The organism is Kitasatospora sp. NBC_00039 (assembly GCF_045160625.1).
Classification (GTDB): Bacteria; Actinomycetota; Actinomycetes; order Streptomycetales; family Streptomycetaceae; genus Kitasatospora.
The window spans coordinates 3,596,608-3,711,950 of record NZ_CP108289.1 but is presented as its reverse complement, the minus strand read 5'-3'; the positions used below and the strand labels follow the sequence as shown (position 1 = coordinate 3,711,950).

Annotated in this window: 91 protein-coding genes and 3 pseudogenes (1 of these 94 running past the window's edge); 59 read left to right on the top strand and 35 right to left on the bottom strand. The window is 72.5% G+C overall.

Annotated elements, in window-relative coordinates:
• The 3 genes in view from OG286_RS16305 to OG286_RS16295 are tightly spaced (at most 52 nt apart) and all read left to right on the top strand, a layout consistent with a single transcriptional unit that may run on beyond the window.
• Positions 1–1,779 carry the 3' portion of a thioredoxin domain-containing protein gene (locus OG286_RS16305; protein WP_405365395.1) on the top strand. Its footprint begins 285 nt before the window's first position, so the window shows 1,779 of its 2,064 coding nt (coding positions 286–2,064); its start codon lies beyond the left edge, outside the window; the stop codon is at positions 1,777–1,779.
• Between the two features lie 40 nt (positions 1,780–1,819).
• Positions 1,820–2,725: a GNAT family N-acetyltransferase gene (locus OG286_RS16300; RefSeq protein ID WP_396320601.1), complete on the top strand. Its 906-nt coding sequence runs from the start codon at positions 1,820–1,822 to the stop codon at positions 2,723–2,725.
• A 52-nt stretch (positions 2,726–2,777) separates the two neighbouring features.
• Complete coding sequence (locus OG286_RS16295; RefSeq protein WP_396320946.1) at positions 2,778–3,569, top strand: sterol desaturase family protein; 792 nt, start codon at positions 2,778–2,780, stop codon at positions 3,567–3,569.
• Here the strand turns inward: OG286_RS16295 and OG286_RS16290 are convergent.
• The gene (locus OG286_RS16290) at positions 3,539–3,904 is read right to left on the bottom strand and encodes a hypothetical protein (protein WP_396320602.1); all 366 of its coding nucleotides are present in this window, start codon (positions 3,902–3,904) and stop codon (positions 3,539–3,541) included. The two genes, OG286_RS16295 and OG286_RS16290, sit on opposite strands and share 31 nt — an antisense overlap.
• A 94-nt stretch (positions 3,905–3,998) precedes the next feature.
• Between OG286_RS16290 and OG286_RS16285 the strand changes: the two genes are divergently transcribed.
• Complete coding sequence (locus OG286_RS16285; RefSeq protein ID WP_396320603.1) at positions 3,999–5,762, top strand: alpha/beta hydrolase; 1,764 nt, start codon at positions 3,999–4,001, stop codon at positions 5,760–5,762.
• On the top strand, positions 5,759–6,382 hold the full coding sequence (locus OG286_RS16280) for a hypothetical protein (RefSeq protein ID WP_396320604.1): 624 nt from the start codon (positions 5,759–5,761) through the stop codon (positions 6,380–6,382). The genes OG286_RS16285 and OG286_RS16280 overlap by 4 nt, the downstream gene beginning before the upstream one ends.
• A gap of 8 nt (positions 6,383–6,390) precedes the next feature.
• Here the strand turns inward: OG286_RS16280 and OG286_RS16275 are convergent, their stop codons facing one another.
• Complete coding sequence (locus OG286_RS16275; RefSeq protein ID WP_396320605.1) at positions 6,391–7,323, bottom strand: hypothetical protein; 933 nt, start codon at positions 7,321–7,323, stop codon at positions 6,391–6,393.
• Positions 7,324–7,587: 264 nt separating this feature from the next.
• On the opposite strand from OG286_RS16275, the gene OG286_RS16270 reads away from it, so the two are divergent.
• Together OG286_RS16270 and OG286_RS16265 are read left to right on the top strand one after the other, a co-directional pair.
• On the top strand, positions 7,588–8,247 hold the full coding sequence (locus OG286_RS16270) for a papain-like cysteine protease family protein (protein ID WP_405361185.1): 660 nt from the start codon (positions 7,588–7,590) through the stop codon (positions 8,245–8,247).
• Positions 8,248–8,256: 9 nt separating this feature from the next.
• Entirely contained in the window at positions 8,257–9,096 is an 840-nt protein-coding gene (locus OG286_RS16265) for a hypothetical protein (RefSeq protein ID WP_396320607.1), read from the top strand.
• A gap of 91 nt (positions 9,097–9,187) precedes the next feature.
• Here the strand turns inward: OG286_RS16265 and OG286_RS16260 are convergent, their stop codons facing one another.
• On the bottom strand, positions 9,188–9,847 hold the full coding sequence (locus tag OG286_RS16260; protein WP_396320608.1) for a TetR family transcriptional regulator: 660 nt from the start codon (positions 9,845–9,847) through the stop codon (positions 9,188–9,190).
• Positions 9,848–9,855: 8 nt separating this feature from the next.
• Positions 9,856–11,499, bottom strand: a complete 1,644-nt coding sequence (locus OG286_RS16255; protein WP_396320609.1) for an MFS transporter — start codon at positions 11,497–11,499, stop codon at positions 9,856–9,858.
• A 327-nt stretch (positions 11,500–11,826) separates the two neighbouring features.
• On the opposite strand from OG286_RS16255, the gene OG286_RS16250 reads away from it, so the two are divergent.
• On the top strand, positions 11,827–12,429 hold the full coding sequence (locus OG286_RS16250) for a hypothetical protein (RefSeq protein WP_405365392.1): 603 nt from the start codon (positions 11,827–11,829) through the stop codon (positions 12,427–12,429).
• Here OG286_RS16250 and OG286_RS16245 read toward each other — a convergent pair.
• Positions 12,400–13,083 (bottom strand): hemolysin III family protein, encoded by a 684-nt coding sequence (locus OG286_RS16245; protein ID WP_396320611.1) that lies wholly within the window; start codon positions 13,081–13,083, stop codon positions 12,400–12,402. The two genes, OG286_RS16250 and OG286_RS16245, sit on opposite strands and share 30 nt — an antisense overlap.
• A gap of 276 nt (positions 13,084–13,359) precedes the next feature.
• On the opposite strand from OG286_RS16245, the gene OG286_RS16240 reads away from it, so the two are divergent.
• On the top strand, positions 13,360–15,201 hold the full coding sequence (locus OG286_RS16240; protein WP_396320612.1) for a phosphoenolpyruvate carboxykinase (GTP): 1,842 nt from the start codon (positions 13,360–13,362) through the stop codon (positions 15,199–15,201).
• 168 nt (positions 15,202–15,369) lie between these two features.
• Here OG286_RS16240 and OG286_RS16235 read toward each other — a convergent pair whose 3' ends face one another.
• Positions 15,370–16,584 carry a pyridoxal phosphate-dependent aminotransferase gene (locus OG286_RS16235; RefSeq protein WP_396320613.1) on the bottom strand — a complete coding sequence of 405 codons (1,215 nt, stop codon included), beginning with the start codon at positions 16,582–16,584 and terminating at the stop codon, positions 15,370–15,372.
• A gap of 100 nt (positions 16,585–16,684) precedes the next feature.
• Positions 16,685–17,440 carry a hypothetical protein gene (locus OG286_RS16230; RefSeq protein ID WP_405361193.1) on the bottom strand — a complete coding sequence of 252 codons (756 nt, stop codon included), beginning with the start codon at positions 17,438–17,440 and terminating at the stop codon, positions 16,685–16,687.
• Positions 17,441–17,568: 128 nt separating this feature from the next.
• On the opposite strand from OG286_RS16230, the gene OG286_RS16225 reads away from it, so the two are divergent.
• On the top strand, positions 17,569–18,282 hold the full coding sequence (locus tag OG286_RS16225) for a hypothetical protein (RefSeq protein ID WP_396320615.1): 714 nt from the start codon (positions 17,569–17,571) through the stop codon (positions 18,280–18,282).
• A gap of 120 nt (positions 18,283–18,402) precedes the next feature.
• Here OG286_RS16225 and OG286_RS16220 read toward each other — a convergent pair whose 3' ends face one another.
• Positions 18,403–19,995, bottom strand: a complete 1,593-nt coding sequence (locus OG286_RS16220) for a chitinase (RefSeq protein ID WP_396320616.1) — start codon at positions 19,993–19,995, stop codon at positions 18,403–18,405.
• Positions 19,996–20,400: 405 nt separating this feature from the next.
• Here OG286_RS16220 and OG286_RS16215 point away from each other — a divergent pair, with 405 nt between their 5' ends.
• The 4 genes from OG286_RS16215 to OG286_RS16200 all read left to right on the top strand — a co-directional run bounded on the left by OG286_RS16215 (position 20,401) and on the right by OG286_RS16200 (position 25,960).
• A complete protein-coding gene (locus OG286_RS16215) occupies positions 20,401–21,195 on the top strand; it encodes an isoprenyl transferase (RefSeq protein WP_209417189.1) in 795 nt (264 codons plus the stop codon).
• A 325-nt stretch (positions 21,196–21,520) separates the two neighbouring features.
• Complete coding sequence (locus OG286_RS16210) at positions 21,521–22,855, top strand: PhoH family protein (protein ID WP_396320617.1); 1,335 nt, start codon at positions 21,521–21,523, stop codon at positions 22,853–22,855.
• 429 nt (positions 22,856–23,284) lie between these two features.
• Positions 23,285–24,043 (top strand): transglycosylase SLT domain-containing protein, encoded by a 759-nt coding sequence (locus OG286_RS16205; protein WP_396320618.1) that lies wholly within the window; start codon positions 23,285–23,287, stop codon positions 24,041–24,043.
• Positions 24,044–24,517: 474 nt separating this feature from the next.
• Positions 24,518–25,960, top strand: a complete 1,443-nt coding sequence (locus OG286_RS16200; RefSeq protein ID WP_405365389.1) for an AI-2E family transporter — start codon at positions 24,518–24,520, stop codon at positions 25,958–25,960.
• Between the two features lie 221 nt (positions 25,961–26,181).
• On the opposite strand, the gene OG286_RS16195 is transcribed toward OG286_RS16200, so the two are convergent.
• Entirely contained in the window at positions 26,182–26,724 is a 543-nt protein-coding gene (locus tag OG286_RS16195) for an alkyl hydroperoxide reductase (protein WP_396320620.1), read from the bottom strand.
• Between the two features lie 5 nt (positions 26,725–26,729).
• A complete protein-coding gene (locus tag OG286_RS16190) occupies positions 26,730–27,281 on the bottom strand; it encodes a peroxiredoxin (RefSeq protein ID WP_148643114.1) in 552 nt (183 codons plus the stop codon).
• Between the two features lie 191 nt (positions 27,282–27,472).
• Here OG286_RS16190 and OG286_RS16185 point away from each other — a divergent pair, with 191 nt between their 5' ends.
• Positions 27,473–28,423, top strand: a complete 951-nt coding sequence (locus OG286_RS16185; protein WP_396320621.1) for a LysR substrate-binding domain-containing protein — start codon at positions 27,473–27,475, stop codon at positions 28,421–28,423.
• A 9-nt stretch (positions 28,424–28,432) separates the two neighbouring features.
• Here OG286_RS16185 and OG286_RS16180 read toward each other — a convergent pair whose 3' ends face one another.
• Positions 28,433–29,059 (bottom strand): TetR/AcrR family transcriptional regulator, encoded by a 627-nt coding sequence (locus OG286_RS16180; RefSeq protein WP_396320622.1) that lies wholly within the window; start codon positions 29,057–29,059, stop codon positions 28,433–28,435.
• Between the two features lie 156 nt (positions 29,060–29,215).
• Between OG286_RS16180 and OG286_RS16175 the strand changes: the two genes are divergently transcribed.
• Positions 29,216–31,402 carry an MMPL family transporter gene (locus OG286_RS16175; RefSeq protein WP_405361201.1) on the top strand — a complete coding sequence of 729 codons (2,187 nt, stop codon included), beginning with the start codon at positions 29,216–29,218 and terminating at the stop codon, positions 31,400–31,402.
• Positions 31,403–31,579: 177 nt separating this feature from the next.
• Here the strand turns inward: OG286_RS16175 and OG286_RS16170 are convergent, their stop codons facing one another.
• The 3 genes from OG286_RS16170 to OG286_RS16160 form a co-directional block, all read right to left on the bottom strand.
• The gene (locus OG286_RS16170) at positions 31,580–33,418 is read right to left on the bottom strand and encodes a SpoIIE family protein phosphatase (RefSeq protein ID WP_396320625.1); all 1,839 of its coding nucleotides are present in this window, start codon (positions 33,416–33,418) and stop codon (positions 31,580–31,582) included.
• Between the two features lie 56 nt (positions 33,419–33,474).
• Positions 33,475–34,251, bottom strand: coding sequence for a class I SAM-dependent methyltransferase (locus tag OG286_RS16165; RefSeq protein ID WP_405361204.1), 777 nt, complete (start codon positions 34,249–34,251; stop codon positions 33,475–33,477).
• A gap of 581 nt (positions 34,252–34,832) precedes the next feature.
• Positions 34,833–37,811 carry an AfsR/SARP family transcriptional regulator gene (locus OG286_RS16160; protein ID WP_405361206.1) on the bottom strand — a complete coding sequence of 993 codons (2,979 nt, stop codon included), beginning with the start codon at positions 37,809–37,811 and terminating at the stop codon, positions 34,833–34,835.
• Positions 37,812–38,025: 214 nt separating this feature from the next.
• On the opposite strand from OG286_RS16160, the gene OG286_RS16155 reads away from it, so the two are divergent.
• Entirely contained in the window at positions 38,026–38,289 is a 264-nt protein-coding gene (locus OG286_RS16155; protein ID WP_396320628.1) for a hypothetical protein, read from the top strand.
• 259 nt (positions 38,290–38,548) lie between these two features.
• Here the strand turns inward: OG286_RS16155 and OG286_RS16150 are convergent, their stop codons facing one another.
• Positions 38,549–38,857 carry a hypothetical protein gene (locus tag OG286_RS16150; RefSeq protein WP_405361208.1) on the bottom strand — a complete coding sequence of 103 codons (309 nt, stop codon included), beginning with the start codon at positions 38,855–38,857 and terminating at the stop codon, positions 38,549–38,551.
• 239 nt (positions 38,858–39,096) lie between these two features.
• Here OG286_RS16150 and OG286_RS16145 point away from each other — a divergent pair, with 239 nt between their 5' ends.
• On the top strand, positions 39,097–39,855 hold the full coding sequence (locus OG286_RS16145) for a GntR family transcriptional regulator (protein WP_396320630.1): 759 nt from the start codon (positions 39,097–39,099) through the stop codon (positions 39,853–39,855).
• Positions 39,856–39,999: 144 nt separating this feature from the next.
• On the opposite strand, the gene OG286_RS16140 is transcribed toward OG286_RS16145, so the two are convergent.
• Entirely contained in the window at positions 40,000–41,691 is a 1,692-nt protein-coding gene (locus OG286_RS16140; RefSeq protein WP_396320631.1) for a fumarate hydratase, read from the bottom strand.
• A 157-nt stretch (positions 41,692–41,848) separates the two neighbouring features.
• Between OG286_RS16140 and OG286_RS16135 the strand changes: the two genes are divergently transcribed.
• The gene (locus OG286_RS16135; RefSeq protein ID WP_405361210.1) at positions 41,849–42,595 is read left to right on the top strand and encodes a DUF1707 domain-containing protein; all 747 of its coding nucleotides are present in this window, start codon (positions 41,849–41,851) and stop codon (positions 42,593–42,595) included.
• A 269-nt stretch (positions 42,596–42,864) separates the two neighbouring features.
• A complete protein-coding gene (locus OG286_RS16130; protein WP_396320633.1) occupies positions 42,865–43,245 on the top strand; it encodes a WhiB family transcriptional regulator in 381 nt (126 codons plus the stop codon).
• A 114-nt stretch (positions 43,246–43,359) separates the two neighbouring features.
• Here OG286_RS16130 and glpX read toward each other — a convergent pair whose 3' ends face one another.
• Positions 43,360–44,400: a class II fructose-bisphosphatase gene (gene glpX, locus OG286_RS16125; RefSeq protein WP_148643103.1), complete on the bottom strand. Its 1,041-nt coding sequence runs from the start codon at positions 44,398–44,400 to the stop codon at positions 43,360–43,362.
• 236 nt (positions 44,401–44,636) lie between these two features.
• Between glpX and OG286_RS16120 the strand changes: the two genes are divergently transcribed.
• Positions 44,637–45,152, top strand: a complete 516-nt coding sequence (locus tag OG286_RS16120) for a DUF4245 domain-containing protein (RefSeq protein ID WP_396320634.1) — start codon at positions 44,637–44,639, stop codon at positions 45,150–45,152.
• A 125-nt stretch (positions 45,153–45,277) separates the two neighbouring features.
• Here the strand turns inward: OG286_RS16120 and OG286_RS16115 are convergent, their stop codons facing one another.
• The 4 genes from OG286_RS16115 to OG286_RS16100 all read right to left on the bottom strand — a co-directional run bounded on the left by OG286_RS16115 (position 45,278) and on the right by OG286_RS16100 (position 49,180).
• Entirely contained in the window at positions 45,278–45,880 is a 603-nt protein-coding gene (locus OG286_RS16115; RefSeq protein WP_396320636.1) for a malonic semialdehyde reductase, read from the bottom strand.
• Between the two features lie 136 nt (positions 45,881–46,016).
• A complete protein-coding gene (locus OG286_RS16110) occupies positions 46,017–46,268 on the bottom strand; it encodes an exodeoxyribonuclease VII small subunit (protein ID WP_396320637.1) in 252 nt (83 codons plus the stop codon).
• Positions 46,269–46,569: 301 nt separating this feature from the next.
• A complete protein-coding gene (gene xseA, locus OG286_RS16105) occupies positions 46,570–47,796 on the bottom strand; it encodes an exodeoxyribonuclease VII large subunit (RefSeq protein ID WP_396320638.1) in 1,227 nt (408 codons plus the stop codon).
• A gap of 40 nt (positions 47,797–47,836) precedes the next feature.
• Positions 47,837–49,180, bottom strand: coding sequence for an APC family permease (locus OG286_RS16100; protein ID WP_396320639.1), 1,344 nt, complete (start codon positions 49,178–49,180; stop codon positions 47,837–47,839).
• An 87-nt stretch (positions 49,181–49,267) separates the two neighbouring features.
• Between OG286_RS16100 and OG286_RS16095 the strand changes: the two genes are divergently transcribed.
• Both OG286_RS16095 and ppgK read left to right on the top strand, forming a co-directional pair.
• Positions 49,268–50,242, top strand: a complete 975-nt coding sequence (locus tag OG286_RS16095) for a 4-hydroxy-3-methylbut-2-enyl diphosphate reductase (protein ID WP_396320640.1) — start codon at positions 49,268–49,270, stop codon at positions 50,240–50,242.
• A gap of 172 nt (positions 50,243–50,414) precedes the next feature.
• Positions 50,415–51,161 carry a polyphosphate--glucose phosphotransferase gene (gene ppgK / locus OG286_RS16090; protein ID WP_396320641.1) on the top strand — a complete coding sequence of 249 codons (747 nt, stop codon included), beginning with the start codon at positions 50,415–50,417 and terminating at the stop codon, positions 51,159–51,161.
• Positions 51,162–51,306: 145 nt separating this feature from the next.
• On the opposite strand, the gene OG286_RS16085 is transcribed toward ppgK, so the two are convergent.
• Positions 51,307–52,014 carry a DUF6542 domain-containing protein gene (locus OG286_RS16085; protein WP_396320642.1) on the bottom strand — a complete coding sequence of 236 codons (708 nt, stop codon included), beginning with the start codon at positions 52,012–52,014 and terminating at the stop codon, positions 51,307–51,309.
• A gap of 114 nt (positions 52,015–52,128) precedes the next feature.
• On the opposite strand from OG286_RS16085, the pseudogene OG286_RS16080 reads away from it, so the two are divergent.
• The 4 genes and pseudogenes from OG286_RS16080 (at position 52,129) to OG286_RS16065 (ending at position 58,186) form a co-directional block, all read left to right on the top strand.
• Positions 52,129–52,536: pseudogene (locus OG286_RS16080) on the top strand (glyoxalase).
• A 75-nt stretch (positions 52,537–52,611) separates the two neighbouring features.
• Positions 52,612–53,685, top strand: a complete 1,074-nt coding sequence (ychF, locus tag OG286_RS16075; RefSeq protein ID WP_396320643.1) for a redox-regulated ATPase YchF — start codon at positions 52,612–52,614, stop codon at positions 53,683–53,685.
• A gap of 222 nt (positions 53,686–53,907) precedes the next feature.
• Entirely contained in the window at positions 53,908–56,634 is a 2,727-nt protein-coding gene (locus OG286_RS16070) for an SCO7613 C-terminal domain-containing membrane protein (protein ID WP_396320645.1), read from the top strand.
• Positions 56,635–56,869: 235 nt separating this feature from the next.
• Positions 56,870–58,186 carry a M20 family metallopeptidase gene (locus OG286_RS16065; RefSeq protein ID WP_405361217.1) on the top strand — a complete coding sequence of 439 codons (1,317 nt, stop codon included), beginning with the start codon at positions 56,870–56,872 and terminating at the stop codon, positions 58,184–58,186.
• Between the two features lie 46 nt (positions 58,187–58,232).
• Here OG286_RS16065 and OG286_RS16060 read toward each other — a convergent pair whose 3' ends face one another.
• Both OG286_RS16060 and OG286_RS16055 read right to left on the bottom strand, forming a co-directional pair.
• Positions 58,233–58,895 (bottom strand): HAD-IA family hydrolase, encoded by a 663-nt coding sequence (locus tag OG286_RS16060; protein WP_405361219.1) that lies wholly within the window; start codon positions 58,893–58,895, stop codon positions 58,233–58,235.
• 64 nt (positions 58,896–58,959) lie between these two features.
• A pseudogene (locus tag OG286_RS16055) lies at positions 58,960–60,095 on the bottom strand (dihydrofolate reductase family protein).
• Between the two features lie 170 nt (positions 60,096–60,265).
• On the opposite strand from OG286_RS16055, the gene OG286_RS16050 reads away from it, so the two are divergent.
• The 23 genes from OG286_RS16050 to OG286_RS15940 all read left to right on the top strand — a co-directional run bounded on the left by OG286_RS16050 (position 60,266) and on the right by OG286_RS15940 (position 93,603).
• On the top strand, positions 60,266–61,648 hold the full coding sequence (locus OG286_RS16050; protein WP_405361221.1) for a hypothetical protein: 1,383 nt from the start codon (positions 60,266–60,268) through the stop codon (positions 61,646–61,648).
• A gap of 154 nt (positions 61,649–61,802) precedes the next feature.
• Positions 61,803–62,618, top strand: coding sequence for a methyltransferase domain-containing protein (locus OG286_RS16045; protein WP_396320649.1), 816 nt, complete (start codon positions 61,803–61,805; stop codon positions 62,616–62,618).
• A gap of 350 nt (positions 62,619–62,968) precedes the next feature.
• On the top strand, positions 62,969–64,384 hold the full coding sequence (locus OG286_RS16040; RefSeq protein ID WP_405361223.1) for a DUF4190 domain-containing protein: 1,416 nt from the start codon (positions 62,969–62,971) through the stop codon (positions 64,382–64,384).
• A 247-nt stretch (positions 64,385–64,631) separates the two neighbouring features.
• A complete protein-coding gene (locus OG286_RS16035) occupies positions 64,632–65,216 on the top strand; it encodes an NUDIX domain-containing protein (protein WP_396320651.1) in 585 nt (194 codons plus the stop codon).
• A gap of 292 nt (positions 65,217–65,508) precedes the next feature.
• Positions 65,509–68,268 carry a SpoIIE family protein phosphatase gene (locus tag OG286_RS16030; RefSeq protein ID WP_405361226.1) on the top strand — a complete coding sequence of 920 codons (2,760 nt, stop codon included), beginning with the start codon at positions 65,509–65,511 and terminating at the stop codon, positions 68,266–68,268.
• 221 nt (positions 68,269–68,489) lie between these two features.
• Entirely contained in the window at positions 68,490–71,102 is a 2,613-nt protein-coding gene (locus OG286_RS16025; protein ID WP_396320653.1) for a SpoIIE family protein phosphatase, read from the top strand.
• A gap of 120 nt (positions 71,103–71,222) precedes the next feature.
• A complete protein-coding gene (locus OG286_RS16020) occupies positions 71,223–73,004 on the top strand; it encodes an ABC transporter family substrate-binding protein (RefSeq protein WP_405361228.1) in 1,782 nt (593 codons plus the stop codon).
• A gap of 263 nt (positions 73,005–73,267) precedes the next feature.
• Positions 73,268–75,136, top strand: coding sequence for a translational GTPase TypA (gene typA / locus OG286_RS16015; RefSeq protein ID WP_148643081.1), 1,869 nt, complete (start codon positions 73,268–73,270; stop codon positions 75,134–75,136).
• Between the two features lie 429 nt (positions 75,137–75,565).
• The gene (locus tag OG286_RS16010) at positions 75,566–77,200 is read left to right on the top strand and encodes an ABC transporter substrate-binding protein (RefSeq protein WP_396320655.1); all 1,635 of its coding nucleotides are present in this window, start codon (positions 75,566–75,568) and stop codon (positions 77,198–77,200) included.
• Between the two features lie 89 nt (positions 77,201–77,289).
• Positions 77,290–78,234, top strand: coding sequence for an ABC transporter permease (locus OG286_RS16005; RefSeq protein ID WP_405361231.1), 945 nt, complete (start codon positions 77,290–77,292; stop codon positions 78,232–78,234).
• On the top strand, positions 78,227–79,168 hold the full coding sequence (locus OG286_RS16000) for an ABC transporter permease (protein WP_396320657.1): 942 nt from the start codon (positions 78,227–78,229) through the stop codon (positions 79,166–79,168). Before OG286_RS16005 ends, OG286_RS16000 begins: the two co-directional genes overlap by 8 nt.
• 19 nt (positions 79,169–79,187) lie before the next feature.
• Positions 79,188–80,237, top strand: coding sequence for an ABC transporter ATP-binding protein (locus OG286_RS15995; protein WP_396320658.1), 1,050 nt, complete (start codon positions 79,188–79,190; stop codon positions 80,235–80,237).
• Positions 80,230–81,249 (top strand): ABC transporter ATP-binding protein, encoded by a 1,020-nt coding sequence (locus tag OG286_RS15990; RefSeq protein ID WP_396320659.1) that lies wholly within the window; start codon positions 80,230–80,232, stop codon positions 81,247–81,249. The genes OG286_RS15995 and OG286_RS15990 overlap by 8 nt, the downstream gene beginning before the upstream one ends.
• Before the next feature lie 173 nt (positions 81,250–81,422).
• Positions 81,423–83,045 (top strand): ABC transporter substrate-binding protein, encoded by a 1,623-nt coding sequence (locus OG286_RS15985; RefSeq protein ID WP_396320660.1) that lies wholly within the window; start codon positions 81,423–81,425, stop codon positions 83,043–83,045.
• Between the two features lie 177 nt (positions 83,046–83,222).
• Positions 83,223–84,149, top strand: a complete 927-nt coding sequence (locus OG286_RS15980; protein WP_396320661.1) for an ABC transporter permease — start codon at positions 83,223–83,225, stop codon at positions 84,147–84,149.
• Positions 84,142–85,140, top strand: coding sequence for an ABC transporter permease (locus OG286_RS15975; RefSeq protein WP_396320662.1), 999 nt, complete (start codon positions 84,142–84,144; stop codon positions 85,138–85,140). Before OG286_RS15980 ends, OG286_RS15975 begins: the two co-directional genes overlap by 8 nt.
• A 15-nt stretch (positions 85,141–85,155) precedes the next feature.
• On the top strand, positions 85,156–86,208 hold the full coding sequence (locus tag OG286_RS15970; RefSeq protein WP_405361235.1) for an ABC transporter ATP-binding protein: 1,053 nt from the start codon (positions 85,156–85,158) through the stop codon (positions 86,206–86,208).
• Positions 86,198–87,409: an ABC transporter ATP-binding protein gene (locus OG286_RS15965; protein WP_405361237.1), complete on the top strand. Its 1,212-nt coding sequence runs from the start codon at positions 86,198–86,200 to the stop codon at positions 87,407–87,409. Before OG286_RS15970 ends, OG286_RS15965 begins: the two co-directional genes overlap by 11 nt.
• 412 nt (positions 87,410–87,821) lie before the next feature.
• The gene (locus OG286_RS15960; protein ID WP_396320665.1) at positions 87,822–89,465 is read left to right on the top strand and encodes an ABC transporter substrate-binding protein; all 1,644 of its coding nucleotides are present in this window, start codon (positions 87,822–87,824) and stop codon (positions 89,463–89,465) included.
• 93 nt (positions 89,466–89,558) lie between these two features.
• Complete coding sequence (locus OG286_RS15955) at positions 89,559–90,503, top strand: ABC transporter permease (protein WP_396320666.1); 945 nt, start codon at positions 89,559–89,561, stop codon at positions 90,501–90,503.
• Positions 90,496–91,485 (top strand): ABC transporter permease, encoded by a 990-nt coding sequence (locus tag OG286_RS15950; protein WP_396320667.1) that lies wholly within the window; start codon positions 90,496–90,498, stop codon positions 91,483–91,485. Before OG286_RS15955 ends, OG286_RS15950 begins: the two co-directional genes overlap by 8 nt.
• A 14-nt stretch (positions 91,486–91,499) precedes the next feature.
• Positions 91,500–92,591, top strand: a complete 1,092-nt coding sequence (locus OG286_RS15945; RefSeq protein WP_396320668.1) for an ABC transporter ATP-binding protein — start codon at positions 91,500–91,502, stop codon at positions 92,589–92,591.
• Entirely contained in the window at positions 92,584–93,603 is a 1,020-nt protein-coding gene (locus OG286_RS15940; protein ID WP_396320669.1) for an ABC transporter ATP-binding protein, read from the top strand. The genes OG286_RS15945 and OG286_RS15940 overlap by 8 nt, the downstream gene beginning before the upstream one ends.
• Before the next feature lie 58 nt (positions 93,604–93,661).
• Here the strand turns inward: OG286_RS15940 and OG286_RS15935 are convergent, their stop codons facing one another.
• The 5 genes from OG286_RS15935 to OG286_RS15915 form a co-directional block, all read right to left on the bottom strand.
• A complete protein-coding gene (locus OG286_RS15935) occupies positions 93,662–95,377 on the bottom strand; it encodes an ABC transporter family substrate-binding protein (protein ID WP_396320670.1) in 1,716 nt (571 codons plus the stop codon).
• Between the two features lie 159 nt (positions 95,378–95,536).
• Positions 95,537–97,828, bottom strand: a complete 2,292-nt coding sequence (locus tag OG286_RS15930; RefSeq protein ID WP_396320671.1) for a peptidoglycan binding domain-containing protein — start codon at positions 97,826–97,828, stop codon at positions 95,537–95,539.
• Positions 97,829–98,067: 239 nt separating this feature from the next.
• Positions 98,068–98,529, bottom strand: coding sequence for a DUF6113 family protein (locus OG286_RS15925; RefSeq protein ID WP_396320672.1), 462 nt, complete (start codon positions 98,527–98,529; stop codon positions 98,068–98,070).
• Positions 98,526–99,539, bottom strand: coding sequence for an N-acetyl-1-D-myo-inositol-2-amino-2-deoxy-alpha-D-glucopyranoside deacetylase (mshB, locus tag OG286_RS15920; protein ID WP_405365386.1), 1,014 nt, complete (start codon positions 99,537–99,539; stop codon positions 98,526–98,528). Before mshB ends, OG286_RS15925 begins: the two co-directional genes overlap by 4 nt.
• A gap of 31 nt (positions 99,540–99,570) precedes the next feature.
• Positions 99,571–99,765, bottom strand: coding sequence for a DUF2304 domain-containing protein (locus tag OG286_RS15915; RefSeq protein ID WP_396320674.1), 195 nt, complete (start codon positions 99,763–99,765; stop codon positions 99,571–99,573).
• A 315-nt stretch (positions 99,766–100,080) separates the two neighbouring features.
• Between OG286_RS15915 and OG286_RS15910 the strand changes: the two genes are divergently transcribed.
• The 4 genes from OG286_RS15910 (at position 100,081) to OG286_RS15895 (ending at position 105,399) form a co-directional block, all read left to right on the top strand.
• The gene (locus OG286_RS15910) at positions 100,081–102,234 is read left to right on the top strand and encodes a prolyl oligopeptidase family serine peptidase (RefSeq protein WP_405361245.1); all 2,154 of its coding nucleotides are present in this window, start codon (positions 100,081–100,083) and stop codon (positions 102,232–102,234) included.
• A 218-nt stretch (positions 102,235–102,452) separates the two neighbouring features.
• On the top strand, positions 102,453–103,409 hold the full coding sequence (locus OG286_RS15905) for an ABC transporter ATP-binding protein (RefSeq protein WP_396320676.1): 957 nt from the start codon (positions 102,453–102,455) through the stop codon (positions 103,407–103,409).
• Positions 103,406–104,128: an ABC transporter permease gene (locus OG286_RS15900; protein WP_396320677.1), complete on the top strand. Its 723-nt coding sequence runs from the start codon at positions 103,406–103,408 to the stop codon at positions 104,126–104,128. The genes OG286_RS15905 and OG286_RS15900 overlap by 4 nt, the downstream gene beginning before the upstream one ends.
• Positions 104,129–104,136: 8 nt before the next feature.
• Complete coding sequence (locus OG286_RS15895) at positions 104,137–105,399, top strand: sensor histidine kinase (RefSeq protein ID WP_405361247.1); 1,263 nt, start codon at positions 104,137–104,139, stop codon at positions 105,397–105,399.
• On the opposite strand, the gene OG286_RS15890 is transcribed toward OG286_RS15895, so the two are convergent.
• Together OG286_RS15890 and OG286_RS15885 are read right to left on the bottom strand one after the other, a co-directional pair.
• Positions 105,396–106,814: a sensor histidine kinase gene (locus tag OG286_RS15890; RefSeq protein WP_405361249.1), complete on the bottom strand. Its 1,419-nt coding sequence runs from the start codon at positions 106,812–106,814 to the stop codon at positions 105,396–105,398. The two genes, OG286_RS15895 and OG286_RS15890, sit on opposite strands and share 4 nt — an antisense overlap.
• 2 nt (positions 106,815–106,816) lie before the next feature.
• Positions 106,817–107,482: a response regulator transcription factor gene (locus OG286_RS15885; RefSeq protein ID WP_396320680.1), complete on the bottom strand. Its 666-nt coding sequence runs from the start codon at positions 107,480–107,482 to the stop codon at positions 106,817–106,819.
• A 140-nt stretch (positions 107,483–107,622) separates the two neighbouring features.
• Here OG286_RS15885 and OG286_RS15880 point away from each other — a divergent pair, with 140 nt between their 5' ends.
• From OG286_RS15880 to OG286_RS15870, 3 genes are all read left to right on the top strand, one after another.
• Positions 107,623–108,780, top strand: a complete 1,158-nt coding sequence (locus OG286_RS15880) for a lipid II:glycine glycyltransferase FemX (RefSeq protein ID WP_405361251.1) — start codon at positions 107,623–107,625, stop codon at positions 108,778–108,780.
• Positions 108,781–108,842: 62 nt separating this feature from the next.
• Complete coding sequence (murJ, locus tag OG286_RS15875; protein ID WP_396320682.1) at positions 108,843–110,429, top strand: murein biosynthesis integral membrane protein MurJ; 1,587 nt, start codon at positions 108,843–108,845, stop codon at positions 110,427–110,429.
• A 217-nt stretch (positions 110,430–110,646) separates the two neighbouring features.
• Entirely contained in the window at positions 110,647–110,997 is a 351-nt protein-coding gene (locus OG286_RS15870) for a hypothetical protein (RefSeq protein WP_396320683.1), read from the top strand.
• A gap of 38 nt (positions 110,998–111,035) precedes the next feature.
• On the opposite strand, the gene OG286_RS15865 is transcribed toward OG286_RS15870, so the two are convergent.
• Together OG286_RS15865 and OG286_RS15860 are read right to left on the bottom strand one after the other, a co-directional pair.
• Positions 111,036–111,695: an HAD family hydrolase gene (locus tag OG286_RS15865; protein WP_396320684.1), complete on the bottom strand. Its 660-nt coding sequence runs from the start codon at positions 111,693–111,695 to the stop codon at positions 111,036–111,038.
• 129 nt (positions 111,696–111,824) lie between these two features.
• A pseudogene (locus OG286_RS15860) lies at positions 111,825–111,926 on the bottom strand (MerR family DNA-binding transcriptional regulator); the annotation flags it as partial.
• Between the two features lie 197 nt (positions 111,927–112,123).
• On the opposite strand from OG286_RS15860, the gene OG286_RS15855 reads away from it, so the two are divergent.
• Both OG286_RS15855 and OG286_RS15850 read left to right on the top strand, forming a co-directional pair.
• On the top strand, positions 112,124–112,636 hold the full coding sequence (locus tag OG286_RS15855) for a hypothetical protein (RefSeq protein ID WP_396320685.1): 513 nt from the start codon (positions 112,124–112,126) through the stop codon (positions 112,634–112,636).
• Between the two features lie 90 nt (positions 112,637–112,726).
• A complete protein-coding gene (locus tag OG286_RS15850) occupies positions 112,727–113,362 on the top strand; it encodes a DNA-binding response regulator (protein WP_396320686.1) in 636 nt (211 codons plus the stop codon).
• Between the two features lie 25 nt (positions 113,363–113,387).
• Here the strand turns inward: OG286_RS15850 and OG286_RS15845 are convergent, their stop codons facing one another.
• Both OG286_RS15845 and OG286_RS15840 read right to left on the bottom strand, forming a co-directional pair.
• Positions 113,388–114,257 carry a transglutaminase family protein gene (locus tag OG286_RS15845; RefSeq protein WP_396320687.1) on the bottom strand — a complete coding sequence of 290 codons (870 nt, stop codon included), beginning with the start codon at positions 114,255–114,257 and terminating at the stop codon, positions 113,388–113,390.
• A 103-nt stretch (positions 114,258–114,360) separates the two neighbouring features.
• Positions 114,361–115,221: a GNAT family N-acetyltransferase gene (locus tag OG286_RS15840; RefSeq protein WP_396320688.1), complete on the bottom strand. Its 861-nt coding sequence runs from the start codon at positions 115,219–115,221 to the stop codon at positions 114,361–114,363.
• Between the last annotated feature and the right edge of the window lie 122 nt (positions 115,222–115,343).

Sequence of the window (115,343 nt, the reverse complement as noted above, 5' to 3'; positions counted from 1 at the left end):
CAGGCGGCGACCGGGCAGGGCGGCTGGCCGATGACGGTCTTCCTCACGCCCGACAAGGACCCGTTCTACTTCGGGACGCACTTCCCGCCGGAGCCACGGCACGGGATGCCGTCCTTCCGCCAGGTGCTCGAAGGAGTCGACGCCGCCTGGCGCGACCGCCGGGACGAGGTCGGCGAGGTCGCCACCCGCATCCGGGCCGACCTGGCCGAGCGGGCCTCGGTCTACTCGGCCGGCGCCCACCACCCGCCGGCCGAGGCGGACCTGCACCAGGCGCTGGTCACGCTCAGCCGGGACTTCGACGCCCGGCACGGCGGCTTCGGCGGCGCGCCCAAGTTCCCGCCGTCCATGGTGATCGAGTTCCTGCTCCGCCACCACGCCCGCACCGGCTCCGAGGCGGCCCTGGAGATGGCCGTCCGCACCGGCGAGGCGATGGCCCGCGGCGGCATCCACGACCAGCTCGGCGGCGGCTTCGCCCGGTACTCGGTGGACGCCGGCTGGGTGGTCCCGCACTTCGAGAAGATGCTCTACGACAACGCGCTGCTGCTCCGCGCCTACCTGCACCTCTGGCGGGCCACCGGCGCACCGCTCGCCCGGCGGGTGGCGCTCTCCACTGCCGACTTCCTGCTGCGCGAACTGCGGACCCCGGAAGGCGCGTTCGCCTCGGCGCTGGACGCCGACAGCCTCGACCCGGCGACCGGGAAGCCGGCCGAGGGGGCGTACTACGCCTGGACGCCCGGGCAGTTGGCCGAGGTGCTGGGGGAGGCCGACGCCGCGCTCGCGGCAGAGCTGTACGAGGTGACGGCGGAGGGGACGTTCGAGCACGGCGCCTCGGTGCTGCAACTGCTCGCCGACCCGCAGGACGAGGAGGCCGCCGAGCGGATCCGGGCGAAGCTGTTCGAGGCCCGCGCAGGGCGGCCCGCCCCCGCCCGGGACGACAAGGTGGTCGCCGCCTGGAACGGCCTCGCCATCGCCGCACTCGCCGAAACCGGCGCCCTGCTGGACCGCCCCGACCTGGTCGAGGCCGCCGAGCGCGCCGCCGACCTGCTGCTCGCCGTCCACCTCACCCCCGAGGGCCGGCTGCTGCGCACCTCCCGGGACGGCCGGGCCGGCGCCAACGCCGGCGTCCTGGAGGACTACGCCGACACCGCCGAGGGCTTCCTCGCGCTGTACGCCGTCACCGGCGAGGCGGAGTGGCTGGAACTGGCCGGAGGCCTGCTGGACACCGTGCTCAAGCACTTCGCCGACGAGGCGTCCGGCGCGCTGTACGACACCGCCGACGACGCCGAGGAGCTGATCCGGCGGCCCCAGGACCCGACCGACAACGCCACCCCGTCCGGCTGGACGGCCGCCGCGGGTGCGCTGCTCACCTACGCCGCGTACACCGGTTCGGCGCGCCACCGCACCGCCGCCGAGCGGGCGCTCGGCATCGTCGGGGCGCTGGCCACCCGGGCACCGCGGTTCATCGGCTGGGGCCTGGCCGTCGCCGAGGCGCTGACGGACGGCCCGCGCGAAGTCGCCGTGGTCGGCCCGGCAGGGGCGACGGCGACGGCCGCACTGCACCGGGCGGCACTGCTGGGGACGGCGCCGGGCGCGGTGGTCGCACTCGGCGAGCCGTCCGGGGAGGACGGGGTGCCGCTGCTGGCCGGCCGGCCGCTGGTGGGCGGGGAGCCCGCCGCGTACGTCTGCCGGCACTTCGCCTGCGACGCGCCGACCACCGATTCGGCGGCGCTGGCCGAGCGGCTCGGGGCGCTGCCGGAGCTGAGCGGCCCGGTCGGGTAATTCGGTTGGTCCCGGTCCGGCGAGCGGGCCAGAATCGGGCATGACCTGGACCTTGACGACCTCCCTCGACGAGTTCCGCGCCCGGGCCGGCGACTTCCTCGACGCCCGCCCGGCCGAGAACACCGTGCTGCTCACCGTGGTCGACCGGCTGGTCAGGCGTGGGCTGCACGTCTTCGGGGAGAGTGTGCCGGTCTTCGGCTGGTGGAGCCGCGAGCCGGGCGGCCCGGTCGAGGGAGCCTTTCTGCGGACGCCACCGTTCGAGCCGCGCCTCGGCGTGATGCCGGACGCGGCGGCCGCCGCGCTCGCCGGTGAACTGGCCGCGGCCGGGCCCGGGTTCACCGAGGTCCCCGGGGTTTCCGGCGGCGAGTCGGCGGTCCGGGCGTTCTCCGCCGCCTGGCAGGCCGCCGCCGGCGCCACCGCGTCCCTCCGGTTCAAGCAACGGCTGTACCGGCTGGGCGAGTTGACCGACCCGCCGCGCCCGCCCGCCGGCCGCCACCGGGTCGCCGGGCCGGCCGACCGCGAGGTGCTGATCGAGTGGTACGAGGCGTTCGCGGTCGAGGCCACCGTCGAACTCCCCAACATCCCGGGCACGGTGGACGAGCGCATCGCCGACGGCCTGCTCCACCTCTGGGAGGACGACGGCCGCCCCGTCGCGATGGCCGGGAACAGCCCCGTGGTCGCCGGCATGACCCGGGTCGGCCCGGTCTACACGCCCATCGAGGCACGCGGGCACGGATACGCCAGCGGCGTCACGGCGGCTGCCTCGGCAGCCGCCCTCGCCCGGGGCGCGGCCGAGGTGCTGCTCTACACCGACCTCGCCAACCCGACCAGCAACTCGATCTACCAGAAGATCGGGTACCGGCCGGTGGAAGACTGCCTGACGCTGGACTTCGCGGACGTCCCGGATGCCGCGGATGTGCCGGACGTCGCGGACTTCGTGGGCTGATCGGGTCTGCGGGCCGGTGGGCCCGGGTAAGCCGGGTGAGGGGGTGACCGCGATGGGGGACGGGCTGCTCGTCCGGGCAGGCAGGCTGGGCCCGGGGGAGGTGGTGGCCGGTGCGCTCACCGCCAACCTGGGACTGCTGGTGGTCTCACTGGTCGCGGGCGGGCTGCTCGTCCGGCGGTACGGCGAGCGGCGGGTGACACCGCCGCCCCCGCCGCCCGACCGGCGCGAGGTGCTGCTCGCGGCCACCGCCGTCCTGCTCAACTCCGCTGTCGGCGTGGCCGGCTGGGCGCTCTGGCGGGCCGGCTGGATCCGGCTCTCCGCGGACACCGGACTCCGCGCGGCGGCCGACCTGGCGGTGTTCACCCTGGTGATGGACGGCCTGATGTACGGCGGTCACTGGCTGACCCACCGCCGCCGGCTCTACCGGCTGGCCCACCAACTCCACCACGGCTACCCCGACCCGCGCCCCGCCACCCTCTTCGTACTGCACCCGCTGGAGGTGCTCGGCTTCGGCGGCACCTGGCTCGCGGTGCTCTGCGTTCGGGAGATGTCCGCCGTCGCCCTGCTCGGGTACATCGGCGTCAACCTGGTCTTCGGCCTGTTGGGGCACCTCGGCGTCGAACCGTTCCCCGCCCGGATCCGGCGGTGCGCGGTCTTCCGCTGGGTCGCCCTGCCGATGTTCCACGCCGGCCACCACGCCGACCCGGCCGTCAACCTGGGCTTCTACACCACCCTGTGGGACCGGCTGTTCGGCACCATCGACCCGGCCTACGACACCCGTCGCACCACCGAATGGCAGGCGCCCGCCGGCCGTCAGTCGATCGCGTGGACCCCGGGCGACTGACGGACCCTGGTGTTGAACGGGTCGCTGCCGCCCGCAGCCACCGGGGTCCCGCCCATCGACCGGTCGCTGTTGCGGTAGTTGTGGGCGGTGGCGAGCAGATTGCCGCCGGCCGTCTTCATGTCCTCGGCCAGCCCGTCGAGCAGCGTCTTCCAGGCGGCCGAGCAGTCGTGCAGCGCCGCCCCGCTCTGCCACCCCGGCAGGGCGGCCGCCGCCCGGTCGCTCGGCGCGGCCAGCCTCGCCGTCTCCTCGGGGACCTTCCCGGCCACCGTCTGTGCATTGGTACCGGCGGCGGACAACTCGTCCGGCCGCACCGTGAATCCCGCTCCTCCGGCCACCGTCTCCCCCTCGGCTGTGCTGTCGGCTGTGCGCGCTATGGTAGCGGCGAGTGCAGGGGTGAGCACCCGTGAGTGACAGCTGGGGGGCTGAGAAGTGGATCTGGCAGGCCTGAGGAACGCCAAACCGGAGGAGCTGTACGCCGCGGCCGAGGCGTACGGGCAGTTGTACAAGGCGTACGTCCAGCACGCCACGGACTGGAAGAGCGGCACCGCCGACCGGGTGCACGGCTCCGGCTGGACGGGTGACGCGGCCGACGCGGCCACCAAGTCCCTGGACGCGACCACGGCCGAGCTGCAGGCCGCAGACATCGAACTGTCCTGCATCGAGGGCACCTTGCGCGGCCACGCCGACACCTTCACCCTCGCGCAGTCCAAGCTGCGGCAGGCGCTCACCGACGCCGCCGCCAAGAACCTCAAGGTCGCCGACGACGGCACCGTCAGCTGGAGCGCCTCGACCAACCCCTACCAGGCGGCCGACTGGGCGGACAAGCAGAAGGCGGCCGCCGAGGAGATCGGCAAGCGGATCACCGCCGCCCTCGCCGAGGCCACCCAGGCCGACCAGGGCCTCGCCGCCGACCTCAAGCGCTTCACCGGCCGCGCCACCGACAAGTCCGGCCTGGACCTCAAGACGGCCAACGCGGACGGGTACCTCCAGCAGTTCGGCGACCTCAACAACCCGGGGTACAAGAAGGACCTGCCCGGGAAGGACGCCACCCCGACGGAGGTCAACTCCTGGTGGAAGGGCCTCGACCCGGCGGGCCAGCAGTGGTTCATCGACCACCACCCGGAGGCGATCGGCAACCTGGACGGCATCCCGGCGCCGGTACGGGACCAGGTGAACCGGGCGTACCTCGCGAAGATGCTTGACTCGATCGACGCCAAGAACCGAGCGAAGCCGCCGGTGCCACTGACCGACGTCGAGAAGGGGCAGTTCGCAAAGCTGAATCCGATCCGGCAGCGGCTCGACGAGGACCAGAGGCATGCGGGCGACGGTCGTCCGGTGGACTACCTGCTGCTTCTCGGCCAGGAGGGCAACGGGCGTGCGGCGATCTCATTCGGAAACCCGGACACGGCCACCGACATCTCCGCCTATGTTCCCGGCATCACGACTGTTCCCGCGTCCTTGGGGCCGAAGGACAACTGGCAACCTGGGACCAACGAGGCCGAGAACGCGCTGAACCTCTGGCGGGCGGCCAACGCCAAGGTCCCGCCCGGCGGTTCGGTCGCCTCGATCGTCTGGCTCGGGTACGACCCTCCGGGGCAGGACGCCGGGGCCGCGATGACCGGGGCGGGAGACAAGGGAGCTCCGGCCTACGCGAAGTTCCTCAGCGGCGTGCGGGCGAGCCATCAGGGCGGCGAGCCGCCCCACATCACGTCGATCGGCCACAGCTACGGCTCGTACGTGGTCGGCCAGGCCACCAAGCTCACCGCCCAGCCGGGTTCGCCGTACCAGCGACCGGACGACGTGGTCTTCATCGGCAGCCCGGGCATCGGCGTGGACAAGGCCGCCGACCTGGGGATGCCCGGCCACGTCTGGGCGGGCGCGGCCGCCAACGACGTCGTCACCCACACGCCGACGAAGGGTGACGCTTTGGTGGCCGTGGGCGGTCCGCTCGGCCCGGCCCTGGCAGTCGTGAAGCACGACCTGCTCAACCCGGACGAGGGCTGGTACGGGAGGGACCCGGCCAGCGCGTCGTTCGGCGCCCAGCGCTTCGCCGTGGACGACTTCGGCCAGACGACGGACATCATCGGGGCGCACACCAAGTACCTGACCCCGGAGGGCGGCGGCCCCTCGCTGGGGAACATCGCCTCCATCGTGACCCGCGGCTGCGACGTCGTGCGGGTGGAGGGTCGATGAGGTTCCGCTGGAAGGTGGTCGTCCCGCTCGTGGTGGTGGTCTCCGTGCTGATCACCGGAGTGGGATTGTTCTACAACGGATACGGGCCCATGGCGTTGCGGGACAAGCGTGTCCTGCACCTGAAGGACCCGGCGGTGGCGAAGGACCGGATCGACGAGCTTCTGCGCGCCACCATGGCCGGGATCTCGCCGCAGGTGGCATTCCTCGGCGGCGACTACCAGGTGACGCGGGAGGAGGACCACTGGGACGGCGAGCCGAGCCTGAAGTCGCGGCTCTTCGGAGCAGTCGCCATCCGTACCCGGATTTCGCAGGTGAAGCTCCCGCGCTTGCTCGACCAGATCAGCCGGAACTGGGAGGGCCTGGGATGTGGCCCGGTGGACCGGACGGAGACCGGGCAGTACAGCCCGGGACTGGCCTCCCTCAGCTGCGCGACCTTCGACGACCTGTTCGTGGGGCTCAGCGCGTCCTCTGACGGGTCGTACAACAGTGTCTCCTTCAGTGCGGAACTCGACTTCGTGCGGTACCGGCCCGCTCATGAGTACGGGCCGATGCCGTCACTGCTCCGGGGATCGACAGGCGAGCGCGGCGGTGACCTGGACGACCCCTACTGGTCCCACTGACCCCTCCGCTACTCCCAGTCCCACCGGATGCCCAGCAGGCACGGCTGCAGGGCGGAGGCCACCAGGTGCACGCACCGGTGGCCGTCGAGTGTCAGCTCCTCCGTCTCGTACGGCTTCTCGCCGGGTGAGTGCAGCGAGAAGCGGTGGCAGCGGACGGGGAGGGCGGCGGGGTGGAAGGTGACCTGGAGGACGTACTGGCCGGCGCCGGAGTTGAAGCCGCGGACGTACTCGCTGCTGGGGGTGGGGGCCGGGGCGTCGTCGAAGCCGTAGCCGAGGAGGTGGGTGTCGCCGGCGCGGAGGCGGCGGTCGAGGAGGAGTTCGGCGACGAGCAGGTCGTGGGCGGGGTCGCGGCGGATGCGGCCGGGGCGGCAGTTCTCCTCGGCGCGGACGCCGACGCGGTCGATGTCGCAGCCGGGGTCGCCCTGGTAGATGGCGAGGTAGCGGTCGATGCCGTCGCGGTGGGCGCGCAGGGCGTGCTGGGAGTCGCGGCGGACGAGGTGGCGGTCGGGGCCGATGCGGATGCGTTCGATGTGGGTGATGGTGTGCAGGCCGGTGTCGCGCGGGCTCGCGATGGTGGCGAGCAGGTCGTCGACGGCGGTGGCCGGGGTGATGAGGTCGCGGTAGGGGCGGACGGGTGGGCCGGCCGGGTCGGCGGGGGTGGCGCGGCGGGGGCCGAGGAGCCGGGTGAGGGAGTGTGCGGGGAGGTCGAGGACGTCTTCCAACGCTCTCACCGCGCGGAGGGATTCGGCGCGTTCGGGGCGGCGGCGGCCCTGCTGCCAGTAGCTGAGGCTGGTGATGCCGACCTGGACGCCGCGTTGGGCGAGGTGTTCGCGGACGCGGTGCAGGGCGAGGCCGCGGGCGGCGATGGCGGTGCGCAGGGCGAGGTGGAACGGGCCGGTGCGCAGGGCGGTGGCGAGGTCCGCCTGTTCGCTGCGTTGCATGGCGGCCTCCTCGGGGGCGGGCCGGGCAGGTTCCGGTTGGTCGTGAATATTCACATGCGGAGGGCGGTTTGTCACCGGTGGTGGCGTGCCGCGCGGTGGTTCCGGGGGTGGCGTTCACACCTGGGCGGGGTCGTTCACACCTGTGGGCGGGGGGCGCGGGGGCCGTTGACCAGGCTCTGTCAACGGCGGGATGCTCGGTGACGCGATCCGGACCGCGCCCCCACACTTCTCCACTCCTCTGCCTGTGCAAGGAGGAACGCCCCCATGTCAGTTCCACGGATACGCCTGCGCCGTGCGGTCTCGGTGCTCGCGCTCGGCGTGCTCGGCCCGGCGCTCACCGTCGTGGCCACCGCTCCGGCCTCCGCCGCCCCCAACGGCGCGCCGGCCCCCACCGCACACGTCCGCCCGGCAGGTGCCTCGGGCAGTACGGCCGACCTGGCCGGCACGTACAAGAAGCTCAACATCACCATGCAGCAGCAACAGCAGACCAACTGGTGCTGGGCGGCGAGCGGCAACACCATCGCCACCTGGTTCGGCTACAGCTACAGCCAGAACCAGTTCTGCAACGCCGCGTTCGGCCGGTCGACCAGCTCCAGCTGCCCCAACAGCCAGGCCACGCTGGGAGATGTGCAGAACGGCCTGAGCTGGGTCGGCATCAACCCCGGTTCGTACGTCACCGGGTACCTGCGGTACAGCACCGTGCAGACCGAGGTGAACGCCGACCGCCCGGTCGAGACCCGGATCCAGTGGAGCTCCGGCGGCGGTCACATGCACGTGGTCTACGGGTACGACACCTCGAACAACTGGGTCTACTGGGGTGACCCGTGGCCGTCCAACTACCGCTACAACTGGGCGGACTACAACTACTACGTGTCCAACGGCACGTTCTCCTGGACCCACTCCCTGTACCGGATCGGCGCGTGAGGGGCGACCATGACCAGCATCCGTAACGCGGCCGTGGCCGTCCTGATCGCCGCCGGCCTCGGTCTGGCCGTCACCCCGGCGGCGTACGCCGACGGCGGGGCCGGTTCTCCCGCGCCGGTCACCGGTGCCGAGTTGGCGCAGGCCCGGGGCGCGGCCCAGAACCCCGCCGTCCTGGACCAGTTGGGCCACTTCTTCGCCCGCAAGGGCGTGCCGCCGACCAAGCAGCTGACCGTCGGCGCGGCCGAGGAGGCGCAGGCGGCGAGCGCCGCCGCGCCGAGGCTGTCCGGCGACACCGTGCCGGTCTACACCCTGGACGCGGCCTTCGTGGCCGGGACCCCGGGTGCGCCGGTGGCCAGGGCCGAGTTCACCGCCAGCAAGGCCGTCTCGGCAGACGGACAGGTGGCCTCGGTCTGGACGGCGAAGCAGGGCGACACCTGGCGGGTCGTCAACATCGCCTCCGGCGGCGACGAGAGCGACTACGCGGCGCAGGCGGCCGGCAGCGGCGGCGGGACGGCGTTCCGCGAGCCGCAGCTCAACGCCTGGTACGTACTGCGGGACGGCCGGGTCCTGCCGTTGGACGACGAGGCGCGGCGCTCGGTGGGCGCGGCCGGGGTGAGCCTGGCGGCGTACCAGAAGCTGGTCCGGCAGCGGTACGGGGACAAACTGCCCGGTTCGGCGTACGACCGGGCCGGGAAGGGCGGCGGCTACCAGCCGGACGCCACCGTGCAGGAGGCGGCTGCGGAGGGCGGCGGTGCCGCGCTGCCCACCGTCACGGCGGCCGCGGCCCTGGGCGTCACCGCGCTCGTGGGTGTCGCGCTGCGGCGGCGGGCGAGTGCCCGGCGCGGGTAGCGCCACCGGGTGAGGGGCGGCGGGGTCCGGCACGGCAGCCGGGCCCCGCCGTCGCACGCCCAGCCGCACGGCCCGCCCGGACCCCCGCCGGCTACAGCCCGGCGAACCCGCGTTCCAGGAAGGCGAAGGTGTCGTCGACGAGGTCCGCGAGGTCCAGCGTCCCCTCGCTCTCGGCCCATCGCAGCGCCGCCTCGGTGGTGGCCGCGCCGATGGCGGCCGCGGTGATCCGCATCTCGAATGTCGGCTCCTCGACGCCGGTCCGGCGGGTCAGCACGTCCAGGTAGAGCAGCTGCGGGTTGTTGGCGTCCTCGTGCATCCGGGCGCGCAGCGCGGGCACGTCCTTGACCAGCCGCATCCGGATGAGCAGTTCGTCCCGCTCGTGCTGCGACAGTTCGCGGATAAGCCCGATGAGGGACTCCCGGCAGGAGTGCAGGAACGGTTCGTCGGAGGGGCGGGCCAGCAGCGCGGTGACCATCGCCGGGTCGTACTCGTCGGTGAGGACGAGGTCCTCCTTGGTGCCGAAGTACCGGAAGAAGGTGGACTGCGAGACCTCGGCCGCCGCTGCGATCTGCTCCACGGTGGTGTTCTCGTAGCCCTGTTCGGCGATCAGCCGGTACGCCTCGCGACGGATCGCCTGGCGGGTCTTCAGCTTCTTCCGCTCGCGCAGCGACAGCGGCGCCTCCAGCATCGCCTGGACCGGGTTGGCCGGTCCTGCCGCCGGGGGTGCCGTTGTCGGCCGCGTTGCGTTCATACCTTCGATTATCCGTGATCGGAGGCCGGCACGGAGGCCGTCCCGGACGGTGACCCCGGCTGCGACCCCGCATCGGCGGCGGCCGCCTCCCGCACCTCGGCCGCCTGGGCCGCGGCCTCGGCCGCCTCCTGCGCCTCCGCCGCCGCGCGCGGCTCGGCGCTCGGCATCCTCAGCGCGACCAGCACCGCCGACAGCACCGCGATGGCCCCGGAGGCCAGCAGCACCACCGTCATGCCGTGGACGTACGCGGCGTGCGCGGAGGCGGCCAGCGCCCGGTCCCCGGTGGCGGCGGCCACGGCGTCGGCGGCGACCACCGACTGTTCGGCCTTGTGCGCGACCTCGGCGGGGAGCGCCGCGGTGTCCAGCGAGCCGCGGTACGAGCCGGCCAGCAGGCTGCCGAAGACGGCCACCCCGATCGCCCCGCCGACCTGGCGCAGGGTCTGGATCAGCCCGGAGCCGACGCCGGCCCGGGCGGGCGGCAGGGTGAGCAGGGCGGAGGCCTGGGCGGTGATCAGCGACAGGCCCATGCCCAGGCCGAGCAGGGTGAGCCAGAGCGCGGCCAGACCGTAGCCGTCGGAGATCGCGGTGCGGCTGCCGAGCAGCAGGGCGGCGGCCAGTACGGACAGCCCGACGGAGATCACCGCGCGGGCGCCGATCCGGGTGACCAGCCGGTCGCTGAGCTTGGCGGCCACCATCAGCCCCAGCATCATCGGCATCAGCCGCAGGCCGGTGCCGAAGGCGTCGGCGCCGAGCACGCTCTGGAAGTAGAGCGGCAGGACGAAGAAGGCGCCGAACAGGACCAGCGAGACCAGCGTCGCGGCCACCGCCGACCAGCGGAAGGTCGGGTCGGCGAGCAGGGTGAGGTCGAGCATCGGGTCCCGCTGGCGGCGGCTGCGCCGTACCAGGGCGGTGAGCGCGACCAGCGAGCCGCCGAGCATGCCGAGCACCAGCGGGTCGGCCCAGCCGCGGTCGGGGCCCTCGATGATGCCGAAGGTGAGTGCGGCCAGGCCGCCCGCGCCGAGCACGGTGCCGAGCAGATCGATCCGGGGCGCGGCGGGGTTGCGGGTCTCCGGGAGCAGCAGGACGCAGGCGACGATGCCGATGGCGGTCAGCGGGATGTTGATCAGGAAGACCGAGCCCCACCAGAAGTGCTGGAGGAGGAAGCCGCCGATCAGGGGGCCGAGCGGGGCCCCGGCCGCAAGTGAGGCGGCCAGGATCGCCGTGGCGCGGCGCTGCTCGCCGGACGGGAAGAGCCCGGGGATCACCGCCATGGACATCGGCATGACCAGCGCGCCGGCCACGCCCATCGCCGCGCGGGCGGCGATCAGGGTGCCGGGGCTGTCGGCGAGCATGCCGACCGCGGAGGAGAGGCCGAACAGGGCGAGGCCCACGGTGAGGGTCCGGCGGCGGCCGAACCGGTCGCCGATCAGTCCGGCCGGGAGCATCGCGGCGGCGAAGACCACGGTGTACGAGTCGACGATCCACTGCTGCTGCCCGGTGCCGGCCTGCAGTTGGGAGGCCAGGGTGGGCAGGGCCACGTTGAGGATCGTCATGTCGAAGCTGATCACCAGGACGCTCAGTGCGACGGCGACCAGCGCGAGCCAGCGCCGCGGGTGCGGCCCGGGCGGGGCGGGGGCGGGAGCGGCGGACACGGGCAACCTCCGGAAGCCGGTCGGAAGGGCGTGAAAGGTTCTCTCAAATGACAGTAACTCCCAAAAGATGGCGACCGTCAAGACGCCGGAGTGTGGCCACGACGTCACATTCCGTCATGTGTCCTGGAAGTGCTGGTTCCGCACATGGAATTGACGCAACGTTGATCTGTCGTTCGCCGCTTCGGGGCGTCTGCGGGTGACTGTCGGTAGATACGATGTGGCAATCGGTCAGTGCAGGCCGAGCGTGCCGAGAGCGGAGAAGGGGTGGGGCGGCAGGAGCCGACCACTGGCCCGGCGCAGGAACCGGCGCGGGAAAGGGGAGTCCGAATGGCCGACAGGGAGTCGACCGCCCAGGTCTGGGGCGCGGCGGTGGTGGTGGGATCGGCGCTGGTCGTGGTCGCCGCCTATCTGATCAACGGCGCCCCGCTGGTACTGGCGGTCGCCGGGGTCGAGGTGCTGCTGCTGATGGCGTACGTCGGCCGCCGCTGGCGGTTGCTGCGCCAGCCCGTCGCGCCGCGTGGCCACCAGTGGGCCGGCGGGGCCCCGGACGCGGCCCACTGCGAGCGCTGCCGCCGGGCCCGCGAGGCGCTGGACGCCCGGCAGGCCCGACGGGCCCGTTCCCGCCCGTACGTCGACGGCCCGTACGTCGACCGCTCCGGCGCCGACCGCCCCTACGCCGACCGCCCCCATGCCGACCGCTCCGGCGCGTCGCGCGACCACGCGCCGTGCGAGGGTGCGCCGCACGAGCGGGTCACGCGCGAGCGCTCGGCGGACGCCCGCCCCGCGCGCGGCGACCGCCCCGACCACGGCCACCCGCCGCGCCCCGCCTCGGAGTGGACAGCGGAACGGGCGGCCACCCGGTCATCGGACCGGCCGGCCGCCCGTCATGGCGTTCCCGGCTCAGCCGGCCGCGCTGTACGCCACCAGTGAGACCCCGACGTACTGCACGATGAAGGCGCCGAGGGTGAAGGCGTGGAACACCTCGTGGAAGCCGAACCGGCGCGGTGACGGGTTGGGCCGCTTGAGCCCGTACACGACCCCGCCGACGCTGTAGAGCACCCCGCCGACGACCATCAGCACCACCACCGCGACCCCGCCGGCGTGCAGGAACTCCGGCAGGAAGAACACGGCGGCCCAGCCCAGCGCGATGTACACCGGTGTGTACAGCCAGCGGGGTGCGCCGACCCAGAAGACCCGGAACGCGATCCCGGCCAGCGCCCCGCCCCAGGCCACCCAGAGCAGCACCTGCTTCGCGGCACCGTCCAGCAGCAGGATGGTGAACGGGGTGTAGGTGCCCGCGATGATCAGGAAGATGTTCGCGTGGTCGAGCCGGCGCAGGACGGCGTCGCCGCGCGGGCCCCAGGTGAAGCGGTGGTAGACCGCGCTGACCCCGAACAGCATCCAGGCGCTGACCGAGTAGATCGCGCAGGCGGCCTTGGCGGACGTGGAGCCGGCCTGGCAGATCAGCACGATCCCGGCGGCCACCGTGGCGGGGAACATCGCGGCGTGCAGCCAGCCGCGCCATGTCGGCTTGCTCTCCGTACGCTCCGTGATCTCCACGAGCTCAGCAGTCATGGGCAGCATGCTACCTGCTACCTACGGAGCCGTAGGTTACTGCCGCGTAGGAAGTGGTGTCCATCACTACTTGGACGTTTTGGAGTGTTCGACTCCAGGATGCGGGTGCCCCGACTGGGCCGAAGGCGATGCCTTACCCGTCAGTAACCAGACTGAATGTAGTAAAAGATGCGTCAATTTCACCGCTGTGCCGTATTCGAGCCTTGAGGCCGGAGCTACGCTGCAAGCACCCTCAAACCCCCGCTACGCCGCCTCCCTGCCGAGATGGCGTGAAACGGAGCGATCGTGTCGTACGAGAACCTCGCTCTCAGCGCATCCGCGCCCACCCGCCACAAGCGTCTGCTGGCTTGGGTGAGCGAGATCGCGGAGCTCACCCAGCCGGACCGCATCGAGTGGTGCGACGGTTCCGAGGACGAGTACCACCGCCTCGCGGACCTGCTGGTGGCCCAGGGCACCTTCAAGAAGCTCAACGAGGAAAAGCGCCCCAACTCCTACTACGCCGCCTCGGACCCCACGGACGTGGCGCGCGTCGAGGACCGCACCTACATCTGCTCCGAGCAGGAGAAGGACGCCGGTCCGACCAACAACTGGAAGGCCCCCGCCGAGATGCGGGCCGTCTTCCAGGGGGAGAACGGTCTGTTCCGCGGCTCGATGAAGGGTCGCACCATGTACGTGGTGCCCTTCTCGATGGGCCCGGTGGGCTCCCCGCTGGCCGCGTACGGCGTCGAGATCACCGACTCCGCCTACGTCGCCGTGTCGATGCGCGTGATGACCCGCATGGGCCAGGCCGTGCTGGACCAGCTCGGCGAGGACGGCGACTTCGTCAAGGCCGTGCACACCGTCGGTGCCCCGCTCGCCGAGGGTCAGGCGGACGTGCCGTGGCCGTGCAACAGCACCAAGTACATCTCGCACTTCCCGGAGACCAGGGAGATCTGGTCCTTCGGCTCCGGCTACGGCGGCAACGCCCTGCTCGGCAAGAAGTGCTACGCGCTGCGCATCGCCTCGACCATGGCCCGCGACGAGGGCTGGCTGGCCGAGCACATGCTCATCCTCAAGCTCACCCCGCCCGCCGACGACAAGGGCCAGGCAGAGCCCAAGTACGTCGCGGCCGCCTTCCCGTCGGCCTGTGGCAAGACCAACCTCGCGATGCTCCAGCCGACCATCCCGGGCTGGAAGGTCGAGACGATCGGCGACGACATCGCCTGGATGCGCTTCGGTGCCGACGGCCGCCTGTACGCCATCAACCCCGAGGCCGGTTTCTTCGGCGTCGCCCCCGGCACCGGCGTGGACACCAACGCCAACGCCATCGAGACGCTCTGGGGCAACACCGTCTTCACCAACGTCGCCCTGACCGACGACGGCGACGTGTGGTGGGAGGGCCTCACCGACGAGCCGCCGGCCCACCTGACCGACTGGCGCGGCAACGACTGGACGCCGGAGTCCGGCACCCCGGCGGCCCACCCGAACGCCCGCTTCGCCGTCCCGGCCGCGCAGTGCCCGACGATCGCCCCCGAGTGGGAGGACCAGGCGGGTGTGCCGATCTCGGCCATCCTCTTCGGTGGCCGCCGCGCCACCGCCGTCCCGCTGGTGACCGAGTCCTTCGACTGGCAGCACGGCGTCTTCCTGGGCGCCAACATCGCCTCCGAGAAGACCGCCGCCGCCGAGGGCACCGTCGGCGAGCTGCGCCGCGACCCGTTCGCGATGCTGCCCTTCTGCGGCTACAACATGGGTGACTACTTCGCCCACTGGCTGAAGGTCGGCGCCCAGGCGGACGCCGCCAAGCTGCCGAAGATCTACTACGTGAACTGGTTCCGCAAGAACAGCGAGGGCAAGTTCGTCTGGCCCGGCTACGGCGAGAACAGCCGCGTGCTCAAGTGGATCGTCGAGCGCCTGCAGGGCGCCGGCGAGGGTGTCGAGACCCCGATCGGCGTGCTGCCGACCGTCGAGGGCTTCGACCTGGACGGCCTGGAGCTGTCGAAGGAGGACCTCGACCTGCTCTTCACCGTCGACGCCGGCATCTGGCGCCAGGAGGCCGCGCTCGTCCCGGCCCACCTGGAGCTGTTCGGCGACCACACGCCCACCGAGCTGTGGGACGAGTACCGAGACCTGGTCGCGCGCCTCGGCTGAGCCTGAGCCTCAGCCGAGAGCAATCGGCGGTGCGTGGCACGAATCGCGCACCGACCGAGCGACAGGACGGCCGGAGCCCCGCCGGACGATCTTTCCCCGACCAAGGAGATCGTCCGGACCGGGACTCCGGCCGTAGCGTTTTCACCGGGGAGTGCCGCAGCGGCGCCGTCAGGGCTGGGTGTAGCCGCCGAGGAAGTCGCCGATGCGGGTGACGGCGTCGGTGATCTCCTCGGCGCGGGGGAGGGTGACCACCCGGAAGTGGTCCGGCTCGGGCCAGTTGAAGCCGGTGCCCTGGACCAGCAGGATCCGCTCGGCGCGCAGCAGGTCCAGCACCATCTGGGCGTCGTCCTTGATCTTGTAGACCTTCGGGTCCAGCCGGGGGAAGGCGTAGAGCGCGCCCTTCGGCTTCACGCAGCTGACCCCGGGGATCTCGTTGAGCAGCCGCCACGCGGCGTCCCGGGACTCCAGCAGCCGGCCGCCGGGGAGGACGAGGTCCTTGATCGACTGCCGCCCGCCGAGCGCCGCCGCGACGGCGTGCTGGGCCGGCATGTTGGCGCAGAGCCGCATCGAGGCGAGCACCGTCAGGCCCTCGATGTAGCTGCGGGCGCGGTGCCGGTCGCCGGAGAGCACCATCCAGCCGGAGCGGAACCCCGCGACCCGGTACGCCTTGGAGAGGCCGTTGAAGGTGACGCAGAAGAGGTCCGGGGCCAGGGTGGCCAGCGGGATGTGCTCGGCGTCGTCGTAGAGGATCTTGTCGTAGATCTCGTCCGCGTAGACCACCAGTCTGTGCCGGCGGGCGATCTCGACCAGGCCCTCCAGGACCTCGCGCGGGTAGACCGCGCCGGTCGGGTTGTTCGGGTTGATCACCACGATCGCCCTGGTCCGGTCGGTGACCTTGGCCTCGACGTCGGCGAGGTCCGGGTACCACTCGGACTGCTCGTCGCAGCGGTAGTGCACGGCGGTGCCGCCGGCCAGCGAGACCGAGGCGGTCCAGAGCGGGTAGTCCGGCGCCGGGACGAGCACCTCGTCGCCGTCGTCCAGCAGCGCCGTCATGGCCAGCTGGATCAGCTCGGAGACGCCGTTGCCGAGGAAGACGTCCTCGACGGTGAGGCCGTGCAGGCCGCGGTCCTCGTAGTGCATCACCACGGCGCGGCGGGCCGAGAGCAGGCCCTTCGAGTCGCCGTACCCGTGCGCGGACGCGAGGTTGCGCAGGATGTCCTGGAGGATCTCCGGGGGCGCGTCGAAGCCGAACACGGCGGGGTTGCCGGTGTTGAGCTTCAGGATGCGGTGGCCCTGCTCCTCCAGCCGCATCGCCTCGTCGAGCACCGGGCCGCGGATGTCGTAGCAGACGTTGGCGAGCTTGCTGGACTGGATGACCTGCATGTCTGCCTACTTTAGGGGCACCGCGGGGCGGTCCGGCGCGCGTGCGGGGAGACGCGCCGGACCGCCCGGGAGGGGCCCCTTCGATCGAGAGGCGGAGCTGTCAGCCGACCTTCCAGATCAGGGGCTCGGTGTCCAGAACGCTGCCGAAGACGAGGAACTTCGGCGGGGTGTTGGTCGGGACGAGATAGACGGCACACTGCTGCTGGGTCTGGCCGTCCGCCAGGGTGCCGGGCTTCTTGCCGGAGTCGCACTGCGGGATCGACTTCAGGATGGTCGGGGCCGGCAGGGCGCCGCCGGTGCCCGACGCGTCGGACTTCACCTTGAACCGCATCATGAAGTACTCGTCGGTGAGCGGGGCGCCGGTGCGGTTGGTGAAGGAGACGGTCACGTAGTACGGCGTCTTGCCCTCCACGTCGGCCGGCTTGAAGTTGAACGACGCGATCTCGGCGGCGGTGCCCTTGACCACGGAGACCGGGGTGACGTCGGCCTTGGTCTTGCCGAGGTAGCTGCCGGTGGCGGTGGGTGCCAGCGGGTTGTCGTAGCTGATCTTGCTGCCGCTGCCGCCGCCGGCCCCGCCGATCGGGTTGCCGCTGGTGGCGGCCGAGGGGACGGGGTTCGGGGTCGAACCGCCGCCGCCGGTGCCCGCGCCGCCGCCCGCGGTGCCGGCCGGATCCCCGCCGGTGGCCGACGGCGCCCCGGTGGCGGCCGGGGTGCCGGTGACGGCCGCGGTCGCGCCGCCGGTGCCCGCCGCGCCCGGGCCGGCCGGGTCCGCGTTGTCCGGCCCGCAGGCCGTCAGCAGCAGGGCCAGGGCCGCGAGCGGGACGGCCGCGCGCAGCGTGTTCTGAGTGTTGGTCACAGTGTTTCCCCGTGGATGATGTGGTCGGTGCGGTGCCCGGACTCCGATGGCACCGCAGGGGTCCGACGCCGATGAGCGCGGACCGGTTCCCGGAGGGCCGGTCCCGGCGGTGAGCGAGAGGGGGCACCGTGGCCGTCACGGTACTCGGTGCGGTGCTGGCCGGTCTGCTGGTGGCACCGGCGTTGCGCGGGCTGGTGGTGCGGTACGCCGTGCCCGAGGACCAACCGTGGTGCACCGCCTGCCCGTTCTGCGCCCGGGAGCTGCGCGGCCTGCCGCCGACCGGGCGCTGCCCGGGCTGCCGGGAGCGGCTGGGCCCGCGGTCCTGGCTGGTCGAGGCGGTGTCCGCGGCCTCGGCCGCGGCCGCGCTGAGTGCCGCCCACCCGGGCGACGCCCTGCTGCTGCTCTGGGCGGCCGGGCCCGGTGTGGTGCTCGGCTTCACCGACGCCCGGGTGCGCCGGCTGCCGTACCCGCTGAGCTGGACCCTGGCGGCCGGACTGACGCTGCTGCTGGTGGTGCTGGAGCTCGTGGACGGCCGCCCCGGCGTGCTGCTGCGCTGCCTGCTGGTGGGGCTGGCCGCCGCCGCGCTCTTCGAACTGCCCGGCTGGTTCGGCCTGATGGGCGCCGGGGACACCGTCCTGGCGCTCGGTCTCGGCGCGCTGCTCGGCCGGTACGGCTGGTCGGCGGCCTTCACCGGGCTGTTCTCGGCCGCGTTCCTGGCCGGGCTCTGGGCGATCGCCCGGGCCGCGGCCGCCCTGGTCCGGCGGCGGCCGGTGCGCGGCCTGGACCTGCCGATGGGGCCCTTCCTGCTGCTCGGCACGCTGGCCGCAGTACTTCTCCGGTAGGAAGCGTGCGGGCGGACGGGCCCGCCGTACCGGTCAGGTACGACGGGCCCGTCGGCGGCGCGCGGGCCCCACCCTCGAGGAGCGGCGCGCCGTGGGTCCGTCAGCGACGGACCCCGCCGGTCACGGCATCTGGTGGACGAACGGGCCGACCGCGTTGGAGAACGCGTTCCCGTTGTTGGCGTCCCAGTTGGTGGACCAGGTCATCGCGCCGCGGATGGTGGGCCACTTGGCCGGCGGGACGAAGCTGCCGCAGTTCTTGCCGGTGGCCAGGCAGTCCAGCGCGTTGTTCACCACGGTCGGCGAGACGTAGCCGCCGCCGGCCGCCTTGCTGGAGGCCGGGACGCCGATGCCGACCTGGTCGGGCCGCAGGCCGCCCTGGATGTGGGTGCAGACCTGCGAGGTGATGAAGTCGATCGTGCCCTGGTTGTAGACCTTGCCGTCGCAGCCGTTCATGCCGCCCGAGTTGTAGAACTGGGTGTTGACGACGGTCAGGATGTCCTTGGTGTTGAGCGCCAGCTGGAAGTAGGCGCCGGCGGTGCTGTACATCCCGATGGTCTCCGGGGCCATCGTCAGGATGAAGCTCGGGCCGACCTTGGCCTGCAGGCTGTGCAGCGCGTTGGCGAGGTAGGTCGCGTTGAGGCCGTTCTCCAGGTCGACGTCGATGCCGTCGAAGCCGTAGTCCTTGATGATCGCGTAGGCGCTGTCCACGAACGCGGCCGCGGCGGTGGCGTCGTTGACGGTGATCGCGCCGTTCTGGCCGCCGATGGAGAGGATGACCTTCTTGCCGGCCGCCCGCTTGGCGTTCACGTCGGCGCGGAACTGCGCGTCGGTGTAGCCGCCGAGGGCCTTGGAGAGCGCCGGGTCGAGGGTGAAGCTGATCGCGCCGGCCCTGGTGGGCACGGCGTCGGCGAAGGAGACCGCGATGATGTCGTACGCGTTCTGGACGTCGCCGAGCTTCTGGACGGTCGCGCCGTTGTCGAAGTTGTGCCAGTAGCCGGTGACCACGTGCTTGGGCAGACCGGTGGCCGGCGGCGGGGTGCTGGTCGCGGTGGCCGTGGGGGTGGGCGTCGCGGTCTGCGTCGGGGTGGCGGTCGCCGTGGGGGTGGCGGTCGCGGTCGGCGAGGCGGTGGCGGTCGCGGTGGGGGTGGGCGTCGCGGTCGGGCTCGGGGTGGAGGTGCCGCCCGGACCGTTCAGCACGACGTCGTCCGCGAGGTAGGCGCTCTGGCCGTACCAGCCGTGCACGTACAGCGTGATGCTGGTGACGTTGGCACCGGTGGTGAAGGTGGAGGAGAGCTGGTTCCAGCTGTTCTGGTTGGACCAGCTGCTCGGGTCGGTGCCGCCGGTGCCGCGCGCACCGAGGTAGACGTACGGGCCCTGGACCCAGGCGCTCAGGCTGTAGCCGGTGTTGGGCAGCACGCTGACGGTCTGGGTGCACTCGGCGGTGTCCGCGGCGCCCGGAGTGGCCTGGAGCGCGCCGGTGCCGGAGTGGACCGGGGTGGAGACGGTGGTCGCGGCGCCGGTGCACGACCAGCCGCTCGGCGAGCCGGAGTCGAAGCCGCCGTTGACGACCAGGTTCCCGGCGGCCGCGCTGGCGCCGCCGGCGAAGAGGGCCAGGCCGCTGCCGGCCAGGGCGAGGGCGGTGGCGCCGGCGGCGAGGGCCGGAAGGGTGCTGCGCCGGCGCTTGTGCGCGGGCTGGTTCGGCGTACGGGCCATGGAGGTGGGCTCCTGGGGAAGGAGCGGCCGCCGCGGTGGGGGGCGCGGCGGCCGCGTGTGGGGGAGGGGAGGTCCGCAGTACTGCCTCGGGTGGGGCGGGGATTCGGTGCCTGTTCCGCCCTGGGTCAAAAGCTGGACTAGACCATTGCTGGCCGTCAAGCATCGATCGTCGGCTTACGGATTCCTTAAGGAATCGGATACCGTTCCGTAGCCGTCGCCCCGGCGGCTGTGCGGTGTGCCGGTGGGCGCCTTCCGGCCGCCCCCGCCACACCGGTCGCAACGGACTCCGCACAGGACCGTGACCGGACCGCTACCTGCGGCTTTACCCACTGCGTCCGCGCGGGAGTAGGCTGCGCCGGGGGTTGTGACGTACCCCGGTGAAGAGTTACGGAGGGGCCGAAAGCCATGGGTCTGCGCGATGTCGTCGAACGCACGCCGGGTCTGCGCACCCTGCTGGACGGTATGTACGGCCTCTACGGGCGCCGGGTCGAGGTCCACCTCGCCCGCACCCCGCACCACATCGGCGTGATCCTCGACGGCAACCGCCGCTGGGCCAAGGCGACCGGCGGCTCCACCGCCTACGGTCACCAGCGCGGCGCCGACAAGATCAGCGAGTTCCTCGGCTGGTGCGACGAGACGCACGTCAAGGTCGTCACGCTCTGGATGCTCTCCACCGACAACCTCTCCCGGCCCGCCGACGAGCTGGTCCCGCTGCTCGGCATCATCGAGGACGCCGTCACCGGCCTGGCCGCCGCCCGCCGCTGGAAGGTCAACCCGGTCGGCGCGCTGGACCTGCTGCCCCAGCACACCGCGGACGTGCTCAAGAGGGCCGCCGAGGAGACCGCCGGGATCGAGGGGATCACCGTCAACGTGGCGGTCGGCTACGGCGGCCGGCACGAGATCGCCGACGCCGTCCGCTCGCTGCTCCAGGAGCACGCCGGGCGCGGCACCTCGATCGAGGAGCTGGCCGAGATCCTCGACGTCGAGCACATCGCCGAGCACCTCTACACCAAGGGCCAGCCCGACCCGGACCTCGTCATCCGCACCTCGGGCGAGCAGCGGCTGTCGGGCTTCCTGCTCTGGCAGAGCGCCCACAGCGAGTTCTACTTCTGCGAGGCGTACTGGCCGGCCTTCCGCAAGGTCGACTTCCTGCGGGCGCTGCGCGCGTACGAGGAGCGGCACCGGCGGATGGGGCTCTGATCCTGCGGGATTCCCGGGGGGAGTCACCGGGCCGAGCCGCGGGGCGCCGCCGGGCCGAGCGTGGGGAGCATCCGGGCCGGGCCGGGCCGCGGGGCGCCGAGGGGAGTCATCGGGCCGAGCCGCGGGCGACCGCCCCGTAGGAGCTGGCCTACCCGGGCCCGGGGCGAGGCCAAACGTTCACCGGCAGTGATCCGTCAGTTCGCCGGGGGCGCGAATGCACCGCCCCTCGCCTGGGAATACTCCCGTCAGACCGGCCCCGAGGCCACCGGGGCAGCGGGGGCCGGCTTGCCGCGGATGACGCAGGGTCATCCGCCCTGGAGGCCTAGTGGTCAGTTCCAAGAGCCGCCGGACACCAGACCGGCGCACGTACGTTCTCGACACCAGCGTGCTCCTGGCGGACCCGCTCGCCATGACCCGCTTCGAGGAGCACGAGGTCGTCCTGCCGGTGGTCGTGGTCACCGAGCTGGAGGCCAAGCGGCACCACCCGGAGCTGGGCTACTTCGCCCGCCAGGCGCTGCGACTGCTCGACGACTACCGGATCCGCTTCGGCCGGCTCGACGAGCCGATCCCGGTCGGCGAGCTCGGCGGCACCATCCGGGTCGAGCTCAACCACTCCGACCTGTCGATACTGCCGGTCGGCTACCGGGCCGGCGGCGGCGAGGCGGACGCCCGGATCCTGGCGGTCGCCCGCAACCTGCAGGCCGAGGGGTACGACGTCACCGTCGTCTCCAAGGACCTCCCGCTGCGGATCAAGGCCAGTTCGGTCGGCCTGCTCGCCGAGGAGTACCGGGCCGAGCTGGCGGTCACCTCGGGCTGGACGGGCATGTCCGAACTGCACGTCCCGGCCGACGACGTGGACGCGCTGTTCGCGGCCGGCCATGACGCCGCGGTGGACATCGAGGGGGCCGCCGAGCTGCCCGTCCACACCGGACTGGTGCTCAGCTCCGAGCGCGGCCGGGCGCTGGGCCGGGTGACCGGCGACGGCAGGGTCCGGCTGGTGCGCGGGGAGCGCGAGGCGTTCGGCCTGCGCGGGCGCAGCGCCGAGCAGCGGGTCGCGCTGGACCTCCTGCTCGATCCGGAGGTGGGCATCGTCTCGATGGGCGGCCGGGCCGGCACCGGCAAGTCCGCGCTCGCCCTCTGTGCCGGGCTGGAGGCGGTGCTGGAGCGGAGGCAGCATCGCAAGGTGATGGTCTTCCGGCCGCTGTACGCGGTCGGCGGCCAGGAGCTCGGCTATCTGCCGGGCTCCGAGTCGGAGAAGATGAGCCCCTGGGCGCAGGCGGTCTTCGACACCCTCTCCGCCGTCACCACCCCGGACGTGATCGAGGAGGTCATCTCCCGGGGCATGCTGGAGGTCCTTCCGCTGACCCACATCCGCGGGCGTTCGCTGCACGACGCCTTCGTGATCGTGGACGAGGCGCAGTCGCTGGAGCGCAACGTCCTGCTGACGGTGCTGTCCCGGATCGGCCAGGGCTCGCGGGTGGTGCTCACCCACGACGTGGCGCAGCGGGACAACCTCCGGGTCGGCCGGTACGACGGTGTGGTGGCGGTGGTGGAGAAGCTGAAGGGGCATCCGCTGTTCGCGCACATCACGCTCACGCGTTCCGAGCGTTCGCCGATCGCGGCGCTGGTCACGGAGATGCTGGAGGACATCCACCCGTGATCCGCCCCGCAGGGTCATAGTCGGACAATACGGTCAATTCCGGGCGTGGGGCCCGCTCCTGACGGGGCGGGCCCCCGCCCCTTTCATCACATCGAGTGCTTTCTGTCCGGAGAACTCCGGTGCGGTGAATGTGAGATGCGCCACGCAACAGGGAATTGCGTCGACAGTGCCCGGTGCGGCATGGTGAGGGTTCTGTCAGGCCCCGCGTACGGCATGACAGGGCTTCCGGGCAACCGGTGGCCCCGTCCGGACGGTCCGCCAACTCCGGTGGGTGGACGCACAATTGAACACCGATGAGTCGTACGCCGCCCGATCTCAACGCCTGGTCGCCTCACGTCGGCCGGCGCCGGGTCAGTACCTCCCGTGACCAGCACCGTACGGAGGGCAGCGCCAAGGGGCATGTTGCGTCCGCACGGTCACGCGTGGGCGATGCTGGAAGGAAACCATGTGACTCGGATCTCGGTCCGGGGAGTTGCTGTGGCCTCCGCCACCGCCGTCACCGCCGTCGGTGCCGTCGTGGGTATGGCCTCGGGCAGCGAGGGCAAGACGACGCAGACGGTCGATGTCGCCGGCGCGACCCTGCTTGCCGAAGTCCCCTCTGGCGCCCAGGCGCAGACCATCAGCGACAACATCGGCACCCAGGCCTCCGCCCAGCAGGCCGCTGCCGACGCCGCTGCCAAGGCCGCCGCGGAGCAGAAGGCCGCCGAGGAAGCCGCGCGCCAGAAGGCCGCCGCCGACGCCCAGGCCAAGGCCGACGCGCAGGCCAAGGCCGACGCGGACAAGGCCGCCAAGGCGGCCGAGGAGAAGCGGAAGGCCGACGAGGCAGCCGCCAACCGCTCCAAGGCCCGCTCGGCGATGGCTGCCACCGACACGTCGGCCCCGCCGGTCTCGGTCAGCCCCGGGTCGGTCCAGGCGCTCGCCCAGCAGATCGTCGGCAGTGACGCGCAGTTCCAGTGCTTCAGCCAGATCGTGAAGCGCGAGAGCGGCTGGGACTACACCGCCACCAACAAGAGCTCCGGTGCCTACGGTCTGGTCCAGGCGCTGCCCGGCTCCAAGATGTCCTCGGCGGGCGCCGACTGGCGCACCAACCCGGCGACGCAGATCCAGTGGGGCCTGGACTACATGAACAGCCGCTACGGCAGCCCCTGTGGCGCCTGGTCGTTCTGGCAGTCGCACCACTGGTACTAGAAGAGCCGGTACCGAAACCTCTGTCCGACGCAGCCCCCGACCGCTCGACTCGCGGCCGGGGGCTGCGTCGCGTTCCCATGCCGGGCGGCGCTGACCGGGGGCGGGCCGCGCCGCCCGGGCTGCGCTGACCAGTGCGCTCGCGGGCGGTGCGGTCCTGGGTGCGGACGCGGGGCGCGGGAAGGGGTCCTGGTTGCTTCCTGCACCTGCCGGTCCGCCGACGGATGGCTCCGGTTCTCGTCCGGAGTCCTCCCCGCTGCCCGGCGCCTGAAACACCCCGGATCAGGAGGTTTTGTCCTGGTGCGGCGCCGAGGTGCGCGGCCCGTCCGGCCGTTCGCCCCGGTACCGATCGCGGCCAACCCACCCGCCCGCCGGACTCGCCGGGCACCGGGCGGGTAGTTTCATTCCTGACGGCCGTGGCGGTACACGGCGTACCGCCGGGCACGGCGGCCCAGCGGGGGAGCGGTGGTAGCGAGAATGGCGCGGGGCGGGAAGGCCTTCAAGGCCATGGCCAAGGGCGCGGCCGTGGTGGCGAGCGCGGTCGCCGTGATCGAACGGCGCCGGCGTGCCGCGATCGCGGCCGACTTCCACGAGCCGCCGGTCGAGGTGGTGCCGCTGCCGGCACCGGCCGCGGTTCCGGCCGATCTGCCGGCACCTCGCGAGGCCGCGCCGTCGGCCCAGGCCGCGCCCTCGGCCCAGGCCGCACCCACCCCCGCACCGGTGCCCACCCACGGCGCGTTCGGGCGCGAACTCCACCCCGGACGTCCCGCCACCCCGGCCGAGGCCGTGCCGTGGGGCCTGCGGGTGGCCGCCGAGTCGACCTGGCGGCTGCTGCTGCTCGGCGCCGCGCTCTACGTCGTCTTCATGGTCGTCGACATGCTGCGGCTGGTCGCGTTCGCTGCTCTGGCCTCGCTGCTGATCTCCGCGCTGCTGGAGCCCAGCGTCTCCTGGCTGCGCCGGCACGGCGTACCGCGCTCGCTGGCCGCCGGCGGGGTGTTCATGAGCGGCCTGGCCGGGATCGGGCTGGTCGGCTGGTTCGTGGTCTGGCAGGTGACCACCAACCTGTCCGACGTGACCAGCAAGGTCCAGGACGGTGTCGCCACCCTCCGGGACTGGCTGATCACCGGTCCGCTGCACCTGACCGAGCAGCAGATCAAGGACTTCGCCGACCAGATCACCAAGGCGATCAGCACCAACACCGATCAGATCACCTCGGTCGGCCTCACCGGCGCGCAGATCGCGGTCGAGGTGCTCACCACCGTCCTGCTCGCCTTCTTCACCACCTTCTTCCTGCTCTACGACGGCGAGCGGATCTGGAGCTGGGCGCTGCGCGGTCTGCCCCGGCACTCCCGCTACGCGATGGCCGGCGCCGGACCGAAGGCCTGGGCGACCCTCACCGCGTATGTCCGGGGCACCGTCTGCGTGGCCTTCATCGACGCGGTCTGCATCGGCATCGGCATCCAGTTGCTCGGCGTGCCGATGGCGCTGCCGCTCGCGGTGATCATCTTCCTGGGGGCCTTCGTCCCGCTGGTCGGCGCGCTGGTCACCGGGACGGTCGCGGTGCTGATCGCACTGGTCACCACCTCGCCGTGGACCGCGCTGATGGTGCTGGTGGTGCTGGTCGCCGTCCAGCAGCTCGAGGGCCACATCCTCCAGCCGCTCATCCTCGGCCGGGCCGTCCGCGTCCACCCGCTGGGCGTGGTCCTCGGCGTGGCCGCCGGCTCCATCATCGGCGGCATCGGCGGCGCCATCGTGGCCGTCCCGCTGATCGCGGTCACCAACACCGTGGTCACCCACCTGCGCCGCCGCAACGAGGCCGGCCAGGCCGTCTTCACCGCTCTCGAAGCCGCCCGCGAAGCCGCCGTCGCCCGGGCGGGCCACCCGGAGGCGCCGGCCCAGGCCGCCGCCGGCAAGCCCTAGCGGAAGGTGCCGGCACTGAAGGGGCCGGCGAAGGGCGGCGCGACGACGGCGCCCGCCAGCGCCGCCTGACCGGCCGGGGGAGGCCTTCGCCGCCCGGGCCCGGTGGGGGCGGGGTCACGCCCGTCAGCCGGTCGGCGCCGGTGCGGTTCCGGCACGAAACGCCGACGGGCCCCCGCCGGACGGTCGGTCCGGCAGGGGCCCGCTGGGTGCGGCGTGGGCCGTCAGACGGTGACGGCGGCCAGGGCGGCCTCGGAGTCGAGGACGCCGGCGACGGCCTGGAGGACGGCGGCGATCTTGATCGAGGTCTGGATGACCTCACGCTCGACGCCGGCCTTGCGGAGCACGGCCTCGTGCGAGTCGAGGCACTGGCCGCAGCCGTTGATGGCGGAGACCGCGAAGCACCAGAGCTCGAAGTCGATCTTCTCGACGCCCGGAGTGCCGATGATGTTCATCCGCAGGCCGGCCCGCATGCTGCTGTACTCCTTGTCGGAGAGCAGGTGCGTGGTCCGGTAGTAGACGTTGTTCATCCCCATGATCGCGGCCGCGCCCTTGGCGGCGTTGTACGCCTCCGGGGAGAGGTTGGCCTTGGCCTCGGGCTCCAGCTCGCGCAGCACGGCGGCGCTGCGGGTGGCCATCGCGCAGGAGAGCACGGTGCCCCAGAGCTGCTGGGCGGGGAGGTCGGAGTTGCCGATGACCGCGCTCAGGTTGAGCTTGAGGTCCTTGGCGTAGTCCGGGAGGGCGGACTTCAGGTCGTCGAGAGCCATGATGGTCAGCCCGCCAGCAGGGCCTGGGCGTCGAGGGTGTCCTCGCCCTTGGTCCAGTTGCACGGGCACAGCTCGTCGGTCTGCAGGGCGTCGAGCACCCGCAGGACCTCCTTGGGGTTACGGCCGACGGAGCCGGCGGTCACCATGACGAACTGGATCTCGTTGTTCGGGTCGACGATGAACACCGCGCGCTGGGCGGTGCCGTCGGCGGCCTCGACGCCGCAGGCGCGCATCAGGTCGTGCTTGACGTCGGCCAGCATCGGGAACGGCAGGTCGCGCAGGTCCTTGTGGTCCTTGCGCCAGGCGTGGTGCACGAACTCGGAGTCGCCGGAGACGCCGAGGATCTGGGCGTCGCGGTCGGCGAACTCCTCGTTCAGCTTGCCGAACGCGGCGATCTCGGTCGGGCAGACGAAGGTGAAGTCCATCGGCCAGAAGAAGACGATCTTCCACTTGCCCTCGTAGGACTTGTGGTTGATCTCGGCGAAGGCGTTCGCGGCGTCCAGGTCGACGCAGGCGTTGAGTTCGAACTCGGGGAACTTGTCACCGATCGTGAGCACGTTCGCTTCTCCTGAAGTGAGACTGAGGGGAGTTTGTCCGGATTGCGGACACGTCCCACGATTCCACATCGTGGACTGATCAGGGAAATAGCTAGACTCGATGTGTCTGATCGGAGAGACCTATCAATACCCCCACGCCTCCCTCCCGCCCCACGCCCCGCAGGCCCGCCGCCCGCAAACCCGAGGCGACTGTGGCAAGCGCCACAGTCCGCAGCCCCCGGCCGCCGACGGTCGCCCAGCTCCGGGCTTTCGTCGCGGTGGCCGAGCACCGGCACTTCCGGGAGGCGGCTGCGGCCAGCGGGACCAGTCAGCCCGCCCTGTCGGGTGCGGTCGCGGCGCTGGAGGAGTCGTTGGGTGCGCAGCTGGTCGAGCGTACGACGCGGAAGGTGATTATCACCCCGCTGGGGGAGCGCGTGCTCGACCATGCGCGCCGGGTGCTCGCCTCCGTGCAGGCGCTCACCGAGGAGGTCGAGGCCGCCCGCCGGCCGTTCACCGGGCCGCTGCACCTGGGCGTCATCCCGACCGTCGCCCCGTACCTGCTGCCCGACGTGCTGCGGCTGGTCCGCGACCGGTATCCGGATCTGGAGCTGCACGTCCACGAGGAGCGCACGCCCTCGCTGCTGGAGGGTCTGGCCGGCGGGCGGCTCGACGTCCTGCTGCTCGCGCTGCCGGCCGGCGGGGGCTCGCCGACCCGGGACATCCCGCTGTTCGACGAGGACTTCGTCCTGGTCACCGCGCCCGACCACCCGCTCGCCGGGCGGACCGGCGTCCCGCGAGACGTGCTGCTCGACCTGGACGTGCTGCTGCTGGAGGAGGGCCACTGCCTGCGCGACCAGGCCCTCGACATCTGCCGCGAGGTCGGGGCCGACGCGGCCGGCTCCACCACCCGGGCAGCCGGCCTCTCCACCCTGGTCCAGCTGGTCGCCGGGGGTCTCGGCGTCACCCTGCTGCCCGCCACCGCGCTGGACGTCGAGGCGGGCCGCACCGACCGGCTGGCCGCCGTCCGCTTCGCCGCGCCCGCGCCCGGCCGCCGGATCGGGCTCGCCACCCGGCCGGGCTCGGCCCGCAGCGACGAGTACGACCGGTTCGCCGCCTCGCTGCGCGAGGTGCTGGCGGAGCTGCCGGTCCGGATCGTCGAGTAGCCGGCGGCGTCAGCCGGACCGGGCCGGCGCGCCCAGGCAGAGGCCGACCGTACCGGCGACCAGCAGGTCCAGGGCCCGCAGCGCCTCCTCGTCGGGCTCCACGTGGTCGGGCCGGAAGACCAGATGGCGGCCGCACAGGCCGTCGAAGCCCGCCAGGAACTGGATGGCGATGTCGTGCGCGGGCAGGGCCAGCGTCAGGCCGTGCGCATCGGCGAGGGCGGTGAGCATGTCCGCCGCGATCCGCTCGGTCTCGGCCTGGAGTCCGCGGATGATCTCCCTCAGCTCCGGGTCGCGCATCGCCAGCGTCTCGACCTCGGCCAGCAGGATGCACCGGCCCGGTTCGGCGACGGTGCTGGTCCAGAGTGCGTGCACCAGCGTCCGCACCTGTTCCCCGAACGGTCCGTCGCCCGGGGAGGCGGCGTGCACCTGGTCGATGAAGTCGGCCATCAGCTGCTCGACCACGGCCCGGTAGAGGTCCTTCTTGGTGCCGAAGGTGTAGTGCACCGTCGCCTGCGCGACGCCCAGCTCGGCCGCGATGGCCCGGGTGCTGCCGGCGGCGACGCCCTCGCGGGTCATGAGGTCGATCGCGGCCCGGATCAGCTGCGGGCGTCGTTCGGAGGCGGGGACATGGGCCATTGGGCCAGGGTATCGCCATGGTCAAGCAACCTGGTCGGTCGAATTGGTCGTTCGCTCCTGTCGGGCGACTTTGTCAGGTGAACAACTTGCGCGTACCGTGGGCCGGGACCTGTTCAGGCGCCTGCCTGCCCGACCGATCAGACCGAGGGGTCACCCATGGCCACGTACCTCTACCGACTGGGCCGCTACTGCTTCCGGCGAAGGCGGGCCGTGCTGGCCGTCTGGATCGCGGTGCTGATCGCGGTAGGCGGAGCCGCCGGGGCGTTCGCCGGCAAGACCAGCGACGAGTTCAAGGTGCCGGGCACCGAGGCGCAGAGCACCCTGGACCGGATCAAGGACACCTTCCCCGCGCAGGGCCACGGCTCCGCTCAGGTGGTGTTCGCCGCCCCCGGCCCCGGCGGCATCGCCGCGCCGGAGGCGGCCAAGGCCGTCACCGAGGCGGTCGGCCGGATCGCCACCGCCCCCGGCGTCTCCGCCGCGCCCGACCCCTACGCCACCGGCGCGGTCTCACCGGACGGCAAGGTCGCGATCGCGCTGGTCTCCTTCGACCGCAAGCTCGGCGACATCACCGAGCAGCAGCGCGACGCGGTGAAGGCGGCCGCCGAACCGGCCCGCGCGGCCGGGCTGACGGTGGCCTTCGGCGGCGACGCGTACAACAAGATGGCGCAGGTCGACGGCGGCGAGGCGGTCGGGCTCGCGGTGGCCGGGGTGGTGCTGGTGATCACCCTGGGCTCGCTGGTCGCCGCCGGGCTGCCGCTGCTGACCGCCCTGGTCGGCATCGGCGTGGCGATGGCCGGGCTGCTGGCGCTCTCCGGCTCGTTCGAGATCATCAGCACCGCGCCGGTGCTGGCGCTGATGGTCGGCCTGGCCGTCGGAATCGACTACGCGCTGTTCATCCTCTCCCGGCACCGCCGCCACCTCGCCGAGGGGCTGGAGCCGGACGAGGCCGCCGCCCGCGCCAATGCGACGGCCGGCAGCGCGGTGGTCTTCGCCGGCCTGACCGTGGTGGTCGCCCTGGCCGGGCTCGCCGTCGCCGACGTGCCGTTCCTGACCGTGATGGGCCTGGCCGCCTCGGGAGCCGTCGTGGTGGCGGTGCTCGTCGCGGTCACCCTGCTGCCCGCACTGCTCGGCTTCGCCGGCCGCGCCATCGACCGGCTGCCGGTCCGGCGACGGGCGCCCAAGCCCTCCGACCGGCCGACCCTGGGCGAGCGCTGGGCGACCTTCGTGGTGCGCCGCCCGCTGGCCGTGCTGCTCGCCGGCCTGACCGCACTGATCGCCCTCGCGGTGCCCGCGGCGAGCCTCAGCCTGGGACTGCCCGGCGGCGGCTCGCAGGCCGCCGGCACCGACGCCCGCAAGGCGTACGACCTGATCAGCGACGGCTTCGGCCCCGGCTTCAATGCGCCGCTGGTGGTGGTCGTCGACGCGAAGGGCGCCGAGCGGCCGGAGCCGGCGGTGCAGGGTGTGGCGGAGAAGCTGTCCTCGCTGAAGGGCGTGCAGACGCTGCTGCCCCCGGCCGTCGACCAGCCCAGCCGGACGACGCTGCTGACCGTCATCCCGCAGACCGGCCCGGACCACGCCGACACCGAGCGGCTGGTCAACGAGATCCGCGACCAGCGCGACGGGCTGCGGGCCGCGACCGGCGCGCGGATCGACGTCACCGGCACCACGGCCGCCAACATCGACGTCTCCGCCAAGCTCGGCGACGCGCTGCCGCCGTTCGTCGCGGTGATCGTCGGCATCGCGGTGGTGCTGCTGGCGCTGGCCTTCCGCTCGATCCTGGTGCCACTGAAGGCCGTGGCCGGCTTCCTGCTCAGCATCACCGCCTCGCTCGGCGCCGTGGTCGCCGTCTACCAGTGGGGCTGGCTGGACGGGGTGATCGACGTGCCCAAGGTCGGCCCGGTGGTGAGCTTCGTGCCGATCCTGCTGATCGGGGTGCTGTTCGGGCTGGCGATGGACTACGAGCTCTTCCTGGTCTCCGGGATGAAGGAGCACCACGCGCACGGCATGGCGCCGCGGGACGCGGTGGTCGCCGGGGTGAAGAACGGCGCGCGGGTGGTCACGGCAGCGGCGCTGATCATGGTGTCGGTGTTCGGCAGCTTCGTCTTCGGCCACGACCCGATCGTGCAGCCCATCGGCTTCGCGCTGGCGGTGGGCGTACTGGTCGACGCCTTCGTGGTGCGGATGGCGCTGGTGCCTGCCGCGATGGCGCTGTTCGGCCGGGCGGCCTGGTGGTTCCCGAAGAGCCTGGAGAAGGTGGTGCCGCGGGTGGACATGGAGGGCGAGCAGCTGATGGCCCGGCTGTCGGAGCCCGCCGAGCCCACGAAGGTGCCCGAGCGGGTCTGACCCCGGCGCGCCACCGCCTCACCTCACGGCCACGGCTCCCGGCGGCCTCGCCGGGAGCCGTGGTCGCGTCGCGCCTCGGCGGTCGTTCCACGTGACGCCACGCCACGCCAAGCCACGGCGGCCGCGCCCGTCACGACGGCCGCTGCGCTCACGGCACCCGCGCCCGCCACGGCGCCCTCAGGGCAGCCGTTGCTCGAACCAGACCACCTTGCCCGTGCCCAGCCGGGTGGCGCCCCAGCGCTCGGCGCAGCGGGCCACTATCTGCAGCCCGCGCCCGCGTTCGTCCTCCGGCCCGGTCCGGCGCGGCCGCGGCAGCAGCGGGCTGTCGTCCCCGACCTCGCAGCGCAGCCGGGTGGTGCGGACCAGGCTCAGGGTGACCGGCCGGGTGGCGTGCTGGACGGCGTTGGTGACCAGCTCGCTGACCATCAACTCGGTTGCCTCGCTGAGCTCTTCGAGCCCCCAGCGGCGCAGCGTGTGGGCGGCCAGCCGGCGCGCCCGCCCCGGGGTCTCGTTGCGCGGCTGGAGGTACCAGTGCGCGACGTCCCCGGCCGGGATGCCGTCGAAGCAGGCGGCGAGCAGCGCGATGTCGTCGCCGCGGTCGCCCGGCGGCAGGATCCGCAGCGCCTCCTGGCAGAGCTGCTCGGGGGCCTGCGGGTGCGCGCTGGCGAGCCGGGCCCGGAGCAGTTCCAGCCCGTCGCTGAGCGGGCGGCTGCGGGTCTCCACCAGGCCGTCGGTGAAGAGCAGCAGCGCGGAGCCGGGCGGCGCGGGCAGCTCGACGGAGGAGAAGTCGACCCCGCCGACGCCGATCGGCGCGCCCGAGTCCAGTTCCAGCAGCTCGGCGGTGCCGTCCGGCCGGACCAGCACCGGCGGCACGTGCCCGGCGTTGGCGAGCACCACCCGGTTGGCGATCGGGTCGTAGACCGCGTACACGCAGGTGGCCAGGTGCTGTTCGCGGCCGAGCCGCTGGGCCTGCTCGTCCAGGTGGTACAGCACCTCGTGCGGCGGCAGGTCGAGGGCGGCCAGGGTCTGGGCGCTGGTGCGGAGTTGGCCCATGATGGCGGCCGAGGTGAGCGAGTGCCCCATCACGTCGCCGACGATCAGCGCCACCCGGTTGCCGGGCAGCGGTACCGCGTCGTACCAGTCGCCGCCGACCTGGGCGCCGCGCTCGCCGGGCAGGTAGCGCTGGGAGAGCCGGACGCCGTGCGACTGGGGGAGGCGCAACGGCAGCATGCTGCGCTGGAGTTCGTTGGCTATCTCCCACTCGCGGGCGTACCGCAGGGCGGTGTCGACGGCCAGACCGGCCTGGGTGGCGAGGTGGGCGGCGGTCGCGGTGTCGGCGGGGTCGAAGCCGGGGCGGCCGGTCTTCTCGGGCGGCCGCCGGATCAGCACCAGCAGGCCCAGGACGGCCTTGCGCCCGCGCAGCGGCAGGGCGAGCACGGAGCTTCCCGCGCCGAGGCGGGCCAGCCCGCGGGCGCCGTACAGCTCGCGCAGCAGCTCGGTGGTCCGCTCGGTGGCGCGGTCGGCGGGCCCGTCGGGCCCGCGCTCCGTGCCGAGGACGGCGGCCTCGGCGGGGCGCCGGCTGAGCAGGATGTGTGCGAGCGCGCCGCCGCGGGTGACCGGGGTGGCCGGCCCGGTGTCGGCCGTGGAGCGCGAACCGTACCGGGTGCCGTGCCGCGAGCCGCGGTGGTCGTCGCCGGTGGTGGGCCGGCCGCGGCGGCCCAGCCGCGTGCCCAGGCTGTGGTGGATTCGCAGCTCGTCGGGGAACCCGGGCTCGCGCTCGACGTTGGGCAGCGGGTCGCGCAGGTGGACGACGGCGGCGTCGGCGAGGGTCGGCACCAGCACCCGGCAGATGTTGCGCAGCGTCGCGGCCAGGTCGAGGGCGCTGTTGATCCGTCGGGTGGCGGAGTCGATGTAGGTGAGGCGCTCGGCGACCTCGCCGGCCGGAAGAGGCGGCGGACGGCGCTGGCCCGGAAGGGCAGGCGGCTGTCCGGCCTCGGGTTTGAGCTGGTCGCGCACGGCTGCCTGTCCTGGGGAGTGGTGTGGGGAGCTGGTCTTTCCGGGGTGAACTGGTCTCAGCCGACGCGTCGACAGCACAGGAACAGTTGCTCCTCCGGCGGCAGCGAGGTGCTGGCCGGAGCGTACGAGTACCCCGACCGATCCTCGACGGCGAACCCGGCCTCCACCAGAACCCGTTCCAGATCCTCCCTCAGATACCCGCTGATCCGCAGCTCCCGTCCGAGGAACGGGAGTGGAACGTGATCCAGGTCGGCCTCGACCATGCCGAGCGCCAGCAGCCCGCCGGGCCGCAGGAGCTCGCGCAGCCGGCCGAGCACGACGGGGATCTCGTCCTGGGGAAGCAGGATGAGGGAGAAGAAGGCGGTGACGGCGGCGAAACCGCCCCGCCCGCCGGGGCCGAGCGCGGGGAGGTTCCAGGCCTGGCCCGCCCGGTCGGTGGCCAGGTCGTACATGTCGATGCGGTGGAAGACGGGGGCGTACGGCGCGCGCGGCCCGCGGCGGGCCCCCTCGCGGGCCAGCGTCAGCATCACGTCCGAGAGGTCCACGCCGGTGACGCGCATCCCGGCGGTGGTCAGCTGCCGGACGGTCGGGTCACCGGTGCCGCAGCCGACGTCCAGCACGGCGGCACCCGGTTCGAGCTGCGCCAGCAGCCTGCGCCCGCAGGCGAGCTGCCCGCCCTTGGCCGGGAACGCCTCGCCGTACCCGGCGCCGATGGTGTCGAAGGCGACGGCCTGCAGGGCACGCTCGGCACGGCGGCGCAGGACGTCGGGCTCGTCCCCGCCGTCCGCGTCCTCGTCGAGGGGGAACGGGTCGGATATCTGTCCGGTCGTCACGATTGAGAGGCACCTTTCCACCCGGGCCTCCGGTCGGCTGTACTCGGCGTACGAGGCCGGGCCGCCGTTCGTCCCGGCGCCCGTGCTGCCTCGCCGGCCCGCTGCCGGTGGCGGTACGTCACGCTCCCCGCGTCACACTGACTGCACTCAGACACGCTGCACAGAGACACTCTGCACCGTGGGAGCGCCGCCGCGCTGCCGTTTCCGGATGCTCGACCGGACAAGTGCACTCGTGTACTGGCATCTGAGAATATGCGTGATCACTCCGCCATGGGGTCCGTTTCCGGCCAACTCGTGACAGTCGGGCGCTGTGACCCGGGTTGCGGAAGCACGGGGTCGTGGCCCGGGGTGGTGCGGCCGGCGCCCACGCGCCGCACGGGGCGTCGGCTCCGTGCGTCCGACCTGGGGTTTTCCGCCTCCCGGCGCCGACAAGCCGACGTTTATCGAACGTCAATCGGTCCGGTGCACAGTGGAATCCAGCGCCGGGGAAGCGTTGAGGGTGCTCCCGCAGCCGGGGGGCTGCGGGGGCACCAACGCTGACGGGGGAGACTCCGCGGGGGACACGGGGGAGTGGCGGAGGTCTACGGCGCGGGGGGAGAGAGGGGCTCGGTGTGCTGCTGGGAGATGAGGTCCGCCACGGGGGAGGCCTCCGGCACACCGAGCCGCGTGAAGATCGCGTGGGCCTCCTGCAGACACGCGAGGCCACGGGCCGGCTGGGCGAGGCCGAGCAACGCCTCGCCCAGCGCGGCATTGGCGAGGCCCTGGCAGTAGGCGGAGTCCATCTCCTGTCCGATGGCGAGCGACTCCTCGGCCGCCTCGGCCGCCTCGGCGTGCCGGCCGGCCGCGAGCAGGGCTGAGGAGAGCCGCGCGAGGGTGTAGCCCTCGCGGAGGCGGTTCTGCTGCGACTGGTAGAGCCGGTGGGACTCGCGCAGGTGCCCGACCGAGGCGCCCGGATCATCGGTCATGGAGAGGACGACACCGAGCTGGTACAGGGTGTCGGCGAGGCACGGGCCGTTCTTGGAGGCGTGTGCGGTCGCGACGGCGGCGGTCACCGATCGGACGGCCGTCTCAATCATTCCCAGGCCGAGTTGGGCCCGTGCCATGTTGCCGAGCAGCCTGGCCTCGCCGATGGGCGCGCCGACGACGCGGCTGATGGCGAGTGCCTGCTCGAAGAACGGCAGGGCCTCGGCAGGCCGGTTGGCGAGGCTGAGGATGATCCCCAGATCGTTGGCCGCGGCCGAGCGCAGCACGGTCATGTCATCGAAGGCCTGGAGGCTCAGGCTCTTGCGCAGCGACCGCTCGGCGCTCTGGAAGTCGTTGGTGATCGATTGCAGAGTGCCGAACGCGAAGTGCACCCGGGCGAGCGCGGCGGCGTCCCCGTACGACTCGGTGTTCCGGTCGGCGGTTTCCAGCATGCGGCGGACCCGGGGCCCGTGTGTGGGGTCCTCGACGAGACTGTTCAGGACGATCAGGAGGTCCACGGCGGGCCGCAGCAGGCTGCCCGGCCCACGCGTGGCCGTCTCGACCGCGCTGAGCAGGAACGTGACCTCTGTCCGGAGCCACTCCCGCGCGTCCTGACTCGTCGACAGCTCCAAACCGGGCGAGCCCAGCGGATTGAGTGGTTCCGGGAGCTGGTCGTCGGGTTCGATGGACCGCGCCGCGTTGCGAACGGTGGGCAGGAGCAGGTCGAGCAGGCGTCGCACGGCGGCCTGCTGTTCCTCGATGTCGCCGAGCCGCTCGTTCTGCCGCTGGGCGTAGAGCCGGAGCAGATCGTGGTAGCGGTAGCGGCCCGGTGAGAAGCACTCCAGCATGTTCGCCTCGACGAGCGCTTCCGCGAGTGCCTCGGCGGTGTCCTCGTCGACACCGAGCAGCGCCGCGGCCGCGGCCAGGGGGATGTCGGTCGAGTCGATCAGGGAGAGCAGCCGAAACGCACGGGCCTCGGAAGGCGAGAGCTGTCCGTAGCCGAGCCCGATGGTGGTCTCCACCGCCAGGTTCCCGAGCTGGAGTTCGTCCAGACGTCGCCGCTGATCGGCTAAGCGCCGGGCGAGGTCCGAAACCGTCCACCGCGGCCGGCTCGCCAGGCGGGCGGCGGCGATGCGGACGGCGAGCGGCAGAAAGCCGCAGGCGGTGACGACGGCCATGGCCGCTTCCGGTTCGGCGGCGACGCGGTGGTCCCCGACGATCGCCGAGAAGAGTGCGAGCGCCTCCTCGGGCGTCAGCTCCTCGACGTCGACCAGATGCGCCCCCGGGATGCCGGCGAGCCGCGACCGGCTGGTGGCGAGCACGGCGCAGCCGGAGACGCCGGGGATCAGGGGCTGGATCTGCCGGGCGTCCTGGGCGTTGTCCAGAAGGATCAGCATCCGCCGGCTGGCGAGCAATGAGCGGTAGAGCGCGGCCCGTTGCTCGAGTGAGTCAGGGGTCTCGGTGACCCCGAGGGCGTGCAGGAAGTCGCCGAGGACGACGGCCGGGTCGGCGGGTGAGGCACCCGCGCCACGGAGATCCACGTAGAGCTGCCCGTCCGGGAACTCGGGACGGACACGATGCGCCACATGGACGGCAAGCGTGGTCTTTCCGACGCCGCCGATCCCGGCGAGCGAGGTGACCACCACGGCTTGGCCGGTCGCGTTCATCAGTACGGTCGACAGTTCGCCCACCAGCTCGGTGCGACCGCTGAAGTCCGAGACGTCGGCGGGCAGCTGGGCCGGGGGAGTCACCGTGACCGCAGCGTCCTCGCGGGCCGGGTCACCGGTCGGCGCGACTTCGGGCAGCGCCAGGGCCGGATCGGCGGCGAGGATGCGGGAGTGCATGGAGGAGAGCCCGGTGCCGGGCTCGACACCGAGCTCGTCGATCAGCAGCTTCCGGGTGTCGGTGTAGACGCCGAGCGCCTCCGCCTGGCGGCCGCAGCGGTAGAGCGCGAGCATCAGCAATTCACGCAGCCGCTCCCTGAGCGGGTGCTCGGCGGTGAGCGAGCTCAGTTCGCCGACCATCTCGGCGTGCAGGCCGATGTCGAGGGCCACCGCGCACCGTTCCTCGGAAGCGGTGACGTGTCGCTCGGCCAGGCGGAGACGTTGTGACTCCGCGTACGGTCCAGGAACGCCGGTCAGTGCCCGGCCGCTCCACAGGCCGAGCGCACTGACGAGGAGACGGTGTGCCTCGTGCAGGTCTCCGGCGGCCCGGGCCGCGTTGGCCTCGGCGGCCCGGCTCTCGAAGACGGTGACGTCAAGGGCGTCGGCCGGAATGCGCAGCGCATAGCCGTCGCTGACTGATATGAGCACTTCCGCCGGTCGGCGAATTTCGCGCCTGGGCTCAAGAACGGTACGCAGTCGGGAGATATATGTCCGCAATGCGGCAATGGCCTGCGTCGGTGGTCGGTCCCCCCACAGACCGTCGACAAGATCCTGAGTGGTGACGGGCCGGCCGGCGTGCAGAAGCAGTGCGGTGAGAATGGACTGCTGCTGTGGTGAGCCCAGGGACAAGGGCCTGCCGTCGAGCCAGGCCTGGACCGGACCGAGTACCTGGAAGCGCAGCGCTGGCGAAGGCGGCGTCTCCCGAAACTCCATGAAGTCCCCCGATGGCCTGTGGTGTCGATTCCGCGCAGGGCGCTCGGCGGTCCGCCGTGTGATGGCTTCAGCTTAGGCGGAGGGCCGACTCTGCCGGACGGCACCGCAAGTCGCACGATGTTTATCGGACATTTAATCAACCCTACGATACTGTCCGGGCGCCCGCGCCAAGCCGGTGGGGCTGAAGACATTTGTGACCGAAAGGCGGCCGCCCATGGCCAACAACCAGAGCGAGACCCCCGCGCCGACCACGCCGGCCCAGGAGGCCGCTGTGGAGGCCGGCAAGGCTGTCGAGGGCGCGGTGGCCGCCCCCTCGAACCCGACCGAGTACACCGAGCCGACTGCCGAGCAGAAGGCCGACCTGGAAGACGACCTCTTCGGCGACGAGTCCGAGCGCGTGGTGGATCCCGCCACCCCGGCCACCGGCAAGCCGGGCGAGGTCCGCGAGCCACAGGGCATCATCTCCAGCCACCCGTAAGCGCTCTCGAACTTGATGCCCCGTGCCGGCGCCCGTGGTCCATGGGCGCCGGATCTGCCGAGATGCCCCGTACCCGAGTCCCGCGGGTCCGGGGCACTCGTCGTTCCGTGGCCGCCGGATCGGTTGTGGCGAACGGATGCACGGTGGCCGGTCCGGATGACGAGGATCAGACGGCGGCCGTTGCGACGGGCTGCTCGCTCACGGGGCCAGGTCCAGGACGTGCCCGGGTGTCCGCGACGTCCGACCGGGCCGCCCCGCGTCACGCCACCTGGCTCTCGTTGAGGCGGGAGTCCCGGTTGCGGGCGGCGAGCCGGGCGTGGAGGCGGGCGTGGTCGTCCGCCGCCGGGGCCCGGGCCGGGGCCGGGGTGGAGGCCGGGTCGGGGTCGGCGGGGGCCGGGGAGACCTGGCCGGGCCGGGTGGTCCACTCGCGGCCGCCGTCCGGGGGGCGCAGGTAGAGCTCGCCGCCGAGGGTGTCCATGTAGATGCCGGTGCGGCCGGTCCTGGCGTCGAGGACGAGTTCACCTGCACGCGGCCGGTAGGCCGCGGCGTTGCGCTTACGGGTGCTCACCGCAGTGCTCCTCGCTCTGGTACGGGCGCGGCGGTGGATGCGCCGGCCCTGGTCGCTGTCGGTGCTTGTGTTCTGCTCGGCGACTACCCAGCATCTCTAGAGAAGCTAATATCTCTAGAGATGTCAACGCCCTGACCGGTCTGACCGTCTGACCGGTCGGACCGGCGTACTGGCGCGTACCGGCTTATCGGCGCCCCCGGGCGCGCCTACGATTTCCGGCGAGGATGAGGGAGAGAGCGATGGCCGGCAGCAGTGGCGGGAAACAGCCCAAGTACCAGCGGATCGCCGACACGCTCAAGGCGGCCATCGACGCCGGCGAGTACCGCGCCGGCGACCGCCTGCCCGGTGAGAACGACCTCATGGACGAGTACGGCGTCGCCCGCATGACCGCCCGTCAGGCGCTCGGCGTCCTGCAGAGCGAGGGCATCGCGGAGGCGCGCCGGGGCGCCGGGGTGTTCGTCCGGGACTTCCGGCCGCTGCGGCGGCGCGGGATCCAGCGGCTCGCCCAGGGGCAGTGGGGATCCGGCCGGTCGATATGGTCGGCGGACATCGACAACCGGTCGCTGCTCGTGGACCAGGTCTCGGTCACCGAGCAGGGCGCGCCGGACCACGTGGCACGGGTGCTGGGGGTCGACCCGGGCGCGCCGATGTGCGTGCGCCACAGACGGTTCGTGCTGGACGGCAAGCCGGTGCTGCTGTCGACGTCCTACCTGCCGGCCGGCCTGGTCGCGGGGACGGCCATCACCCGCGAGGACACCGGCCCGGGCGGTACCTACGCGCGTCTGGCGGAGATCGGCGCCAAGCCGGTGCACTTCCGTGAGGAGGTCCGCTCCCGGATGCCCAGTGCCGAGGAGAGCACCCGGCTGGAGCTCTCGACGGGCACGCCGGTCATCCTCATCTGCCGGACGGCCTTCGCCGACGAGGGCCAGGTCGTCGAGCTGAACGAGATGACCCTCGACGCCGCCTCCTACGTCCTGGAGTACGACTTCGACGCGTGAGACCGACGGCCGGCGTCTGGTCGGGAACGCACGCCGCAGGCCGTTGTCACTGATAGTGGTGGCCGGCCGAATCGGCCGCCCGACGGAACCGCCCCGGTCGCGGGCGGGGCGACCGGGGCGGCGGGTGTCGGACAGGAGCGGGGACTACTCCTTGGACCGCACGCGCAGGTTGGTGATGAGCGGGCCCTCGGTGGTCTCGCGGAAGAAGTCGTTGCCCTTGTCGTCGACCACGATGAAGGCCGGGAAGTCCTCGACCTCGATGCGCCAGACGGCCTCCATGCCGAGCTCGGCGTACTCCAGGACCTCGACCTTCTTGATGCAGTCCTGGGCGAGGCGGGCCGCGGGGCCGCCGATGGAGCCGAGGTAGAAGCCGCCGTGCGCGGCGCAGGCGTCGGTGACCTGCTTGCTGCGGTTGCCCTTGGCGAGCATGACCATGGAGCCGCCGGCGGCCTGGAACTGGTCGACGTAGGAGTCCATCCGGCCGGCGGTGGTGGGGCCGAAGGAGCCGGAGGCGTAGCCCTCGGGGGTCTTGGCGGGGCCGGCGTAGTAGACCGGGTGGTCCTGGAGGTACTTGGGCATGCCCTCGCCGGCGTCGAGGCGCTCCTTGATCTTGGCGTGCGCGATGTCGCGGGCGACGACCAGGGTGCCGGTGAGCGAAAGGCGGGTCTTCACCGGGTACTTGGACAGCTCGGCGCGGATCGAGGACATCGGCTGGTCGAGGTCGATGCGGACCACGTCGTCGGCGCCCCCGGCGGAGCCGCTGACCAGCAGGGCCTCGTCCGTGGTGTCCGGCAGGTACTTCGCCGGGTCGGTCTCCAGCTGCTCCAGGAAGACGCCCTCGGCGGTGATCTTGCCCAGGGCCTGGCGGTCGGCGGAGCAGGAGACGGCCATCGCGACCGGCAGCGAGGCCCCGTGGCGCGGCAGGCGGACGACGCGCACGTCGTGGCAGAAGTACTTGCCGCCGAACTGCGCGCCGATGCCGATCTTCTGGGTGAGCTCGGTGACCTTGGCCTCCAGCTCGAGGTCCCGGAAGCCGTGCCCGGTCTTCGCGTTGCCCTCGGTCGGCAGGTTGTCCAGGTAGTGCGCGGAGGCGTACTTGGCGGTCTTCAGCGCGAACTCGGCGCTGGTGCCGCCGATCACGATCGCCAGGTGGTACGGCGGGCAGGCGGCGGTGCCGAGGGAGCGGATCTTCTGCTCCAGGAACGAGAGCATGTTCGCCTCGTTCAGGATGGCCTTGGTCTCCTGGTACAGGTACGACTTGTTGGCCGAGCCGCCGCCCTTGGCCATGAAGAGGAACTTGTAGGCGTCGCCGTCGGTCGCGTACAGCTCGATCTGCGCCGGAAGGTTGTTGCCGGTGTTCTTCTCGTCCCACATGGTGACCGGGGCCATCTGGGAGTAGCGCAGGTTCAGCTTGGTGTACGCGTCGTACACGCCCCGCGCGACGGCGGCCTCGTCGCCGCCCTGCGTCAGCACGTTCTGGCCGCGCTTGCCCATGACGATGGCGGTGCCGGTGTCCTGGCACATCGGCAGGATGCCGCCGGCCGAGATGTTGACGTTCTTCAGCAGGTCCAGCGCGACGAACCGGTCGTTGGGGCTGGCCTCCGGGTCGTCCAGGATGCGGCGCAGCTGGGCGAGGTGGGCCGGGCGGAGGTAGTGCGAGATGTCGTGCATCGCCTCGGCGGTGAGCAGTCGCAGGGCCTCGGGCTCGACCTGGAGGAAGGTGCGACCGCCGGCCTCGAAGGTGGAGACACCCTCGGAGGTCAGCTTGCGGTACGGGGTCGGGTCAGCGCCCAGGGGGAGGAGGTCGCTGTACTCGAAATCCGGCGTGGGAGCCATGGGGGCGGTCCTTAGTGTTCCAGTGTGTCCGGCTGCGTCGGCGAAGCACCCTCAAGGGTAGGACCCGGCGAAACGTCGCACGCGGACAGGTCCGCCTGCGTGACCAGGGTCACTGGGACATGCGTACGGGGCTTGCCCCGATGGCTAGTCTTGGCCCGTGGACAACTCGCCGTCGAGGGACGACCAGGACGACCAGGGGCAGGCGCCCGTACCGATGACCAAGCCGGAGCCGGCGCAGCCCGCCCGGGCCGACCACGCCCCGGTGGCGGAGGCCGAGATGCGGGCCTCGGACGCCGACCGTGAGCGGGTGGCGGAGCTGCTGCGCGACGCCTACGCCGAGGGCCGGCTGGACGCGGAGGAGCACTCCGAGCGGATCGAGGCCGCGTACGGGGCCAAGACCCTGGGTGACCTCGTGCCGCTGACCAGGGATCTGCCGGTGCACCGGTCGATCTCCTTCGACAAGACCCCGCTGGGCGAGCCGGGCCGGCGCCCGGACGGCCCGGTGCGGCTGCCCGCGCGGCAGGAGGCGCCGACCATGGTGGCGATCTTCGGCGCCGCCTCCCGCAAGGGCCGCTGGCGGGTGGGTTCGCAGCTCCGCGCGGTGGCCGCGTTCGGTGGGGTCGAGATCGACCTGACGGATGCCGTCTTCGAGTCGCCGGAGGTGGTCATCGACGTGGTGTCGATCTTCGGCGGGGTGGAGATCAAGGTGCCCGAGAACGTCAGCCTGGTCGGCCACGGCGTCGGCATCTTCGGCGGTTTCGACGTCAAGGAGCAGACCGCCGCCGACCCGTACGCGCCGGTCGTCCGGGTCAAGGGCATGGCGGTGTTCGGCGGTTGCGAGGCGCGGCCGCGCAAGGGCAAGAAGCTCAAGGAGTGGGTGCGCAAGCAGCTCGGCACGGAGTAGGCCAAGCCGGCCCAGCGGCCGGAAGGGTGCCCGGGTGGGAGCAACTCCCGCCCGGGCACTCGTCGTTGCGTCGGGTGCACTCTGTAGTCGATTGCGTGCAGTGTGCATGAATCAGGGTGCGGCGGGGTAGTTCCTCACGCACATCGCTTCTTGTACGGCTGCGCACCGGAGGCGGCCTGAGGCCGGCCCGGGGGGTGTATCGCGGGGGCTCGCAGCCGGGCAGGGGTGCGAGCTTCCCCGTGTCCGAGAGCCTCGTCAGGAGTACGGCCGTGCTGCATCCGATCGAGTCCCGCCCCACATCGTCCGTTGCCGCCGCCCAGGTGCTGGAGCGCCGGCCCGGTGCCCAGCCGCAGGGTGACGACAACCCCTGGCACACCGGCGCGGCGTGCCGCAGGGACGAGGTGGGGCTGTTCTTCGCACCCTCCAAGGAGCCCACGGCGGCCCGGCTTTCGCGGGAGGAGCAGGCGAAGCAGGTCTGTGCGCGCTGCCCGGTGCTGCTGGAGTGCCGGGAGCACGCGCTGGCGCAGCCGGAGCCGTACGGCGTCTGGGGCGGGTTGACGGCCGCCGAGCGTCGGGTGGTGCTGGCCCGCCGCCGGCGCCGGGAGACGGAGCTGCGCGAGGCGGCCCGCCCCAGCCGGATAGCGGGCTGAGCGGGGCGCGACGGCCGGGCCGCCGGCGACGCACGCACACGCGAACGCCCGCGGCCTCGGCGAAGGGGGATTTCGCCGAGGCCGCGGGCGTGGCCGACGCGGGTGCGTCCGGGATCAGTTGGCGCGGTCGAAGTCGATCGCGCTGTAAGCCCGCAGCTTGGACAGCTTGTGGGTGGAGTGGATCTCCCGGATGGTGCCGCTCTTGGAGCGCATGACCAGCGAGCTGGTGGTGGCGGTCTCCTGGCGGTAGTGGACGCCGCGCAGCAGCTCGCCGTCGGTGATGCCGGTGGCGACGAAGAACACGTTCTCGCCGCTGACCAGGTCGTCGGTGGTGAGCACGCGGTCCAGGTCGTGGCCGGCGTCGAGGGCCTTCTGGCGCTCGGCCTCGTCCTTGGGCCAGAGCCGGCCCTGGATGACGCCGCCCATGCACTTCATCGCGCAGGCGGCGATGATGCCCTCGGGGGTGCCGCCGACGCCCATGAGCAGGTCGACGCCGGTGCCCTCGCGGGCGGCCATGATGGCGCCGGCGACGTCGCCGTCGGAGATGAACTTGATCCGGGCGCCGGCCTCGCGGATCTCCTTGACCAGGCCCTCGTGGCGCGGGCGGTCCAGGATGACGACGGTGACGTCCTCCACGGCGCTGCCCTTGGCCTTGGCGACCCGGCGGATGTTGACGGCCGCCGGGGCGGTGATGTCGACGAACTCGGCGGCCTCGGGCCCGGCGACGAGCTTGTCCATGTAGAACACCGCGCTGGGGTCGAACATCGTGCCGCGGTCGGCCACGGCCAGCACCGCGACGGCGTTGTTCATGCCCTTGGCGGTCAGCGTGGTCCCGTCGACCGGGTCCACCGCGACGTCGCACTCGGCGCCCGTGCCGTCGCCGACCCGCTCGCCGTTGTAGAGCATCGGGGCTTCGTCCTTCTCGCCCTCGCCGATGACGACGACACCGTTCATGGAGACGGTGGAGACGAGCGTACGCATGGCCTTGACGGCGGCGCCGTCGGCGCCGTTCTTGTCGCCGCGGCCGACCCAACGGCCGGCGGCCATGGCGGCCGCCTCGGTGACCCGGACGAGTTCGAGCGCGAGGTTCCGGTCGGGAGCCTCGGGCGCGACCTCCAGGGCACTGGGGAGGTTGTGCGGGTACTGCGTGGTCATCGTCGTTACCTCTCTGTACGCGACGGCCAGTGAGCGCCCGACTACTGCCAGGTCGAACGCCGTGGTGAGGGTTCTGCGATCGTATCTGCCCACGAGATGACTGTCTGTGGCGCGGGTCGCCACCCCTGGTCGGAAACGGCGGGTTTGCCCCTGTTCACCCGTCCGGGGCCACCCCGGGTGCGGGTGGTCCGGACCGGATGAGTCACCATGTGGGGGTGGCTGGAGAGAGCAGAGGCATGAAGGGCCGGCAGACGGTACGGGACATGGTCCTGTCGATGCTGGCGGTCGGCGCCGTGGTCTGGATCGGGTACCTGTTCCTGCCGCACGACGCGAGCGGCGACGGTGTCCACACCAAGGAGTACCGGGTGGCCGCCGCCTCGGCGAAGCGCGCCGCGCCGTACCCGCTGCTCACCCCGGAGGGTCTCTCCGACCGGTGGCGGGCCACCTCGGTGAGCTACGACCCGGCGTCACTGGGCAAGGGCAAGGGCAACGCCTGGCACCTGGGCTTCGTCACCCCGTCCGGCCAGTACGCGGCGATCGAGCAGAGCGACGTCGACCGCGCCGTCCTGCTCGACTCGGCGGTGGCCGGCGGCAAGCCGGACGGCACGTCGGAGGTGGCCGGGCAGTCCTGGGAGCGCGTCGCCGGTCCCAAGGCGCGCGCCCTCGCCGTCCAGAGCGGCGGCGCCACCACGCTGGTCACCGGCACCGCCTCCTACGAGGAGCTCGCCGAGCTGGCGCAGGCCCTCAAGTAGGCCTCCGGGCCCCGGGGGAGTGGACGGCACCCGGGCATCGCAACGAGCGCGAGCGGACGGGAAGGGCCCGCACCGGTGGAACCGGTGCGGGCCCTTCCCCTAGCTCCCGCGTCATCGCATCGCGATCAGACGGTGGTGACGACCTCGTCGTAGGCCAGGCGCGGCGAACGCGGGAACCAGGCGTCCTCGCCCGGCTTGCCGATGTTGACCACGGCCAGCACCGAGTGCTCGCCGTCGCCGAAGAACTCCTTGTCGATGCCCTCGGCGTTGTAGCCGGTCATCGGGCCGGCGGCCAGGCCGGCGGCGCGGACGCCGATGATGAAGTAGCCGGCCTGGAGGGCGCCGTTCATCGCGGCCGAGGCCTCGCGGGCCGGGCGCTCGCTGAAGAACATGTCCTTGGCCTGGGGGAAGTGCGGCAGCTGGGTCGGCAGCTCCTCGTGGAACTCGTTGTCCACGGCCAGGATGGCGACCAGCGGGGCGGCGGCGGTCTTGGCCTTGTTGCCGTCCGCCATGTGCTGGACGAGGCGCTCGCGACCCTCGGCCGAGCGGACCAGGACGACGCGCAGCGGCTGCTGGTTGAAGGCGGTCGGGCCGAACTTGACCAGCTCGTAGATGGCCTGGATCTGCTCCTCGGAGACCGGCTCGTCGGTGAAGGTGTTGGCGGTGCGGGCGTCGCGGAACAGCAGGTCCTGAGCGGCGGCGTCGAGTACCAGGGCGTCGGTGGTCATGCTTGTCTGCACCTCATGCGTCATACGGGACAGGGTTCGTGTGGACGACCGACCGTGGCCGATCACCTGTTCCCAACATGTGTGAACATTCAACTGTTCCCCGCGCCGACGTGATCTCCGTCACCCTTCCGTCCGCCTACTCGCCGGCCGGCTCGCCCTCCTCGGCGGCCAGCGCGGCGTCCAGCCGGGCCCGGGCGCCGTCCAGCCAGCGCTGGCAGACCTTCGCCAGCTGCTCCCCGCGCTCCCAGAGCGCCAGCGACTCCTCCAGCGACGTGCCGCCGTTCTCCAGCTGCCGGACCACCTCCAGCAGCGCGTCCCGGGCGTGCTCGTACCCCAGCGCGTCGTCCGGCGTCCCCGGTGCGGCCTGTGCCTCCTGCTGATCTGCCATTTCTCTCCCTACGGTAGACCTCGCCTTCAGGGCGCGAGGAAATGCATCGTTTGCCCTCGGGGCCGTGAAACGGCGCAGCAGGCTGTGGCCCTGCTCTCGGGCAGCGGTCAGGGCTCGGCCGTCATGTGGTTCTCCGGAGTCGAGTGAGAAGCCGCCCCGTCCACGGGGTGGAGGAGTCACGGGAGCCAGCGTAGGGGCTGGCGCCGACAGCCGACCGCCCGCCAGGCGCTCGGATCGCCCCGGGCGTCGGCAACGGCGGCGAGGAGTCGACCGCCGGCGCTCGCGCTGAGCGCCGACGCTCCTATTGGGCCAGGTCCTGAACCTCTGTGGCCGTCACGCCGAAGCCCCCGCCCGCCACCCGGGCGTGCAGCGCGTCGCCGGCCGCGACCTGCGCCGGGTCGGTCACCACGGTGCCGTCCTCCCGCTGGAGCACCGCGTAGCCGCGCTCCAGGGTGGCCGACGGGGAGAGCGCGACCACACGGGCCAGGGTGTGCCCGAGGTCGCTCTGCGCGTGGTCCAGCCGGTGCCCGAGGGTGCGCCGGGCGCGCTCCAACAGGGCCGCCACGTCCTGGCCGCGCCCGTCCAGCATCCGGTGCGGCGCGGCCAGCGCCGGGCGGCTTCGGACGCCGTCCAGCCCGTGCTGCTCCCGGTCGACCCGGCCGAGCACGTGCCGCCTGGCCCGGTCGCGCAGGTTGCGGACCTTGGCCAGCTCCTCGCCGACGTCCGGGACCACCCGTTTGGCGGCATCGGTCGGGGTGGAGGCGCGCAGGTCGGCGACGAAGTCCAGCAGAGGCTGGTCCGGCTCGTGGCCGATCGCACTGACCACCGGCGTCCGGGCCGCCGCGACCAGCCGCACCAGCCCCTCGTCCGAGAACGGCAGCAGGTCCTCGACGCTGCCGCCGCCGCGGGCCACGATGATCACGTCCACCTCGGGGTGCTCGTCCAGCTCCCGCACCGCCGCGCTCACCCGCTCCACCGCGCTGACGCCCTGCACGGGGACGTTGCGCACCTCGAAGCGGACGGCCGGCCAGCGCCGCCGGGCGTTCTCCAGGACGTCCCGCTCGGCCGCCGAGCCGCGCCCGGTGACCAGCCCGACGCACTGCGGCAGGAACGGCAGCGGCCGCTTCCGGTCGGCCGCGAACAGGCCCTCCCCGGCTAGCCGCCGCTTCAGCTGCTCCAGTCGGGCCAGCAGCTCGCCCAGGCCGACCAGCCGGATCTCCGCCGCCCGCAGCGAGAGCTGGCCGCGCGCCGCGTACCACTCCGGCTTGGCGTGCACGACGACCCGCGAGCCCTCCTGCACCACGTCCGCGACCTGCTCGAAGACCGAGCGGAAGCAGGTCACGGTGAGCGAGACGTCCGCCTGCGGGTCGCGCAGCGTCAGGAAGACCACGCCCGCGCCCGGCCGCCGGCTCAGCTGGGTGATCTGCCCCTCCACCCAGACCGCGCCGAGCCGGTCGATCCAGCCGCCGATCAGCGCGGAGACCTTGCCGACCGGGAGCGGGGCTTCGGGAGAGCTGGTGTTGGCCATGCGTACGAGGCTAGCGGCGCAGGCCGACAGCGCGGTCGGTTCAGCGGCGGATGCCGACCGCGGAGGCTCCCTGGACGACGAGCACCAGGAGCCCCACTCCCAGCCAGACCGCCCCCGCGATCTGCGCCGTGGGCGAGGCCTCGTAGACCACCGCCCCGATCACCGCGATGCCCAGCACCGGTACCACCAGGTGCCGCAGCCAGTCCCGCGAGCCGTGTTTCACCACGTACCAGCCGATCACCGAGGCGTGCAGCAGCGCGAAGGCGGTCAGCGCGCCGATGTTCACCACCGAGGTGAGCCGGTCCAGGCCGTCGTCCCGGCCGGCCGCCCAGACCGCCGCGCCCATCGTGATCACCGCCGCCACCAGCAGCGCCCGGCGCGGCACCGCGCTGGCCGGGTCCACGGTGCCCAGGGCCCGGGGCAGCCGGCCGTCCCGGGCCATCGCGTAGACCAGCCGCCCGGCCGCCGCCTGCCCGGCCAGCGCCGCGAACGCCGCGCCGATCGCCTTGGCGGCCGCGACGAGCACGTGCAGCCAGTGCCCGATGCCGCTCTCCACGGTGTCGTAGAAGGCCGAACCCTGGGCGGCCGGTTCGGCGGCCAGCTGCTGCGGGGTCGTCGGCTCCAGCAGCGCCGCCAGGTAGGTCTGCGCCATGAACAGGACCCCGGCCAGCAGCAGGCACCAGAGCACGGCCCTGGCCACCGCCGCCGACGCGCCGACCGCCTCCTCCACGAAGGTCGCGATCGCGTCGAAGCCCAGGTAGGAGAGCACCGCCACCGAGACCGCCGAGATCACCGCGGTCAGCGAGAAGCCGCCGACCGCGGTGAAGGGGGTGTCCCAGCCGCGCTGCGCGCCGTCCCGCACCAGCACCACCACGGCCGCCACCAGGAACACCGCCAGCACCGCGATCTCCATCGCCAGCACCGCGAGGCCGACTGCCGCCGCCGTCCGCACGCCGGCCAGGTTGAGCGCGGTGGTCACCACCACGGCCAGTGCCGTCCACACCCAGCGCGACACGTCCGGCACCAGCGAGTGCAGCGCGATGCCGGAGAACAGGTACGCCACCGCGGGGATCAGCAGGTAGTCGAGCATCGCCATCCAGCCGGCGATGAACCCCGGCCCCTCGCCCAGACCGGCCCTCGCGTAGGCGAAGACCGAGCCGGTCTGCGGCACCGCGCGCACCATCTGGGCGTACGAGAAGGCGGTGAAACCCATCGCGACGGTCGCCGCCAGATAGACCGAGGCCACCGCGCCGTGGCTCTTGGCGTCCAGCACGCCGAACACGCCGACCGGCGCCATCGGGGCGATGAACAGCAGCCCGTACACCATCAGATCGCGGACACTCAGGCTGCGCCGCAGACCGCCGGCGTCGACTCGCTCGCTCATAGATTCCACATTTGAGCATCGGCGGCCGGTTCCGGTCCGAAAGCGCCTCCCGTCGGCGCGGCTCGCCTCCGCCCGTACGATGGAGCCATGTCCAACACCGCGCAGCGCCGTGTCCTGCTCGCCGCCCCCCGGGGCTACTGCGCGGGCGTCGACCGCGCAGTGATCGCCGTGGAGAAGGCCCTGGAGCAGTACGGGGCGCCGATCTACGTCCGCAAGCAGATCGTCCACAACAAGTACGTGGTGCAGACCCTGGAGAAGCAGGGCGCGATCTTCGTCGACGAGACGGAGGAGGTGCCCGAGGGTTCGATCGTGGTGTTCTCCGCGCACGGCGTCGCGCCGTCCGTCCACGATGAGGCCAAGGCCGGCAAGCTCGCCACCGTCGACGCCACCTGCCCGCTGGTCACCAAGGTGCACAAGGAGGCCGTCCGCTTCGCCGACGAGGGCTTCGACATCCTGCTGGTGGGCCACGAGGGCCACGAGGAGGTCGTCGGCACCATGGGCGAGGCACCGGACCGGATCCACCTGGTGGACGGCGCCGAGGACGTCGCCAACGTCGAGGTCCGCGACGAGTCCAAGGTCGTCTGGCTCTCCCAGACCACGCTCTCGGTGGACGAGACCATGGCCACCGTGGGCGAGCTGAAGAAGAGGTTCCCGCTCCTGGTCAGCCCGCCCAGCGACGACATCTGCTACGCCACCCAGAACCGGCAGGTCGCCGTCAAGCAGATGGCGCCCGAGACGGACCTGCTGATCGTGGTCGGCTCCAAGAACTCCTCCAACTCCGTCCGCCTGGTCGAGGTCGGCCTGGAGTACGGCGCCAAGGCCGCCCACCTGGTGGACTTCGCCGACGAGATCCAGGAGGCCTGGCTGGAGGGCGTCACCACGGTCGGCCTGACCAGCGGCGCCTCGGTGCCGGAGATCCTGGTCGAGGGCGTCCTGGACTGGCTGGCCGCGCGCGGCTACGGCGACGTGTCGACCGTCAAGACGGCCGAGGAGCACCTGACCTTCTCGCTGCCCAAGGAGCTCCGCCGCGACCTGCGGTCCGAGGCCGCGGGCAAGCTGTAATCGCCGCCTCCGGAAAGCCCGGCCCCCTGTGGGGCCGGGCTTTCTGCTGTGCGCGGCCGGGTGTGCTCTCGTAGTTTTGTGCCCAGGTGTGCACAGGCCTGTGGACAACGCCGACCGTGGCGCCCGGCCGGCCGTGCGCGACGGTTTCGGGTTACGGCGGAGGGCGGTCGTCATGACGGCGGTATTCGGTGTGGACATCGGCGGTTCGGGCATCAAGGGCGCCCCCGTCGACCTCGGCCGGGGCGTGCTCGCCCAGGAGCGTTACAAGGTCCTCACCCCGCAGCCCTCCGCCCCGGAGGCCGTGGTCGCCGCCGTCCGCGAGGTGGTCCGACACTTCGGCCACCGGGGCCCGGTCGGGCTGACCTTCCCCGGAGTGGTGGTGAACGGCCAGACCAGAACCGCGGCCAACGTCGACAAGGGCTGGATCGGCCTCGACGCCGAGGGCCTCTTCCGCGAGGCGCTCGACCTGCCGGCCACCGTCCTCAACGACGCCGACGCCGCCGGCTTCGCCGAGCTCAGTCACGGCGCCGGGCGCGGTCAGGCGGGCGTGGTGCTGGTCCTCACCTTCGGCACCGGTATCGGCAGCGCCCTCTTCGTGGACGGCACCCTGGTGCCCAACACCGAGCTGGGCCACCTGGAACTGCGCGGCAAGGACGCCGAGCGGCGCGCCTCCTCGGCGGCCAAGGAGCGGCACGGGCTGACCTGGGAGCAGTGGGCGGGCCGGGTCGAGGAGTACCTCGACCTGGTGGAGATGCTGTTCTCGCCGCAGCTGATCGTGATCGGCGGCGGGGTGAGCCGCAAACACGAGAAGTTCCTGCCGTTGCTGCGCGAGCGCGAGGCCCGGATCGTCCCGGCGGGGCTGCGCAACGACGCCGGGATCGTCGGGGCGGCCATGGCGGCGGCCCGCGCGTCCGCCTGACCCGGTTGCCGGGGTCCTCGCGAGGAGCCGGTCCCGCGTGAGGGCCGGTGCCGTGCGGCGAGGGTGGCTGCGGTGCGGCGAGTACTGGTGCCGTGCGCCGCGTGTCGGTGCCGTGCGCTGAGGGGGTGGCCGGGTGGCCGCCCCCTCAGCGCGCCCGGTGGAGCCGCCGCTGCGCCACGAACCGGGCGAGGACGATCACCGCCGCCAGACCGGTGCCGGAGAAGAGCCAGCCGGCCCGCAGCGCCAGGCCCGTCGCCAGCGCCACCACCTGTGCGGTCACCCCCGAGGAGGCGACCGGGCCGAGCAGCAGCAGCGAGACGGCGAAGGCGATCGGCCCGCTGATCGGCGCGGCCAGCAGGTCGGCGAAGCGCACCCGGACGGCCAGTTGGAAGCAGACCACCAGGTAGCCGATGCCGAACAGCACACCGAGCCCGCCGAAGACCAGCCGGTCCAGGCCGGCCACCGATACGGTCGCGACCAGCGCGGCCACGCCGGTGCCGACCGCGGTCAGCCGGGTCGGCCGCCCGGTGCGCCGGCGCCCGTAGAGGCGGCCGTTCGGGCGGCCGCCACCGCGTTCGCCGGTGCGTTCGGAGGTCTGCCCGTCCACGCGCTCGCCGGTCCGTTCCCCGGGGCGCGCACCGAACGGCAGACGCAGCCGGGGCCGGGCGCCACCGGGGCGGACCCGGTCGGGCGCGCCGGCCACGGGGCGTAGCCGGGAGGCGGGGGAGGCGGCGGCCCCGGCCGGCTCGGCGGTCTCGGGGGCCCGCCCGGGCCCGGGGACGGCGGCCCCGGCCGCGCCGTTCGGCGGACGGCGTCTGGGCCCTGGCGGCTGGGTTCGGATGCTCTGCTCCACCCACCCAACGTACGGTCCGATCATCGCCACACTGTGTAATGGTCGTCGGGACCTTGCTCCGTGTCTTCGAACGGAGTACTGATGTGATCGTCGCTCAACTCCCCCGGGGCCCGTATGACCAGCGAGTTCGCCTTCGAACGGCTGCACCACGTGCAGCTGGACATCCCGGCCGGCGCGGAGGGCGAGTGCCGGGCCTTCTGGCACGGCGTGCTCGGCATGACCGAGCCGGCCAAGCCCCCGGTGCTGGCCGCGCGCGGCTGCTGCTGCCAGCCCTGATCGTCACTGCGGGGCGGCGGGGTCGAGGTGCACCTGGGTGTGGTGCCGGAGTTCCGGCCGGCCCGCAAGGGGCACCCGGGCATCCAGGTGCGGACGATGGACGCGCTCGCCGAGCGGCTGGCCGCACGTGGTCATGAGGTCGTCTGGGACGACGATCTGCCCGGGCGCCGCCGCTTCCACGCCAGCGACCGCCTCGGCGACCGCCTGGAGTTCCTGGAGCCGCTGCCGGCGGCGGCCGACGCCTGATTCGCTGCCCGTAGACTGGGGGATCGGCCCGCACGGTGCCGACCCAACTCCTCCAAGCCCACGGGACTGCGCTTCATGTCGCTCACGATCGGAATCGTCGGCCTGCCGAACGTCGGCAAGTCGACCCTGTTCAACGCCCTGACCAAGAACGACGTGCTGGCGGCCAACTACCCGTTCGCCACCATCGAGCCGAACGTCGGCGTCGTCGGCGTCCCCGACGCCCGACTGGCCAAGCTCGCCGAGATCTTCGGCTCGCAGCGGATCCTCCCGGCGACCGTGGACTTCGTGGACATCGCCGGCATCGTGCGCGGCGCCTCGGTCGGTGAGGGCCTGGGCAACAAGTTCCTGGCGAACATCCGTGAGTCGGACGCGATCTGCCAGGTCATCCGGGCCTTCGTCGACCCGGACGTGGTGCACGTCGACGGCAAGGTCTCGCCGAAGGACGACATCGAGACCATCAACACCGAGCTGATCCTCGCCGACCTCCAGTCGATCGAGAAGGTGCTGCCCCGGCTCCAGAAGGAGGCCCGCCTGAAGAAGGAGTCGGCCGCCACGCTGGCCGCCGCCGAGGCCGCCCAGAAGATCCTGGAGACCGGCAAGACCCTCTTCGAGGCGGGCTTCGACGCCTCCTCGGTGCGCGAGCTGCACCTGCTCACCACCAAGCCCTTCCTCTACGTCTTCAACGTCGACGAGGACGAGCTGGTCGACGAGGAGTTCAAGGAGGCCCAGCGCGCCCTGGTCGCCCCCGCCGAGGCGATCTTCCTGAACGCCAAGATCGAGTCCGAGCTGATCGGCATGGACGAGGACGAGGCACTGGAGCTCCTCCAGTCCATGGGCCAGGAGGAGACCGGCATGGCCACCCTCGGCCGGGTCGGCTACGAGACCCTCGGCCTGCAGAGCTACCTCACCGCCGGCCCCAAGGAAACCCGCGCCTGGACCATCAAGAAGGGCGCCACCGCCCCCGAGGCCGCCGGTGTGATCCACACCGACTTCCAGAAGGGCTTCATCAAGGCCGAGGTCATCTCCTTCGACGACCTGGTCGAGACCGGCTCCATCGCCGAGGCCCGCTCCAAGGGCAAGGCCCGCATCGAGGGCAAGGACTACGTCATGCAGGACGGCGACGTGGTGGAGTTCCGCTTCAACGTCTGAGCGGATGAAATGACACCACGTCGCTGACGTGGCAAACATGCAGGTCAGAAGAGGTCGGGCTCAGTCGAGTCCGACCTCTTCGTCGTCACTGTGCTGGATGGGTGCTGGATATTCTGACGTGCGGCCAGCGGCAATCAGGCCCGGGTGCTCCGGCGGGCGGGGCGGGGCAGATGAGTATGCGTACTCATGTGCCGGGCGGGGCCGGTCGGCAGACTCCGGGGTATGGAGAGTCAGCCTTCGGACCGGCCCGAACAGCCCGGTGACGGGTCGTCGTCCGCCGGGGTGCCCGGCCAGGAGCCGGGGTGCCCCGACTGCGGTGCGGGGCTCGGCGTGCGGCCGCCCGCGCGCTGCCCCGCGTGCCGGCTGCCGCTGCGCGGTGCGGTGGCGGGGCGGCTCTGGCAGGTGGAGAAGGGGCTGGAGGCGGTCGAGCGGCGGCGGCTGGTGCTGCTGGAGGAGCGGGCCGGGCTGCTCGACCAGCTCCGCGCGCGCCGCTACGGGCCCGAGCCGCAGCCCGGCCCCGGGGCGGCATGGGCGGTGCCGCCGTCCGGGCGGCAGGCCGAGGTCTCCGGGCGGTCGGCGCAGGCGGCCCTGCTGGTGCTCGGTGGCGCGCTGGTGGTGGTCGCCGCCCTGGTGTTCACCGTGGTCAGCTGGGGTCACCTCGGGATCGCCGGCCGCGCCGCCGTCCTGCTGGCGCTGACCGCGTGCGCCCTCGCCGCGCCGGTCCCGCTGCGCCGCAAGGGGCTGACGGCGAGCGCGGAGACCTTCGCCGCCGTCGGGCTGGTGCTGGTGCTGCTGGACTGCTACGCCACGCGCGCCGCGGGCCTGGCCGGCCTGGACTCCGTGCGCGCGCCGGGCTACTGGGCGGCGTGCACCGCCCTGGTCGTCGCGGGGGCGGCGGCGTACGGGGGTGCGATGCGCATGCGCGCGCCGCTGGTGGCGGGTTTCCTGCTGGGACGGCTGCCCGCGCTGCTGGCCGTCCATGCGATGGGGCTGGGCGGCTACCTCGGCAGTGCCACCGCGCTGGTCGCCACGGCGGCCGCGGACTACGGCGTGATCCGCCGGGTCTCCGTGCGGGACGGGCTGCGCAGCAGGCTCCGGCTCGGCGGGCTGCTGCCGCAGGCCGGTGTGGTCGCCGCCGTGTGCGGCCTGGCGGGTGGCGGGCTCGCCCTCGCCCTGGGCATCTCGCTGGTCGCCGGTTCGCGCCGCACGGCGGCCGCGGTGGACGGCGGGGCCGTGGCTCCGGTCTGGGCCTGGCTGCCGCTCGGCGGGCTGGCGCTGCTGGCGCTGGCCGTGGCGCGGCCGTACCCGGGGCCGGGGGTTCCGGGGCTGACGCTCGACGTCCGGCGGTTGGCGGCCGGTACGGCGGGGGTGGCGGTGCTGGCGGCCGCGGGGGGATCGCTCGCCGCGCTCCTGCCGGTGGGCTGGAGCACGGTCGGCTACGCGGCGCCGGCCGCGCTGCTCACGGTCGCGGCCGGCGCGGCGGTGCGCCCGCGTGGCCGGCAGGTGCCCGGCGAGCCTGCGGCCGACGCGGCGGATGTCGTCCCCACCGGGCTGTGCGGGGCGGCGGGGCTGTCCCTGCTGGCGGGCTCGGCCTGGTCCGTGGCCCAGCTGGTGCCGGCCTTCTTCGAGCCGGTCGCGCACCTCGGGGCCGCCTGGGCGGAGCCGGCCGCGCCCGGCTGGGCCTGGGAGGTCCCGGGGGTCGGGCTGACCGGCTACTGGCTGTTGGTCGGGGCTCTTGCCGCCCTCCGGGCGCTCGGCGCCGAGGTCCTCGAGGCGACCGCGCGGCCGGGAAGTGCCGACGGGACGGCCTGGACGGAGCCGGTTCTCGCGGTGGCGGCCGTTCCCGGGCTGGCGCTGCTGCCCGTGGCGTTCGGGCTGCCGTACGGCATGGCGGTCGCCGCCGCGGCCGTGCTCGCGGTCGCCGCCGCCGTCCTCGCGGTGCTGCGCGAGACCGGCCCGGCCCGTCCGGCAGGCCCGGCCGCTCTGGTGACGGCCGCCGCGTTCGCCCAGCTCTGGGCGCTCGCCGACCGGCAGGCCACGATCCTCGTCCTCGCCCTCGGTGCCGTCCTCGCGGTGGCCCTGACGGCGGCTCTGACGCGGGCCGGGACGGCGCGCGCCGCGGGCGCGGGTGCGCTCCGCCCCGACATCACGGCGGCCTGCGCGGTGCTGGCGCTCGGCGGCGAGGCGGCGGCCGTCGGCCGGACGGCCGGGCTCGCGCTCCCGGAGATCATGCTCGCCGTCCTCGCGGTGGCCGTCGTCTCGGCCCCGGTCGCGGCTCGGGTGGGACCGCGCCCGGTCTCCCGGGCGGTCGAGGGGGCCGGGTACGTCCTCGCCGCCGTCGCCTGTGCGCTGACGGCCGGCGATCCGGGGCGGCTCGCCCTCGCCCTGACGGTGGCCGGGGTGGCGGGGCTCGGGATCGCGCTGCGGCCCGACCGCCGCCGGGCGGCGACCGTCGCGGCGGTCGTCCTGCTGATCGCCGCCTCCTGGCTGCGGCTGGCGCTCTGGGACGTGCGGGCGCCGGAGGCCTACAGCCTGTCGGTGTCGGCGGCCGCGCTGGTGGTCGGTGTCCTCCTGCGGCGGCGTGACGCGGAGGCCGGTTCCTGGGCGGCGTACGGTCCGGGGCTGGTGCTCGGGCTGGCGCCCAGCGTGGTCGCGGTGTGGGCCGACGGGCACTGGCTGCGTCCGCTGCTGCTGGGTTCCGCCGCGGCGGTGGTGACCGTGCTGGGGGTCAGGTACCGGTTGCAGGGCCCGCTGCTGCTGGGTGGTGCGGCGCTGCTGCTGGTCGGCGTGCACGAGCTGGCGCCGACCGTCGTCCAGGTGCTGGGCCTGCTGCCGCGCTGGGTGCCGCTGGCCGTCGTGGGGCTGCTGCTGCTCGCCCTGGGGGCGACGTACGAGCAGCGGCTGCGGGATGCCCGCCGCCTGAGGGCGAGGCTCGGCCGGCTGGGCTGACGGGCCGGGTGCCGGCGGAGGGTCAAAACGGAACGATATCTCTCACTTTGCCTCCACCACAGGCGAGTTGACTATTTCATGTGATCATTTGAGTGGCTGCTGACCGGCATCTCGGGGGCGGGCGTCCGGCCGTGACCGCACCGGCGTCGTCACCCCGGGCGGTTGCCGTCCGTGCCCTCACCGCTCGTCGTCACGACATGCGGGCAGCCACTCCGCACGATCACAGGGGGAAGTCATGACTCGTTCGAACAAACCTGCCCTGAGCCGCCGCACGTTGCTGGGCGGCACCGCGGCCGCCGGGGTCGGCGCCGTCCTGGCGTCCGGCACCGACGCCGTGGCGGACTCGGACCGCCGGCGCAACCCGGTCGACCAGGCCGCGGTCGACGCCGTCGCCGCCCGGCTCGATGCCGACCTGATCGCACTGCGGCGCGAGTTGCACCGCAACCCCCAGACGTCGGGGGAGGAGAAGTTCGCCGCAGGGGCGGTGGCCGACCGGCTCCGGGCGGCGGGCCTGAGCGTCGAGTCGGTGGCCGGGACCGGGGTGGTCGCGGTGCTGAAGGGCGCGCGCCCCGGGCGGACGGTGGCCTACCGGGCCGACATGGACGCGGTGCCCGGGGACGGCATCACGCCCCCGCTCCGGGACCGCCCGGCGGCGCACGTCTGCGGCCACGACATCCACACCACGGTGGGGGTCGGCGTCGCCCAGGCGCTGGCGAGGCTCCAGTCGCGGCTGAGCGGCACGGTGGTGTTCCTCTTCCAGCCCGGCGAGGAGTCCCTGAAGGGCGCCCAGGCGATGATCGACGCCGGGGTGCTGGAGCGGAAGGGCGTCGAGGAGATCCACGCCCTGCACTGCGGGCCGTACCCGGTGGGGCAGTTCGCCGTGACGCCGGGCAGCGGGCTGCCGGGCCAGGACTGGGCCACGGTCACCCTGGCGGGGCCGGACGCGGTCGCGGCGGCGGGCCGGCTGAAGGCCGAGATCGGCGGGCTCTCCACGGTGGCCCCACCGCCGCTGCCGCCGGCTTCGTCGGACGCCTATCTGGAGCAGATGGTCGCGGACGTGCAGACGCCGGACGGGCCGCTGGCCCGGTTCGTGGTGATCCGCGGCAGGGCGGCGGACAAGCCGGACGCCGAGGGCCGGGTCGCGGTCGACGTGACGTTCCGCTGCTGGCCCGAGCAGCGCAACACCGAGATCCGGGAGGAGATCCGCCGGCTGGCGCAGCCGTACGGCGGGGCGGTGACCTTCCCCAAGCCGCCGTTCCCGGCCCTGGTCTGCCCCGCGGACGACGCCAACGCACTGGCCCGGCACCTGCGCTGTGAGCTCGGCCCCGGCTCGGTGACGGTGAACCGCGCCGCGTTCCCGTTCAACGGGGAGGACTACGCACTGTTCCTGGACCGCGTCCCGGGCACCTACACGTTCCTCGGGGTCCGCACTCCCGGCGCCGCGATCACGACCAGTTACCCGCACTACGAGACCTTCACGCCGGACGAGCGGGCCATCGGCGTCGGCGTCCGGGCGATGGCCGGCTGGCTCGCCACCCGCACCCGCCGGTAGGCGGTCGCGGGGCCGGCGCACCGGTGCCGGCCCCGCGGTGGGGCCGTCAGGCGATGCGGACGGTCAGGCTGCCGTCGCCGGACGCCGTGACGGTCACGTCCTCCAGCGTGGCGGCGTGCGCGGTCGGGCGGTGGGCGGCGGCGCGCGGGCCGATGCCGACCACGGGGATGCCGGCGGCCCGGGCTGTGGCGATGCCGGCCTCGGAGTCCTCGAACGCGAGGCAGTCGGCGGGGGCGAAGCCGAGCGCGGCGGCGCCCTTGAGGAAGCCCTCCGGGTCGGGCTTGCTCGCGCCGACCGACTCGGCGGTGACCAGGACGGACGGGAGCGGCAGGCCGGCGGCGGCCATCCGGACCCGGGCGAGCGGCTGGTCGGCCGAGGTGACCAGGGCGTGCGGGAGGCCGGCCAGGCGGGCGAGGAAGGCGGGCGCGCCGGGGACCGGGACGACGCCCTCGGTGTCGGCCGTCTCCTCGGCGAGCATGCGCCGGTGGTCGGCGAGGTTGACGGCGGCCGGACGCTCGGGCAGCAGGACGGCCATGGTCGCGTGGCCCTGGCGGCCGTGGGCGATCCGGAGCACCTCGTCCGGGTCGAGGTCGTGCTCCTGGGCCCAGCGGCGCCAGCAGCGTTCGACGACGGCGTCGGAGTTGACCAGGGTGCCGTCCATGTCCAGCAGGAGGGCGCGGGTGGTCAGCACGGTGGCGGCGGCGGGCATGGGGCGGCTCCTCGCGGGCGGGCCCAGAGAGCGCGAGTCAATTGTTCAATACAGATACAAAATATCAGCCCAGCAGGTGGGCGTTGACCGCGCGGGCCTCCTCGGCCAGCTCCGGCAGCTCCACCACCTCGACCCCGGCCGCCTCCAGCAGCGCCGTCCCCTGGGTCTCGGCGACGAAGGTGTCCGGCTCGCTCCAGGCGACCACCACCCGCGGGACGCCCGCCGCCAGCAGCAGCCGCGCGCAGGGGTGCGGCCGGGAGGCGCGCTGCCCGCAGGGCTCCAGGGAGCTGTAGACGGTCGCGCCGCGCAGTCGCGGGTCGCCGGCCGGGAGCTTGGCCAGGGCCGCCTCCTCGGCGTGGTCGTGCGGGTCGGACTCCCGGCTCCAGCCCTCGGCCAGCACCTCGCCGTCCGCGCCGACGATCACCGCGCCGACCGAGAACGCGGTCTCGGAGGGCGGGCAGCGGCGGGAGAGCTCGACGGCCCGCCGCAGGAACATGAGGTCGGTCGGGTCGGTGGTCACGGGGCGGGCTCCTTCGGGGCGTACCTGAGCAGGACGACGTCGCCCACCGTACGTGCCTCCAGCAGCCGCATCCGGCGGGCCGGGCCACCGGGGAACGCGGCGGGGTGGACGAAGCGGGGCGCGTCCGCCTGTCCGACCAGCAGCGGGGCGACGGCCAGCTGGAGCTCGTCGGCCAGGCCCTGGGCCAGGAACTGGGTGTGCACGCTGCCACCGCCCTCGACCATCAGCCGGCGCACCCCGCGGGCGCCGAGGTCGTCCAGCACCGCACCCAGCCCGACCGCGCCGCCCAGCGCCACCACCTCGGCCAGGCCGTCCAGTTCCGGGCGCAGCACCGCGGCGCCCGCGTCGGTGGTGTAGGCGAGGCGGTCGCCGCCGGAGTGCCAGAAGCGCAGTGAACGGTCGAGCCCGCCGCTCGCGCTGAGGGTGACCTTCAGCGGGTACTCGGGCCTGCCGGCGGCGAGCCGGGCGGCCCGCCGGGCGGGGTCGTTGACCAGCAGCCGGGGGTTGTCCGCGCGCAGCGTGTTGCCGCCCACCAGGATCGCGTCACTGGCGGCGCGCTCCTCGTCCACCCGGTCGAAGTCGGCCGGGTTGGAGAGCAGCAGCCGCTCGGGGGAGGCGTCGTCGAGATGCCCGTCGAGCGACATCGCGGCGCTCAGCAGGACGAAGGGGCGGCCGGGCATGGGGGAGACCGTTCTCTCGGGGGCCCGTCCACCGTACGGCCCGGGCACGGCCGGTGGTCCGTCGAGGGCTGCTGTTCGTCCGGCGGCCCGCTGCCGGAGGGGCGGCGTTCGCCGAGGGGCTCCACCCTGGTCCGGACCTCGCACCGCCCCCACGTCGAAGGGCTGTCCCCGTGTCCCGTCTCTCCCGCGGCCTGCTGCCGCTGGCCGTCGCCGTCGCCGCACTGCCGGTGCTCGCGCTGCCCGCCGGTTCCGCCGCCGCCGTGACGTACGGAACCCCCACGATCACCCTCTCGGCCGGGTACCTCTCCGGCGCGGTCGGCGCCACCGGCGACCCGACGGTCACCATCACCGTCGCACAGAGCGGAGCTTCCGCCTCCGCGCTGTCGGTGGCCGCCTCGGCGAGCAGCCGCGGCTCGGTCGCCCGCACCGGCGACGTCACCGTCACGGGCACCACCGGCACCCGCATCCTCGCGGTCGCCGCGCAGGGCGTCGGCTACACCGACCTGACCGTCAAGGTCACCGGCCTCGGCGGCAAGACCGCGACGAAGACGCTGCACTACGCGGCCTCGCCCGCGGTCCAGCTCTCCGCCGCGAGCCGGTACCTGACCGGCTCCAGCGACGCCTCGGCGGCGGTGGACGTGGGCGGCGGCTACGTCGTGGTGGCCGACGACGAGTCCAACGTGCTGCGACTGTACGACCGCAACGCCTCGGGCGCGCCCGTCCGCACCTGGGACTTCAGCTCGGCGCTCGGCGTCTCCAAGGAGATCGACATCGAGGCCGCCACCCGGGTCGGCAACACCATCTACTGGACCGGCTCGCTGGGCAACAACAAGGACGGTGAGATCAAGGCCGACCGGCGCACCGTCTTCGCCACCACCGTCACCGGCTCGGGCGCGGGCACGCAGCTCACCCTGGCGGGCAAGTACACCGGCCTGCGCGACGACCTGATCGCCTGGGACCGCGCCAACGGCAACCGCTACGGCTTCGCGGCCGGCGCGGCGGCCGGCCAGGTGCCCAAGCAGATCGACGGATTCAACGTCGAGGGCCTGGAGTTCGCCCCGGGCAGCTCCACCACCGCGTACGTGGGCTTCCGTGCGCCGCTCACCCCGGCGGTCACCGGGGGCCGGGCGCTGATCGTGCCGGTCACCAACTTCTCCTCCCTGCCCGGCGGTTCGGCGCACGCCACGTTCGGCGCCCCGATCGAGCTGGACCTCGGCGGGCTCTCCGTCCGCGACCTGCGGCGCAACGCGCTCGGCCAGTACCTGATCGTGGCGGGCTCCTGGGCGGCGGACGACAACTCCGACCCGTACGCGCTCTACCGCTGGGACGGGCAGCCCGGTTCGCAGCCGGTCAAGGTGCTGGACCTGCCCACCGCCGACGCGGGCGGCTGGGAGGCCGTGCCGGACCTCCCGGACCTCACCGCCCCCGGCGCCCGGGTGCAGCTGATCACCGACGACGGCTCCGCCGACCTGTACGGCGACGGTACCGAGGCCAAGGACCTCACCCACCCGGAATGGAAGAAGTCCCGCACCACCTGGTTCACCCTCAACTAGGCGTACCAGCAGGGCGAGTGCCCCCGACCGCAGGCCGGCCGGGGGCACTCGCGCATCCTTGGGCGACCGTCATATGAGACGAATCTTCTCGTCATGCGGGACAGATAGTAGCGTCGGAGGCGTCGGAGAACCGAGATCTTCTCAGGGGGACGTCATGACCGGACCGCAGCCCGCCGCCTACACGCACGGCCACCAGGAGTCCGTGCTGCGCTCGCACCGCTCCCGTTCCGCCGCCGACTCGGCCGCCTACCTGGTGCCCCACCTGCGGCCCGGCCAGGCCGTGCTGGACGTCGGCTGCGGTCCGGGCACGATCACCGCCGACCTGGCCGAACTGGTCGGCCCCGCCGGGCGGGTGGTGGCCGTGGACACCTCGGCCGAGGTGGTGGAGGCGGCGGCCCGGCACGTCGCCGGACGGGGTCTGTCCAACGTGCGGTTCGAGGTCGCCGACGTGCACGGACTGCCGTACGAGGACGGGGAATTCGACGTGGCGCACGCCCACCAGGTGCTGCAGCACGTGACCGACCCGGTGGCCGCGCTGCGGGAGATGCGCCGGGTGACCGCGGAGGGCGGCCTGGTCGCGGCCCGGGACGTCGACTACGAGAGCATGACCTGGTACCCGCAGGTGCCCGAACTGGACCGCTGGCTGGAGCTGTACCGGCGGATCGCCCGGAGCAACGGCGGCGAGCCGGACGCCGGGCGGCGGCTGCTGTCCTGGGCCCGGGCGGCGGGCTTCGCCGAGGTCACCGCCTCGTCCAGCACCTGGACCTTCGCGTCGCCGGAGCGACGGGAGTGGTGGGGCGGCATGTGGGCCGACCGGACGGTGGCCTCCAGCACGGCCGGGACGGCGGTGGCCGAGGGGTTCGCGGAGCAGGCGGAGCTGGAGCGGATCGCGGCCGGCTGGCGGGGGTGGGCGACGGCCGAGGACGGCTGGTTCGCGATGCTGCACGGGGAGGTGCTGGCACGCGGGTAGCCGGGCCCGGCGGCCAGGGAAAAGGGCGGGAAGGCGTTCGGCAAGATCGGGTAAAGTCGCGCTTCCGTTCCCATCGCAGGGGTGTGCTCCGCCGGCGGAACGTTCGAGTCGAACTGCCGAGCTGATGCCCGTGACCGCCGGGCGGGGGAGTCCACGTGTCCAAGCCCGATCCCGACGCTCCCGTCCCTGTGCCGGACGTTCCCGTGGAGGCCGTTCCCGACGCTCCCGTCCCTGCGCCTTCCGTTCCCGCGCCGGACGCTCCCGCGGCCGAAGGCCCGGGGCCGGACGTTGCAGCGGCTCCTGCCGAGACTGTTCCTGCCCAGCCCGTTCCGGCGACGGACGCCCCCGCCATGGACGCCCCCGCCGCGGATGCTCCGGCACCGGCCGACCGGGTGGAGCTGACCAAGCCGGCCACGGCGGACGCGGAACCCCCGGCCCCGGACGCACCCGCAGCGCCCACCGCACCCGGGGCCCCCACCGCACCCGGGGCCCCCACCGCACCCGGGGCCCCCACCGCACCCACCGGATTCGCCGCGCCCGCGGACCCCTGGGCCGCCCCCGCCTCCGCCATGGCAGGCGCCCCCGCCGGCGCCCCGGCACCGCCGCCGCCGTCCCCGGGCCCGCCGCCGGCCGCCTCCGGCTGGGCCGCCGTCCCGCCCGGCTCGATGTCCGGCTTCCAGCCCGGCTACGCCTACCCGCAGGCCCCCGGGGCCACCAACGGCTTCGCCGTCGCCGCGCTGGTCACCGGCCTGTTCTGCATGTGGCCGATCGCGCTCGTCCTCGGCATCGTCGCGCTGGTCCAGATCCCCAAGCGCAACGAGCGCGGCCGCGGCATGGCCGTGGCCGGTGTGATCTTCGGCGTCCTCGGGGTGCTGGCCACCCTGCTGGCCTTCCTCGGGGTGCTGGCCGCCGGCGTCGACGCGTCCGACCGCGCCGACCGCCCGGCCCGCGCCCCGAAGGCCCCGCCGGGGTCCGTGCTCTGGTCCTCGCTCAAGGCCGGCGACTGCTACAACCCGCCCGGGAACGCCGCCGGCTCCGCCCCCGAGGACGGGGACAAGACGGTCTTCTGGGTGCTGAAGGTGCCCTGTGCGGTTCCGCACCACGGCGAGGTGGCCGGCACCGCCCGGATCCCGGACGGCGACGGCCCGGCCTATCCGGGCGAGACCCGCGTCCGCGACCTCGCCGCCGACCTCTGCGGCCCGGTGCTCGACGACTACGCCCTCGACTACTGGGCCGTGCCGGACGGCATGGAAGAGGTCTACCTGTACCCCAGCCGCGGCAACTGGAAGTCCGGCGAGCACGACGTCACCTGCACCTACGAGGACCGTTACGCCCAGCACCGCGGCAGCGTCCGGACCGACCGCGCCGGCCTGAGCCCGGCCCAGCTCGCCTACCTGGAGGCCGCCCGCGCCTTCAACACCGCGTACTGGAACGAGCCGGACGGCGAGGTCGCCGGGTCGCGCTCCGAGTACCTGGCGTGGGCCCGGCAGATGGCGGACGCCTCCCGTAAGGAGGCCGACGAGCTCTCCAGGCGTTCGACGGCCTGGCCGGACGGCGCCAAGGCGAAGGTGGCCGAGTTGGCCGCCGCCCAGCGGGAGGCCGCCACCGCCTGGGACACCGCGGCCAAGACGGCCGACGACGCCGCGCTCGAACGCGAGGTGCGGCGGGCGAAGGCGATGGTGACCAAGTCGGCCAAGCTGACCTTGGACATCCGCCGCGAGCTGGGCCTGTCGACGGGCGAGCAGGTCGGCGACATCCAGGTCTGACCCCGCGCCGCCCGCGCCCCGCCGGCCGGTGGCCCCGACCTGCCGGAGCGGCCCTCACGGGCCGTGCTTCCTTACCCGTCGTTAACAGGGCCCGTACCTGCCGGTAGCGAGCCGGGCGTAGCGTCCGGTGGACGCGGCCCCCGACCCGACCCCCACGCGGGCCGGGGCCGCTTCCGCGACGCGGGCCGGGGCCACTCCCTCGACCCGCGCCTGCGAGCGCCCGGGGAGTACCCCTACGCTCACCGGCATGGACACCTTTCGGGTGATGCGGCAGGACGACAACGGCAACCGCTTCCTGGTCGCAACGGGCCTGGACCGGGCCGAGGCCGAGCGGCTGGCGGCGGAGTTCGAGGCACGCGGTCACAAGCAGCTGTACTGGGTGGAGAGCGCAGGCCCGACGAGCGCAGGTCCTAGGGTCGGGGCCATGGAGAACCGGATCGTCGTCGGCGGCGCGCTCATCCACCGCGGCCGGGTGCTGGCCGCCCGCCGCAGCGCACCTGCCGAGGTGGCCGGGCGCTGGGAGTTCCCGGGCGGCAAGGCCGAGCCCGGCGAGACCGAGGTGCAGGCGCTGGAGCGGGAGCTGCTGGAGGAGCTGGGCGTCCGGGCGAGGGCCGTGGAGCGGCTGCCCGGTGCGTGGCTGGTCCGGCCGGGCCTGGAGCTGCACCTCTGGGTGGCCGAGCTGCTGGCGGGCGACCCGCGGCCGCTGGAGGACCACGACGAGCTGCGCTGGCTCGGCCCGGAGCAGCTGGACGGCGTCGACTGGCTGGACCACGACCGGGCCGTCCTCCCGGACATCGCCCGGCTGCTCGAAGCGGCGCGCACGGCCCCCTGACCGCGTACGGCCGCCCCCTGGCCGCCCACGGCCCCCGGCCGGGCCGCCGTACGCCTGCCGCCCGCCCGGCGGCCACGCGCCCGCCACCCGCCCGCGCGAACGCCCCGACGGGAGCCCGCGCATCCGGCGGCGCGACGCGCAATACGCCAGGTAGGTCAATCGGAAAAGCCGACCCGGAAGCCGGGATAGCCTGGGTTCTGCTGGGTATGTCACTTTTCGGCACTATTCGTCACCATCGGTGAGCCGCCCCAGCCGGCGCCGCCGATCCCGACCAGAGCCGGAGGCCCCGTCGGTGTCGAATACCGGTAACGGCGGCGGGGGAGCGCGGCGCACGGGCACCGGGGGGAGCGCAGCCGCGCGCGCCCGGCTGCGTCGTGGCGCGCGCCCAGCGCCGCCGCCGCAGCCGCCGGTCGGCCGCCGCCGCGGCGGGGGGAACGCGGCCCCCGACGCCCCGCCGCCGGACCAGCCCGCGCCGTCCCTGGTGGTCGCCGACGCGTCCCCTCCGGCGGGAATCCGGAGCCGCCCCGGGCGGCCCTTCCCCGGCGGCCCCGGCGGGGAGCCGGGCGGCCCCGACGACCGTACCGAGGGCACCCTGCTCGACGTGGTCAAGGTCGCCATCGCGATCCTCGACACCGCCGGCCGGGTGGTCCTCTGGAGCCCGGCCGCCGAGGAACTGCTCGGCTGGCCGAACGAGCTGCTGGTGGGGCGCCGGATCGACGAGCTGATCCCGGACGAGGAGCAGGTCGCCCGGATCCGCGCGGCGATCCAGGACACCCTGCGGCACGGACGCTGGGCCGGCCCCGCCGAGCTGCGCGACCGTGACGGCGCCCCCGTCGCCCTGGACGCCCGGATCTCCCTGCTGGTGGACGGCGACGGCACCCCGTTCCTCCAGGTCAACCTGGCCGAGGCGGCCGCCGTCCGGGCCGTGGAGCGCGACCTCGCCGTCCGCGACGCGCTGTTCGAACAGTCCCCGCTGGGCATCGCCGTCCTCGACACCGAGCTGCGCTACACCGCCGTGAACCAGACCCTGGCCGCGATGAACGGCATGGCCACCGATGACCACGTCGGCCGCACGACCGGCGAGACCCTGCCGGAGCGGGCCGCCGACGAGATCACCGCGATCCAGCGGCAGGTGCTGGCCACCGGCGAGCCGGTCATCGACGTCACCCTCGCCTCGCCCGTCACCGCCCGCTCCGGCTACCGCTCGATCTCCTACAGCCGGATGACCGACCGGGCCGGCCGGGTGCTCGGCATCTCCGGCACCGTGATGGACGTGACCGAGCGGTACCGGGCGGTGGCCAAGGTCGAGCACGCCCGGCGCCGGCTCTCGCTGCTCAACGAGTTCGGCTCGCGCGTCGGTGACCTGCTGGACGCCTCCCGGATCGCCCAGGAGCTGGCCGGCGCCGTCGTCCCCCGGCTCACCGACCACTCCGCGGTGATCCTGCTCCAGGCCGTCGCCCACGGCGACGACCTGCCCCGGCACGGCCACGACCGGCGCACCTCGCTGCTGCAGCTGGGCACCGCCTCCGTCCAGGACGGCCCCGAGGTGGAGGTGATGCTGCGCCGCGGCGCCCGGATCACCTTCGCGGAGGACTCCGCCTGCGGCCGGGTGCTGCGCACCGGCGTCCCGGAGCTGCTCTCCGGCGCCGACCAGCTGGACGACGTCACCTACCCCGGCGACCCGAAGATGCAGGCCGCCCACGACCTGGGCGTGCACTCGATGCTGGTGGTGCCGCTGCGTGCCCGCGGCATCGTGATCGGCCTGCTGCTGGTCAGCCGGGCCGGCTACCGCGAGGGCTTCGACCGCGACGACCTCGCCTTCACCGTCGAGCTGGCCGACCGGGCCGGCAGTTCGCTCGACAACGCCCGGCTCTACGCCCGCGAGCGCACCGCCGCGCTGACCCTGCAGCGCACCCTGCTGCCGCAGCAGGTCCCGCAGCCCACCGGCGTCGAGGTCGCCTACCGGTACGTTCCCGGCAGCAGCGGTACCGAGGTCGGCGGCGACTGGTTCGACGTCATCCCGCTGCCCGGGGACCGCACGGCGCTGGTGGTCGGCGACGTGATGGGCCACGGCCTGCGGGCCGCCGCCACGATGGGCCGGCTACGCACCGCCGTCCGCGTCCTGGCCGCCCTCGACCTGCCGCCGGACGTGCTGCTGCGCCACGTCCACGAGCTGGCCGACGACCTCGCGCAGGGACCGGACGAGGCGCTGCTGGCGACCTGCATCTACGCCGTGTTCGACCCGGCCACCGCCCGGCTGACGGTCGCCAAGGCCGGCCACATCCCGCCGGTGCTGATCGTGCCGGGGGAGGGGGCCGAGGAGCCGACCCGGACCGGGGGTCCGCTGCCCGGTGGCGCCGGCCGGATCCTCGACCTGCCCTCGGGCGCCCCGCTCGGGGTCGGCGGCGTCCCGTTCGAGGCGGTCGAACTGAAGATTCCCGAGGGCAGCCTGCTCGCCCTCTGCACGGACGGCCTGGTGGAGTCCCGGGACAAGGACCTCGATGTCGGCCTCGGCCGGCTGATCACCGTCCTCCAGCAGCCCCAGGCCTCGATCCAGGCGGCCTGCGAAGCGGTGCTGGACACCATGGAGCAGGGCCGCGAGCCGGACGACGTGGCGCTGCTGCTGGCCCGTCTCGGCCACGGCCAGGCCGGCACCCCGACGGCCGGCTGGACGCTGCCCGCCGAACCGACCGCCGTCTCCCGGGCCCGCCGGCTGGTCCGCGCGACGCTCGCCGAGTGGAGCGTCGAGGAGCTGACCGACACCGCGGAGCTGCTGGTCAGCGAGCTGGTCACCAACTCCGTCCGCTATGCGAGCGCACCCATCGGCGTACGGTTGACGCTGGGCGAGACGCTGCTGGTCGAGATCTCCGACCCGCTGCCCGACCCGCCCCGCGAGCGCCACGCGGCCGAGGCCGACGAGGGCGGCCGGGGCCTGGAACTCGTCCGCCGGCTCGCGCTCCGCTGGGGCGCGCGGGCGGAGGGCATGGGCAAGGTCGTCTGGTTCGAGCAGCCGCTGCCGGGTAATGAGCCCGAGGAGCCGGGAGACGAGTAGGACGCGAGTAGAGCGGGGCTGCATATGCCATCGGGAGGCCGGGGGGAGCGCGCACTCCGGCAGGGGGCGCGAGCGTGGCATTGTGGTTGCGCGGGCGGTAGGACAAAAACCTTCGCCCGATCTGATGTTGTGATGTTGAGGGCGTGTGAACGTACCCCTCGATGATGAATACTCGGTCTTCTCGGCATCCGGACGGTCGCGGGTTTGGAGGGGTCGGTCCGTTGAACAGCACCCCGGCGCGTAATGCGCCGAGCAGCAGCGGTCATGCCGCTGTGCCCGGGCAGGCCGGTTCCCCACACCTGCCCGCCCCCGCGGCCTCCCGGGCCGCACCCGCCGGGCAGGGCCGTGCCGCCCGCCCCGGGGTCGGCGCCGACCAGTGGGGCGCCGGGGACCCAGGCTCGATCTACGACTACATCCGGGTCGCCACCTTCGCGATCGGCCCCGACGGCCGGATCAGCCAGTGGAGCGACCGGGCCGCCGAGTTCTTCGGCCTGCCCGCCGCCGAGGCGGTCGGCTCCGACCCGATCACCACCTTCGTGCCACGCGAGCTCTGGCAGCGCGGCCGCGCCCGGCTCGAGCGCACCCTGGCCGGCGAGGAGTGGGTGGGCACCGCGCCCTACCGCGACGCCACCGGCGGGGAGGGGCTCGCCGAGCTCTACCTGATGCCCGACAGCGCGCTGCCCACCGCCGGCGCCACCTGTCTCGCCGTCGACCTCGGCCGGCTGCGCCGGATCGAGACCGACCTCGCCGCCTCCGAGGCCGTCTTCGGGCAGACCCCCACCGGCTTCATCCTCTTCGACGACCGGCTCCGGCTCCAGCGCGTCAACGACGCCTTCGCCTCCGGGATGGGCCTCGCCCCCACCGACCTCGAAGGCCTCACCGCGCACGACCTCTTCCCGCAGTCCGAGGCCGACCGGCTCACCGCCGCGCTGCGCAAGGTCGTCGCCACCGGCCAGCCCGTCTTCGACCTGCGCTTCCACTCGGCCGTCCCCACCCGCGAGGGCAACCGGCTCTGGGCCGTCTCGCTGTACCGGCTGAACGGCTCGGCCGGCCAGCCGATGGGCGTCGCCGGCCAGGTCTCCGACGTCACCAGCCGGCACGTCGCCGAGCGCGAGGCCGACGGCGTCCGCCGCAACCTCGCCCTGCTCAACGAGGCCAGCGCCCACATCGGCTCCACGCTCGACCTGGAGACCACCGCCAAGGAGCTGCTGGACGTCGTCGTCCCGCCGTTCTGCGACCTCGCCACCGTCGACCTCTACACCGCGCTGCTCTCCGGCGAGACCGTCCCCAGCGCCGGCCGGTACGGCGACGGCGTGCTCACCGACGGCAGCGGCGAACTGCGCCGGGTCGCCGTCTCCAGCGTGGTCGGCGGCGCCTCCTCGGTGCTCGGCTCGGTCACCGGCCTGCCCATCGCCGAGGCCGGCGGCACCCTCTGCTACCCGCGCCGCTCCCCGCACGCCCGGGCGCTGCGCACCGGCCGCAGCGTCGTCCCCGAGCCCGGGCCGGACCCGCTGCTGCGCTCCACCCTGATCGTCCCGCTGGTCGCCCGCGACCAGGTGCTCGGGCTCGTCCAGCTCTCCCGGGCGATCGGCAGCGAGCCCTTCGACGCCCGCGACGTCGCCATCGCCGAGGAGCTGGTCGCCCGGGCCGCCGTCTGCATCGACAACGCCCGGCTCTACCGCCGCGAGCACGAGCGCGCCCTGATCCTCCAGCGCAGCCTGCTGCCCCCGGGCAACCCGGCCGCCAGCGGCCTGGAGATCGCCTGCCGCTACCTGCCCAGCAACAACAACACCGAGGTCGGCGGCGACTGGTTCGACGTCATCCAGCTGCCCGGCAACCGCACCGCCCTGGTCATCGGCGACGTGATGGGCCGCGGCCTGCGCGCCGCCGTCGCGATGGGCCAGCTGCGGACCGCCGTCCGCACCCTGGCCATGCTCGACCTCGACCCCGCCGAGGTGCTCACCGCCCTCGACGAGATCGCCCGCGGCCTCGGCGACGACTCCGCGCCCGCGAGCTCACCCACCCCGTACGGGCGGCTCACCTCGACCGCCGACGAGGAGGCCCGCGAGGTCTACCTCGCGACCTGCGTCTACGCGGTCTACGACGCCGTCACCCGCCGCTGCGTCTTCGCCAACGCCGGCCACCTGCCGCCCGTCCTGCTCAGCCCCGGCGAGCCCGCCCGGATGCTCGACGTGCCGCCCGGCCTGCCGCTCGGCGTCGGCGGCGAGCCGTTCGAGGAGGTCGAGCTGACCCTGCCGGACGGCGCCGTGCTCGGCCTCTACACCGACGGTCTGGTGGAGAGCCGCAAGCACCAGCTGGACGAGGGCCTGCGCGCCTTCCGCACCGCGCTGTCCGCCGAGGGCAAGGGTCTGGAGGACCTCTGCGACCACGTCCTCGGCGAGCTCAACCCGCACCACGGCGAGGACGACATTGCCCTGCTGATGGCCAAGGTGCACGCCTTCCCCGACGACGCCGTCGGCAACTGGTTCCTGCCGCCCGAGCCCACCTCGGTGGCCAAGGCCCGCGAGCTGGCCTGCAGCTGGCTGCTGGCCCGCGGCTTGGACGAGCTGGTGGACACCACCGAGCTGCTGGTCAGCGAGCTGGTCACCAACGCGCTCCGGCACGGCCGCGGCGAGATCCGGCTCCGGCTGCTGCGCGACCGCTCCATGGTCTGCGAGGTCTGGGACGACGGCTACGCCCAGCCGCGGCAGCGGCGCGCCCAGGAGACCGACGAGGGCGGGCGCGGGCTCCAGCTGGTCAGCCTGCTGGCCGAGCGCTGGGGCAGCAGGCGCACGCCCAAGGGCAAGATCGTCTGGTTCGAGCTGGCCCTGTAGGCGGCAGCCCCACGCCCCGGAGGCGCGCGGGCGGTCACAGTTCGGCTGTCCGGGTGCAGTCGCCCGGCGGCCGCCGTGTCGGCGGGCCGGGCCGCGCCCCGGCGGCGTTCCATGGCCGCCATGCGCGTCCGCCAGCTCACCGCCCCAGCCGCCGTCGCCGCGCTGGTGCTCGCCGCCGGGGCCCTGGCCGGCTGCTCTGGCACCCCTGCCCCGGCCCGCACCCCGGCGCCCGTCCCGGTGTCCGCCGCCCCCACGGCCGTCACCGGCGACGTCAGCCCGCCCGACCGCGGCGCCGTCAGGGACGGTGGCACGCTGCGCTGGGCGCTGGACGGCGTCCCCGCCACGCTGAACCTCTACCAGCCGGCGGCGACCTCCGACTCGGCGCTGCTCGCGCACGCCCTCTACCCCGCGCTGTTCCGGCCGGACGAGCACGGCCGGCTCGTCCCCGACCCGGACTACCTGGCCGCCGCCGAGTCCACCCCGCCCGGGCAGCTGCCACAGGTCGTCACCTACCGGCTCAACCCGCACGCCGTCTGGAGCGACGGCACCCCGCTCTCGGCCGCCGACTTCACCGCCCAGCGGGCCGCCCTCTCCGGCCTCGACCCCGCCTACACCGGCACCCGCCCCGCCGGGTACGACGCGATCGACTCGATCACCCCGGGCGCGGACCCGTCCGAGATCAGGATCGCCTTCCGGCGGCCGTACGCCGAGTGGCGGTCCCTCTTCGGCCCGCTCTACCCCGCCGCCGTGACCTCCTCCCCGGCCGCCTTCAGCCGGCCGCTGGCGGACGGTCCGCAGGCGACGGCGGGTCCTTTCGTGATCTCCGGGCCGGGCGGGTACGACGCGGCGGGCGGGCGGGTCACCCTGGTGCGCAACCCGCTCTGGTGGGGCGACCCGCCCAAGGCCGACCGGATCGACTTCCTCGCCACCCCGGCCGAACGGCGGCTGGACGCGCTCGGCCAGGACCTGCTCGACATCGCCCCGCTCACGGCGGCGGTCGACCGGGCCCCGGCGTCCGGCACCTCGGCCGACCGCGCCGAGGCCGCTGACCAGGCGCTGCGCCGGGCCGAGGCACTGCCCGGGATCACCCTCCACCGGGCCGCCGCCGCCTCGCTCACCCAGCTCACCCTCAACGCCGGCCGGGAGCCTCTCACCGACCCGGCCGTCCGGCAGGCCCTCGCCCGGGCCGTCGACCGGCGGCGGATCGCCGACGCCGCGCTCACCCCGCTCGGGCTCGCCGCCGCCCCACTCGGCAGCCACCTGCTCGCCGGCGACCAGGACGGCTACCGGGACAACAGCAGCGCCCTCGGCACCGCGGACCCGGGCCGGCTGCTGGACGCGGCCGGCTGGAAGCGCCCGAAGGGCGGCGGCACCCGGACCAGGAACGGGCACGAGCTCTCGCTCTCCCTGCTGATCCCCTCGGGCTCCGCCACCGCCCGGCGCGCCGCCGACGCGCTGGCCGCCGACCTCGCCGGGACGGGCATCGCCGTCCGCCCGGTGGCGCTGCCCGCCGAGGCCCTCGTCCGCACCGGCCTGGCCGCCGGCGACTACGACCTCGCCCTCTTCTCCTGGCCGGCCGGCCCCGACCCGGCGGTCGACCAGCGCCCCGTCTACGCCAAGCCCCGGCCCGGAGCGGACGGCGCCCTGGAGACCGGCACCAACTACGGCCGCACCGGGACGGAGGAGATCGACCGCCTCTTCGACCGTGCCGCCGCCGAACTCGACCCCGCCGCCCACCTCGCCCTGCTCCAGGAGGCCGACACCCGGATCTGGCAGCTGGGCCACTCGGTGCCGTTGTTCCAGCGCCCGGAGCTGGTCGCCGTCCGGGAGGGTGTGGCGGGCGCCGGGGTCTGGGGTTTCGGCTGGCCCCGCTTCCAGGACGTGGGCCTCCTCACCGGCTGACCGCGGCGCCCGATCCGGGCGCGCGCACGGCGTCCGCCGGGTGAGCGGCGTGTGATCCACCTGTGATCTTGATCCCGCCCGACCTGCTCGTTTCTGCCCACCTGGGCGGTTCCCCGTACGATAGGAGGAAGCCGTGGCATGTCCTGCCCGGCGGGTGGACCGGTAGTAGCAGGCGGAACGGGCGGCGGCGATCGACAGGGATCGCCGGTCGGCGTCTCGCGGCCGGGCGCCGTAACCCACGATTCCGGGAGAATCCGCTCCGCATGCCCACGCGCAATGACATCCGCAACGTTGCCATCGTCGCCCACGTCGACCACGGCAAGACCACGCTGGTCGACGCCATGCTGAAGCAGGCCGGCGCCTTCGCCGCCCACCAGCACCTCGACGACCGGATGATGGACTCCAACGACCTGGAGCGCGAGAAGGGCATCACCATTCTCGCGAAGAACACCGCCGTCAAGTACCACCCCAAGGAGGGTGGCGCGCCGATCACGATCAACATCATCGACACCCCGGGCCACGCCGACTTCGGTGGTGAGGTCGAGCGTGGTCTGTCGATGGTCGACGCGGTCGTGCTGCTGGTCGACGCCTCCGAGGGCCCGCTGCCGCAGACCCGCTTCGTGCTCCGCAAGGCCCTGACGGCCAAGCTGCCGGTCATCCTCTGCATCAACAAGACCGACCGCCCGGACTCCCGGATCGACGAGGTCATCAACGAGACCTACGACCTCTTCCTGGACCTCGACGCCACCGAGGACCAGATCGAGTTCCCGATCGTCTACGCCTGTGCGCGTGACGGCGTCGCCTCGATGACCAAGCCGGAGAACGGCACCGTGCCGGCCGACAGCGACTCGCTGGAGCCGTTCTTCTCCACCATCCTGGAGCACGTCCCGGCCCCGACCTACGACGAGGACGCGCCGCTCCAGGCCCACGTCACCAACCTGGACGCCGACAACTTCCTCGGCCGCATCGCGCTCTGCCGGGTCGAGCAGGGCGAGCTGCGCAAGGGCCAGCAGGTCGCGTGGATGAAGCGGGACGGCTCGGTCCAGCAGGTCAAGATCACCGAGCTGCTGATGACCGAGGCGCTCACCCGCAAGCCGGCCGAGGTGGCCGGCCCCGGCGACATCTGCGCCGTCGCGGGCATCCCGGAGATCATGATCGGCGAGACCCTGGCCGACCTGGAGAACCCCGTCGCGCTGCCGCTCATCACGGTGGACGAGCCGGCCATCTCGATGGTCATCGGCACCAACACCTCGCCGCTGGTCGGCAAGGGCGGCAAGGGCCACAAGGTCACCGCCCGCATGGTGAAGGACCGCCTGGACCGCGAGCTGATCGGTAACGTCTCGCTCCGCGTGCTGCCGACCGAGCGTCCGGACGCCTGGGAGGTTCAGGGCCGTGGCGAGCTGGCGCTGGCCATCCTGGTCGAGACCATGCGCCGGGAGCTGTTCGAGCTGACCGTCGGCAAGCCGCAGGTCGTCACCAAGGTCATCAACGGCAAGACCCACGAGCCGGTCGAGCGGATGACCATCGACAGCCCCGAGGAGTACCTCGGCGCGATCACCCAGCTGATGGCGACCCGCAAGGGCCGCATGGAGACCATGACGAACCACGGCTCCGGCTGGGTCCGCATGGAGTTCATCGTCCCGTCGCGCGGCCTGATCGGCTTCCGGACCCAGTTCCTGACCGACACCCGCGGCACCGGCATCGCGCACAGCATCTTCGAGGGCCACGAGCCGTGGTTCGGCGAGCTGCGGATGCGCAACAACGGTTCGCTGGTGGCGGACCGCGCGGGCGTCGTGACGCCGTTCGCGATGATGGGCATCCAGGAGCGCGGCACGCTCTTCGTCGAGCCCACCACCGAGGTGTACGAGGGCATGATCGTCGGCGAGAACTCGCGCCAGGACGACATGGACATCAACATCACAAAGGAGAAGAAGCTCACCAACATGCGTGCCGCTTCCTCCGACACCACCGAGAACCTGGTGCCGCCGCGGAAGCTCTCGCTGGAGCAGTCGCTGGAGTTCTGCCGCGAGGACGAGTGCATCGAGGTGACCCCGGAGACCGTGCGCATCCGTAAGGTCGTCCTCGACCAGAAGGAGCGTGGCCGTTCGGCTTCGCGCGCCAAGAAGGCCTGATCCCGGGTTTAAACAACCTTTGGCCTGAATCGATCGCCCCCCTTTCCAGTGGAGAGGGGGGCGATCGTTTTCAACTACTCCAAGTTGTCGACGCGCGTATAAACGGAATAGCGCTTACCACGGCAAGGTGTCCGCTGAGCGAACGTGACAGTCCGTCATTCATGACGACTGTCCGTTTAATGCCTGTCTGAGTATGTCTTATATGTCCGATTTTCGAAACTTACCGACCGTTCATGTGACCTAATTGAGATCGGCATTGGTCACTTTCGTGTCCGTGCGTGACACATAGTGGGTGCAGTCAGGCTCGGGTCAAGGGTTAACGCGCAGGGGTGCGCGCCGAAACCACGAGCGCGGACGGCACAACGGAAGCGGCGTCAGCCGCCCGCGGTGCTCTCCTCGTTGGAAAGTCGATTTCAGGAGGCATCCCCCATGCGCGGTGCAACCCAGACCAAGTGGCTCGTTGCGGCGACCGCGATCGCCCTCGCGGCGACCGCTTGCAGCACCAGCTCGAAGAGCAATGACAAGGCTGCTTCCGGCGGCGGCTCCATCGCCGTCCAGCTCGGTGAGCCGCAGCACGGTCTGGTGCCGCAGAACACCGCGGAGTCCGAGGGCACCGAGGTCGAGAACGCCCTCTTCGCCGGCCTGGTCGACTACGACTTCAAGACCAACGCCCCGACCCTGCGCGTGGCCGAGTCGATCGAGTCCCCCGACAGCAAGGTCTGGACGATCAAGCTGAAGGACGGCTACACCTTCCACAACGGCGAGAAGGTCACCGCCAAGTCCTTCGTCGACGCCTGGAACTGGGGCGCCAACCAGGACAACGCCGCCGAGGGCCTCCCGTTCTACGCGAAGATCGAGGGCTCCGAGGAGCTGGCTCCGGGCAAGGACAAGAAGCCCACCGCCAAGGAGCTCAAGGGCCTGAAGGTCGTCGACGACAAGACCTTCACCGTCACCCTGTCGGCGCCGTTCTCGCAGTTCAAGACGATGCTCGGGTACAACCCGTTCTACCCGCTGCCCTCGGCGTTCTTCGCCGACCCGAAGGCCTTCGGCGACAAGCCGATCGGCAACGGCCCGTTCGAGATGGACGGCAGCTGGGAGCACAACAAGCAGATCAAGGTCAAGCGCTACGAGAACTTCCCGGCCTCGGACGGCAAGGCGAAGCTCCAGGGCGTCACCTTCAAGATCTACGACAACCTGGACACCGCGTACAACGACCTGCGCGCCGACAACATCCAGGCCACCGACAAGCTGCCGATCTCGGCCATGTCGACCGTCAAGAGCGAGTTCGGCGACCGCTACATCTACAAGCCGGAGTCCGGCGTCGGTTACATCGGCTTCCCGATCTCGACCAACCCGGCCGCGTACGGCAAGCCGGAGATCCGCAAGGCGATCTCGATGGCGATCGACCGCGAGGCGATCACCAAGACCATCTTCTCGGGCACCCGCGTCCCGGCCGACGACTTCGTCAACCCGCTCATCCCGGGCTACCGCAAGGGCGCCATGGGCGACGCGGCCAAGTACGACCCGGTCAAGGCCAAGGAGCTCTTCACCCAGGCCAACGGTGTTCCGAACAACACCATCGAGCTGGGCTACAACGCCGACGGTGGCCACAAGGAGTGGATCGAGGCCGTCGGCAACCAGCTGAAGAAGAACCTGGGCGTCGAGGTCACCTTCAAGCCGTTCGAGAAGTTCGGCAAGATCCTGGACGACCTGCAGGCCAAGCAGTACTCGGGCGCCTTCCGCATGGCGTGGTCGATGGACTACCCGTCGATCGAGGACTACCTGCGCCCGATCTTCTCCAAGGTCGCGATCGAGAACGGCTCGAACTACGGCGGTTACGTCAACGACAAGTTCGAGACCCTGCTGGACCAGGCCGACCAGGCGAAGACGGACGACGAGGCCATCAAGCTGTACCAGCAGGCCGACGACATCCTCGTCCAGGACCTGCCGTACATCCCGGTGTACACCTACATGTCCTCCGCGGCCTACACCAAGAAGATCAAGAACTTCGACACCGACGCCCAGGGTCGCATGAACCTGGCCAAGGTCGAGCTCGCCGGCTGATCCGGTAGTCAGACGATCGGGGGCGGGTGGACCGGACTACAGTCCGAGTCCTCCCGCCTCCCTTCCTTGTCCGAAAGTATGGAGGTCTGATGGGCCGCTATGTCATCCGCCGACTGATACAGGCAATCCCTGTCCTGCTCGGCGCGACGCTGCTGATCTACGCGCTGGTTCACTACCTGCCCGGTGACCCGGTGCAGGCACTGGCCGGCGAGAAGCGAGCCGACCCGATCGTGGCGGAGATGATCCGCCAGAAGTACCACCTGAACGACCCCTTCCTGCTCCAGTACTGGAACTACATCTCGGGGGTCTTCCAGGGGAATCTCGGTGAAAGCCTGACCGGTCGCTCCGTGACCGACATGATCAGTGAGGCGTTCCCGTACACCCTCAACCTCGCCTTCGTCGCCTTCATCATCGAAGCGGTCATGGGCGTGCTGGCGGGTGTCATGGCGGCCCTTCGCAAGGGCAAGTTCATCGACCAGCTGGTCCTCATCAGCACGCTGTTCGTGATCTCGATCCCGGTCTTCGTCACCGGCTTCGTCCTCCAGCTGCTGCTGGGCGTGAAGCTGAAGAACGACTACGGCTTCGACTTCTTCCCGGTCTCCTTCAACGAGGAGGACGGACTGCGGGCGTACCTGCTGCCGGCCTTCGTGCTGGCGTCCACCTCGCTCGCGTACGTCGCCCGACTGACCCGCACCAGCCTGATGGAGACCATGCGCGCGGACTACGTCCGTACCGCGGTCGCCAAGGGCCTGAAGCGCCGTCGGGTGATCGGCCGTCACGCCCTGCGCAACGCGCTGATCCCGATCGTCACCTTCCTCGGTGCCGACCTGGGCGGCCTGATGGGTGGCGCGGTCATCACCGAGAAGATCTTCAACATGCACGGCATCGGCGGCCTGCTCGCCCAGTCCGTGTACCAGAAGCAGGGCACGGTGATCGTCGGCATGGTCACCCTGCTGGTGATGATCTACCTCATCACCACCCTGCTCGTGGACCTGCTGTACGCCGTGCTCGACCCGAGGATCCGCTATGAGTGACACCATCACCGTGGGCAGCGAGGCCCCGTCCGAGGACAACAGCCCGAAGACCTCCCCGGAGAAGAAGCAGAAGCCGGAGCGGGTGGCCAGCCTCTGGACGGACGCGCTGCGCGACCTGCGCCGCAACCCGGTCTTCATCATCGGTGCCGCTCTGGTGCTGTTCCTGCTGGTCATGGCGGCCGTTCCGCAGCTGTTCACGGACGGCAGCCCGACCGCGAACGGTGCCTGCGACCTGGCCGACTCCCTGAAGCGCCCGAGCGCCGAGCACTGGTTCGGCTTCGACGTGCAGGGCTGCGACGTCTACACCCGCACGGTGTGGGGCGCCCGTAACTCGATCATCGTCGGTGTCCTGACCACGCTGCTGGTCACCGTGGTCGGCTCGCTCCTCGGCCTGCTGGCCGGCTGGAAGGGCGGGATCACGGACTCGATCCTGTCGCGCTTCACCGAGATCTTCTTCTCGATCCCGCTGCTGCTCGGCGGCATGCTGATCATGTCGATGCTCGGCAAGGGCAACGCCTACACCGTGTCGCTGGTCATGGCCGTCCTCGGCTGGCCGCAGATCTTCCGCATCATGCGCGCCTCGGTGATCTCCAACAAGCACAACGACTACGTGATGGCGGCCCGCGCGCTGGGCGCCAGCAGCGGCCGGATCACCTTCCGGCACATCCTGCCGAACGCCATCGCGCCGGTCATCGTGGTCTCGGCGATCAGCCTGGGCGTCTACATCGGTGCCGAGGCGGCGCTGTCCTACCTCGGCATCGGCGTGCAGTCCCCGGAGATCTCCTGGGGCCTGATGATCAGCGATGCCTCGGTCCGCTTCCTGGCGGCCCCGCACGTCCTGCTGTTCCCGTCGGCCGCGCTGAGCATCACCGTGCTGGCCTTCATCATGCTCGGCGACGCGGTCCGCGACGCCCTCGACCCGAAGCTCCGCTGAGAGAAGAGGTGACGACCCGATGACCACCGTGATCGAGAAGAACCAGAAGAGCGGCCGGCTCGAAGTTGGCACCCCGCTGCTGGAGGTCCGCGACCTCCACGTGGAGTTCCACACTCGGGACGGCGTCGCCAAGGCCGTGAACGGCGTCAACTACTCCGTCGCCGCCGGTGAGACCCTGGCGGTGCTCGGCGAGTCCGGCTCCGGCAAGTCGGTGACCGCCCAGACCATCATGGGCATCCTCGACATGCCGCCCGGCAAGATCAGCCAGGGCCAGATCCTCTTCCGCGGGCAGGACATGCTCGCCATGAAGGAGGAGGAGCGCCGGCTGATCCGCGGACAGAAGATCGCGATGATCTTCCAGGACGCGCTCTCCTCGCTGAACCCGGTGATGACCGTCGGCGCCCAGCTCGGCGAGATGTTCCGGGTGCACCGCGGCGCCTCCAAGAAGGAGGCCCGGGAGAAGGCCATCGAGCTGATGGAGCGGGTGCGCATCCCCGCCGCCAGGCAGCGCGTGGGCGACTACCCGCACCAGTTCTCCGGCGGCATGCGCCAGCGCATCATGATCGCGATGGCGCTCTCCATGGAGCCCGACCTGATCATCGCCGACGAGCCCACCACCGCCCTGGACGTCACCGTCCAGGCCCAGGTGATGGACCTGCTCGCCGAGCTGCAGGACGAGTACAACATGGGCCTGATCCTGATCACCCACGACCTCGGCGTGGTCGCCGACGTCGCGGACAAGATCGCCGTCATGTACGCCGGCCGGATCGTCGAGACCGCCCCGGTGCGTGACCTGTACGCCAACCCGGCGCACCCCTACACCAAGGGCCTGCTCCGTTCCATCCCGCGCCTGGACCAGAAGGGCCAGGAGCTGTACGCGATCAAGGGTCTGCCCCCGAACCTGCTGAAGGTCCCGGCCGGCTGCGCGTTCAACCCCCGCTGTGACGTCGCCACCGACCTGTGCCGCACGGAGATCCCGAAGCTGCACCAGGTGACCGACAAGGACGGCAAGGAGCTCACCGGCCGCCGCAGCGCGTGCCACCTCTGGAAGGAGACCCTCCATGGCTGAGCCCATCCTGGAGGTCAAGGACCTGGTCAAGCACTACCCGCTGACCCAGGGCATCCTCTTCAAGAAGCAGGTCGGCGCGGTCAAGGCGGTCGACGGCATCTCCTTCGAGCTGGCGAAGGGCGAGACCCTCGGCATCGTCGGCGAGTCCGGCTGTGGCAAGTCCACGCTGGCCAAGGTGCTGATGAACCTGGAGCGGGCCACCTCCGGCGAGGTCCTGTTCAAGGGCGAGGACATCTCCAAGCTGTCCGGCGCGGCCCTCAAGGCCGTCCGCCGCAACATCCAGATGGTGTTCCAGGACCCGTACACCTCGCTCAACCCGCGCATGACGGTCGGCGACATCATCGGCGAGCCGTTCGAGATCCACCCCGAGGTGGCTCCGAAGGGCGACCGCCGCAAGGCCGTCCAGGACCTGCTGGACGTCGTCGGCCTGAACCCGGAGTACATCAACCGGTACCCGCACCAGTTCTCCGGCGGCCAGCGCCAGCGCATCGGCATCGCCCGCGGCCTCGCGCTCAAGCCCGAGATCATCATCTGCGACGAGCCGGTCTCCGCCCTGGACGTCTCCGTCCAGGCGCAGGTGATCAACCTGCTGGAGCAGCTGCAGAGCGACTTCGAGCTGTCGTACATGTTCATCGCGCACGACCTCTCCATCGTCCGGCACATCTCCGACCGCGTCGGCGTGATGTACCTGGGCAAGATGGTCGAGATCGGTACCGACGAGGAGATCTACGACAACGCCACGCACCCGTACACCCAGGCGCTGCTCTCCGCGGTGCCGGTGCCGGACCCGACGGCGCGCGAGAGCCGTGACCGGATCATCCTGACCGGCGACATCCCCTCGCCGGCCAACCCGCCGTCCGGCTGCCGGTTCCGCACCCGCTGCTGGAAGGCGGAGGAGCGGTGCTCCACCGAGGTCCCGCTGCTGGCGGTGCCGGAGGTGCTGAGCGGCCCGGCCAAGCACCAGTCGGCGTGTCACTTCGCCGAGGTCCGCGAGACGGCCGCCGCCGTCTGATCCCGAGGCGTTTCCCGGAAGGGCCCGCAGCCGTCGTGCTGCGGGCCCTTCCGGCGTTCCGTCAACTCCACGCAGGGCCTGCTGCACCCATCCGGGGGTACCCGGCTCGCGCCGCCGCGCGGGCGCGCTTCTCATGGGGTGTGATGCGACACACACCTTGAGGAGGGACCTCCATGCCCGCAGCCCCCCGTGCTCGATGGGTCCTCGCCGGTGCGACATCCGTGGCCCTGGTGGCCAGCGGGTGCAGCAGCAGCGGCGGAGGCGGAAGCAGTTCGTCGGACAGCAGCAAGACCTTCAGCTACCAGAGCAGTGAGCCGCAGAACCCGCTGCAGCCGGCGAACGCCAACGAGACCGGCGGCGGGCGCATCCTGCAGAACCTCTTCAAGGGCCTGGTCGACTACGACCCCAGCAACGCCAAGATCCGGATGCAGGTCGCGGACTCGATCGACACCAGCGACTCGCAGACCTTCAACGTCACGCTGAAGAGCGGCTGGACGTTCCACGACGGCACGCCGGTCACGTCGACCAACTTCGTCGATGCCTGGAACTGGGGCGCGACCACCACCAACAACCAGATCAACAGCTCCTGGTTCTCCGACATCGAGGGCTATCAGGACGTCCACCCCGCCAGCGGCCAGCCGACCGCGACCAAGATGTCCGGGCTGACCGTCGTGGACGACACGCACTTCACCATCAAGCTGCGGGGCAAGGTCTCGTACTTCGAGTACAAACTCGGGTACATCGCCTTCTCGCCGCTGCCGTCCGCCTTCTTCAACGACCCGACCGGGTACGGGCAGAAGCCGGTGGGCAACGGCCCGTACCAGTTCGTCAGCTGGGACCACAACCAGCAGGTGGTCACCAAGGCGTACCCGAACTACCAGGGCGTGGACAAGCCGAAGAACGGCGGCGTCGTCTTCAAGATGTACAGCACCGCCGAGGCCGCCTACGCCGACCTGCAGTCCAACAACCTGGACGTGATGGACCAGGTGCCGCCGTCCGCGCTGGCCACCTACAAGAGTGACCTGGGCGACCGGGCGATCGACTCCCCGCAGGGTGCCATCCAGAACGTCGGCTTCACGCTGTACCAGGCGGACTGGGCGGCGCCGGAGAAGGCCCAGGTCCGCCAGGGCATCTCGATGGCGATCGACCGCGACACCATCACCAAGACGGTGCTCCAGGGGTCGCGCGCGCCCGCCAGCGCCTGGGTCGCCGAGGGCGTCGAGGGGTACAAGGCGGGCCAGTGCGGTGAGTTCTGCACGTTCAACCCGGACAAGGCCAAGCAACTGATCGCCCAGGGCGGCGGCATCCCGGGCAACAAGCTGACCATCACCTACAACGCGGACGGCGGCCACAAGGAGTGGGTCGACGCCGTCTGCAACTCGGTCCGGCAGAGCACCGGTGCGGACTGCACAGGTGACCCGAAGCCCGACTTCAAGACCGCCCGGGCGGCGATCACCGGCCACCAGATCGACGGCATGTTCCGGACCGGCTGGGTGCAGGACTACCCGCTGAACGCCAACTTCCTCGCCGACGTCTACCGCACCGGCGCGGCGTCCAACGACTTCGGCTACAGCAGCCCGCAGTTCGACAAGCTGTCCACCCAGGCGGACCAGGCGGACAGCGTCCAGGCCTCGGTGACGGGCTACCAGCAGGCAGAGGCGGTGCTGGCGACCGACATGCCGGCCATCCCGCTCTGGTACTACCGCACCAACTCGGGCTACTCCAACAACGTCCAGAACGTGACGTTCGACTCCTTCGGCAACCCGGCCTGGACCCAGGTCGAGGTCAAGGGCTGATCCCCCCTCCCCGCCCGTCACCGGGCTGCGGCACCTCCCGGCCGCCAGGCCGGGGGCGAGGGGCCCGGCCCCGCGCGGCCCCGCCCTCCCCGCACGGGGGGCGGGGCCCGGGCACTCGGTCCAACGGCCCGCCGCACCCGGTCACGGGCCGACCCGTCACCTAGGAAGGAGGCTCGGATGGGAAGTTACGTGCTGCGGCGGGTGCTGCAGATGATCCCGGTGTTCTTCGGCTCCACATTCCTGATCTTCCTGATGGTCTACACGCTGCCGGGCGACCCGGTCGCGGCGCTGTTCGGGGACAAGGCCGCCGACCCGGCGGTGGTGGCCAACCTGAAGCACCGGTACTACCTCGACCAGCCGCTGTGGAAGCAGTACCTGCACTACATGGGGAACCTGTTCCAGGGTGACTTCGGGACGAGCTTCACCGGCCGCTCGGTCACCGACATCATGGCGGACGCCTTCCCGGTCACCATCCGGCTGGCCCTGATGGCCTTCGCCTTCGAGCTGGTCGTCGGGCTGGCACTCGGTCTGATCTCCGGCCTCAGGCGGGGCAGCATCGAGGACACCCTGGTGCTGGCCCTGACCCTGGTGGTGATCTCGATCCCGGTGTTCGTGCTCGCCTACATCGCCCAGACGATCTTCGCCACCAACCTGGGCTGGGTCACCCCGACGGTGCAGGACTCCACGGACCTCTCCCAGCTGATCCTGCCCGCGATCGTGCTGGGTTCGCTCTCCCTCGCGTTCGTCGCCCGGCTCACCCGGACGTCGATCGGGGAGAACCTGCGGGCCGACTACATGCGCACCGCGGTCGCCAAGGGCCTGCCGCGGCGGACCATCATCTCCCGGCACCTGCTGCGCAACTCGCTGATCCCGGTGGTCACCTTCCTCGGCACCGACCTCGGCGCGCTGATGGGCGGCGCGATCGTGACCGAGGGGATCTTCAACGTGCAGGGCATCGGCAACGTCCTGTACCGGGCGATCAACCAGAAGGAGGGCCCCACCGTGGTCGGCATCGTGACCGTCCTGGTGATCGTCTACCTGGTCGCCTCCCTGATCGTCGACCTGCTCTACGCGGTCCTGGACCCGAGGATCCGCTATGCCTGACCTGCATGACGAGGGCGAGTTCAAGCCGCATTCGGCGCCCGGTGTCGACCACCTCGACTACGCCGGCGAGCAGGGCATGGCGGTCGAGCAGGAGACCCTGGCCGAGGGCGACCCGGCCAAACGGGAGGAGGCCCGCAGCCTCTGGGGCGACGCCTGGCGGGACCTCCGCCGGCGGCCGGTCTTCCTGATCTCGGCGCTGCTGATCCTGCTGCTGATCGTGATGTCGATCTTCCCCTGGGCGTTCACGGACGCCAACCCGCGCAAGGCCGACCTGATCCACGACTTCCTCAAGCGCCCGGACTGGACGGACTTCTTCGGCGCCGGCTGGTTCGGCTACGACGGCCAGGGCCGGTCGATCTACGCCCGGGTGATCTACGGGGCCCGGGCCTCGATCACCGTCGGCATCTTCGTGACACTCGGGGTCACCCTGCTCGGCGGGCTGACCGGCATGGTCGCCGGGTACTTCGGCGGCGCGGTGGATGCCGTGATCTCCCGCGTCGTCGACATCTTCTTCGGCATCCCGCTGCTGCTCGGCGCGCTGGTCCTGCTGGGCGCCTTCTCCGCCCGCACGGTGTGGAGCGTGGTGATCGCGCTGGCGGTTCTCGGCTGGACGCAGATCGCGCGCGTCATGCGCGGCGCCGTCCTGACCGTCAAACAGGCCGACTACGTGATGGCCGGCCGAGCGCTGGGCGCGGGCACCGGGCGGCTGATGCTCCGGCACATCCTGCCGAACGCGCTCGCGCCGGTGATCGTCGTCGCCACCATCGCGCTGGGCGGCTACATCGCGACCGAGGCCACCCTGAGCTTCCTGGGCATCGGCCTGCAGGACCCGACCATCTCCTGGGGCATCGACATCGCCTCCGCCCAGAAGGTGATCCGGACGGCCCCGTACGTGCTCTTCTTCCCGGCCGCGGCGCTCTCCATCACGGTGCTGGCCTTCATCATGCTGGGCGACGCGGTCCGCGACGCCCTCGACCCGAAGCTTCGCTGAGCGAGGGGACTCATCGTGACCACAGCTGTCGACACCGGCAAGCCGAAGCGGGAGGCGCCCTACGAGGGGCCGCTGCTGGACGTCCGCGACCTGCACGTCGAGTTCGTCACCCGGGACGGGGTGGCCAAGGCGGTCAACGGGGTCAACTACAGCGTCCGGGCGGGGGAGACGCTCGCGGTGCTCGGCGAGTCCGGCTCGGGCAAGTCGGTGACCGCGCAGGCGATCATGGGCATCCTGGACATGCCGCCGGCCCGGATCCCCCGGGGCGAGATCAGGTTCCGGGGCCAGGACATGCTCAAGATGGGCAAGGAGGAGCGGCGGCAGATCCGCGGGCAGAAGATCGCGATGATCTTCCAGGACGCGCTCTCCTCGCTGAACCCCGTACTCACCGTGGGGTTCCAGCTCGGTGAGATGTTCCGGGCCCACCAGGGGACCTCGCGCAAGGAGGCCAAGGAGAAGGCCGTCGAGCTGATGGAGCGGGTGCGCATCCCCGCGGCCAGGCAGCGGGTGAACGACTACCCGCACCAGTTCTCCGGCGGTATGCGCCAGCGCATCATGATCGCGATGGCGCTGGCCCTGGAACCGGACCTCATCATCGCCGACGAGCCCACCACCGCCCTGGACGTCACCGTCCAGGCCCAGGTGATGGACCTCCTCGCCGAGCTGCAGGCCGAGTTCAACATGGGGCTGATCCTGATCACCCACGACCTCGGCGTGGTGGCCGACGTCGCCGACAAGATCGCGGTGATGTACGCGGGCCGGATCGTCGAGACGGCCCCCGTGCACGAGCTGTACGCGCGGCCGGCCCACCCGTACACCCGCGGCCTGCTGGACTCCATCCCGCGCCTGGACCAGAAGGGCCAGGAGCTGTACGCGATCAAGGGCCTGCCGCCCAACCTGCTGCGGATTCCGCCGGGTTGCGCGTTCAACCCGCGCTGCCCGCGGGCCCAGGACATCTGCCGGGGCCAAGTGCCGGAGCTGTTCCCGGTCACCGAGGACGACGGCCGGGAGATGGCCGGGCGGGGCAGCGCCTGCTTCTTCTGGAAGGAGACCCTCCATGACCGCTAACGGGGCCAGCGCACTGGGGCCGGCGGTGCCGGAGGACGTCGCGTTCGCACGGGAGGTGCCGCCCGGCGAGCCGATCCTCCAAGTCCGGGACCTGATCAAGCACTTCCCGCTCACCAGGGGCGTCGTCTTCAAGAAGCAGGTCGGCGCGGTGAAGGCGGTGGACGGGGTCTCCTTCGACCTGGTCCAGGGGGAGACGCTCGGCATCGTGGGGGAGTCCGGCTGCGGCAAGTCCACGCTGGCCAAGGTGCTGATGAACCTGGAGCCGGCCACCGGCGGGTCGGTGCGCTACAAGGGGGAGGAGATCTCCCGGCTCTCCGGTGCCGGGCTGAAGGCGGTGCGGCGCAACATCCAGATGGTGTTCCAGGACCCGTACACCTCGCTCAACCCGCGCATGACGGTCGGCGACATCATCGGCGAGCCCTACGAGATCCACTCCGAGGTGGCTCCGAAGGGCGACCGGCGCAAGGCCGTCCAGGACCTGCTGGACGTGGTGGGCCTGAACCCGGAGTACATCAACCGGTATCCGCACCAGTTCTCCGGCGGCCAGCGCCAGCGCATCGGCATCGCCCGCGGCCTCGCGCTCAAGCCGGAGGTGATCATCTGTGACGAGCCGGTCTCCGCGCTGGACGTCTCCGTCCAGGCGCAGGTGATCAACCTGCTGGAGCAGCTCCAGGGGGAGTTCAACCTCTCGTACATGTTCATCGCGCACGACCTCTCGATCGTCCGGCACATCTCCGACCGCGTCGGTGTGATGTACCTGGGCAGGCTGGTCGAGATCGGCTCCGACCTGGAGATCTACGACCACGCGACCCATCCGTACACCCAGGCGCTGCTCTCGGCGGTGCCGGTGCCGGACCCGACGGCGCGTGAGTCGCGGGACCGGATCGTGCTCACCGGGGACGTGCCCTCGCCGGCCAACCCGCCGTCCGGCTGCCGGTTCCGCACCCGCTGCTGGAAGGCGCAGGAGCGGTGCACGGTGGAGGTGCCGCTGCTGGCCGCGCCGGTGTGGCTGGAGGGGCTGGCCCGGCACGACTCGGCGTGTCACTTCGCGGCGGAGCGCGACATCGAGCAGAGCGCGGCGGAGCGCGACATCGAGCACGGCGCGGCGGAGCGCGAGACCGGGCCCAGTGCGGCCGGGCCCGGGACCGGCCGGAGCGAGGACGGCGGGGGCCCGACCCCGCCGGCGCCGGAAACCGGTTGACACCACCGTCCGGATCCCGAACCCAGGGCGCGCCCTCCCAGCGGAGGGCGCGCCCTCGCGTTGTCCTGCGGAAACACCGGAATTCCCCGGCCGAATTTGATCATTACGCTCCGTAAAGCATCGAATACCGGAGAATATTGTTCGTTATCCGGAAAGTGGAGCACGGGACTCCGTGCGCGATATGCAGGAATTTGGCGAGCAATGTCACGACTTGGTCTGAGCATGTAATTGAAAAGAGATGTGACGTGGATTCCGCCGGAGGGGTCCGGTGATCGATAGTTGCTCTGCGCGTATCAGCGGTCACCTCGCCAACTGTGCGGATCGGCCCTGAGATGTCGACCTTCGCCATGCCCGGCACACCGACTGGCGGGGCGCCGTTCGTTCGTAAGCCCCTAAATCGAGGAGCAGTTGAATGAGGCTCACCAAGACGATGCGTTGGACCGCGCTGGCGGCCTGCACCGCGCTCGCGGTCTCCGCGTGCAGCACCGGCAGCGACAAGAAGTCCTCGGACCAGGCGAACGGGTCCGGCAAGAAGGGCGGCTCGATCAGCATCGAGTCGGGTGAGCCGCAGCACGGCCTGGTGCCGCAGAACACGGCCGAGTCCGAGGGGGCCCAGGTTCTCGCGGCGCTCTTCGCCGGCCTGGTCGACTACGACAACAAGGACAACTCGCCGAAGCTGCGGGCCGCCGAGTCGATCGAGAGCAGCGACGCCACCACCTGGACGATCAAGCTCAAGGACGGCTACACCTTCCACAACGGTGAGAAGGTCATCGCGCAGAACTTCGTCGATGCCTGGAACTACGGGGCGAACCAGGACAACGCGCAGGAGGGGCTGCCGTTCTTCGACAAGATCCTCGGTTCGGACGAGCTGGCCCCGGGCAAGGACAAGAAGCCCGCCGCGGACAAGCTCAAGGGCCTCAAGGTCGTCGACGACAAGACCTTCACGGTCACTCTCAAGGCCCCGTTCTCCCAGTTCAAGACCATGCTCGGCTACACCGCGTTCTACCCGCTGCCGAAGGCGTTCTTCGCCGACCCGAAGGCCTTCGAGGACGCGCCGATCGGTAACGGCCCGTTCCAGATGGACGGCAAGTGGGAGCACAACAAGCAGATCAAGGTGAAGCGGTACGAGAACTTCCCGGCGGCCGACGGAAAGGCAAAGCTGGATTCCGTCACCTTCAAGATTTACGACAAGCTGGAGACCTCGTACAACGACCTGCGCGCGGACAACATCCAGATCACCAACAAGCTCCCGATCTCGGCGATGTCGACCGTCGCGCAGGAGTTCGGTGACCGCTACATCTACAAGCCGGAATCCGGGGTCGGCTACCTCGGATTCCCGATCTCGACCAATCCGGCGTTCGGGAAGCCGGAGATCCGCAAGGCGATCTCGATGGCGATCGACCGCGAGGCGATCACGAAGACCATCTTCTCGGGCACCCGCAAGCCCGCCGACGACTTCATCAGCCCGATCATTCCGGGTTACCGGCAGGGCGCACTCGGCGACGCCGCCAAGTACAACCCGGCGAAGGCGAAGGAGCTCTTCACCCAGGCCGGCGGCCTGCCCGGGAACACGCTGGAGATCGGCTACAACGCGGACGGCGGCCACAAGGAGTGGATCGAGGCCGTCGGCAACCAGTTGAAGAACAACCTCGGCGTCGACGTCACCTTCAAGCCGTTCGAGAAGTTCGGCGCGATCCTCACCGCACTGGGCGACCACAAGTACTCCGGGGCCTTCCGGATGGCCTGGCAGATGGACTACCCGTCGATCGAGAACTACCTGCGGCCGATCTTCTCCAAGATCGCGATCGACAACGGGTCCAACTACGGCGGCTACGTCAACGAGGACTTCGAGGCCCTGCTGGCCCGGGCCGACAGCGCCAAGACCGACACCGAGGGCATCAAGCTCTACCAGCAGGCCGACGACATCCTGATCAAGGAACTGCCGTACATCCCGGTCTACACGTACATGACCTCCGGTGCCTACACCAAGGCCGTCAAGAACGTCGTCATCGACGCCCAGAACCGCATCGACCTCGCCAACGTCGAACTGGCCTGACCGCGACCCAGCTGACCGGCACGAGCTGACGGGCGGCGCGGGTGATCCCCGCGCCGCCCGCCACCGGCGTGCCCCGAGCCACGAGGAGGCCGCATGGGCCGCTATGTGGTCCGCCGGATCATCCAGGCCATACCGGTGATTCTCGGCGCGACGTTCCTGATCTACGCACTGGTCTTCCTGCTGCCCGGCGATCCCATCACGGCACTGGCCGGTGAGAAGCGGCAGGACCCTGCCGTCGTGGCGGTGCTGCGCGACCGCTACCACCTGGACGACCCGTTCTTCGTCCAGTACTGGGACTACCTGGTCGGCCTGTTCAAGGGCGACTTCGGCGAGGACTACCGCGGCAACCAGGTCGTGGACGTCATGAAGACCGCCTTCCCCTACACCATCAACCTGGCGGTGACCGCGCTGGTCATCGAGATGGTGGTGGGCATCACCGCGGGCGTGGTCGCCGCTCTGCGGCGCGGCAGGTTCATCGACAACGTAGTGCTGATCTCGACCCTGATGGTCATCTCGATCCCGGTCTTCGTGATCGGCTTCGTGCTCCAGCTGATCCTCGGGGTGAAGCTCAACACCGACTACGGCATCGACTTCTTCCCGGTCTCGTTCAACGAGGAGGCGGGCTTCCGGTCCTATCTGCTGCCGGCCTACGTCCTCGCCTCCACCTCGCTGGCATACGTCGCCCGGCTCACCCGGACCAGCCTGATCGAGGTGATGCGGGCGGACTACGTCCGGACGGCGGTCGCCAAGGGGCTCAGCCCGATGCGGGTGGTGGTCAGGCACGGACTGCGCAACGCGCTGATCCCGATCGTCACCTTCCTGGGAATGGACCTCGGCGGGCTGATGGGCGGTGCGGTGATCACCGAGGGCATCTTCAACATCCCCGGGGTCGGGCACCAGCTCTTCCAGTCCGTCTACCTGCGCGAACGCACCATCGTGGTGGGCATCGTGAGCGCCCTGGTGCTCGTCTACCTGTTCGCCAACCTGGTGGTCGACCTGATGTACGCCGTCCTGGACCCGAGGATCCGCTATGAGTGAGCCGACGAAGAGCGAGGACACGAGGGTGTCGGTCCCGGGGCAGCCCGGTTCCGGGTCCGCCGCGAGCGGGCCCGCGGCGGAGGCCGCCACGCTCACCAAGGACGGGAAGGGCGGCAAGGGCGGCGAACGGGTCGCCAGCCTCTGGACCGACGCCTGGTACGACCTGCGACGCAACCCGCTGTTCCTGATCGGCGGGTTCCTGGTGCTGTTCATGGTGGCGCTGGCCGTCGCCCCGCAGCTGTTCACCGACGGGGACCCGAGGGCCGGCGGCTTCTGCAACCTGGCCGACTCGCTGAAGCGGCCCAGCGCGGACCACTGGTTCGGCTTCGACGTCCAGGGGTGCGACATCTACACCCGGACGATCTGGGGCGCTCGCAACTCGATCATCGTCGGCATCCTGACCACCACCCTGGTGGTCGCGGTCGGCGGTCTGCTCGGCCTCTGGGCCGGCTGGATCGGCGGGCTCTGGGACAGCGCGCTCTCCCGGGTCACCGAGATCTTCTTCGCCATCCCGCTGCTGCTCGGCGGCATGCTGATCATGTCCACCTGGGGCAAGGGCAACGCCTGGACGGTCTCGGCGGTGATGGCCGTGCTCGGCTGGCCGCAGATCTACCGGCTGATGCGCTCGGCGGTGCTCTCCAACAAGCACAACGACTACGTGGTCGCGGCCAAGGCGCTCGGCGCCGGCACCGGACGGATCGTCACCCGGCACATCCTGCCGAACGCGGTCGCCCCGGTGATCGTGGTCTCGACCATCAACCTGGGCGTCTACATCGGTGCCGAGGCCGCGCTCTCGTACCTCGGCATCGGCATCCAGTCCCCGGCGATCTCCTGGGGTCTGATGATCAGCGACGCGCAGTCCCGCTTCCTGACCGCGCCCCATGTGCTGCTCTTCCCGGCCGTCGTGCTGAGCATCACCGTGCTGGCGTTCATCATGCTCGGCGACGCGGTCCGCGACGCCCTCGACCCGAAGCTGCGCTGAGGAGGGCCGCGGAGATGAGTGACGCGACGAAGCTGTCGAAGGGTGCGGTACCCCGCCAGAACGCGGTGGAGGTGGTCGGTGGCGGCCGGGAGAGCCTGGTGCCCGGCACTCCGCTGCTGGAGGTCGAGGACCTGCACATCGAGTTCCACACCCGGGACGGCGTGGCCAAGGCCGTCAACGGGGTGAGCTACGCGGTGTCGGCGGGGGAGACCCTGGCGGTGCTCGGCGAGTCCGGTTCGGGCAAGTCGGTGACCGCGCAGGCCATCATGGGCATCCTGGACATGCCGCCGGGGAAGATCACCTCCGGGTCGATCCGGTTCCGGGGCGAGGAACTGCTCACCATGAGCCCCAAGGCGCGCCGGGCGGTGCGTGGCCGGAAGATCGCGATGATCTTCCAGGACGCGCTCTCCTCGCTGAACCCGGTGCTCAGCGTGGGCTACCAGCTCGGTGAGATGTTCCGGGTGCACCAGGGGGCCTCGCGCAAGGAGGCCAAGGAGAAGGCCGTCGAGCTGATGGAGCGGGTGCGCATCCCCGCGGCCAGGCAGCGGGTGAACGACTACCCGCACCAGTTCTCCGGGGGCATGCGCCAGCGCATCATGATCGCGATGGCGCTGGCCCTGGAACCGGACCTGATCATCGCCGACGAGCCCACCACCGCGCTGGACGTGACCGTCCAGGCCCAGGTGATGGACCTGCTGGCGGAGCTGCAGGCCGAGTTCAACATGGGGCTGATCCTGATCACCCACGACCTCGGCGTGGTGGCCGACGTCGCCGACAAGATCGCGGTGATGTACGCGGGCCGGATCGTCGAGACGGCCCCCGTGCACGAGCTGTACGCGCGGCCGGCCCACCCGTACACCCGCGGCCTGCTCAACTCGATCCCCCGGCTGGACCAGAAGGGCCAGAACCTCTACGCCATCCAGGGCCTGCCGCCGAGCCTGCTGCGGATCCCCGAGGGCTGCGCCTTCAACCCCCGCTGCGACCGGGCGGTGGACCGCTGCCGCACCGAACTCCCGCGGCTGGTACCGGTGCTGGACGCCGACGGGGCCGACCTGCCGGGCCGCCGCAGCGCCTGCCACCTCTGGAAGGAGACCCTCCATGGCTGAGCCCATCCTGGAGGTCCGGGATCTGGTCAAGTACTACCCGCTGACCCAGGGGATCGTCTTCAAGAAGCAGGTCGGCGCGGTGAAGGCGGTGGACGGGGTCTCCTTCGAGCTGAAGAGGGGGGAGACACTGGGGATCGTCGGCGAGTCCGGCTGTGGCAAGTCCACGCTGGCCAAGGTGCTGATGAACCTGGAGCGGGCCACCTCCGGCGAGGTCCTGTTCAAGGGCGAGGACATCACCCGGCTCTCCGGTGCCGCGCTGAAGGCGGTGCGCCGCAACATCCAGATGGTGTTCCAGGACCCGTACACCTCGCTCAACCCGCGCATGACGGTCGGCGACATCATCGGGGAGCCGTTCGAGATCCACCCGGAGGTGGCGCCGAAGGGGGACCGCCGCAAGGCCGTCCAGGACCTGCTGGACGTGGTGGGGCTCAACCCCGAGTACATCAACCGGTATCCGCACCAGTTCTCCGGCGGCCAGCGCCAGCGCATCGGCATCGCCCGGGGGTTGGCGCTCAAGCCGGAGGTGATCATCTGTGACGAGCCGGTCTCCGCGCTGGACGTCTCCGTCCAGGCGCAGGTGATCAACCTGCTGGAGCAGTTGCAGAGCGAGTTCGAGCTGTCGTACATGTTCATCGCGCACGACCTCTCGATCGTCCGGCACATCTCGGACCGGGTCGGCGTGATGTACCTCGGCAAGCTGGTCGAGATCGGGACGGAGGACCAGATCTACGCCCACCCGACCCATCCGTACACCCAGGCGCTGCTCTCCGCGGTGCCGGTGCCGGACCCGACCGGGCGCGAACAGCGTGAGCGCATCCTGCTCAGCGGGGACCTGCCGTCGCCGGCCAACCCGCCGTCCGGCTGCCGGTTCCGCACCCGCTGCTGGAAGGCGCAGGAGCGCTGCTCCACCGAGGTCCCGCTGCTGGCGGTGCCGTCCGTGCTGACCGGGCCGGCCGCGCACGAGTCGGCGTGCCACTTCGCCGAGGTGCGGGACGTGATCGGCGCGGGCTGAGCGCCGTCCGGTGGCCGGGCCGGGCACCGGGGTCGTAGCGACTCCGGTGCCCGGCCCGTCACTTGGTGAAGCCGACGTTCTCCCAGACGATGTCGGACAGCCCCTGCGCGCCGATGTTGGCGAGGTCGGCGCGGGCGCCGTACAGCTGCGGGCGCTGGTAGAGCGGCAGGACGCCGGCCACCTTCCACAGCTCGCCGTCGGCCTGGTTGATGGCCTCGAAGGCGGTGGCGGCGTCGGTCGCGCCGGAGGCCCGGTCGAGGGCGGCGTCGACGGCCGGGCTGCCGGCCTGGGACTGGTTGGTGCCGCCGTTCTGGGCGAAGCTGGCCCGGTTGCCGCTGGCCGGGAACGGCGTGCCGAGCAGCGAGTAGGCGGCGAGGTCGAAGTCGTGCCGGTTGACGTACTTGTCGAAGAACTCGTTGGGGTTGGCGGTCACCGTGGTGACCTTGGCCCCGACGTCCTTGAGCATCCTGGTGGTGACCTCGGCCTCGGTCTGGGCCTGGGTGACGCCGGCCGGGATGACCATCCGCAGGTTGAGTTCCTTGCCGTCCTTCTTCCGGACGTCGCCGTCGAGCTTCCACCCGGCCGCGTCCAGCTTCCGGACGGCCTCGGCCGGGTCGTAGCGGCTGAGGCCGAGGGAGTTGTCCCGGTAGGCGTTCTGGTTGGCGACCAGCAGGTGGTTGTTGAGGGTGACGGTGGGCCAGTCCAGCCCGTTGAGGTCGGAGCGGGTGATCACGTCCCGGTTGATCGCCTGGAAGACGGCCTGGCGGACGGCAGGGTCGGTCAGCAGGGGGCTCCTGCTGTTCAGCGTGAACTGGCGGAAGTCCGGCCCGCCGGCGCGGCGGACGGCGGCGCCCTTGGTGCTCTTGATCAGCTGGTAGCCGGCCACGTCCGGGCCGTTGTTGAAGAGGTCGATCTGCCCCTTGGCGAAGGCCGCGGCCATCGCGTTGGGGAGCACGGCGTGGAAGACGATCCGGTCCAGCAGTGGCTTCTCGCCCCACCAGGCCGGGTCGGCGACCAGGGTGACGGTCTGCGCGGCCTTGTCCAGCTTCTCGACCTTGAACGGGCCTGCGGTGACCGGGATCGCGTCCAGGTAGGCGGTGTTGAACAGCTCCGGGGTGGCGAGCCGGCTCGCCGGCATCAGCGGGGCGTTGGCGGCGCCGTTGAACATCGACTGCCACTCGGAGAACGGCCGCGCGAAGGTCATCACGGCCTGGAAGTCGTCCTTGCCCCTGTCGACCGCCGCGACCAGCTCGAAGCCGGTGCTGCTGGACGCCTTGTAGGCCGGGTCGGTGCCGTTCAGCGCCCGCCAGTTGGCCTCGATGTCGCGCCAGGTGATCGGGGTGCCGTCGGACCACCGGGCCTTCGGGTTGAGCGTCCAGGTGACGACCTGGCGGCCGTCCCGGACCTCGGAGCGGGCGTCCTGCAGATAGGCCGGGTTGACGGTCTGGGTGCCGGCCGCGTCGGAGCGGAAGAAGGTCGGCATCAGCGGCTTGGTGACGGTGATGGTGGAGGACTCGCTGCCGTCGGCCTGGACCGGCGACCACTGGCTGGAGAGCTGGGCGATCGCGACGTTCAGGGTGCCGCCCTGGCGCAGCTCCCCGCGGTCGTGCGGGTTGACGTCGACGGTGGTGAGTTTGGGCGTCTCCAGCGTGGTCGGCAGTGCCCGGGAGCCGTCACCGCTGTCGGCTCCGGAGCCGCAGCCGCAGAGCGTCAGCGAGACCGCGGTGAGGCAGGCGAGCAGTGCCGTGCGGCGTGACAGGGGGCGGCGGCCCATGGCGGTTCTCCCGGTGCAGGTATGACAGGCGGTGCGGGTGGTGTGGCGTCACATCTTGCTGACCTGGGAGCAGAGTTGTCGAGGGGCGGGACCGGCCCTTGACAACTCCATGGGCCGGCCCGCCCCTCGGCGGTGCCTGTTCAAGCGGTGGCGGACCGCTCAGGCGACGGTGAACTTGAAGGTGCGGTCCTTGTCGCCGGTCTTGTCCAGCACCGAGGTGATGGCGTCGGCGACGTCCTGCGGGGTGATCGCGGCGTTCTGGCCGTTCTTCTTGATCTTCACCTTGTCGAACACGGTGCCCAGCTGGGCGCCCAGCGCGTCGAGGTCCCACTTGGGCACGATCTTGCCGGAGGCGTCGGGCACCAGGGTGAGCGTCTTGGGGGCGGTCTTCGGGCCGAAGTCCCAGGTCTTGACGCCGGCCACGATGTGGATCCTGCCGTTCACCGCGGACTTGCCGAGGCTGTCCGCGGCGGCCTGGAGGGCCTGCGGGGAGATCTTCGGCTGGGCGGCCGTGACGGTGAGCGTGACGGGCTGCTCGGGCTTGCCGGCGGCTCGGTCGCGGTAGGCCTGCTCGACCTGGTCGACGGCGGAGGCGGAGTCCACCGCCTGGCCGGCCTTGCCGGGCACCACGATCGGCTCGCCGTTGTCGCCGAACTTGACGTAGCCCTCGGTCAGGCCCTGCCCCGAGCCGGCGGCCAGCGCCTCCAGGGCGGCCTTGAGCTTGGCCCGGTCCACCTTGACCTCCGGCGGTACGGCCTTCTCGTCGCCCTTCAGCGAGGTGATCACGTCGACCGGGCTGTACGAGTGCTGGGTGAGCTTGTCCACGGTGGCCGTGGTGTCGAAGCCCAACCCGGCGACGGCCGGGTCGAGGTCCAGGGTCTGGTCGCCGACCTTCAGCTTGACCGGCTGCTGGCCGGCCTTGCCGACGCTGTCGTCGAGCTGGTGGATCGCCTGGTCGCGGTTGCTGCCGCCGATGTCCGTGCCGAGCACCACGGTGCCCTTGGGGATGTCGGACTGGTTCAGCATCAGGCCGGTGCCGTACGCGGCGGCGCCCAGGAAGAGCACACCGCCGACGCCGTAGACGCCGAGCTTGACGAGCTTCTTGCCGGTGCCGCCCCGCTTGGCCTTGGCCGCCCCGGTCTTGGGGGCCGCCGGCTTGGCGGGCGCGTCCGGCCGGGGGCCGGGCGCGGGGACCGGCACCGCGGCGGGGCCGGTGGGGGCCTCGCCGTCCGGGCCGCCGTGCGCGCCCGGGCGCGGCTGGGCGGGGGAGGTGTCGAAGGGGTCGGCCGGCGCTGCGGGCTCGCCCTGGCGGCCGGGGGCGCCGGGGAAGAGGCCGCCGGGGGCAGCACTGCCGTACGGCTCGGCGCCGGCCGGGGGCCGCTGGACCGCGAACGGGTCGGTGCCGGCCGGGGCCGAGGCGAACAGGCCCTGCTGCGGGCGGCCGTTCTGCGGGGCGCCGTGCGGGGGCAGGCCGTTCTGGGGCAGGCCGGATATGGCGCCGGGCGGGGTGTCCTCGCGGATCGGCTCGAAGCCGTCGACCGAGGTGTCCTCCGGGTTCGCCGCGTCCGGTGCACCGCCGGCCGGCCGGCCCTGGCCCTGGGGCTGAGGACGGCCGCCACCCTGGGGGTTGCGGCGCGGCAGGTCGCGGCTGGGGGCGAAGGGGTCGGCGGGCGCACCGGGGGCGAACGGGGCGTCCTCGTACACACCGGCGTCGTCGGCCGGCGCGTCGCTGCCGGCGCCGAACGGCGAGGCGGGCGCGCCGGTGGGGCGCGGGGCGGGGGCGGCGGCCTGCGCGGGCAGCGGGCGGCCGCCCTGGCGGGCCGCGCCGGGGCCCGGCTGCTGGCCACGGCCGGCGTTCTTGGGGCGCGCGCCGTTCGGGCGGGCCTCGGTGCCGGCGGCGGGCGTGGCCGGTCCGGCGGCGGGGGCGCCCGGGGCACCGGCCGGGACCGCGGCGGGGGCGGTCTCGGCGGCCGAGCCCTTCTTCTGGCGCGGCCGGAACCAGGCGCCGGTGGACTCGGACTCCGAGGTGGCCGGCGGGATCTCCCACTCGGGCGGCAGGTTCGGCGGGGTCGCCGTCCGGGCGCTGCCGTCCATCACCCCGAGCACGGGGGAGGCCGGTGCGGCCGAGCGGTGCCGGGGACCGGCCGGCTCTGGGGCGGCCGGCGGGTTCTCCTCGCCGGGGCCGTCCTCGTTCTTGACGGTGGAGCGGACCACCACCGGCGGGATCGGACGCGAGCCGGGGATGTTGATCCGGACCCGCGTGGTCAGCGTGGTCTCGGTCTTCGGGGCCTCGTCCTCGTCACCCGGCGCCGAACCCTCGACGGCACCGGCACCAGCACGGTCGCCGCCGGGGAATCCCGGTGTGCCGTAGGGCGGGGTGCCCGACGGGTAGGCGTCCGGGCCCGTGCGCCGAGGCGTCGGGTGGGCGTTCTCAGATTCGCGGCTGCTCAATGCTGCTCTGCTCCGGGTTCGCGGGCGGGCCGTGCGGCGCGACCGCGGTTCGTGGGCGCCGGGCCTGGCGGGATCGGCGGTCGGGTACGGCGTTCTGCCGCACCACCATACTGGGAAGAACTGAGCGGTGAACCGGTTCGGATAGAACCTGATACGTCCGGTTCCTCCGGTATGAGAGTACGGCCGTGTGGTCCTGACTGCTCGTCGTACGCGGTACCGTACGCGGCCCAGCGGGGCGGTCAGCGCGGGGGGCCGGGCACCCCGGGGAACCAGCTGCTCCGGGTCGGAAGGGTGGCACAGATCACGCCCAGGATCGATCCGACGAACAGCCAGGCGAGCGACGTGGCATTGGTCCAGAGCACATTGTCCCCTTCCGGGCGAGGGACCATCAGGAGCAGCAGTGCGAGGAACCAGCCGGCCGCCGGCGCTGCCGCGCCGAGCCGGGTGCCGGTCACCCGCAGGCCCGCGTAGAAGGTCGCGGCGGTCGCGGCGAGCGCCAGCAGGACTCCCACGGGCGGCCACAAGGCCTGCACAAATGCTCCGCAGACCGACACCGCGATGCCCAGCAGAAAGAACAGGACATAAGCCGCGATCCGCCCGGCCCGAGGGGGCTGGGGCTCCTTCAGGCGCTCCGCCCGGGTGCCGAGGACGGTCACCGTGATCGAGCGGCGGGGCGCCTTCGTCTCGGTCGGCTCGGTCATCGGGCGCTCTCCTCGACGGTGTGGGCTGCGGTGCTGTGGGCCGAGGTGCTGTCGGCTGCGGTGCTGTCGGCCGCGGTGCTGTGGGCCGCGGTGGCGTGGTCCGTGGCGGTCCCGTCCGCGCTGCTGCCGCCGGCGGTGTCCAGGCCGGCGAAGAGGTCGTCCTCGGGCCGCTCCGGCCCGGCCTGGCCGCGTACCAGCTGGTAGTACTCGGTGGCGATCAGCGGCTGGCCGAGGTTGTTGGAGAGCGCGAACGACGCGCCGTCCACGGTGATCTGGGTGGCGTGCGCGGCCATCGCCGCCGCCTTGGGGGCGGCGTACGCGGAGCCGTCCAGCACGGTGGTGACCACGGCGTCGTCCACCACGCCGGGGACGTCGGCCTGCTGCGCGACGCCGGGGTGGCGCGCCTCGGCGGCGGTCCTGGCGAGGCCCTGCTCGATCACCGAGCGGGGCATCCGGTTCCAGTACACCTTGGCGATCCGCCAGGCCGGTCCCAGCCCGGGCCGGTACGCCGGGTCGGCGGCGAGCTCGTACGCGCGCATCGCGACGCGGTGCGCCTGGATGTGGTCCGGGTGCCCGTAGCCGCCGTTCTCGTCGTAGGTGACCAGCACCTGCGGCCGCACCTCGCGGACCACCGCGACCAGGTGGCCGGCGGCCTCGTCCACATCGGCCTGCCAGAAGCAGCCGGGCGCCTCGTTGTCGGGGACGCCCATCATGCCGGAGTCGCGGTAGCGGCCCGGGCCGCCGAGGAAGCGGAAATCGGCGACGCCGACCGCGCGCATGGCGTCGGTCAGCTCGCCGATCCGGTGCGGGCCGAGGGTGTCGTCCCGGTCCGCCGTGAGGTGGCCCAGCTCCGGCGGGATCACCTCGCCGCCCTCGCCGAGGGTGCAGGTCACCAGGGTGACGTGCGCGCCCTCGGCGGCGTACCTGGCCATCGTGGCGCCGTTGCCGATCGACTCGTCGTCGGGGTGGGCGTGGACCAGGAGGAGGCGGCGGCCGGTAGTCACGGTCATGGGAGGAAGCCTAACGACCGGCGGCAGGGAGCTAGAGCTTCAGGCCGTTGATCATCCCGGCGAGGTTGCTGGTGACCTGGCTGATCGAGGGGGCGAGGGAGCTGGACGCCAGGTAGAAGCCCAGTAGTGCGCAGACGATCGCGTGCGCGAGCTTCAGGCCGGAGCGGCGGATCAGCACCACCACGATGACCAGCATCAGCATGGCTGCGGAGATGGACAAAGCCATGTCGGTTCACACCCCTTCTCGGGTGCGCCACCCCCTCGGGGAGGGCGGCGGTCGGGACCGTGGGGACCTGCGGTCGGGTGACCGCGGCCCGGGACGGGGCTTGACGATCACTCGTTGGACCAGTCATACCCGATGAGTGAGGGGCGCATTACGTTCAGTGAGTCTGCATGCGCCGGGGCATTGTTGTACGGCGGGGGCGTACGGGCCGGTCGGACGGGGTGCGGGCCCGTTCGGTGCACACTTCCGGGCGATGCTCCGAACGAGTGATCACAATCCGCCGGGTGGTGGCACCGGAACGTCATAAGGTCTGGTGCCATGACCTCCCACACCCCTGCGGACACCTTCCCGAGGCAGTACGCGCGCACGCTGCGCTACACCGTCGGCGCGCCCCGGTCGTTCTCCGTCGCATCCGACGGTTCCCGGGTCGTCTTCCTCCGTTCGCGCTCCGGCAGCGACCGCGCCAACCTGCTCTGGACCCTCGACACCGCCACCGGCGAGGAGCGCATCGCCGCCGACCCGGCCGTCCTGCTCGGCGGCGGCGAGGAGGACCTCTCGCCGGCCGAGAAGGCCCGCCGCGAGCGCAGCCGCGAGGGCTCGGCCGGCATCGTCGGCTACGCCCTGGACGGTGCCGGCGCGCTGGCCGCCTTCGCCCTGTCCGGCCGGCTGTTCACCGCCGACCTGGTCGCCGGCACCAGCACCGAGCTGCCCGCCGAGGGCCCGCTGCTGGACCCGCGGCTCTCCCCGGACGGCACCTTCGTCGCGTACGCCAACACCGCCGGCGAGCTGCGGCTCACCCGCACCGACGGCACCGCCGACTGGGCCTTCGCCGAGCCCGACGGCGCGAACGTGAGCTGGGGCCAGGCGGAGTTCATCGCCCAGGAGGAGATGGGCCGTGACCGCGGCTTCTGGTGGTCCCCCGACAGCGACCGGCTGTTGGTCGAGCGGGCCGACGACAGCCCGGTGCGCCGCTGGTGGATCGCGGACCCGGCCAACCCCGGCAGCGAGCCCGCCGAGATCGCCTACCCGGCCGCCGGCACCGCCGACGCCGAGGTCGGGCTCTGGTCCCTCGGCCTGGACGGCACCCGGGTCGAGGTCGACTGGGACCGCGCGGCCTTCCCCTACCTGGCCCGGGTGCACTGGTCGACGGGCGGCGTGCCGCTGCTGCTCGTCCAGGCCCGCGACCAGCGCAGCCAGCAGATCCTCGGCGTGGACGTGGAGACCGGCGCCACCGAGGTGCTGCACGAGGAGCGCGACGACGCCTGGCTGGAGCTGTTCCAGGGCGTCCCGGCCTGGACGCCGGACGGCAAGCTGGTGCGGATCGGCGACGAGGGCGGGGTGCGCGCGCTGGTGATCGGCGACCACGCCGTCACCGGGGCCGACCTGCACCTGCGCTCGGTGCTCGCCGTGACGGCCGAGGAGGTCTTCTTCACCGCCTCCGGCGGCGCCGAGGAGACCGACCCCGAGCCGGGCTGGATCGCCGCCGGCCGGATCGGCCACGACGGCAAGCGGCTCGGCTGGGAGGCTTCCAACGGCCGGCCGTTCACGTCCGTCACCACCGCCGTGCACGCGGGCGGGATCACCGTCCGGGCCACCGCCGAGCCCGACCTGCCCGGCACGCTGGTCCAGGTCGCCCGCGACCTGCCCGAGGGCGTGGTGGTCGACGATGTCGCGACCATCGAGTCCTACGCCGAGACCCCGGTGATCACCGCCCGCCCGGTCTTCCGCTACGCCGGCGAGCGCCGCATCCCCGCCGCCGTCTTCCTGCCCACGGGCTACGACCGGGAGCGGGACGGCCTGCTGCCCGTCCTGATGGACCCGTACGGCGGCCCGCACGGCCAGCGCGTCGTCCAGGCGCACAACCCGCACCTCAACTCGCAGTGGTTCGCCGACCAGGGGTTCGCGGTGATCGTCGCCGACGGGCGCGGCACCCCCGGCCGCGGGCCGGCCTGGGAGAAGTCGATCGCCTTCGACTTCGCCGGTGCCACCCTCGACGACCAGGTGGACGCGCTGCACGCGCTCGCCGAGGAGTTCCCGCTGGACCTCGAGCGGGTCGCCATCCGCGGCTGGTCGTACGGCGGTTACCTCTCCGCACTGGCCGTGCTGCGCCGCCCGGACGTCTTCCACGCGGCCGTCGCCGGCGCCCCGGTGACCGACTGGGAGCTGTACGACACCCACTACACCGAGCGCTACCTCGGCCACCCCGCCGAGCGGCCCGAAGTGTACGCCGCCAACTCGCTCAGCGGGTACGCGGCCGGGCTGGAGCGCCCGCTGATGATCATTCACGGCCTGGCGGACGACAACGTGGTGGCCGCGCACACCCTGCGGCTCTCCTCGGCCCTGCTGGCGGCCGGCCGGCCGCACACCGTGCTGCCGCTCTCCGGCGTGACGCACATGACCCCGCAGGAGGAGGTCGCGGAGAACCTGCTGCTGCTCCAGGTCGACTTCGTGAAGAAGTCGCTGGGGATCTGACCCCCCCGGCCCTGCTGACCCCCAAGCCCTGCTGACCACCACTCCCTGCTGACCTGCTGACCTGCGGCTTCGGCGGCCGGTGCCCGTGACCCGGGTACCGGCCGCCGGCATGACATCCGTCATGCGGAAGCCACGACGGCGGGCACTGCCGCCGTACCTGGCCGGCGCGGGACGCTGAGGTGGTGCGAACGACACCAGCAGGGGAGAGGACCGGGGCGATGGGCACAGAGGTGGCCGCCTTCCGGGGCGTCAGCAAGAACTACGGGCGGGTGCGGGCCGTCGACGGCCTGGACCTGGTGCTGAGGCCGGGAGAGACCGTCGCCCTGCTCGGCCCGAACGGCGCCGGCAAGTCCAGCAGCCTCGACCTGCTGCTCGGCCTGCGCGAGCCGGACCACGGCACCGTCTCGCTGTTCGGCGGCGCCCCGCGCGACGCGATCACGGCCGGCCGGGTCGGCGCGATGCTGCAGAGCGGCGGGCTGATGGCCGACGTCAAGGTCCGCGAGCTGGTGAAGCTGGCCTGTGACGTCCACCCCCGCGGCCGGGCCGTCAAGGAGGTGCTGGCCGATGCCGGGATCACCGAGCTGGCCGAGCGCCGGGCCGACAGGCTCTCCGGCGGCCAGGAGCAGCGGGTGCGCTTCGCCCTGGCGATCGCCGGCGCCAACGACCTGATCGTCCTGGACGAGCCCACCACCGGCATGGACGTCTCCGTCCGGCAGGCGTTCTGGGCGAGCATGCGGGCGCAGGCCGACGCCGGGCGCACCGTGCTGTTCGCCACCCACTACCTGGAGGAGGCGGACTCGATCGCCGACCGCGTCCTCGTCCTCCACCGGGGACGGCTGATCGCCGACGGCACCTCCGCCGAGATCAAGGCGAAGGCCGGCGCCCGCCGGATCACCTTCGAACTGCACGACGTGGACGGCCCGTTCGAGGAGTCGCTGCTGCGCACCCTGCCGGGCACGCTGGCGCTGGACGTCAGCGCCCGGGTGCCGGGGGTGCGGACGGTCCGGATCCGGACCGCGGACGCCGACGCGGGCGTCGCCGGGCTCTACCGCGCGGGCCTGTACCCGCGCGGCCTGGAGGTCACCGGCCTGGGCCTGGAGCAGGCCTTCCTGACCATCACCGGCGAGCAGGACGCCGCCGGCACCAACCGGTTCGCGACGGAGGCCGTGCGATGACCACCCTGATCCAGCTGGAGATCATGCGCACCCTGCGCAACAAGAAGTACCTGCTCTTCACGATCCTCTACCCGGCGCTGATGTACTTCTTCTTCATCAACGCCTACGGCACCGACAAGGCCGCCGGCGGCCTGCCGGTGAAGACCTACTTCATGGTGTCGATGGCCACCTTCGGCGCGGTCGGCTCGGTGCTGACCGGCAGCGCGCAGCGGATCTCGCTGGAGCGCAAGAGCGGGTGGACCAGGCAGCTGCGGCTGACCGCGCTCCCCGGCCGGGCGTACACCGTGGCGAAGATCGCCTCCAGCGCGGTGACCACCCTGCCCGCGATCCTGGTGGTGTTCGCGGTCGGCGCGACCCAGGGCGTGCGGCTGAGCGCGGGACAGTGGGCCGGCCTGGCGGCCGCGCTCTGGCTGGGCAGCTTCGTCTTCGCGGCGCTCGGGGTGGCGTTCGGCTACGCGGCGGCGCCGGACTCGGTGCAGACCATCGTGATGATCGCCTACATGGCGATGGCGCTGTTCGGCGGGACGTGGTTCCCGGTGACCGGCACGCTGGAGAGGTTCGCGCGGTTCGACCCGGTGTACCTGTACAACAGGCTCGCCACCTTCACCCAGCCGGGGCATTCGCTCGACCTGGTCGCGGTCGCCGGGCTGGCGGCCTTCCTGGTGGTCTTCGTCGCCGCCGCGGCCGGGCTGTACCGCCGTGACACCCGGCAGGCATGATGACCCTCATGCCCGACACGCCCCGTACCCACCGAACCGACGAGCAGCCGGAGGCGGGGGCGGGGCGCGTGTCGTTCATGAACGTCCCCGGCGCTCCGGTGGAGACCAGGCGGCAGCTGCTGGTCAAGGTCAGCTGGATGCTGCTCTGGATGGTCTACCTGGCCTACCCGGTGGGCGACCTGCTCCAGCACAAGCACGGGACGGCCGCCACCCTGGCCGGCTGGATCGCCCTGGCCGCCTTCGTCGCCGCCTACGTCAGCCTGGTGGTCTTCCGCTCCCGCCCCGGCTCGCCGCCGCGCGCCGCCCAGGCGGTGGTGGCGATGATGGCCGTCATCGCGGTGGTCACCGCCTTCGGCCTCGGCACCTCCTGGCTGACCCTGTTCACCTACGCCTCGGTGGCGGTCGCGATCATCGCGCCGCCGCGGTACGGGATCGCCGGGGTGGGCGGGATGGCCGGGCTCACCGTGGCGGTCGGGCTGCTCAGCCACGCCGACCCCGGAGCGATCCCCACCATCGCACTCACCGCCTTCCTCTCCGGCGCCGCCATGACCGGGCTGCAGCGGCTGGTCACCACCATGCGGGAGCTGCGCGAGGCGCGGGCCGCCGTCGCCCACCTCGCCGCGTCCGAGGAGCGGCTGCGGCTCGCCCGGGACCTGCACGACCTGCTCGGGCACTCGCTCTCGCTGATCACGCTGAAGAGCGAGCTGGCCGGGAGGTTCATGGACGGCGGCAAGGACGAGGCGGCGCGGGCGCAGGTCGCCGACATCGAGAAGGTCGCCCGGCAGTCGCTGATCGACGTCCGGGAGGCCGTTACCGGGTTCCGCCGGCCCACCCTGCCGGTCGAACTCGCCGCTGCCCGCACGGCGTTGGCGGCCGCGCAGGTCCGGCTGGAGGCGGCGCCCGAGCTGGTGGACGCCTGGCCGGGGCTGGCCACCGAGGAGGCGGGCGCGCTGGCCTGGGCGCTGCGCGAGGCGGTCACCAACATCGTCCGGCACGGCGAGGGCGCGACGCTCTGCACCGTGCGGGGGGACGAGGCGTGGGAGGGCAACGGAGAGCGGTACGCCGTCCTGGAGATCACCGACAACGGGGCCGGGCCGGGCAAGTCGGCGCCGGGGAACGGGCTTTCCGGCCTGGACGAGCGGTTGGCGCTGGTCGGCGGCCGGCTGGAGACCGGGCCGGGCGAGCGCGGGAGGGGCTTCCGGCTGCGGGCGCTGGTGCCGCTGCGGACGGTGTCGGCCCCCACCGTGGGTCAGGCGACCAACATCTCCTAGAGGTCGGGGAGTTCGAGGAGGAAGCGGGCGCCGCGCGGGGAGGGCGCGACCCGCAGGGTGCCGCCGTGCCGGGTGGCGATGTCGGCCGCGATGGCCAGCCCGAGGCCGCTGCCGCCGGCGTCCCGGCTGCGCGCCTCGTCGAGCCGGGTGAACGGTTCGAAGATCCGCTCGCGGTCCTGCGGCGGCACGCCCGGCCCGTCGTCGCGGACCTCCAGGACGCAGCCGTGTGCCGTCCGGCGGGTGGCCAGCACGATCTCGGACGTGGCGTGCCGGCGGGCGTTGTCGAGCAGGTTGCGGACCAGCCGGTGCAGCCGGAGGCGGCTGCCGCGCACCGGCAGCGGGTCGGGCGCGTCCACCACCAGCGCCGGCCGGCCGCCGATCACCGGGCGGTACTGGTCGGCGAGTTCGCGCAGCACGGCGGAGAGGTCGACAGTGGTGTCCGGGCCGGCCGCGGCCGGGTGGGCGCCGCGGGCCAGGAAGAGCAGGTCCTCGGTGAGCTGCTGGAGCCGCTCGACCGAGGTCAGCGCCTCCTGGGTGGCGGCCGGCCAGTCGGTGCGCTCGGGGTGGGCCAGCGAGACCTCCAGGTTGGTGCGCAGCGCCGCGATCGGGCTGCGCAGCTCGTGCGAGGCGTCCGCGACGAACCGCTGCTGCTGGACGGACGAGCGCTCCAGCCGGTCCAGAGTGGCGTTGGTGGTGGTCGCCATCCGGGCGATCTCGTCCCCGGACCTCGGCACCGGCACCCGGCGGTCCAGCCGGTGCTCGCCGATCTCGGCCAGCTCGGCGCGGATCGCCTCCACCGGCCGCAGCGCGCGGCTGGTCGCCACCCAGGCGATCAGGGCCACCAGCAGCGCGGCGGCCGGCACGCCCGCCCGGAGCACCGGGTCGATGGTGTGCAGGGCCGCCTCGGCGGCGAACGGGGTGGCCAGCACGTACACGGTGACCGGGCCGAGCGGGGGCGTGGTGGGGCCGGTGGTGTCGGTCACCCGGTAGTACATGCTCCAACTGCCCATCGCGGCGAAGGTGCGCCCCGAGTACCGGTTGGCGGCGGCCGGGCTGGCCGGGCCGACGGTGATCCGCTCGCCCTCCGGCTGCCAGCCGGCGGGGGCGAGCGCCGGGGCCACCGGTGGCAGCGGGGCGGCCAGGCGCTGGGTGGTGAGCGGCCCGCCCAGGGTGAGCAGCCGGCCGTCCTTGTCGAGCACGAGGTAGGGCATCAGGTCGCTGTCCGGCAGCTGCTGGCCGAGCGTGAAGGCGCGGCCGATCTCCCGCGCCTGGTACTGCGCCTCCGACTCGGCGGCGGCCAGCTGGGCGTCGTACATATGGCCGCGCAGCCACCAGGCGCCGACGCCGAGCAGCAGCAGCGCGGCCAGGCCGGCCGCGAGCGAGGTGCGGATCCGGGTGGAGAGCCGGCCCAGCACCGTCAGGCCTCCAGCCGGTAGCCGGCGCCGCGGACGGTGCCGATCGAGTGCCGGCCGAAGGGCGCGTCCACCTTGCGGCGCAGCATGCTGATGTACACCTCGACGATGGACTCCTCGCCGTCGAAGGCGATGTCCCAGACCTCGTCGACGATCCGGCGCTTGGACAGCACCTCGCCGGGGTGCTGGGCCAGGAACCGCAGGACGGCGAACTCGCGTTCGGTGAGCGTGACTTCGGCGCTTCCGCGGCCGCAGCGGCGGGCCGCCGGGTCCAGCCAGAGGTCGCCGACCCGCAGCAGCGCTCCGGGCGTCTGGCTGCGGCGGAGCAGGGCGCGCAGGCGGGCCAGGAAGACCAGGTAGGAGAACGGCTTGACGAGGTAGTCGTCCGCGCCGGTGTCCAGGCCCTCGGCCTCGTCGTACTCGCCGTCCTTGGCGGTGAGCATCAGGATCGGGGTGGTGTCGCCGCCCTCGCGCAGCGCCTCGCAGACCTTGTAGCCGTTCAGGCCGGGCAGCATGATGTCGAGGACGATCGCCCGGTAGGCGTGCCGCTGTGCCAGCCGGAGGCCGGTCAGGCCGTCCGGGGCGAGGTCGACGGTGTATCCCTCCGCCTCCAGGCCGCGGCGGACCGCGGCGGCGACCTGGGCGTCGTCCTCCACCACCAGAATCTCCATGCGGATCAGGATGCCACCCGGCCGCGAAACGTTCCTTAAGCGGTCTTCAGCTTTCTCAGCCTCGCTTCAGGCACCCCGGCGCATGCTCTCGCCGTCCGCCGGCGCTCCCCGCCGGCGCCCTGAGCGAGAGGGGATCGCCGATGACCGTCGTCGTCCCGGAGGCCGCTGCCGCCTGTCCGGCGGACAGCGGTCCGCTGCGGGTGGTGCCGATACCGGCGGCGGAGCACGCCGCCTGGATCGCCGCCCACGGCGGCACGACCTTTCTGCAGTGCCCGTCCTGGGCCCGGGTGAAAGCGGGCTGGCGGGCCGAGAGCCTGGCCTGGACCGGCGCCGAGGGGCGGACGGTCGCCGTGGCGCTGGTGCTGTACCGGGACGTCCGCGGGCTGGGGCGCAGTTTCGCCTACCTGCCGGAGGGCCCGGCCATCGACTGGTCCGGGCCGGACCTCGGCCGCCGGCTGGAGCCGCTCGTCGACCTGCTGCGCTCGCGCGGCGTCTTCACGGTGCGGATCGGCCCGCCGCCGGCCCACCGGATCTGGGAGGCGGCGACGGTCCGGGCGGCGGTGCGGGGCGGCTCGGTCTCCCGGCTCTCCGAGGTGCTGCCGGACGCCGTCGACCCGGTCGGTTCGACGACCGGCGAGCGGCTGCGGGCGCTCAGCTGGCAGCCGGCCGGACGGGACACCCAGCCCCGGTTCACCTTCCGGCTGCCCCTCGCCGGGCGTGAACTCGGCTCCGTCTGGGATGGGTTGAGACCGGAGTGGCGGCGCAACGTCCGCCGGGCGCGGGCGGCGGGCGTGTCGGTCGCCGAGGGTGCGTTCGAGGATCTGGAGTGCTTCTACGCACTGGTGCGGGAGACCGAGCGGCGCGGCTGCTTCGACCTCGGCCGCGGACTCGCTTACTACCAGCGGCAGTACACCGAGCTCAATGCCGAACTTCCCGGCCGGATGCGACTGTTGCTGGCCCGCCATGGTGGTGAGGTGCTGGCCGCGCACACCCTCGTCACGGTCGGCCGGCGGGCCTGGTACCTGACCGGCGGATCGGCCACGCAGGGGCGGCAGGTGCGGCCCGGCAACGCCCTGCAGTGGTCGATGATCCAGGCCGCCCACGGGCTCGGTGCCGACGTGTACGACCTGCGCGGCGTCCAGCCCTCGCTGGACCCCTCCGGGCCCGACTACGGCCTGCTGCGCTGGAAGCTCGGCACCGGCGGACAGGTCGTGGAGGGCCTCGGGGAGTGGGAGCTGCCGCTGAACCGGCCGCTGCACGCGGCGTTCCGGCGCTACCTGGCACGGCGGCAGGGGTGAGTCGTTTGAGTACAACTCTTGCCGAGCACACCGTAGTTGGGGCCGACGGGGGGAGGCCGCCCGTGCAGCGTCTGCGCCACCGCAAGCCGCGCCGTCGGATACCGCCCAGTCTGGTGATGGCCGCCGGCACCATCGTCTCCCGGGCCACCGGCTTCGTCCGTGCGGCGCTCGTCGTCGCGGTCCTCGGCTCCGGCCTGCCGGCGGACGGCTACAACGTCGCCAACACCGTGCCCAACATCCTCTTCGTGCTGCTCATCGGCGGCGCGCTGAACACCGCCCTGGTGCCGCACCTGGTCAAGGCGGCACGGGAGTCCGAGGACGGCGGGGCGGCCCACATCAACCGGCTGGTCAGCCTGCTGGTGACGGTGCTGGTCGTCATCACGGCGGTGGTCGTGCCGGCCGCGCCGCTGATCGTCCGCGCCTACACCTCGTACGGCGGCGAACAGTTGGACCGCACCGTGCTGCTGGCCTACCTCTGCCTGCCGCAGGTGTTCTGCTACGGCCTGTTCACCGTGCTCGGCCAGGTGCTCAACGCCCGGCAGCGGTTCGCGCCGATGGCGTGGGCGCCGGTGCTCAACAACCTCGTGGTGATCGCCGTCTTCGGCTCGCTGCTGGGGGCCGGCTCGCCGACGCAGGCGCAGCTGGCGTTCCTGGGCGCGGGGACGACGCTCGGCGTGGTCGTCCAGAGCGCGGCGCTGCTGCCCTGCCTGCGCGCCGCCGGGGTGCGGCTGCGCCCGCGCTGGGACTGGCGCGAGGCCGGCCTCGCCGACCCGCTGCGCGCCGCCGGGTGGACGCTGCTGCTCGTCCTGACCGACCAGGTGGGCTACTGGGTGGTGACGCGGCTCTCCACGGCGGTCGGCGCGCACGCCGAGGCGGCGGGCGTGGCCGGGGGCGTCGGCTACACCGCCTACAGCAGCGCGTACCTGCTCTGGATCGTGCCGCACGGCGTGATGACGGTGTCGCTGGTGACGGCCGTCCTGCCGGGCATGAGCGCGGCGGCGGCCCGGGGCTCGCTGTCGGAAGTGCGTGACCTGGCCTCGCGGGCACTGCGGACGGTGGCCGTGGTGACGGTGCCCGCCGCGTGCGGACTCGCCGTACTGGCACCGCAGTTGGCGGAGGTCGCATTCGGGCACGGGAAGGCCGGGGAAGCGGACGTGCGGGCCATCGGATGGATGCTGACGGCCTTCGCGCCCGGGCTGGTGCTGTACTCGGCGGCCTACGCGCTCACTCGCGTCCTCTACGCGATGCGGGACAGCCGGACGCCGTTCCTGCTCAACCTGCTGCCCGTCGCGGCGGCGGCCGCCGGCTCGCTGCTCTGCTACGCGTGCCTGCCGCTGCGCTGGGCGGTGACGGGCATGGCGGCCTGCTACGGGGCATCGTTCCTGCTGGCGGTGGGCGGGGCGGCGCTCCTCCTCCGCCGGCGACTGGGTGCCCTGGGCTCCGCGAGGATCCTCGGCACGCACGCCCGGCTGCTCGTGGCCGCCCTGCCCGCGGGCGCGGCCGCGTGGGCGGCGTCGCGGGCGGTCGGGCCGGCGTGGGCGGGCCTGGCGGTGGGAGGTCTGGCGCTGGCCGTGGTGTTCCTTCTCCTCGGCCGGCTGCTGCGCGTGGAGGAGGTGGCCGTGCTGACCGCGCGCCTGCGCCGTCGGTAAGGACGGGCCGCTCGACCCGGCCGGGGCCCCAGGCGGCCCCGGCGCCGCTGTGCGCCAACGCCTGCCGGCCCTTCGGTGTCCTCGACGCGCCGTCATCTGCCGGCCGCGACTCCGCAACGCGCGATGGCAGGAGTCGTAAGCCGTCGCCGCGCGGGCCGCCTGCAAGGCGGCCCGCGCTCCCCCGGAACCATGCGGCTGGACGAGGCGTGTACCGATCATGTCCACTGCTCTCGTTCTCGGAATCGACCCGCACGCCGTCCCCGGCATGGACGGCGACGCCCTTCGCGCAGCCCTCGACGCCGAGCTCGCCCGCTTCGGCGACCACGGCATCGACGCCGCCATGACACTGATCGCCCTGGATGAATCCGCCGAAGCCACGGTGATCGCGGCGCTGACCTCGCGCGAATGGGACGTCGTGATCATCGGCGGCGGCATCCGCAAGACCGAACAACTCCTCCCGCTCTTCGAGCAGGTCGTCAACCTGACCCGCCGCCATGCTCCGAGTGCCGCGATCGCCTTCAACACCAACGGGGGCACCAGCGTCGAGGCCGCCAAGCGCTGGCTGTAGCGGTGCCGGCGGAGTGGGATGCCGGCCGAACCGACCTCCTACTCCGCTCCCCCTCCCGCGAGCAGCTCCGGCAGCTTGCGCATGTCGTGGAACACCACCGTCCCCGGGCCCTCCAGCAGCTCGGCCGCCGTCAGGCCGCCCGCGTAGCCGAAGGCGCGCATGCCGGCGGCGCGGGCGGCCCGGACGCCGGGGCGGCTGTCCTCGACCACCGCGCAGGCGGCCGGGTCGACGCCCATCTGCCGGGCGGCGTGCAGGAAGAGGTCCGGGGCTGGCTTGCCGTGGGTCACTTCGGTGGCGCTGTAGATGCGGCCGGCGAACCGCTCGTAGAGGCCGGTGCGGCCCAGGGTGTGGCGCATCTTCTCGTGCGAGCCGCTCGACGCGACGCAGGTCGGCAGGTCGATCGCGTCCAGGGCCTCGGGCAGTCCCTCGACCGCCTCCAGCCGGGTGTCCACCTCTTCCTGGTGGCGTTGCTCGAACCGCTCGCACCAGAGCGCCGCCGTCTCCGCGCCGAGCCGCTCCGCGACCTGCGCGCCGATCGACGCCTGGGACCGCCCGATGAACCGTGCGACGACCTCCGCCTCGGTGAGCGGCCACCCCAACTCGGCGCCCAGCGCGACCTGGACGCGGGCGGCGATGCGCTCGCTGTCGACGAGCACACCGTCGCAGTCGAATATCACGAGTTCTATCGGCTTGATCATCCCCGCAGCCTAGAACTCCCGGACTCCGTGGGCTCGCAGCGCCCGGGTGAACCACTCGAACACCGAGGCCAGGCTCTCCGGCACCGGCCAGCCGTTGATCACCGACAGTAGCTGCCGGTACCGTCCGCGCGGGGGTCGGCCCTCGTCGGCGTAGAACCGGATGGTCTTGACCGTCAGGCCGGTCCGCCGGGCCAGGTCGCCGATCGAGTACTGCAACGTGCGGTCGTCCATGGCTCCACCTTCGCGTCTCCCCCCACGGGAGACTCAAGCGGATCCGCCGGGCGAACGAGTCCGGTTCGGGCGGGCGGCGACCACGGCGGAGGGTGCCCGCCGGCCGGTCGGTGAAGACGGGCCCGGACACCCTGGTGACGGCACCGGCCCCGCAACCGATCTTGTCTCCGGCGGCCGGACGTCCCTAGGCTGACCCGATGGGCCTCTTCGACGCATTGACCGGCACCAAGCACCCCGGCGGCGGTGTCGCACCGCGTTCCGCCGAGGACGTCCGGGCGGCGCTGCTCGGTCTGAACGGTCCCGACGTGCCGTACGTCGTGCGGAGCGGCACTGCTGCCGAGGGTGCCGACCTGGTGGCGGAATGGCGGATCAGGGATCCTGCCTGGCGTACGTTCTTCGCCCGGACCCAGCCGGACCGGGTCGTCCGGACCCGGATGCGTCTGGTTCCGGCGCGCCACGAAGTCCGCGCGCTCGACGAGCAGCTGGAGGTCACGTGGGTCGGCGACACACCGAGGCCGGCGCCGTCGCGCGAGTACTCCCGTGGGCAGGTCACCGCGGTTTCCCGGGAGTGGAAGGTCGAGCGCGGGGCCGACGGCCGTCCGCGGACGACCGAGGTGTTCCGTTTCGACTCCGCGGAGATGAAGGACCCCTTGCGGGCCGCGGTTCTCGGTGCGGGGTGGACGTGGCGCGGAGCGATCTTCAAGCTGTGACCGGCCTGCGGGAGGGGCACGCGGCCGCGGGCCGCCGCCGGAGCGCAGGCCCGGCTCCGGTCCGACCGGGCACTACTAGGGTCAGATCCCATGACTGAGATTCAGAACGATGCCGCTCCCTCCGTCCGCGTGCTGCTGGCGGAGGACCAGGGCATGGTCCGGGAGGCGCTGGCCGCGCTGCTCGGGCTGGAGGGGGACATCGACGTCGTCGCACAGGTGGGCCGGGGCGACGAGGTGGTGGCGGCGGCGGTCGCCAACGACGTGCAGGTCGCGGTGCTGGACATCGAGATGCCCGGGATGACCGGCCTCGAGGCGGCGGCGCTGCTGAAGAAGGAGCGGCCGCAGACCAAGGTGGTGATCGCGACCACCTTCGGACGGCCCGGCTACCTGCGGCGGGCGATGGAGTCCGGCGCGGACGCCTTCCTGGTGAAGGACGCCCCGGCGTCCGAGCTGGCCCAGGCGATCCGCCGGGTGCTGCGCGGCGAGCGGGTGATCGATCCGGCGCTGGCCGCCGCGGCGCTCGCCGAGGGGGCCAACCCGCTGACCGCCCGCGAGCGGGACGTGCTGGCGGCCGCCTCGGACGGTGCGGTGAACGCGGACATCGCCCGGCGGCTGCACCTGTCCGAGGGGACGGTGCGCAACTACCTGTCGATGGCGATCCAGAAGACCGAGGCCCGCAACCGCACCGAGGCGGTCCGGATCGCCCGCGAGAAGGGCTGGCTGTAGGAGCCCGGGGCGGACGGGCCAAGCCCTAGTTCAGCCGGTGCCGGGCCGCCCTGGCGTCGAGGCGGACCCGGGCCGCGGTGTCCGGGTCGAAGGCGTCCAGGATCTCCGCGTACGCGTCCATCTCGGCCGAGCCGGCGAGGAAGTCGCCGGTGCGGACCAGCAGCTCGGCCCGCTCCAGCCGGAGCTGGGCCGGGTGGCGGGGGAGGAGCAGGGCGAGTTCGGTGGCCCAGAGCTGGGTGCGGGCGTGTTCGGGGCGCTCGGCGGCCCAGGCCCGGATGTTGCCCAGCACCCGGTGGACGATGTCCAGGGGCTTTGCGGGGGTGAGCATTTCGGGCGTGAACGGGTGTCCGGTCCGGCCGGCCAGGGCGGCCGCGTCCTCCGGGTCGAGCAGCCGCCCGCCGTGGAACGGGTCGGCGAGGACGTAGTCGTCGCCGCCCGGGCCGCCGACCGCGACGATGAAGTGGCCGGGCAGGGCGACGCCGTGGACGGTCAGCCCGGCCCGCCGGGCGACGGCCGTCCACACCAGCGAGAGCATGATCGGCAGCCCGCGCCGCCGCCGCAGCACCTCCGGCAGCAGCGAGGACTCCAGCCGCCGGTAGTCGGACTGCCGCCCGTGGAACCGCTCGCGCCCGCCCAGGACGGCGGCCAGCAGCGCGGCGGTCTCCTCCGGCCCGGCCGGCGCGCGTTCGGCGACGGCCAGCCGGACGGCGGCGGCGTGCCGCTCCAGCGCGGCCTCGCAGGCGGCCAGCAGGGCCTCCAGGGTGGGAGGGTCCTGCGGGTCGTCGGGGTCTGGGGCGGGGGTGTGTTCGGCGGCGGCGAGCAGGCAGAGCAGCACCGGATCGGGGTGCTCGGCCCGGGCCTCGGTCCGGAAGCGTGCTCTGCTCTGCTCGGTCACGGTGGCTGCGACGGCTTTCGTACGACGGGCGGACAACAGACGGGCGGACAACGGGCGGACGGAAAGGCAATCGGACGGGCGGACGGAACCCCCCGGGGGAGTCCTACCCCTGGGGAAGGCGGGCGTAGTGGTAAGTGTGACTGGTCGTGAAGCCAAGTCCGTCATAGAGCGCGTTCGCACCGTCGTTCTCGGCCTCGACCTGGAGGTACGCGCCGGTGGCGCCCTCCTCCGCGGCCCGGGCGGCGAGCACGGCCATCAGCGCGGTGGCCAGGCCCGCGCGGCGGGCGTACGGGGCGACCTCGATCGCGCCGAAACAGGCCCAGGGCCCGTCGATGACGCAGCGTCCGATCGCCAGCGGCGGCTGCCCGGGGGCGCCCGGCACGGTGGCGAACCAGACCGACGGGCCGCCGTGGATCACCCGGCGCGCCGCCTCCTCCACGGCGGGGTCGTCCGTCACCCGCCGGTACAGCGACATCCACTCGGCACCGGCCGTGCGCGCGAGCCGGACCCGCTCCACCGCGGAGGAGGCCCCCAGCCGGGCCAGCGGTGCCAGCCCGGCGACCCGCACCAGGGTCGGTGAGTACGCCGCGCCCCGCCGGTCCAGCTCGGCCCGCAGCGCCTCGGGCGAGCCGGGCGTGGAGACCTCGACCCAGGCCGGCAGCCCGCGCGCCGCGTACCACTCCTGCACCGCGGTGAGCGCCACGCCGAGCGGCATCCCGGGGTCGCCGAGCGCCTGGACGGAGTTGGCCCGCCGGGTGAACCCGGACGAGGCGCGCAGCGTCCACGCGCCGAGCGGCTCCTGCTCGACGGCCGGCCAGCCGCGGGCGGCGATCCGCTGGAGCTCGACCGGCGTGGTGGGCGGCAGCGGGGCGCGCCGGGCCGGGAAGAGCGGCACCACCTTGCCCGCGACCAGCAGTTTCTCGTCGAAGGAGACCGGACCGCCGCTGCGCGGGGCGATCGTCAACCCATGATCGTCCCACGATGTGAGCACACCGATCGCATCCCGGAACATCGGCCGGCCGTCCACGAACTCCGCGACACGCCGGACGGACACGCGTCGTCCCACGTCAGAGCGATCTATCCGGA

Bases quoted from the DNA above. Each gene is read 5' to 3' on its own strand.
- OG286_RS16220 (WP_396320616.1), bottom strand. From the start codon at position 19,995: ATGGCCCGTACGCCGAACCAGCCCGCGCACAAGCGCCGGCGCAGCACC.
- OG286_RS15960 (WP_396320665.1), top strand. From the start codon at position 87,822: ATGAGGCTCACCAAGACGATGCGTTGGACCGCGCTGGCGGCCTGCACC.
- OG286_RS15850 (WP_396320686.1), top strand. From the start codon at position 112,727: ATGACTGAGATTCAGAACGATGCCGCTCCCTCCGTCCGCGTGCTGCTG.
- OG286_RS16235 (WP_396320613.1), bottom strand. From the start codon at position 16,584: ATGCAGGTCATCCAGTCCAGCAAGCTCGCCAACGTCTGCTACGACATC.
- OG286_RS16045 (WP_396320649.1), top strand. From the start codon at position 61,803: ATGACCGGACCGCAGCCCGCCGCCTACACGCACGGCCACCAGGAGTCC.
- OG286_RS16020 (WP_405361228.1), top strand. From the start codon at position 71,223: ATGCGCGTCCGCCAGCTCACCGCCCCAGCCGCCGTCGCCGCGCTGGTG.
- OG286_RS16010 (WP_396320655.1), top strand. From the start codon at position 75,566: ATGCGCGGTGCAACCCAGACCAAGTGGCTCGTTGCGGCGACCGCGATC.
- OG286_RS16120 (WP_396320634.1), top strand. From the start codon at position 44,637: ATGAAGGGCCGGCAGACGGTACGGGACATGGTCCTGTCGATGCTGGCG.
- OG286_RS16215 (WP_209417189.1), top strand. From the start codon at position 20,401: ATGGGTCTGCGCGATGTCGTCGAACGCACGCCGGGTCTGCGCACCCTG.
- OG286_RS15885 (WP_396320680.1), bottom strand. From the start codon at position 107,482: ATGGAGATTCTGGTGGTGGAGGACGACGCCCAGGTCGCCGCCGCGGTC.
- OG286_RS15990 (WP_396320659.1), top strand. From the start codon at position 80,230: ATGGCTGAGCCCATCCTGGAGGTCAAGGACCTGGTCAAGCACTACCCG.
- OG286_RS16000 (WP_396320657.1), top strand. From the start codon at position 78,227: ATGAGTGACACCATCACCGTGGGCAGCGAGGCCCCGTCCGAGGACAAC.
- glpX (WP_148643103.1), bottom strand. From the start codon at position 44,400: ATGACCACGCAGTACCCGCACAACCTCCCCAGTGCCCTGGAGGTCGCG.
- typA (WP_148643081.1), top strand. From the start codon at position 73,268: ATGCCCACGCGCAATGACATCCGCAACGTTGCCATCGTCGCCCACGTC.
- OG286_RS16265 (WP_396320607.1), top strand. From the start codon at position 8,257: ATGACCAGCATCCGTAACGCGGCCGTGGCCGTCCTGATCGCCGCCGGC.
- OG286_RS15855 (WP_396320685.1), top strand. From the start codon at position 112,124: ATGGGCCTCTTCGACGCATTGACCGGCACCAAGCACCCCGGCGGCGGT.
- OG286_RS15975 (WP_396320662.1), top strand. From the start codon at position 84,142: ATGCCTGACCTGCATGACGAGGGCGAGTTCAAGCCGCATTCGGCGCCC.
- OG286_RS16280 (WP_396320604.1), top strand. From the start codon at position 5,759: ATGAGGTTCCGCTGGAAGGTGGTCGTCCCGCTCGTGGTGGTGGTCTCC.
- xseA (WP_396320638.1), bottom strand. From the start codon at position 47,796: ATGGCCAACACCAGCTCTCCCGAAGCCCCGCTCCCGGTCGGCAAGGTC.
- OG286_RS16095 (WP_396320640.1), top strand. From the start codon at position 49,268: ATGTCCAACACCGCGCAGCGCCGTGTCCTGCTCGCCGCCCCCCGGGGC.
- OG286_RS15870 (WP_396320683.1), top strand. From the start codon at position 110,647: ATGTCCACTGCTCTCGTTCTCGGAATCGACCCGCACGCCGTCCCCGGC.
- OG286_RS16300 (WP_396320601.1), top strand. From the start codon at position 1,820: ATGACCTGGACCTTGACGACCTCCCTCGACGAGTTCCGCGCCCGGGCC.
- OG286_RS16070 (WP_396320645.1), top strand. From the start codon at position 53,908: ATGGAGAGTCAGCCTTCGGACCGGCCCGAACAGCCCGGTGACGGGTCG.
- OG286_RS15965 (WP_405361237.1), top strand. From the start codon at position 86,198: ATGACCGCTAACGGGGCCAGCGCACTGGGGCCGGCGGTGCCGGAGGAC.
- OG286_RS16110 (WP_396320637.1), bottom strand. From the start codon at position 46,268: ATGGCAGATCAGCAGGAGGCACAGGCCGCACCGGGGACGCCGGACGAC.
- ychF (WP_396320643.1), top strand. From the start codon at position 52,612: ATGTCGCTCACGATCGGAATCGTCGGCCTGCCGAACGTCGGCAAGTCG.
- OG286_RS16065 (WP_405361217.1), top strand. From the start codon at position 56,870: ATGACTCGTTCGAACAAACCTGCCCTGAGCCGCCGCACGTTGCTGGGC.
- OG286_RS15995 (WP_396320658.1), top strand. From the start codon at position 79,188: ATGACCACCGTGATCGAGAAGAACCAGAAGAGCGGCCGGCTCGAAGTT.
- OG286_RS16260 (WP_396320608.1), bottom strand. From the start codon at position 9,847: ATGAACGCAACGCGGCCGACAACGGCACCCCCGGCGGCAGGACCGGCC.
- OG286_RS16275 (WP_396320605.1), bottom strand. From the start codon at position 7,323: ATGCAACGCAGCGAACAGGCGGACCTCGCCACCGCCCTGCGCACCGGC.
- OG286_RS15985 (WP_396320660.1), top strand. From the start codon at position 81,423: ATGCCCGCAGCCCCCCGTGCTCGATGGGTCCTCGCCGGTGCGACATCC.
- OG286_RS16040 (WP_405361223.1), top strand. From the start codon at position 62,969: ATGGACGCCCCCGCCGCGGATGCTCCGGCACCGGCCGACCGGGTGGAG.
- OG286_RS15935 (WP_396320670.1), bottom strand. From the start codon at position 95,377: ATGGGCCGCCGCCCCCTGTCACGCCGCACGGCACTGCTCGCCTGCCTC.
- OG286_RS16270 (WP_405361185.1), top strand. From the start codon at position 7,588: ATGTCAGTTCCACGGATACGCCTGCGCCGTGCGGTCTCGGTGCTCGCG.
- OG286_RS15900 (WP_396320677.1), top strand. From the start codon at position 103,406: ATGACCACCCTGATCCAGCTGGAGATCATGCGCACCCTGCGCAACAAG.
- OG286_RS16160 (WP_405361206.1), bottom strand. From the start codon at position 37,811: ATGGAGTTTCGGGAGACGCCGCCTTCGCCAGCGCTGCGCTTCCAGGTA.
- OG286_RS16250 (WP_405365392.1), top strand. From the start codon at position 11,827: ATGGCCGACAGGGAGTCGACCGCCCAGGTCTGGGGCGCGGCGGTGGTG.
- OG286_RS16060 (WP_405361219.1), bottom strand. From the start codon at position 58,895: ATGCCCGCCGCCGCCACCGTGCTGACCACCCGCGCCCTCCTGCTGGAC.
- OG286_RS15895 (WP_405361247.1), top strand. From the start codon at position 104,137: ATGCCCGACACGCCCCGTACCCACCGAACCGACGAGCAGCCGGAGGCG.
- OG286_RS15945 (WP_396320668.1), top strand. From the start codon at position 91,500: ATGAGTGACGCGACGAAGCTGTCGAAGGGTGCGGTACCCCGCCAGAAC.
- OG286_RS16155 (WP_396320628.1), top strand. From the start codon at position 38,026: ATGGCCAACAACCAGAGCGAGACCCCCGCGCCGACCACGCCGGCCCAG.
- OG286_RS15905 (WP_396320676.1), top strand. From the start codon at position 102,453: ATGGGCACAGAGGTGGCCGCCTTCCGGGGCGTCAGCAAGAACTACGGG.
- OG286_RS16035 (WP_396320651.1), top strand. From the start codon at position 64,632: ATGGACACCTTTCGGGTGATGCGGCAGGACGACAACGGCAACCGCTTC.
- OG286_RS16180 (WP_396320622.1), bottom strand. From the start codon at position 29,059: ATGGCCCATGTCCCCGCCTCCGAACGACGCCCGCAGCTGATCCGGGCC.
- OG286_RS15950 (WP_396320667.1), top strand. From the start codon at position 90,496: ATGAGTGAGCCGACGAAGAGCGAGGACACGAGGGTGTCGGTCCCGGGG.
- OG286_RS16295 (WP_396320946.1), top strand. From the start codon at position 2,778: ATGGGGGACGGGCTGCTCGTCCGGGCAGGCAGGCTGGGCCCGGGGGAG.
- OG286_RS15865 (WP_396320684.1), bottom strand. From the start codon at position 111,695: ATGATCAAGCCGATAGAACTCGTGATATTCGACTGCGACGGTGTGCTC.
- OG286_RS16195 (WP_396320620.1), bottom strand. From the start codon at position 26,724: ATGGCTCTCGACGACCTGAAGTCCGCCCTCCCGGACTACGCCAAGGAC.
- OG286_RS16200 (WP_405365389.1), top strand. From the start codon at position 24,518: ATGGCGCGGGGCGGGAAGGCCTTCAAGGCCATGGCCAAGGGCGCGGCC.
- OG286_RS15880 (WP_405361251.1), top strand. From the start codon at position 107,623: ATGACCGTCGTCGTCCCGGAGGCCGCTGCCGCCTGTCCGGCGGACAGC.
- OG286_RS16245 (WP_396320611.1), bottom strand. From the start codon at position 13,083: ATGCTGCCCATGACTGCTGAGCTCGTGGAGATCACGGAGCGTACGGAG.
- OG286_RS15955 (WP_396320666.1), top strand. From the start codon at position 89,559: ATGGGCCGCTATGTGGTCCGCCGGATCATCCAGGCCATACCGGTGATT.
- OG286_RS15940 (WP_396320669.1), top strand. From the start codon at position 92,584: ATGGCTGAGCCCATCCTGGAGGTCCGGGATCTGGTCAAGTACTACCCG.
- OG286_RS15910 (WP_405361245.1), top strand. From the start codon at position 100,081: ATGACCTCCCACACCCCTGCGGACACCTTCCCGAGGCAGTACGCGCGC.
- mshB (WP_405365386.1), bottom strand. From the start codon at position 99,539: ATGACCGTGACTACCGGCCGCCGCCTCCTCCTGGTCCACGCCCACCCC.
- OG286_RS15915 (WP_396320674.1), bottom strand. From the start codon at position 99,765: ATGGCTTTGTCCATCTCCGCAGCCATGCTGATGCTGGTCATCGTGGTG.
- OG286_RS16005 (WP_405361231.1), top strand. From the start codon at position 77,290: ATGGGCCGCTATGTCATCCGCCGACTGATACAGGCAATCCCTGTCCTG.
- OG286_RS16175 (WP_405361201.1), top strand. From the start codon at position 29,216: ATGGCCACGTACCTCTACCGACTGGGCCGCTACTGCTTCCGGCGAAGG.
- OG286_RS15980 (WP_396320661.1), top strand. From the start codon at position 83,223: ATGGGAAGTTACGTGCTGCGGCGGGTGCTGCAGATGATCCCGGTGTTC.
- OG286_RS16145 (WP_396320630.1), top strand. From the start codon at position 39,097: ATGGCCGGCAGCAGTGGCGGGAAACAGCCCAAGTACCAGCGGATCGCC.
- OG286_RS16115 (WP_396320636.1), bottom strand. From the start codon at position 45,880: ATGACCACCGACGCCCTGGTACTCGACGCCGCCGCTCAGGACCTGCTG.
- OG286_RS16140 (WP_396320631.1), bottom strand. From the start codon at position 41,691: ATGGCTCCCACGCCGGATTTCGAGTACAGCGACCTCCTCCCCCTGGGC.
- ppgK (WP_396320641.1), top strand. From the start codon at position 50,415: ATGACGGCGGTATTCGGTGTGGACATCGGCGGTTCGGGCATCAAGGGC.
- OG286_RS16100 (WP_396320639.1), bottom strand. From the start codon at position 49,180: ATGAGCGAGCGAGTCGACGCCGGCGGTCTGCGGCGCAGCCTGAGTGTC.
- OG286_RS16205 (WP_396320618.1), top strand. From the start codon at position 23,285: ATGCTGGAAGGAAACCATGTGACTCGGATCTCGGTCCGGGGAGTTGCT.
- OG286_RS15925 (WP_396320672.1), bottom strand. From the start codon at position 98,529: ATGACCGAGCCGACCGAGACGAAGGCGCCCCGCCGCTCGATCACGGTG.